At 43.2% G+C, this 82,931-nt stretch carries 73 protein-coding genes and 1 tRNA gene; 24 read left to right on the top strand and 50 right to left on the bottom strand.

Features of this window, described 5'->3' with window-relative positions:
* From H571_RS14800 to H571_RS14810, 11 genes are all read right to left on the bottom strand, one after another.
* Positions 1 to 1,469, bottom strand: a 1,469-nt coding sequence (locus H571_RS14800; protein ID WP_036218034.1) for a hypothetical protein, incomplete at its 3' end; no start/stop codon positions are given.
* A gap of 114 nt (positions 1,470 to 1,583) precedes the next feature.
* The gene (locus H571_RS0109160) at positions 1,584 to 2,972 is read right to left on the bottom strand and encodes an HlyD family type I secretion periplasmic adaptor subunit (RefSeq protein WP_027849038.1); all 1,389 of its coding nucleotides are present in this window, start codon (positions 2,970 to 2,972) and stop codon (positions 1,584 to 1,586) included.
* The gene (locus tag H571_RS0109165; RefSeq protein ID WP_027849039.1) at positions 2,972 to 6,844 is read right to left on the bottom strand and encodes a peptidase domain-containing ABC transporter; all 3,873 of its coding nucleotides are present in this window, start codon (positions 6,842 to 6,844) and stop codon (positions 2,972 to 2,974) included. The genes H571_RS0109160 and H571_RS0109165 overlap by 1 nt, the downstream gene beginning before the upstream one ends.
* Before the next feature lie 5 nt (positions 6,845 to 6,849).
* Positions 6,850 to 8,499, bottom strand: coding sequence for a LuxR C-terminal-related transcriptional regulator (locus tag H571_RS15560; protein ID WP_051168261.1), 1,650 nt, complete (start codon positions 8,497 to 8,499; stop codon positions 6,850 to 6,852).
* Positions 8,500 to 8,512: 13 nt separating this feature from the next.
* Complete coding sequence (locus H571_RS0109175) at positions 8,513 to 10,897, bottom strand: TolC family protein (RefSeq protein ID WP_027849040.1); 2,385 nt, start codon at positions 10,895 to 10,897, stop codon at positions 8,513 to 8,515.
* Between the two features lie 309 nt (positions 10,898 to 11,206).
* Positions 11,207 to 11,542: a branched-chain amino acid transporter permease gene (locus H571_RS0109180; RefSeq protein WP_027849041.1), complete on the bottom strand. Its 336-nt coding sequence runs from the start codon at positions 11,540 to 11,542 to the stop codon at positions 11,207 to 11,209.
* Positions 11,532 to 12,260: an AzlC family ABC transporter permease gene (locus tag H571_RS0109185; protein WP_027849042.1), complete on the bottom strand. Its 729-nt coding sequence runs from the start codon at positions 12,258 to 12,260 to the stop codon at positions 11,532 to 11,534. Before H571_RS0109185 ends, H571_RS0109180 begins: the two co-directional genes overlap by 11 nt.
* Positions 12,260 to 13,786, bottom strand: a complete 1,527-nt coding sequence (locus tag H571_RS0109190) for an FMN-binding glutamate synthase family protein (protein WP_027849043.1) — start codon at positions 13,784 to 13,786, stop codon at positions 12,260 to 12,262. The genes H571_RS0109185 and H571_RS0109190 overlap by 1 nt, the downstream gene beginning before the upstream one ends.
* Positions 13,787 to 13,913: 127 nt before the next feature.
* Positions 13,914 to 14,678 (bottom strand): anaerobic ribonucleoside-triphosphate reductase activating protein, encoded by a 765-nt coding sequence (locus H571_RS0109195; protein WP_342664341.1) that lies wholly within the window; start codon positions 14,676 to 14,678, stop codon positions 13,914 to 13,916.
* Positions 14,635 to 14,811 carry an anaerobic ribonucleoside-triphosphate reductase gene (gene nrdD / locus H571_RS16190; protein ID WP_027849045.1) on the bottom strand — a complete coding sequence of 59 codons (177 nt, stop codon included), beginning with the start codon at positions 14,809 to 14,811 and terminating at the stop codon, positions 14,635 to 14,637. The genes H571_RS0109195 and nrdD overlap by 44 nt, the downstream gene beginning before the upstream one ends.
* 10 nt (positions 14,812 to 14,821) lie before the next feature.
* On the bottom strand, positions 14,822 to 16,579 hold the full coding sequence (locus H571_RS14810; protein WP_036218035.1) for a ribonucleoside triphosphate reductase: 1,758 nt from the start codon (positions 16,577 to 16,579) through the stop codon (positions 14,822 to 14,824).
* A gap of 156 nt (positions 16,580 to 16,735) precedes the next feature.
* Between H571_RS14810 and ubiT the strand changes: the two genes are divergently transcribed.
* Positions 16,736 to 17,209, top strand: a complete 474-nt coding sequence (ubiT, locus tag H571_RS0109210; protein ID WP_027849046.1) for a ubiquinone anaerobic biosynthesis accessory factor UbiT — start codon at positions 16,736 to 16,738, stop codon at positions 17,207 to 17,209.
* On the opposite strand, the gene H571_RS0109215 is transcribed toward ubiT, so the two are convergent.
* From H571_RS0109215 to H571_RS0109255, 9 genes are all read right to left on the bottom strand, one after another.
* Entirely contained in the window at positions 17,202 to 18,110 is a 909-nt protein-coding gene (locus H571_RS0109215; protein ID WP_027849047.1) for a U32 family peptidase, read from the bottom strand. The two genes, ubiT and H571_RS0109215, sit on opposite strands and share 8 nt — an antisense overlap.
* A gap of 24 nt (positions 18,111 to 18,134) precedes the next feature.
* Positions 18,135 to 19,130 carry a ubiquinone anaerobic biosynthesis protein UbiU gene (gene ubiU, locus H571_RS0109220; RefSeq protein WP_027849048.1) on the bottom strand — a complete coding sequence of 332 codons (996 nt, stop codon included), beginning with the start codon at positions 19,128 to 19,130 and terminating at the stop codon, positions 18,135 to 18,137.
* A 127-nt stretch (positions 19,131 to 19,257) separates the two neighbouring features.
* Positions 19,258 to 20,052, bottom strand: coding sequence for a Crp/Fnr family transcriptional regulator (locus tag H571_RS0109225; protein WP_027849049.1), 795 nt, complete (start codon positions 20,050 to 20,052; stop codon positions 19,258 to 19,260).
* The gene (locus H571_RS0109230; RefSeq protein ID WP_027849050.1) at positions 20,028 to 21,728 is read right to left on the bottom strand and encodes a putative bifunctional diguanylate cyclase/phosphodiesterase; all 1,701 of its coding nucleotides are present in this window, start codon (positions 21,726 to 21,728) and stop codon (positions 20,028 to 20,030) included. Before H571_RS0109230 ends, H571_RS0109225 begins: the two co-directional genes overlap by 25 nt.
* 30 nt (positions 21,729 to 21,758) lie before the next feature.
* Positions 21,759 to 22,571, bottom strand: coding sequence for a peptidylprolyl isomerase (locus H571_RS0109235; RefSeq protein ID WP_027849051.1), 813 nt, complete (start codon positions 22,569 to 22,571; stop codon positions 21,759 to 21,761).
* 69 nt (positions 22,572 to 22,640) lie between these two features.
* Positions 22,641 to 23,318, bottom strand: coding sequence for a respiratory nitrate reductase subunit gamma (narI, locus tag H571_RS0109240; protein ID WP_027849052.1), 678 nt, complete (start codon positions 23,316 to 23,318; stop codon positions 22,641 to 22,643).
* A 26-nt stretch (positions 23,319 to 23,344) separates the two neighbouring features.
* Entirely contained in the window at positions 23,345 to 24,070 is a 726-nt protein-coding gene (gene narJ, locus H571_RS0109245; protein ID WP_027849053.1) for a nitrate reductase molybdenum cofactor assembly chaperone, read from the bottom strand.
* A gap of 11 nt (positions 24,071 to 24,081) precedes the next feature.
* The gene (narH, locus tag H571_RS0109250; protein ID WP_027849054.1) at positions 24,082 to 25,638 is read right to left on the bottom strand and encodes a nitrate reductase subunit beta; all 1,557 of its coding nucleotides are present in this window, start codon (positions 25,636 to 25,638) and stop codon (positions 24,082 to 24,084) included.
* Positions 25,635 to 29,384 carry a nitrate reductase subunit alpha gene (locus tag H571_RS0109255; protein ID WP_027849055.1) on the bottom strand — a complete coding sequence of 1,250 codons (3,750 nt, stop codon included), beginning with the start codon at positions 29,382 to 29,384 and terminating at the stop codon, positions 25,635 to 25,637. The genes narH and H571_RS0109255 overlap by 4 nt, the downstream gene beginning before the upstream one ends.
* A 216-nt stretch (positions 29,385 to 29,600) precedes the next feature.
* On the opposite strand from H571_RS0109255, the gene H571_RS0109260 reads away from it, so the two are divergent.
* From H571_RS0109260 to H571_RS0109280, 5 genes are all read left to right on the top strand, one after another.
* Positions 29,601 to 31,457 (top strand): histidine kinase, encoded by a 1,857-nt coding sequence (locus tag H571_RS0109260; protein WP_156887861.1) that lies wholly within the window; start codon positions 29,601 to 29,603, stop codon positions 31,455 to 31,457.
* 30 nt (positions 31,458 to 31,487) lie between these two features.
* Positions 31,488 to 32,150, top strand: a complete 663-nt coding sequence (narL, locus tag H571_RS0109265) for a two-component system response regulator NarL (protein ID WP_027849057.1) — start codon at positions 31,488 to 31,490, stop codon at positions 32,148 to 32,150.
* Between the two features lie 250 nt (positions 32,151 to 32,400).
* On the top strand, positions 32,401 to 33,993 hold the full coding sequence (locus H571_RS0109270; protein WP_027849058.1) for an MFS transporter: 1,593 nt from the start codon (positions 32,401 to 32,403) through the stop codon (positions 33,991 to 33,993).
* Positions 33,994 to 34,029: 36 nt separating this feature from the next.
* Positions 34,030 to 34,506, top strand: a complete 477-nt coding sequence (locus H571_RS0109275; RefSeq protein WP_245562339.1) for a universal stress protein — start codon at positions 34,030 to 34,032, stop codon at positions 34,504 to 34,506.
* A gap of 17 nt (positions 34,507 to 34,523) precedes the next feature.
* Complete coding sequence (locus H571_RS0109280; RefSeq protein WP_027849060.1) at positions 34,524 to 36,014, top strand: MFS transporter; 1,491 nt, start codon at positions 34,524 to 34,526, stop codon at positions 36,012 to 36,014.
* A 64-nt stretch (positions 36,015 to 36,078) separates the two neighbouring features.
* On the opposite strand, the gene mog is transcribed toward H571_RS0109280, so the two are convergent.
* A complete protein-coding gene (gene mog, locus H571_RS0109285; protein ID WP_027849061.1) occupies positions 36,079 to 36,609 on the bottom strand; it encodes a molybdopterin adenylyltransferase in 531 nt (176 codons plus the stop codon).
* Between the two features lie 9 nt (positions 36,610 to 36,618).
* Positions 36,619 to 37,023 carry a hypothetical protein gene (locus H571_RS0109290; RefSeq protein WP_027849062.1) on the bottom strand — a complete coding sequence of 135 codons (405 nt, stop codon included), beginning with the start codon at positions 37,021 to 37,023 and terminating at the stop codon, positions 36,619 to 36,621.
* A 188-nt stretch (positions 37,024 to 37,211) separates the two neighbouring features.
* On the opposite strand from H571_RS0109290, the gene H571_RS16030 reads away from it, so the two are divergent.
* The gene (locus tag H571_RS16030; RefSeq protein WP_211219785.1) at positions 37,212 to 37,496 is read left to right on the top strand and encodes a hypothetical protein; all 285 of its coding nucleotides are present in this window, start codon (positions 37,212 to 37,214) and stop codon (positions 37,494 to 37,496) included.
* Between the two features lie 97 nt (positions 37,497 to 37,593).
* Positions 37,594 to 38,133, top strand: a complete 540-nt coding sequence (locus H571_RS16035) for a GGDEF domain-containing protein (RefSeq protein WP_211219786.1) — start codon at positions 37,594 to 37,596, stop codon at positions 38,131 to 38,133.
* Between the two features lie 74 nt (positions 38,134 to 38,207).
* Here the strand turns inward: H571_RS16035 and H571_RS15955 are convergent, their stop codons facing one another.
* Together H571_RS15955 and H571_RS0109305 are read right to left on the bottom strand one after the other, a co-directional pair.
* On the bottom strand, positions 38,208 to 38,345 hold the full coding sequence (locus H571_RS15955) for a putative transporter small subunit (protein ID WP_169445772.1): 138 nt from the start codon (positions 38,343 to 38,345) through the stop codon (positions 38,208 to 38,210).
* A gap of 23 nt (positions 38,346 to 38,368) precedes the next feature.
* On the bottom strand, positions 38,369 to 40,006 hold the full coding sequence (locus H571_RS0109305; RefSeq protein ID WP_027849063.1) for a sodium:solute symporter family protein: 1,638 nt from the start codon (positions 40,004 to 40,006) through the stop codon (positions 38,369 to 38,371).
* Between the two features lie 432 nt (positions 40,007 to 40,438).
* Here H571_RS0109305 and H571_RS14820 point away from each other — a divergent pair, with 432 nt between their 5' ends.
* Positions 40,439 to 41,476: a sensor domain-containing diguanylate cyclase gene (locus tag H571_RS14820; RefSeq protein WP_036218037.1), complete on the top strand. Its 1,038-nt coding sequence runs from the start codon at positions 40,439 to 40,441 to the stop codon at positions 41,474 to 41,476.
* 59 nt (positions 41,477 to 41,535) lie between these two features.
* Here H571_RS14820 and H571_RS0109315 read toward each other — a convergent pair.
* The 3 genes from H571_RS0109315 to dsbG form a co-directional block, all read right to left on the bottom strand.
* Positions 41,536 to 41,612: transfer RNA gene (locus H571_RS0109315), tRNA-Arg, on the bottom strand.
* 50 nt (positions 41,613 to 41,662) lie between these two features.
* Positions 41,663 to 42,475: a TlpA disulfide reductase family protein gene (locus tag H571_RS0109320; protein WP_027849064.1), complete on the bottom strand. Its 813-nt coding sequence runs from the start codon at positions 42,473 to 42,475 to the stop codon at positions 41,663 to 41,665.
* Between the two features lie 8 nt (positions 42,476 to 42,483).
* On the bottom strand, positions 42,484 to 43,389 hold the full coding sequence (gene dsbG, locus H571_RS0109325; RefSeq protein ID WP_027849065.1) for a thiol:disulfide interchange protein DsbG: 906 nt from the start codon (positions 43,387 to 43,389) through the stop codon (positions 42,484 to 42,486).
* 99 nt (positions 43,390 to 43,488) lie between these two features.
* Between dsbG and H571_RS0109330 the strand changes: the two genes are divergently transcribed.
* A complete protein-coding gene (locus tag H571_RS0109330) occupies positions 43,489 to 43,731 on the top strand; it encodes a hypothetical protein (RefSeq protein WP_027849066.1) in 243 nt (80 codons plus the stop codon).
* Here H571_RS0109330 and H571_RS0109335 read toward each other — a convergent pair.
* A complete protein-coding gene (locus tag H571_RS0109335) occupies positions 43,728 to 44,090 on the bottom strand; it encodes an SCP2 sterol-binding domain-containing protein (RefSeq protein WP_027849067.1) in 363 nt (120 codons plus the stop codon). The two genes, H571_RS0109330 and H571_RS0109335, sit on opposite strands and share 4 nt — an antisense overlap.
* A gap of 169 nt (positions 44,091 to 44,259) precedes the next feature.
* Here H571_RS0109335 and H571_RS14825 point away from each other — a divergent pair, with 169 nt between their 5' ends.
* The 4 genes from H571_RS14825 to phoR all read left to right on the top strand — a co-directional run bounded on the left by H571_RS14825 (position 44,260) and on the right by phoR (position 47,740).
* The gene (locus tag H571_RS14825; protein WP_156887862.1) at positions 44,260 to 44,820 is read left to right on the top strand and encodes a chorismate--pyruvate lyase family protein; all 561 of its coding nucleotides are present in this window, start codon (positions 44,260 to 44,262) and stop codon (positions 44,818 to 44,820) included.
* Positions 44,817 to 45,680 carry a 4-hydroxybenzoate octaprenyltransferase gene (ubiA, locus tag H571_RS0109345; RefSeq protein ID WP_027849068.1) on the top strand — a complete coding sequence of 288 codons (864 nt, stop codon included), beginning with the start codon at positions 44,817 to 44,819 and terminating at the stop codon, positions 45,678 to 45,680. Before H571_RS14825 ends, ubiA begins: the two co-directional genes overlap by 4 nt.
* Before the next feature lie 76 nt (positions 45,681 to 45,756).
* On the top strand, positions 45,757 to 46,446 hold the full coding sequence (gene phoB, locus H571_RS0109350) for a phosphate regulon transcriptional regulator PhoB (protein ID WP_027849069.1): 690 nt from the start codon (positions 45,757 to 45,759) through the stop codon (positions 46,444 to 46,446).
* Positions 46,439 to 47,740 (top strand): phosphate regulon sensor histidine kinase PhoR, encoded by a 1,302-nt coding sequence (gene phoR / locus H571_RS0109355; protein WP_027849070.1) that lies wholly within the window; start codon positions 46,439 to 46,441, stop codon positions 47,738 to 47,740. The genes phoB and phoR overlap by 8 nt, the downstream gene beginning before the upstream one ends.
* Here the strand turns inward: phoR and H571_RS14830 are convergent.
* The 6 genes from H571_RS14830 to H571_RS0109385 form a co-directional block, all read right to left on the bottom strand.
* Positions 47,723 to 48,550, bottom strand: a complete 828-nt coding sequence (locus tag H571_RS14830; RefSeq protein WP_051168264.1) for a response regulator — start codon at positions 48,548 to 48,550, stop codon at positions 47,723 to 47,725. The genes phoR and H571_RS14830 overlap by 18 nt on opposite strands.
* A 118-nt stretch (positions 48,551 to 48,668) precedes the next feature.
* On the bottom strand, positions 48,669 to 49,406 hold the full coding sequence (gene phoU / locus H571_RS0109365; RefSeq protein ID WP_027849071.1) for a phosphate signaling complex protein PhoU: 738 nt from the start codon (positions 49,404 to 49,406) through the stop codon (positions 48,669 to 48,671).
* Between the two features lie 52 nt (positions 49,407 to 49,458).
* On the bottom strand, positions 49,459 to 50,229 hold the full coding sequence (gene pstB, locus H571_RS0109370; RefSeq protein WP_425411354.1) for a phosphate ABC transporter ATP-binding protein PstB: 771 nt from the start codon (positions 50,227 to 50,229) through the stop codon (positions 49,459 to 49,461).
* Between the two features lie 123 nt (positions 50,230 to 50,352).
* A complete protein-coding gene (gene pstA / locus H571_RS0109375) occupies positions 50,353 to 52,029 on the bottom strand; it encodes a phosphate ABC transporter permease PstA (protein ID WP_027849073.1) in 1,677 nt (558 codons plus the stop codon).
* 36 nt (positions 52,030 to 52,065) lie between these two features.
* Complete coding sequence (locus H571_RS0109380) at positions 52,066 to 54,345, bottom strand: ABC transporter permease subunit (protein ID WP_027849074.1); 2,280 nt, start codon at positions 54,343 to 54,345, stop codon at positions 52,066 to 52,068.
* A gap of 139 nt (positions 54,346 to 54,484) precedes the next feature.
* The gene (locus tag H571_RS0109385; protein WP_027849075.1) at positions 54,485 to 55,459 is read right to left on the bottom strand and encodes a PstS family phosphate ABC transporter substrate-binding protein; all 975 of its coding nucleotides are present in this window, start codon (positions 55,457 to 55,459) and stop codon (positions 54,485 to 54,487) included.
* A gap of 172 nt (positions 55,460 to 55,631) precedes the next feature.
* Between H571_RS0109385 and H571_RS0109390 the strand changes: the two genes are divergently transcribed.
* On the top strand, positions 55,632 to 56,045 hold the full coding sequence (locus tag H571_RS0109390) for an acyl-CoA thioesterase (protein WP_027849076.1): 414 nt from the start codon (positions 55,632 to 55,634) through the stop codon (positions 56,043 to 56,045).
* A 53-nt stretch (positions 56,046 to 56,098) separates the two neighbouring features.
* Here H571_RS0109390 and H571_RS0109395 read toward each other — a convergent pair whose 3' ends face one another.
* A complete protein-coding gene (locus H571_RS0109395) occupies positions 56,099 to 56,563 on the bottom strand; it encodes a cyclic nucleotide-binding domain-containing protein (RefSeq protein ID WP_027849077.1) in 465 nt (154 codons plus the stop codon).
* A gap of 218 nt (positions 56,564 to 56,781) precedes the next feature.
* Between H571_RS0109395 and H571_RS0109400 the strand changes: the two genes are divergently transcribed.
* From H571_RS0109400 to dnaJ, 4 genes are all read left to right on the top strand, one after another.
* The gene (locus H571_RS0109400; protein WP_027849078.1) at positions 56,782 to 56,985 is read left to right on the top strand and encodes a hypothetical protein; all 204 of its coding nucleotides are present in this window, start codon (positions 56,782 to 56,784) and stop codon (positions 56,983 to 56,985) included.
* A gap of 96 nt (positions 56,986 to 57,081) precedes the next feature.
* Positions 57,082 to 57,675, top strand: a complete 594-nt coding sequence (grpE, locus tag H571_RS0109405) for a nucleotide exchange factor GrpE (protein WP_027849079.1) — start codon at positions 57,082 to 57,084, stop codon at positions 57,673 to 57,675.
* 64 nt (positions 57,676 to 57,739) lie between these two features.
* Positions 57,740 to 59,662, top strand: coding sequence for a molecular chaperone DnaK (gene dnaK / locus H571_RS0109410; protein ID WP_027849080.1), 1,923 nt, complete (start codon positions 57,740 to 57,742; stop codon positions 59,660 to 59,662).
* Positions 59,663 to 59,760: 98 nt separating this feature from the next.
* Positions 59,761 to 60,891: a molecular chaperone DnaJ gene (gene dnaJ, locus H571_RS0109415; protein ID WP_027849081.1), complete on the top strand. Its 1,131-nt coding sequence runs from the start codon at positions 59,761 to 59,763 to the stop codon at positions 60,889 to 60,891.
* 90 nt (positions 60,892 to 60,981) lie between these two features.
* Here the strand turns inward: dnaJ and H571_RS0109420 are convergent, their stop codons facing one another.
* From H571_RS0109420 to hemJ, 14 genes are all read right to left on the bottom strand, one after another.
* A complete protein-coding gene (locus H571_RS0109420) occupies positions 60,982 to 62,157 on the bottom strand; it encodes an acetyl-CoA C-acetyltransferase (protein WP_027849082.1) in 1,176 nt (391 codons plus the stop codon).
* Positions 62,158 to 62,321: 164 nt separating this feature from the next.
* Complete coding sequence (panD, locus tag H571_RS0109425; protein WP_027849083.1) at positions 62,322 to 62,702, bottom strand: aspartate 1-decarboxylase; 381 nt, start codon at positions 62,700 to 62,702, stop codon at positions 62,322 to 62,324.
* 22 nt (positions 62,703 to 62,724) lie between these two features.
* A complete protein-coding gene (gene panC, locus H571_RS0109430) occupies positions 62,725 to 63,591 on the bottom strand; it encodes a pantoate--beta-alanine ligase (RefSeq protein ID WP_027849084.1) in 867 nt (288 codons plus the stop codon).
* Positions 63,588 to 64,379, bottom strand: a complete 792-nt coding sequence (panB, locus tag H571_RS0109435; RefSeq protein WP_027849085.1) for a 3-methyl-2-oxobutanoate hydroxymethyltransferase — start codon at positions 64,377 to 64,379, stop codon at positions 63,588 to 63,590. Before panB ends, panC begins: the two co-directional genes overlap by 4 nt.
* Before the next feature lie 97 nt (positions 64,380 to 64,476).
* On the bottom strand, positions 64,477 to 64,986 hold the full coding sequence (gene folK / locus H571_RS14835) for a 2-amino-4-hydroxy-6-hydroxymethyldihydropteridine diphosphokinase (RefSeq protein ID WP_051168266.1): 510 nt from the start codon (positions 64,984 to 64,986) through the stop codon (positions 64,477 to 64,479).
* A gap of 5 nt (positions 64,987 to 64,991) precedes the next feature.
* Positions 64,992 to 66,359, bottom strand: a complete 1,368-nt coding sequence (pcnB, locus tag H571_RS0109445) for a polynucleotide adenylyltransferase PcnB (protein WP_027849086.1) — start codon at positions 66,357 to 66,359, stop codon at positions 64,992 to 64,994.
* A gap of 723 nt (positions 66,360 to 67,082) precedes the next feature.
* Positions 67,083 to 68,510: a sigma-54-dependent transcriptional regulator gene (locus tag H571_RS0109450; protein WP_027849087.1), complete on the bottom strand. Its 1,428-nt coding sequence runs from the start codon at positions 68,508 to 68,510 to the stop codon at positions 67,083 to 67,085.
* Positions 68,503 to 71,454 carry an ATP-binding protein gene (locus H571_RS14840; protein ID WP_051168267.1) on the bottom strand — a complete coding sequence of 984 codons (2,952 nt, stop codon included), beginning with the start codon at positions 71,452 to 71,454 and terminating at the stop codon, positions 68,503 to 68,505. The genes H571_RS0109450 and H571_RS14840 overlap by 8 nt, the downstream gene beginning before the upstream one ends.
* Positions 71,455 to 71,760: 306 nt before the next feature.
* Positions 71,761 to 72,198 carry an RNA polymerase-binding protein DksA gene (gene dksA, locus H571_RS0109465; protein WP_027849088.1) on the bottom strand — a complete coding sequence of 146 codons (438 nt, stop codon included), beginning with the start codon at positions 72,196 to 72,198 and terminating at the stop codon, positions 71,761 to 71,763.
* Positions 72,199 to 72,380: 182 nt separating this feature from the next.
* Positions 72,381 to 73,955, bottom strand: coding sequence for a bifunctional aminoglycoside phosphotransferase/ATP-binding protein (locus H571_RS0109470; RefSeq protein ID WP_027849089.1), 1,575 nt, complete (start codon positions 73,953 to 73,955; stop codon positions 72,381 to 72,383).
* Between the two features lie 24 nt (positions 73,956 to 73,979).
* Complete coding sequence (hemL, locus tag H571_RS0109475) at positions 73,980 to 75,263, bottom strand: glutamate-1-semialdehyde 2,1-aminomutase (RefSeq protein WP_027849090.1); 1,284 nt, start codon at positions 75,261 to 75,263, stop codon at positions 73,980 to 73,982.
* Positions 75,238 to 75,924: a thiamine phosphate synthase gene (gene thiE / locus H571_RS14845; protein ID WP_084482779.1), complete on the bottom strand. Its 687-nt coding sequence runs from the start codon at positions 75,922 to 75,924 to the stop codon at positions 75,238 to 75,240. Before thiE ends, hemL begins: the two co-directional genes overlap by 26 nt.
* Positions 75,917 to 76,738: a bifunctional hydroxymethylpyrimidine kinase/phosphomethylpyrimidine kinase gene (thiD, locus tag H571_RS0109485; RefSeq protein WP_051168268.1), complete on the bottom strand. Its 822-nt coding sequence runs from the start codon at positions 76,736 to 76,738 to the stop codon at positions 75,917 to 75,919. Before thiD ends, thiE begins: the two co-directional genes overlap by 8 nt.
* A gap of 19 nt (positions 76,739 to 76,757) precedes the next feature.
* Positions 76,758 to 77,195, bottom strand: a complete 438-nt coding sequence (gene hemJ, locus H571_RS0109490; RefSeq protein WP_027849092.1) for a protoporphyrinogen oxidase HemJ — start codon at positions 77,193 to 77,195, stop codon at positions 76,758 to 76,760.
* Positions 77,196 to 77,363: 168 nt separating this feature from the next.
* Here hemJ and argC point away from each other — a divergent pair, with 168 nt between their 5' ends.
* From argC to erpA, 4 genes are all read left to right on the top strand, one after another.
* Positions 77,364 to 78,413, top strand: a complete 1,050-nt coding sequence (gene argC / locus H571_RS0109495) for an N-acetyl-gamma-glutamyl-phosphate reductase (RefSeq protein ID WP_027849093.1) — start codon at positions 77,364 to 77,366, stop codon at positions 78,411 to 78,413.
* A gap of 41 nt (positions 78,414 to 78,454) precedes the next feature.
* Complete coding sequence (locus H571_RS14850; protein ID WP_051168269.1) at positions 78,455 to 79,192, top strand: DUF6776 family protein; 738 nt, start codon at positions 78,455 to 78,457, stop codon at positions 79,190 to 79,192.
* The gene (locus H571_RS0109505) at positions 79,193 to 79,714 is read left to right on the top strand and encodes a bactofilin family protein (RefSeq protein WP_027849094.1); all 522 of its coding nucleotides are present in this window, start codon (positions 79,193 to 79,195) and stop codon (positions 79,712 to 79,714) included. It abuts the gene before it with no gap.
* A 108-nt stretch (positions 79,715 to 79,822) separates the two neighbouring features.
* A complete protein-coding gene (gene erpA, locus H571_RS0109510; protein WP_027849095.1) occupies positions 79,823 to 80,176 on the top strand; it encodes an iron-sulfur cluster insertion protein ErpA in 354 nt (117 codons plus the stop codon).
* Here the strand turns inward: erpA and H571_RS0109515 are convergent, their stop codons facing one another.
* Positions 80,177 to 81,298: an anhydro-N-acetylmuramic acid kinase gene (locus H571_RS0109515; RefSeq protein WP_027849096.1), complete on the bottom strand. Its 1,122-nt coding sequence runs from the start codon at positions 81,296 to 81,298 to the stop codon at positions 80,177 to 80,179.
* Between the two features lie 125 nt (positions 81,299 to 81,423).
* Between H571_RS0109515 and tyrS the strand changes: the two genes are divergently transcribed.
* Entirely contained in the window at positions 81,424 to 82,623 is a 1,200-nt protein-coding gene (gene tyrS, locus H571_RS0109520; protein ID WP_027849097.1) for a tyrosine--tRNA ligase, read from the top strand.
* Positions 82,624 to 82,931 lie beyond the last annotated feature (308 nt).

Genomic DNA, 82,931 nt, shown 5'->3' on the forward strand with positions numbered 1-82,931 from the left:
TTGGCCGTTTCATCAAGAATAGTGGTGGTTACTGTGGCTTTATCGTAAGTCACGGTTTCATAAGTGCCACTACCATCGGCAGTATTGGCGGCATCTTGGTTGTAAGACTTATCCACCAAAGACACGGTAAAGGTTTCGCCACTATCCGCTAAGGCATCGTCGACTGCTGTGGCACTAAAAGCAGTACCTAGAGTAACGGTGGTATTGCTGGTGGTGTAATCTGCATTGCTGGTGGTGCCGTTATTCTTAAAGTTAACCTCAACCTCACCTGTTGGCTGATTAGCAAGCAGATTGCCACTGGCATCCACGGCTTTAACCACATAGTGTGCAGAGGTATCGCCATTGGCGGCATCTTCATGGATTTGCGTTGCATCGACTGGATTGCCATTGGCATCCAACAAAAGGTTGCCTTGGTCATCGGAAGCAAAAAGCTTCAGAGTGAAAGCCGAGTCATTGTCACTGGTGTCGGCTGGGTCATTGGCCGTTTCATCAAGAATAGTGGTGGTTACTTTGTCGCCATAGGTAACTAGGTCAAAACCTTCTGGGTTACTCCAGTCATTGTTTAGGCTAAGGGTGAAACTTTCACCTGAATCAGATAAAGAGTCATCTTTTGTCTTAACCTCAAACATTTGCCCAATAGTGACAGATAGGGTGGTAGGTGAAGAATAATCCACACCAGCGGTTGCGCTGTCTGAAGGTAGACCAATAGAAACAGTAACTGTGCCACCTGGCTGGATAGGTAGCTGATTACCCTGGTTATCAAAAGCAAGAACTATGTACTGACCAACGTCCGGAAACTCTTGCCCAGAACCTTGAAAACCCGGCTCGTAAAGGGTATTGACTGGCACATATTTGCCATCCACTACTGCAAATAAGCGTAACACTACCTCTGTTGGCTCATCTTCTGGAAGCAGTGTGCCCGGGTCTGGGATAGCTTGAGGTGATTCTAGTCTAGGTTCTAAAGGCTGGGTTTCTGTAAAATCATTTTCTTGTTCTGTTAGGTTGCCTTGTGCCAAGTTACTGAGCGATTCTAACGGAGTAATAAAGTCATCAACAGCAGCCTCTGAGGTGCCAGGGTTTTCATTTTGGTCATCAGCAGGCGGATTAATTGGGTCGGTAACTATGGGCGGGTTAGCTTCATTAACTAGCTGTTGTTCACCGCTAGTTGTATCAACTGCGCCAGCATTAAGGCGAGTATTTTCATCTGGGGGCGCATTGCTTGAAAGTGCTTCAGTTATTATTTGACCATCAGTGTATTCAGTGTGATCAACAGAAAATGCTTCAGGGGTAAAGGTTTGAATATTTTCATTACCCGACTCTTGTGTGTTGCCTAAAACATCTGAAGTATCGTTGCTTTCTTGCTCTTTAGGCTCAGCAGTTTCGCTACGGCTTAAGACGGTAGATTCATCAAATAATAGGGCTTCATCTGAAATATTTTGTTCATTTGAATTATCTGGTTGGTCAGCCATAACTAAACACCTCGGGTGGAAGAGATAGATTTATATTTATTTTGGTTAGTACAAGACTAGCTGCAACAAAGCTATTTAGCAGCTAGCCATAAGTTATATTTTATCTGACTGGGGTTAACGCTCATTAAAGCTATTAGCTAGCCCTTTAGTGATGGGGTCAGCAAGGTAGGCTAGAAGTGTTTTTTCACCTGTTAAAATATCAGCAGAAACCACCATACCGGGCATTAAAGGAAACTGGCTTTCTTCCTTCCCTAAATAGCTTTTCTCTAAAGAGACCCAACCTTTAAAATAGGGTTGCTCTCTTTCATCCAAAGTACTAAATGCTGAGACTCGACTTAACGTACCCTTAGCATAGCCATAACGAGCAAAATCATAGCTGCTGACTTTAATGTTCACCTTCTGCCCTAAGTGAAGGTAACCTATGTCATCTGGGGAAATACGCACTTCTGCCTGGAGCTCAACATGATCGGGCACAATTTGCATAAGAACGGCACCGGGTTGAATCACCTGCATTTGGTTATTGATTGCTAGGTTAAACACCAAGCCAGTGGCCGGTGCTCTTACCCATAACTCATCCAAGCGACTGGTTACTTTGCTTAGCTCTTCTTCTGTTTCTGCTATCTGTGCTTCTAGTTGCCCTAGCTCTTCTAGTGGCTCTTGAAGAATTTGGTTTTGAGTTTCGAAGAAGCGGCTTTGAGCTTCTGCAAGCTCTTGCTCTATTAGATTGATTTCTTTCAAAATTCTATCTTCTTCGCCACGGGCAGTAATTGCAGCTCTCTCTGTTTCTAGCAGGGTAATACGAGTAACTAGGCGTTTTTCAGCCATTTCTTGGCGCATACTAAGCATTTGCTCCGTTAGTTTTCGATGCTTTCCTGCTGCCTCAAGCGATTTAGTTAACTGTTCTAACCGAGATTCTCTTTGCTGAATTTGTCGGTTAAGAATATCGAGCGTTAAGTCTTTGACACGTAGCTGATTATTTAGCTGCTCCTGCTGTACTGCCACCAGGGTTGAGTAGGAAACATCGTAACGGCTAAAGTCAGGTTCACGGTTCATAATGAAGGCTTCTAGGCGCTCAGCTCTTAACTTAAGTGATGCCAAGCGTCCTTCTATTTGCCGTAAGTCAGAAAGTGCCCTAGTGTCATCTAGCTTAACAAGTAGATCACCTTCCTTAACGGCTGTTCTTTCTTCAACAAACACTTCTGCTATGGTTCCACCATTTAAGTGCTGAACAACTTTAATTTGACCTGAAGGGACAATTTCGCCTGGAGCAAGGGTTACTTCAGTAAGTTGAGTTAGCGATGCCCAAATAAAGAAAACGACCACTAAAAAAACAATTAAAAACAACACTGGTTTAGCGTAAGAAGGTATTAACTCATCTTCTACCTGGATTGTTTCAGATAAAAGTCTACGCTGACGCGCACCAAAAGAGACTTTTGATCCCTGCGAATCCATATAGGAACCTAGTAGTCCATCTGTTTTTTCTTGCTTAGAAGGCTTAGTCATTAGTTTAGTCCTGCCATAATTTTATCTTCAACCTCAGCATAGTTGCCACGTGCTGTAATCGAGCCATTTTCCATATAAAGAATATAGTCAGCATTACGCAAATGGCTTGGACGGGGTGTTACAAGAATTAAAGTGACACGTCCCTTTAACCAGTTAATACAGCGCATAAGAGCTTCTTCTCCTGCATCATCCATACCATTACCTGGCTCATCTAAAAGAACCACTAATGCAGGCTTTAAAATGGTACGGGCTAAAGATAAACGCTGCTTAAAACCACTAGATATCTGATCGGTACTGGTATTAGAAATTCTCGTATTCAGCCCTTTTTCCATACGCTCCACGTCTTTATCTAGCCCTGCCATCTTAATAGCCCACCAAAGCTCCTCTTCTGTTGCTGCTGGGTGAACTAGCCTTAAGTTTTGCGCTAAGGTGCCATAAAAAATGTCACACTCCTGAGGCATGTAGCTAATGGTAGAGCGCAAATAATCAGCGGCTAACTGTCGAGTATCTATGGCATCAATTTTAATAGAGCCAGCCTGAGGGTAATAAAGGCGGCTAAGCAACAGTAGCAAGGTAGATTTACCCGAACCGTCTGGGCCAGTAACACCTAAGAATTTTTTGGTAGGTACTTTAAAGGTTATACCTAAAAGAACAGGGTCTAGGTCGGCAGCATAACGAAAAGAAACACGATTAAAGTCTAAGCTTCCTGCATTTAAAAAGCGGTTGGCTTTATGGTTATAGCCATCCGTTTCTTGAGCTAGCTTCATTAACTGATTTACTTGAAAAATATTAGTTGAAATGCGAGACCAGCTAGTTAAAGCAGTAAACAAGTTTTGCAAAGGTGAAATTAAACGCCAAGCCAAAATCATGGTGGCCATGATAGTGCCGGGAGTAATTGCCCCTTGAATAACCATATAAGCAGAAGTAACCAGAATAGCTAAGCCAGTGAAGCTACCAATAAGGTGAGAAATAGCCGCTATTTTTTGCTGTGCCTGCTGCTCCGCAAACTCGGTATGAGCAGATGTGCCACTAATATCTCGAAAACGCCTCATCCAAACACCTTGCCCGCCGAGTGTACGTAATCCAGCCATCTTTCCTAAAGACTCATCTATCAGTTCACTTTTTTTACCAGACACTTCAGAAACAGCTTCAGCGGATTGATCAACCCCAGAACGTGTTAAGAAAAGCAGCAATAAAAATGCAGTAATGGTAATTAACATAACGCCAGCAGCCCAAGGGTTAATAATAAAAATAACCACTAGCAGAATAAGACTGGCTGGCAGATCAAAAATAAGCGTGACCAGAGGCCCCAAAAACAAATCCCTTAAGCGCTCTAAACTTTTAATTCGACTAATTTGCCGACTAACAGAAACACCGTTCAAAGATGCCGCTGGCAATCTGAGAACACGCTCAAAAATTGAGTTTCCTAACACATACTCAATTCGACCACCTATGTAAGCAAGCAGCTTTCCACGGAGCAGGTTTAAAAACCAACTCACACCTATAGCTAAAAACACTCCAATTAAAAGATAAGCACCCATAACTATATCGCCACTGGGTATGACGGTATCAAATACAGATCTAACAAAGAGGGAAGGCGTTATAGCCAGCGCAGTGCTTAGTAAAGTAATAATAAAAATAAGCGATAAATGCTTACGAAACTTCCAAAACAGTGACTTTACCCAAGACTTTTTATTAGCATCATTACTTACAGCTAGGGGTTGAAAAACATAAATTTCACCACTAGTAGAAGGTAGGGTTTGCCAAACTTCTTCACGGTTAGTTTCACTATTAAAAATCTTATAAGACCCATTAGGTAAAGCCTCTAGCACTACCATTGCAGGTTTATCTTCAGGCATAAAAACACAAGGTAGCAAACGGTCATCAAACTTTTTGAAGTGAGCACCAAAATAGCGTGCCCGAAAACCCATGTTAGCCATGGCACCAAAAAAGTAAGATAAATCTATATGGTCAGCTAGGTGGGGTAGTGCTTGAGCAAATTCGCGGGCACTTTCATTCCAACCTAGAGAATAGGCTAAGGGGAGTAGGCAGCGCGACAAGTCAGATTCATTAAATACGCGTGTTTTAATAACAGAATCTATGGAGTCATCGGCCCCAGGCTTTTCAAACACAAGGTCTTCTTGATCTTTACGAGAAAAGATAAACTTGCCTTCATCCGGCTCTAATTTACCCTCATGAATACGGTAGATAGTATCTGCAAGTTTAATCATGGATGGGCGATTAGTGACCATGACCATGGTTAGCTCACCCTTGCGTGACTCTAAGTATTGACGCAGCTTTTTATCACTTTCAAAGTCTAAGGCGCTGTTAGCTTCATCAAATAAAATAACAGCAGGGTTGAATGCAAGTGCTCGAACTATGGCAATTAGCTGACGAACACCCATGGGTAGCGTTTCACTCGCATTTTCACCTAAAGGCGTTTGATAACCTTGTTTCATGCTAGCAATAATAAAATCTAAACCTATCTGTTTAGCAATTTCTAAAGCTCTTGCTTCTCGATTAGGTTCAAACATGGTTAGGTTGTCTAAAATTGAGCCTACAAAAACAACGCCCTCTTGCGGCAACATAGCGATTGTTTGGCGGAGACTTTCAGATTGGAATTGATTGATAGGCTTGTCATCAACCAGCACGACCCCCTCATCAAGCTCTTCAATGCCATTAATTAAAGAGAGTAAGGCTGTTTTACCACTGCCACTGTCACCACGAATGGCTAGGCACTGTCCCTTGGGTATATCTAAGTTGAGTGCTTTAAAAAGGTACTTTTTTTCACCTTCTACATCAAAACTTAAAGAAACATCTTTTAGGCTAAGCCCATAATTAACGGAACTCAGAGGCGTTAAGCCAGTTTCAGAGTGGCTGGGCATAGACAAAAGCTCGGTTAAGCGTTTATCCCCCGCAACAAATGCTTGGTAGCGCATCCAAATACTTAAGCCTTTTTGTAAAGGCTGCAGCGCCCTAACCGATAGCATCATGCAGGCAGCAAGTGCTCCTGAGCTCATGTCGCCTTCTAGCACCAATAAAGCACCAAAAAAGATAACTAAAACTATCATTACCTGCGACATAATACTGCCAAGGTTGCTGGCAAAATTATTACCAAAAAATAACCGCTCACCCTGACTAGCGCTACTTTCTTTTAAACGCTCATAGCGTCTTTGCATAATGCTTTCTAGCGACATAGTTTTAATTGATAAAATACCCGCTAGCACTTCAGTTAAAAAGCTAATGCGCCTTTCATCGTTAAGATCACGCATAACAATTTGTTTGTACATCCAACGACCAAAAAACAGCATGGCTAGCATAAAGAAGAGAATCAATAAGATAGGAACAATAACCAGGCTGCCAGCTACCAACCAAATAACACCCAGAAAAACAAATACAAAGGGCAGGTCTAGCAGAACTAAGAGGGCATTGCCTGAATAAACATCAGAAACCTTAGATGCTGCCTGCATTTTTTCCGCATAAGCGCCAGGTTCTTCTTTACCAAAAAGCCGCATAGGAATTTGAAAAACTTTATTAAGTACCTGCATACTAGCTTTGTGTTTGAATCTTGCACCTAGCCAGTTAGTAACGGTTGCATTCACTCCCTTAAGTACTTCTTCTAAAACCATCATTAGCACTATGCCAAGCGCTAAAACAACCAGCGTATGAATGGATTCATTTTTTAAAACACGGTCAAAAATTTGCAACATGCCAAGAGGTAAAGCTAAAGCAAGCAGGTTGGTCATTAAAGAGGCGAGTACAATAATAGGAATTAAAAGCTGTAAGTCGCGTGATGCAAGCACTTTTCTTAAAGAGCCGATAACGCTTACTTTTGTTTCCGATACAGTCGTATTATTTGAATTCAGGCTCATGTGCTTTACTTAACCAGATTTGTATTAGGGTTGTAGTGAAAGAAGTAACTAAGGGCTTTTTTTACAAGTGGGTGTTTAAAAGAAGCGACACCTGCTTGGTAGTTTAAAATGCCAAGTGCTTCCGCCTGCTTAATAGAAGTTTCTGTGTAGATTAAATCGTCTTTCATTAGCTCACTAAGGTGTTGCAAAGTAACCGGCTGTTGGTGAATAGCAATGCAATAAAGCAGCTTCCAGTCGACTTTAAATTTATCAATACGAGAGGCAATCGTGATCATTAGTGCCAGTGATAGCGGTGCATCATTTGTAGCTTTTACTAGCTCACGGATAAACAAGGGGATACCACGTGCCTGATCTAAAATGGTGGTCTGTTCTTCGGTTGTTCTGCTGTTAATTAAAGAAACGCTAGCGTTTTTATCTAACCTATTAATCTGCTTTAAACGATAAATAGAGCTGAGTGTTTTGCTAATAGCGTAGCTTTGCGGTTGGCGACCAGAAATAATAACTTGAGTGTTTTTAGGTAATTTATTTAGAAAATTAATCAGCAGTGTTTTGTTTTCTGCTGTTAGGTGATGGGCGTTATCTAAAATCAAAAAATTGTTGGTGGTTGGGCTAAGTTCAAGCAGCACTTTATCTAACCTATCTAAATAGGTGTGCTGCTCACTAGTAAGCAAGCCAGAAGATAAAGCATGAACATAAAAAACCTGCCAACTGTCTTTAAGTGCTAAGCGTGCAGCTTCTCGGCACAGACGAGATTTGCCCATGCCGCTTTCACCCTCTAGCACCAGAATAGAGTACTTTTTAGCCAGCAAGTCATGAATAAACAAAAGCTCTGAATCACGGCCTATTAAAGGAAGGTCGGTTGGTGTATTCCAATTGTTTAACTGGTGCAGTTCAGAAAAAGCGAGCTGGTTAGCAGCGCTACTTGGTAAGAGTAAATCAAAAGCCTGCATAATGGATAGAACAGAAGAATCAAAAGCTAGGTAGCCAGTTGCTGTAATGCTTCTAAGCTTATGTGCTTGCGTTAATAAATGGCTACCTACCGTCTCACCGGACCAACCACCAAAACGGTTTTGGCTAACCTTTATTAGCCCTGCTATTAGTGCGCCCGTTAAAGCTAGCTTAGATTCGCTAGGTTTAGGCTGCTCCTCAATAAAGGCTTGCATCCTATGAAAAAAATGCTCTGCAACCTGAATAGCCATACGCATATCTTGAGTTGAGGAGCGTTTCAAGCCAAAAATTAAATCGCCATCGCCTGCTTCTCGGCTAATAAACAGTGCTTGGTTATCAAAAGCCATTTCAGAAAGGCTGGTATGAAAAAGCTTCATGGCAGTAAGAGGCAGTTGGCTAGGTATTTTTAAGCTTAAAATAATAGCAGGGCGATGGGTTATTAAGGTTTGTTGAGAAAAAGCTGTATCAAATTCTGACTGATCTTTAAATTCAGCCAAACGAGCAACTGCCATGGTGCGGTTTTTTACATTAAGCTTTTTAAAAATGGTTACCAAGTGTTGCTTAACAGTGCCTAAGCTAATATTGAGCTCTTTAGCAATTTCTTTATTAACCTTACCCTGCTGCATAAGCGCCAGAATTTGTTCTTGGCGCTGTGTTAATTCAGCAATAACAGAAACAGCGGATGTTGTAAGGGGTTGTTTTGCCATGACTAGCCTCTGATCACTCCATGATCGGTAGCGAAATCTGCGTACCTTTCCAGTCAATGCTAATTTGCTTAGCAGTGATTGCTTGAATTAGACCGCCACCATAAAGGCTGTCGCCCACTCGGTGATAATAAACCTCATCTTCTTGTCCGCCTGAGTGAATGCGAGCAATAAGCTGTCCATCAGGGCTTTTTTCAACACCTTCAAAACTATAAATAGGGCGTAATAAATAGTCATTGTTTTGATAAGTAACGATAGCCCTATTGGAACTGGCTTTCTTTAACTGACTTCCAAAGGCTAGCATTTCTCCAACAGAAGCAGCCTGAATGGCATAGGTGCGGTTATCAATTAACCAGGCCTGATCAGCTTCTATTTTTAGTAAAGAATATAAACGCCCAAACTCTGTACTGCTTAGCTGGTTAGCTTTATTGCTGCCGTACTCAGTGTAATCAATTGCTTGTCTAGTCCCTTCGCCTGTTTCCTGATCAGCATTTAGGTGTAAGGCTTGAAAAGACTCGCCTAGCAGGTGGGATTGTTTTTCTATTTCATTAACACTAAACCAGCCTATATATTCAAAGTTTTCTTTTGGTTTATAAAGGGTACAGCGTTGTTGCTTACTTCTTAACATTTGGCACCAAGCAACGGCATCTTGCTCTTGCTCAAAGCCTGTAAAGTTAACGGAATACCAAACGGCATCACCTGCTGGTGTAGGTATATTTACGCCCACCTGCTCAACAATTAAGGTTTCAGCAGGTTGCAGGCTTGCGTATCTGCGGGGTAAATCGCGCATTAAAGCTTCGATAGCAAAGCGATCAAATACCCCCGCTAACTTTACTAACCAAGGGCTAGCAGTAAATTCTTGAGGTTTTTCTAGCCAACCTAGCGCCTTGTTTTCTAAGGTTGAGGATTCAAACAGTGCATCTTGCTTTTGGTTGGTTTTAAAAACAGGGTTGTTTTCACTGATTTCTCGGTAAGGAATACCACCGCCTAAAGCAGAATAAAAATCGACAAAGGCTTGATAATATTCAAGCTCTAACTGATAAAGGTTATCTTGCCGCTCTTGATAAGATTCCATCGAGTCAAGGAAGGTTAAAAAGTCGATTCCACCGACTGAATAAGACTCAAACCCAAAGTCTTGTGCAACTTTGGCAGCCTTGGCTGACTCTTGCTGCATGGCCAAACGCTCACCACTATATTCTAATTCTGTTACTGCTGTTCTTGCTGCAAGTAGCCCGTTATGAACTGTGTTGACATAGCTTTCAATGAGTTCGTTACGGACTGCTTGAGCAAACTTAACTTCCTGTTCTTTTGCACCACCATCAAAAACAGTCGCACTCAAAGTACCTAGTGCATTCCAAATTAGGGTGTTAGGTTGAAAAAGATCGGCAGGGTTTCTTACCCCAGAACTTAAATCGGCTGCTAGCGTAAGCCCAGGTAGAAGTGCTTTACAAGCAACGTCTAAATCGGCATCAGCCGCTAGCATACCCGACTCAATGGTACGTATATCAGGTCGTCTTAATAAATGGGCAGTAGAAATGCCTTGGACACTTTTAGGTAGAGCAATGCTTTTCAGGCCAGCATCAGAAAGCTGTAGTGTGCCTGGTGCAATACCCATAAGGTGTGCTATTTCATAACGCAGTTGCTGGCGTTCTTTTAACAAGGTGGGTAGGCGAACACGGGTACTAAAAATAGCAGAGCGTTGAATTTGCATTTCAACAACCGTGGCATCACCTAAACGATAGCGATCCTCCATAGCTAAGAGCATAGAGGTTAGGGCTTTTTCAGTTTCTTTAGTGTTACCTATTCGGTCATTTAGCGAGAGGTACTGAAAATAGCTTTTAGCTAGCCGTGAGATTAAATCGAGAAGCTGAGCATCGTATTGAAAAACTGCTTGCCTAAGCTTGAGGTCTGCAGATTCACTTAAGCTTTTGCGCTGCCCCCAAAGGTCTAGGGTGTAGCTACCGGTTAAACCAACTTCAAGCTCTTTCTGCTGCCTAGGTGTGCCCCCTCTTGGAACAGAACCTATGCCCCCAAGCGGTGCTTCTAAGTTGTAGCTTGTTTGAGCAGTTATTAAAGGCAAGCCTTGTGCTTTTGCTTGAAGGTAACGTGCTTTTGCTTGCACAACCCGCTGTGCGGCTATTTGTAAGTTTTGGCTGTTGGTAATTGCCCGATCAATTAAAACTTCTAATTCTCTATTGCCTGTGTAGCGCCACCATAAATTAAAGTCAACGTCGTTAGGCGCTTGTATGGTTGGGTTTTTTGTAGAAACTTCAGCAGTGTTGTTGACTGAGGTTACTTCGTCCCCCAACTCAGGAAGGGTAACTATATCTTTGCTTACTTCATCTGGTGTAGATGAACAAGCAGCTAATCCAAGGGCGATTAGTAGAAAAAAGATTCTCACAACACGCAAGCCTCTTGAAAATACGGCAGTAACATAAGCAATTATCTCTACAAAAGAAGTCGGGAGTTCTACTAGCTCTTTTATTCAGAAGCTTAGGCCTACCTTTCCATTACCAAGCATTAGATGAGAATTTTGTAAACAAAAGTAATAGGCTGGATTCTTTAGGCTGGCTTGATTCTCTTACTAGAGTTAGTCGTTTTTATAGTTAGTTGGCAGGGAAATGTAACAAAATGTTGGGCAACTGAAAAGCTATTTAAGCAAAAAGCTGATCTAGGTCTAGTTATTCTCTCTTAGTCTGACTAAAACACACTAAAAACTAAGCTGTTGCTGAATAAGCATATAGCAGCTAGTACCTGCTAGCATGGAAAGCAGCGCATTACGCCGCCATAGGTGTAAGACAATAACTAACGCAGCAGGCACTAGTGCATCTAAGCCAAAAACTGGCACTTGCCAATGGGCTGAACGGGGCAGAAAAATAGCTACTAATACCGCCATAATGCCAGCGGGTAGGTAGCGCCCAAGGTGTTGTGCTAAAGGGTGGCTGCTGTGTTTGCCTAAGAAAGCAAAAGGCATTAAGCGAGTTAAAAAAGTAGCTGCCGCAGTAACGAGTATAAAACTAAGCAGGTAAAGGGTTTCATTGCTCATCGACAGGCCCTCTTGCTAGGCGATTTTTATAACGGTGTTTGTTGGCTGGGTACTGCCAAAAGAGCACCACACAAATAAGCAGCATAGCAATTAGGAGTTGTTGGCTTTCAGGAAAAACTAATAGGGAGAATAAGCCCGCAGCAAAACCTAGCCAAATGGGGAAGCTTGATTGCAAGGCCTTGTACTGTTCTATGCAAAGCACAATAAATAAGGCAACTAGCGCAAACTCTATTCCTGTTGCATCAAAGGTAAGCGCACGCCCTAGCCAAGCACCTAAACCACAACCCACTATCCAGTAACCTTGGTTAAATAGCGTAATTAAAAAATCAATTTGTTGTTCTCGCTTTTTATCTTCACTACGAGCGCGGCACGTTAACAGCGAATAGGTTTCATCGGTTAGTCCAAAAATTAAATAGGGTTTACGCCAACCAGCACCCTTAAAAGCTTCTAGCAAAGAAAGCCCATAAAAAACGTGGCGAGCATTTAATAGCAGCATGGCAATAAATACTTGGGTTAATCCTGTAAAGGTAACCAGCAAAGTGACAGCCAGTAATTGACCCGAGCCAGCATAAATAATGACCCCCATAAGCGGTGCTATCCACCAGGCGTAGTCCAGTTGGGTACTGAATAAAACGCCAAAAGAAGCGCCCAAGGGTAGATAGCCAAACAGTACTGGCAAAGATGTTTTAAGGGCAATTAGCCAATTATGTTGTGGCATTAACTACTCTTTTCCATTATCTCTGGCTTTAAACGGCGAGAAGTTTCAGGGTAAAGCAGGTTAAGTGCCACAGCGCCACCATCCACCACAACGGCAGCATGTTCCCTTGTTAATAGCCTAGGTTCGGCTACACCACAAGAGTGAGCAATGGTTTCTACTTCATGCACTAGATTGTGGTGGTAGTTAGCAACACGCACAGCTTTAACACTGGGCACTAAACCTTGTTGAAGGTGTGGGTCATGGGTAGTAATACCCGTTGGGCAGGTATTTTTATTGCACTGCAAGGCTTGAATGCAACCTAAAGCAAATAAGAAGCCGCGTGCTGTAACAACAAAGTCTGCACCCATACAAATGGCCGCAGCAACTTCGGTTGGGTTAATCAGTTTGCCAGAAGCGATAACACGAATACGCTCTCTTAAACCCTTATGAATAAGTTGGTTAACTAAAAGTGGAAGGCTGTCTCTTAGCGGTAAGCCAACGCTATCCATTAAAGGCATGGGCGCTGCACCCGTTCCACCATCTGAACTGTCTAGGGTAATAAAGTCGGGTGCTGAGTCTATCCCTCTAGCATTAACAGCATCACAAAAATCTCTTAGCCAGCGTGTTGTACCTAGCACTAGCTTAAAGCCCACGGGTTTTCCGGTCACTTCACGTACATGGCTTATAAAATCAAGCAGGCTATCAATGCTGTGAATTTCTGGGTGGCGGTTAGGGCTTATGGATGCTTCACCAGCAGGAATACCACGTGCTTCAGCAATTTCAGGGGTTACTTTTTCACCCGGCAAAATACCGCCTTTACCGGGTTTGGCACCTTGCGAAAGCTTGATCTCGAACATTTTCACCTGTTCCATAGCAGCCAAGGCTTTCAGTTTGGAATCGTCTAGCTTGCCCTGTTCATCACGCACACCGTATTTAGCCGTACCAATTTGGAAAACAATGTCGCAACCGCCTTCTAGGTGATATTTAGATAAAGCACCTTCACCTGTATTCATCCAGCAGCCTGCTTTAGCTGCACCCATAGCTAGGGCTTGAATGGCAGGTTTAGACAGGGCACCAAAACTCATACCTGATATATTTAAAAACGAAGGTGCATCATAGGGTGTAGGGCAGTTTTGACCAATGCGTAAGGGTTGGGTTGTGGCTGCATCTTCAGAAAGGGTAGGAAAGGGGCAGTTTAAAAAGTAATAAGTGCCAGGCTTGGTTAGGTCACGGGTAGAACCAAAGGCAATGGTGTTATCAATATTTTTAGCAGCACGATAAACCCAAGAACGCTGAGCACGATTAAAAGGCATTTCTTCTCTATCCATAGCAAAGAAGTATTGACGCAAAAACTCACCTAAATGCTCAAAAATATAGCGAAAACGACCAATTAAAGGATAGTTACGACGAATGCTATGGGCTGTTTGCTTTTGGTCTGCACGGTACATAAAAAATGCAGCGATGAGCAAGCCAAGCAGCAGTAATAAAAACAAAGTACCTATAACAACAACAAAAATAGCAGCGGCTTGAATCCAGCTTTCATTCATGGGTTTCTATCCGGTAGATGAATAACCCTCTTATGCTAGCTTGAAGTGGTCACTAAGGCCAACTCAGTGTTTAAAAAGTCATAGAGTAACTAGAGAAATGCCATTGGGTGGTTATTTATAATTTTGATTAGTCACGTAATAAGAGTTGAGAAAAGTTGACTGCCTGTTGCTGAATAATAGCGGTTAACTCAGAGGTTAAAAAGGGTTGGGAAATGCTTTGGTAGGCAGGGCTTAAGCATTGTCCCGCTCTAGCAACTTGTAAGGCAACTTTCTTAACCTGTTTGCTAGCTAGCCAGTTTAATAGGCTGTTAATCGCAGCTAAGTCAAAATCTTTTGGGTGAAGTGTGGTTCTTACTTCATAGTCAACTTTAGAAGTTTGTAATAGGCTCAAACTTTGCTCCGCTTTTACAGCAACACCGGGTCGCCCAGTGACTGCTTGGTAGTTAGCTGGCTCAGCTTTTATATCTAGCCCCACCCAACTGAGGTAAGGCAGTAAACTTTCTAAGCGTGAAGGGTTAATGCCAGAAGTGTGTAGCCCAACTTTAAACCCTAGCTGATGCGCCTGAATAACCGCAGGTAAAAGTGCTGGTTGGCTGGTGGGTTCGCCACCACTAAATACCACCGCTTCTAATAAACCAATACGGCTAGTTAAAAATGTTTCTATCACTTGCCAGTTAGGGCTAGCGTCTTGAGGTGCGTTGGGCAGCATTTGTGGGTTATGGCAATAACCACAGCGCAGCGGACAGCCTTGGGTAAAGACAACGCAGGCTAGGTGGTCGGGGAAATCTAAAGTGGTCATGGGGGTTAGCCCAGCGACCACTAAATGGTTAGCAGTTAGCATCTTAGTTTTAACTAGCGTAACTAGTTTCAGTAAAGTGGCGGCGCTCTGCATGTTCCGATTGTTTGCCAGGGTTGAACTGAGCAACAGGACGGTGATACCCCATTACTCTTGTCCAAACTTCGCAGCGCTGACGTTCGTGGTCTTCAAGTTTTAAGTTGTTGGTTAGTTGGGTTTCATTGTTCATGGTCTTTCTCCTAAAGGTTGGTTTTTTCTACTGCTTGTTGGGCTTGGCGCTTTTTAATTAGTAAGGCCTCATCACACTTAGGGCAAAATTCTTGCTCCCCATCTAAATACCCATGCACAGGGCAGATAGAAAAAGTAGGCGTAATGGTTAGGTAGGGTAAATGAAAGCGGCTTAAAGCGGTTTTAACTAGCTGTTTGCAGGCTTGGGCACTAGAAATTTTTTCACGCATATAAAGGTGCAATACCGTACCGCCGGTATAACGCTTTTGCAGTGCATCTTGCAGAGTTAAAGCTTCAAAAGGGTCGTCGGTATGGCCTACGGGTAGCTGGCTAGAGTTGGTGTAATAGGGTTTTTCAAGCGTGCCTGCTTGTAAAATATCTGGGTAGTGTTTTAGGTCTTCTTTGGCAAAACGGTAAGTTGTGCCTTCTGCCGGTGTGGCTTCTAAGTTATAAAGATGCCCTGTTTCTTCTTGAAACTGCTGCATTTTTTCCCGAATAAAATCTAGCAAAGCTAGGGCTAATCGCTGGCCTTCTGGGTCAACTAAATTCAGTGCATCCTTAGAAAAATTACGCAGCATTTCATTAATGCCATTAACACCTATTGTGGAAAAATGATTACGCAGGGTACCTAAATAACGCTTGGAATAAGGGTAAAGCCCTTCATCCATCCACTGTTGAATGCGCTGGCGCTTAACTTCCAAACTGTCACGAGCCAAGTCGAGTAGTTTATTTAGCTGGGTAAGCAAAGCCTGCCAATCACCCTGGTAAAGGTAGCCAAGTCGAGCACAGTTAATAGTAACCACACCGATAGAGCCGGTTTGTTCTGCAGAACCAAACAGCCCATTACCCCGCTTAAGTAGTTCACGTACATCCAACTGCAAACGGCAACACATAGAGCGAACCATGTGCGGCTCTAGGTCGGAGTTTAAAAAGTTCTGGAAATAGGGCAAGCCATAGCGAGCGGTTAAATCAAACAGCAATTCAGTGTTGGGGGAATCCCAATCAAACTCAGGGGTAATGTTGTAGGTGGGAATAGGAAAGGTAAAAACACGTGATTTGCTATCGCCTTCTAGCATAACTTCTAAGTAAGCACGGTTAAGCAAATCCATTTCTTCTTGTAGGTCACCATAGGTGTAGGGTTGTTCTTCGCCACCAATAACGGGTACTTGCTCTGCTAAATCGACAGGGCAAACCCAATCAAACGTTAAATTGGTAAAAGGTGTTTGCGTACCCCAGCGTGAAGGTACGTTTAAATTATAAATAAACTCCTGAATACTTTGCCTTATTTGGCGGTAGCTTAGCTTATCTTTGCGTACAAAAGGTGCTAAATAGGTATCAAAAGAACTAAAAGCCTGAGCACCCGCCCATTCATTTTGTAAGGTGCCTAAAAAGTTAACCATCTGCCCCAAAGCACTGGATAAATGGCGTGGCGGATTGCTTTCTGCACGTCCTGGCACACCATTAAAACCTTCAAATAATAACTGCCTTAAAGACCAGCCAGCACAATAGCCAGATAACATATCTAAGTCATGGATATGTAAATCACCTGAACGGTGTGCCGCACCTATGGCAGGTGAGTAAACTTCATTTAACCAATAGTTAGCTGTCACCTTGCCTGCTACGTTAAGAATCATGCCACCTAACGAATAGCCTTGATTGGCATTAGCACGAACTCGCCAATCATCGCGATGTAAATATTCCTCTATGGTGTGTCGAACATCTACCTGTTGGTGGTTTGTTGGGTAGTTAATCGAAGGTATGCTATTCATAATGTATGCCGTATATAGTTAGTTTTTTTAGATTAAACACAATATCTAGTGGTTAAGAGCTTAAGCTAGTTGGAAAAGACCACCTTGATGAATATCAAGCTTGGTTAGTTGATGATCTTTTAAGATGGCTGCTCAGTTCATCAATAAGGAAACAAAATGCTACCACCCCCCTTGCCTACTGCGTTGCACAGACTTTTAGAGCCAAGTCGTTGGTTGAGTAAATTAAATTCACACCTGCCGCTTAGGGTAAAAAAAGCCGTTTTAGAGCCTCGCCTAAACCGCTTGTTTGCAGAAGCATTAAAAGAGGAGGAGTTTGAATTATTGGAAGGACGTTACTTAAGCCTTAAGGTGCAAGATTTAGGTATAGAGGTGACTTTAACCTTAAACAATCAGCGCCTAGAGGTAGCAGATAAACTGGGTGAAACGGTGATTCGTGGTAACTGGCAAGCCTTTGTACAGTTAGCTTTGCGTAAAGAAGACCCTGATGGTTTGTTTTTTCGTCGCCTGTTAATAATTGAAGGGGATACCGAGCTAGGTTTGGGTGTAAAAAACCTGCTCGATAGTTTGGATTGGTCCTTAGATAAAGGTTGGGTAGGTGGGCTTTTAAATCGAGTTGCCCTAACTAGTTAGTATTTATCTGTTCACCGCCTGGCTCGCCAAACCAGTAGCCATTACAAGAGTCTAGCTCGACTAGTTGCAAGGGGTCGCTGCTTGGAAGCTGACCTTGGCGAGCCAAATCAAACTTATGCACAACCGCTTCTAAACCTTGATAAATAGGACTAATACGCACATGGCTCACCCCTAGTTGCTGCATATCGGGTAGTTGTTGAATTAAGTTATGGCAAGCGCCCGAAAGGGTTTGAATGCCATTAAGTGTAAAAAGCTGTTGGTTCTCTTGGGTTTTTAAAGGCAAACCTGCTGGGTAATCTAGGCACACAAACTGGCAGCGGTCTTTAGGTAAGTCATGGTGACGCGCAGTAAAGCAACGTGCCGACCAAGCAAGCGGTAAATGCCCAAAGGCAAAAACTTCGGTTTCTAGGGTGGGTGTATTCTGCTGAATAAAGGCCTGCTGGTCGGCAAGGGTTGAGCGTGACAGTTCCACAGGAAAACACCAGCGTTGCATTCCTTGTTCAGCAAGCTTTTGCAGGGTGGCGGCGTTGTAAATATTAATTGCCGCACCCGCAACAAAAGGCAGCTCTAACGCTTTACAAACTTGAACAGCGCTTAAATCATTGGCTTCAATTAGCCAGTTGTTGTCTTTGGCTTTAACTGCCTCAAGCAGCTTATAAAGGGATCGTAAATCTGCACTGGATTCCAACAGGGTTTGTGTTGCAATAACGACTTCTTTGCCTGCATTGCTTAATACTTGTGCAATCTCTAACCAATCTTGCTGTTTTAATTCACGCCTGCGAGAGCAAACGGTTTCGCCTAGATAGACTACATCAACGGGTAGCTCAGCAACTTGACCATAAAATTGATGCACTTCTTTGCTGGGCCAAAAATACAGTAGCGGACCAAGGGTTAGTTTCATTGGATTTACTCCAGTAAATAAGTGTTATTTCCAGCGGCGGTGGTAAGCACCTAGGGTAGTAGTTGAACCTTCAGATAAGTTGCTTAAAGTTTTTTGCCAAGGATTAGCCAGCTTGAAGTTGTCCTGCTCTTTTTCTAGTGCATCAAGTGCTTGCCGCCAAACCTCAACAATTTGTTTTACATAGGCAGGGCTGCGTTGTCGGCCTTCTAGCTTGATAGCAACGATGCCCATTTTTTTTAGCTGAGGCAGCAAATCCAGAGTATTCAAACTGGTGGGTTCTTCCAGCGCATGGTAGGTTTCTGCGCCCACCTTAAATCGGCCTTTACACAAGGTAGGGTAGCCAGCACTTTCATTTGCTTGGTAACGGTCAATAAGCGAACCGTTGAGCCTAGATTCTAAGCCTTGGGGTGTTTCTTCCCAACGCACAGCTTTAGCGGGCGAACAAGCGCCACGCGAGTTGGGTGATTCATCGGTTAGGTAAGAAGAAAGGTAGCAGCGCCCTTCAACCATAATGCAAAGACTACCAAAGCCAAAAACCTCGAGTTCTACGGGCGAGCTTTTAACTAGGTCTGCAACCTGGGCAGCAGAAAGCACTCTAGGTAAAACGGCGCGTTTAATTCCAAAGTTGTCAGCATGAAACTGTAAAGCAGCGGCAGTGGTTGCCGAACCTTGTACGGATAAATGGCGGTTAACTGCTGGATACTTATGGGTGGCGTAATCTAGCAGGCCTATATCTGCCAAAATAAGTGCATCAACACCTAGGTTAGCGGCCTGATCGACAGCCCTTGTCCACTCTTGCCAGCCAGCCGGTTGGGGGTAGGTATTAATGGCACAATAAACTTTACAACCCTGGTTATGGGCATAGTTAATACCCTCAGCGGCTTTTTTTTCACTAAAGTTAAGGCCAGCAAATTGGCGAGCATTGGTGGAATTACGAAAGCCTAAATAAACAGCATTGGCGCCTTGGTCTACCGCTACTTTAAGTGCTGGTAGGCTACCAGCAGGACAAACCAGCTCCATAGTAAACTCCTATAAAAAAAGCCCGAAGGGGGAGACCTTCAGGCTAAGTGGCAGATAAAATTTATCTGACATGAGCTAATTAAATATAGCGGCTTGCCAGATATGACTCTTGATAGTTATCAACTTATTAAAATAAATTGTTAGCAACAAAAAGCTCTGGGTCGTTAATAATGATCTCTCTTTTATTGGTACTGATAAGGTTGTTTTCTTTTAAGTCAGAAAGAATTCTAGAAAAAGTTTCAGGCTTCATTCCTAAGTAGGATGCTATTTGGTATTTAGGTATAGGCAAAACAATATTATTTATACTGCTAGTGCTTTGTTTGTCACAAATACTTTTAAGGTAGGTAATAACCCTTTGGCGTGCATTGCTTGTTGTTACTACTTCAATTTCAGAAAAATGGTTAGATCTTTTTTCTGCTAGGTAGCTTAAAAAACTAAGTGCAGAAAGGTTGTTTTTTTCTAATAGTTTTAAATAAATAGCAGCAGAAAAACTAATAAGTCGAGTGGGTGTTGTGGTTTCAGCAAAGTGACTAAAAGTTTTTTTAGTAGTAAATACTTCATGCTCTCCTATGGCTTGCAACTTAGTTGCATTACCAACGATTCGTTCTGTGCCATCTTCACCCAGCATAAAGAGTTTTACAGCACCTTCAATGACTAGGAAAAAACGTTCACAGCTTTCGCCTTCTCGGTAAATGCTAGTATGCGTTTGTAAATCTAGGTGCTTGGCTTTAGTAAGAATAACTTCAAAGTCTTCTTTATTTATTTGCTTAAACAAAGGGTGGCTGCGAACTAGGCAGCGCATATCACACAAGCCATTGACAGGACCAAGGCTAGTGTTTTTTTTGCAAGCTATACTGGGTAAAACACAGTTTCTTACTGGCTTTCTAGTCGGTGGGGTTAAATTTGTTGGTTGCCTATCCATTCTTCAAACCTCGTAATAGGTAGTGGACGGGTCAATAAGTAACCCTGAATAAAATCACATTGATTGCTTTTTAACCAGGCGCAGTGTTGTTGAGTTTCTACACCTTCTGCGATTACTTGCATACCTAGGTTATGCCCTATGGCAATAATGCTTCTAACAATCATTTGATCGCTAGTGTTATCAATAATTTCAGTGATAAAGCTGCGGTCAATTTTTAAGAATTTTACTGGCATTTTTCTTAGGTAGCTGAGGTTTGAATAACCTGTACCAAAGTCATCAATGTTGAGTTGAATGCCCATGCCTGCAATTTCTTCGAGTATTCTTAAGCCGTTTTTTTCTTGGCTTAACAACACACTTTCTGTTAGCTCTATTTCTAAGCCTTTAACTATGTTGTATTTTTTTAGCACCTGCTTTAGTGAATCTAAAAAACGTACATCCATTAGCTGCTGTAAAGACATGTTTACGGCAATTTTAAAGTTAGAAAAGGTGGTTTTTTTCCACCGATTAAGCTGTTCGCATGCCTCTTCAAGCACCCAGTGACCTAAACGATGAATAAGTCCATAGCGCTCTGCCAAAGGAATAAACTTGTCTGGGGCAATAACACCGTGTTGTGGGTGGTTCCAGCGAATGAGTGCTTCGCTACTAAATATTTGTCCGGTTACCAAGGATGCTTTAGGTTGATAGTAAAGCTCCATTTGTTGATTATCGAAGGCATGGCTTAGCTCTCTTGCTAGGTTGATTTCTTCTAGGGTTAGGCTGTTTTGACTAGATTCAAAAAAGTGCACTAGACCATAGCTAATTTTTCTACCCTGAGTTAAAGCCTGCTCAGCATTTCTTAAAAGGGTACTTACATCGTTTAGTTCATTTTTTCCTAATTCAATACCTAGGCTTAGGTTGATATCTATTGAGTAGCTGTTAATAAAATAGTTTTTACTTACTTTATTTTTTAGTGAAGCTAGCCTTAAAGCCAGCTTGTGTTGGTCTTCAAATTGACCAACCAGTAAGAATTTATCGGCACTTATACGTGCTAGTTTTTCATTAGGTAAAGTGAGTCTGTTAAGGTTTTTAGCTATTTCTTTTAAAGCCAAGTCGCCTGTTGCTGTACCATACCTTTCATTAATAAAGTAGAAGTGGTCTATATCAATTACGGATAAAAATAATTGCTGCTTGGTTTCTTTATCTAACCCTGCTAAATAATCAACTATTGCACTACGGTTAAGTAGGGATGTCGCGCTATCGCAAGATTTAAGAAAGTTAATCGTTTTTTGCTTTTCTTCAAATAAAGACAGGTTGTACATTATTCCTATATAGCGAAAAATATTACCTTCTTTATCTTTTATAGCCTTAATTGTTAGCCATTCAGTATATTGCTCACCGGCTTTATTTTTATTTACCATCACGCCCTGCCAAAACCCAAATCTAGTAATTTCTTGCCACATTTTTTTGTAGTGACTTAAATCATGCTTACCAGACTTTAGAATGCGTGGTGTTTGGTCTTTTATATCGTTATAAGAGTAGCCAGTTATAAGGGTAAATGCTTGATTAATGGCAATAATCTTCAGATTTTCATCGGTTAGAATAATGCCATTATCTGTATTGTTAAAAGTAGCTTCAAGAAACTGAAGAAGATAGTGGTCATTACTGTACTTGGGACTACTTAATTCCTCTATCAGCATGGTGACTTCTCCTTTTAACTTCGGTAAAAACTACTGCATTAACGGTGAATCTGACTGCCCCATATCTATACCTAGCACGGGTGCAGCACTGGCTAGGCTTTGTAAGTAATGGCGTAAAGCTGTGCGTGTGGCATTTTCTTGCAAATATTGGCGAATTTTTGGTGCTGCCACTTCATAGGGAAGTGCTTCACCTTCTTCACTTTGATCAATATAAACCAAGTGATAACCGTAGCGGCTTTCAATCGGTTGTTGGTGTAAACCTATGGGCAGGTTCCAAATTTGCCGTTCAAATTCAGCCACAGTTTGACCACGCGAAATTTGTCCTAAATGACCGTCTTGGTGTTTAGATTCACAAACCGAATAGCTAGCCGCTAATTGAGTAAAGCTGGCTGGGTTACTGCTGAGTTGCTCTAGTAGGCTTTTAGCTACCTGCATTTGCTGATCTCGTGCTACAGCATCATCGGGTGCGGCAGCTAACAAAATGTGTCTTAGGCTAATGAGCTTAGGGCTAACCATACGCGCTTTGTTTTGTTCAAAATAACGTAAACAGTCGTCTTCACGAATTTCTGGTAGCTGTAGTTCTTGCTCTAATAAATTAGCAGTACGTTGCTCAACCGTATCGCCTTGAATACCCATTGCTTCTGCCTTGCTAGCCAGTAGTTTTTCTATTACTAAACTACGTGCGGCCATTTCCCAAGCTTCTTCTGCGCTGGCGCTTGGGTGGTATTGCATTTCATGGGCAATGGCTTCTTGCTTGATGTATTCCGCACCCACTCTAACCGCTGGAAAACTAGCGTTAGATGCTTGTTCGTTATTTATTTGCATAACAGGAATGGTTTGCATAGCGAGTTACCTCTTCCAAATTTAGAAGGTTGGTTAACTGGGTGACTAGGCACCCAGTTAACTTGTTTATCAGGCGCGTTTACGAACTAGCTGGTAACGGCGGCTAATATATTCCAAAGGCACACTCCAAATATGCACTAGGCGTGTGAAGGGGAAGATGACAAAGAGTGTCATGCCCAAGAAGATATGCAGCTTAAATATGGGGTGGATACCTTCCATATAAATGGCTGGATTACCTTGTAGGGTGACCACTGATTGCGCCCAATGCGATAACTGCTTCATTACTGAACCATCCATGTGACCCAGGCTGATGAAAATAGTCATTAACCCTAAGGAAACCTGAATAAACAGTATTGCTATAACTAATAGGTCAGCAGTGCTGCCTGTGGCACGCACATAGAGGTCGGTTAAACGGCGCTTAAGTAAAAGCCCCGCACCTACCCAGCACATAACACCGGCAATACCACCTATAACAATAGCCATTGTTTGCTTGGTTGTAGCGGTCATAAAAGGCTCGTAAACCCAAGAAGGGGTTAGCAAGCCAACTAGGTGACCAAAGAAGATGGTAATGATACCCACGTGAAATAGGTTGCTAGCTAAGCGTAAGCCTTTTTTGCTGACCATTTGGCTAGAACCCGCTTTCCAAGTGTATTGTGCTTGGTCATAGCGTATCCAACTACCAATCATGAATACTGCCATAGCCATGTAGGGATAAACCCCAAACACTAAAGTGTTAACGTAACTCATAAGAACTCTCCTCGAATTCAGCTTCTCTAGTGACTGGAGCTAGATTCAGTTGCTGGCTCTTGAATATACAAGGGCTGCACTTTACCCAGATCACTACGGCGCTGTTTCACTGCCTGCGACTCACCACAGGAAGCACCTTGGTCATCTACAAAACGCACCATTTCCTCTTCCCAAACCTTGTCGAGCGCTTCAGGTGTGTCATCTCTTTCTTCAGCTGCAACCGTTATTGCTAGTTGCTGCCAGTCCACTTCTTCACCCGCTAAAGCAACGAGGGTATTGAAGATGGCGGCATAATGACTGTCACGCTGTTTTAAGCGTTCGGCCACTAAAGCTAAAATGTGGCTAATCGAGCCTAACCACTGAAAAATTTCTTCAGACTCACGGGTTGATAAGAACTCTAAGAACAAGGGTAGATAGTCTGGCAGTTCTCGCGTATCTATCTCTAAACCGGCTTGTTGGTATTCGTTCATTAAATCAACCATGGCTTGGCCACGATCACGTGATTCACCGTGTACATGCTCAAATAGCAGCAGTGAGGTGGCACGACCACGATCAAAAGTCACTACATAGCTTTCTTGGCTATCAAGTAGGTCGTTATTACCTAGCTCGTTAGCCAAAGCGATAAGTGAGGGTCGGCTGGCATCAGGTAGATCAGGGTCATTCTGCAAGATATCGTTAATCTCCTGCCGAGCTGCAACCAGCTCAGCAGTGGGATAATCCAGCAGACGTGCCAGTAGGGCTAAACTTCGCATGAATTATCTCCTTAGTCTTTTAACAATGCAGGGTCGACTTGCTTAACCGCACTGATTTTTTCCACCATGGTTGTGGTAGTTTTATTACCGCCAAATAGGCTGAACTTGCTGTCACCGTGGCAACCATCACCAAAGGAGAAGCCACAACCGTTACGCTCTGGGTAAGCATCGCGTGCTTGTTCTCTATGGCTGGTTGGAATGACAAAGCGGTCTTCATAATCAGCAATAGCAAGGTAACGGTACATGTCTTCAGCTTGAGCTTGGGTTAAGCCAGTTTCATCTAGCGCACGTAGGTCTTCTACACCATCAACCTGTTGAGCACGCTTGTATTCACGCATGGCCATTAAGCGCTTGAGGGCAAGCAATACTGGCTTTTCATCACCTGCGGTTAGCAGGTTAGCTAGGTAGCGCACAGGAATACGTAAGCTATCTACGTCTGGTAACACACCGCTATGACCTAGTTTGCCAGCATCGGCTGCTGACTGAATGGGTGATAGTGGTGGTACGTACCAAACCATAGGCAAAGTACGGTATTCAGGGTGCAAGGGCAGGGCTAAACGCCAGTCCATTGCAAGCTTCCAAACCGGTGATGCTTGCGCTGCTTTGAGTACGTTTTCAGTGATGCCATCTTTGCGAGCCTGAGCAATCACTTCAGGGTCATTTGGATCAAGGAAAATCTCTAGCTGCTTTTCGTACAAATCACCTTCATCTGGCGTGCTGGCTACTTCTTGAATACGGTCAGCGTCATAAAGTAGTACGCCTAGGTAACGAATACGTCCAACACAGGTTTCTGAACAAACGGTTGGCATACCGGCTTCGATACGTGGGTAACAGAAGATGCACTTTTCAGACTTGCCACTTTTCCAGTTGTAGTAAATCTTTTTGTAAGGGCAACCGCTGATACACATACGCCAGCCACGGCACTTGTCTTGGTCAATCAGTACTATGCCGTCTTCTTCGCGCTTATAAATTGCGCCACTTGGACAGGAAGCAACGCAAGTTGGGTTAAGGCAATGCTCGCAAAGGCGGGGCAAGTACATCATGAAGGTACTTTCAAACTGGCCGTAAATATCGGCCTGAATTTGATCGAAGTTTTTATCAGCACGGCGCTTAGAAAACTCGGTACCTAGAATTTCTTCCCAGTTAGGACCCCAGTTAATTTTATTCATCCGCTTACCGGTAATAACCGAGCGTGGACGAGCAACCGGCTGGTGTTCTACATCGCCAGCGGTATGCAAGTGCTGATAGTCAAAATCAAAGGGTTCGTAGTAGTCGTGAATATCGGGTAAATCTGGGTTACCAAAGATATTGGCTAGAACACGGAATTTACCGCCAATACGGGGTTCAATTTTGCCGTCGTTACGTCTAATCCAACCACCATTCCATTTGTCTTGGTCTTCCCAATCTTTGGGATAACCAATACCAGGTTTGGTTTCTACGTTATTGAACCAAGCGTATTCCATACCTTCACGGCTGGTCCAAACGTTTTTACAGGTCACAGAACAGGTGTGGCAGCCTATACACTTGTCTAGGTTGAGCACCATGCCAACTTGAGAGCGAATTTTCATTTCACTGCCTCCTGCTGATAATCGTTACCTTCACCGTCTAACCAATCAACACGCTTCATTTTGCGCACGATTACAAACTCGTCACGGTTAGAGCCAACGGTTCCGTAGTAGTTGAAACCATAAGCTTGGTGTGCATAGCCGCCGATCATGTGGGTCGGTTTGGGGCAAGCACGGGTTACTGAGTTATGAATACCGCCACGTGTACCACTGACTTCAGAGCCAGGGACATTCACGATGCGTTCTTGAGCGTGATACATCATCACCATGCCGGGCATAACACGCTGACTTACTACAGCTCTGGCAGCGATAGCACCGTTAGCATTAAAGGCTTCAATCCAGTCATTATCTTCAACGCCAATTTCTTTAGCATCGTCTTCACTTAGCCACACAATGGGGCCGCCTCGTGAAAGTGTCAGCATGAGTAGGTTGTCGCTGTAGGTACTGTGGATACCCCATTTTTGGTGAGGCGTTAAGAAGTTCAGCGCCTTTTCAGGGTTGCCATTGGGCTTAGCATTCAGCAAGGGTGCTGCTGCTTTAGTGTTAATGGGCGGACGGTAAGATACAAAGCTTTCACCAAAGTCACGCATCCAAGGGTGATCTTGGTAGAGCTGTTGACGACCCGTTAAAGTACGGAAAGGAATTAGCTCGTGAATATTGGTGTAACAAGCGTTGTAAGAAACGTGTTCATCTTCTAAGCCAGACCAGGTAGGGCTAGAGATAATCTTACGTGGCTGGGCAACAATATCGCGGAAGCGAATTTTTTCGTCTTCTTTAGGTTTAGCTAAGTGGGTGTGCTCTAAGCCAGTAATGTCTGAGAGCGCCTGCCAAGCTTTAACCGCCACTGCGCCGTTGGTTTCTGGCGCTAGGGTTAGAATGACTTCAGCCGCATCTATGGCTGAATCAATTTTTGGGCGACCCGTTGAAGAGCCTGTTAGTTGCTTATGGTTAAGCTGTCCTAGCAGTTCAATTTCAGGATCAGTATTCCAGTTAATGCCCTTACCGCCATTACCTAGCTTATCTAACGCAGGGCCTAGCGAAGTGAAGCGTGCATAGGTTTCTGGGTAGTTACGCTCAACAGTAATAAGCGAAGGCGCTGTTTTGCCCGGAATTAAATCGCATTCACCTTTTTTCCAATCCTTCACTTCAAAAGCCTGACCTAATTCGTTAGGCGAGTCATGCTGTAAAGGTAGGGTAACTAGGTCGGTTTCTTCACCTAGGTGGCCCACACAAGCTTTGGAGAAGGCTTTAGCGATACCCTTGTAAATTTCCCAGTCACTACGGGCTTCCCAAGCTGGGTCAGTCGCCGCTGTTAAGGGGTGAATAAAGGGGTGCATATCTGAGGTATTCAGGTCATTTTTTTCGTACCAAGTAGCGGTCGGAAGAACGATATCTGAATAAAGACAGGTAGTCGACATACGGAAATCTAAAGTAACCAACAAGTCTAACTTGCCATCTTGTGGGTCATCACGCCATTCAACTTCTAACGGCTTTTCGCCACCTTCTTGGCCTAAGTCTTTACCCTGCAAACCATGCTTGGTGCCTAATAGGTACTTAAGCATATATTCGTGACCTTTACCGGACGAACCTAAGAGGTTAGAACGCCAGATAAACAGGTTGCGAGGGAAGTTTTTAGGGTCATCGGGGGATTCAGAAGCAAAAGCAATTTCACCTGATTTAAGCGCTTTAACTGTATAGTCTTGTGGCGATAAACCAGCCGCTTTAGCTTTAGCCGCAATATGCAGCGGGTTAGTATTTAGCTGAGGTGCAGAAGGCAACCAACCCATCCGCTCAGAGCGAACGTTAAAGTCGATTAAGCTACCCTTGTACTTATCAGGGTTAGCTAAGGGCGAAAGAATTTCGCTAACTTCCAACTTCTCATAGCGCCATTGGCTAGAGTGATTGTAGAAGAAAGACGTACCGTTCATGTGGCGTGGTGGACGTGTCCAGTCAGTACCAAAGGCAAGCGGAGTCCAGCCAGTTTGTGGACGAAGTTTTTCTTGGCCTACATAGTGCGCCCAACCACCACCACTTTGACCAACACAGCCGCAGAAAATCAGCATGTTCATCAAGCCACGGTAGTTCATGTCCATGTGGTACCAGTGGTTCATACCAGCACCCACAATAATCATCGAACGACCCTTGGTTTTGTGTGCTGTATCAGCAAACTCACGGGCAATACGAATGACGGTTTCACGCGGTACACCGGTGATTTGTTCCTGCCAAGCTGGGGTGTAGGGAGCAATTTGATCGTAGTTAGTTGCACCATCGTCATCACCTAGGCCACGGCTAATACCGTAGTTGGCAATCATCAGGTCATAAACAGCGGCCACTTTTACTTGGCTGCCATCGGCTAGCTGAATATTCCGTACAGGTAGGGTGTGCTTAACTATGTTGTTGTGCTCAACGTGCTGCCAGTGTTCGTGCTTAATGCCGCCAAAATAGGGGAAACCTACTTTAACTTTATCATCGTGGGCATCAATTAAACTTAGGCGTAGCTTGGCTTCTTTTTGATCGACGTTGGCTTTTTCTTCTAGGTTCCATTTACCTTTTTCGCCCCAACGGAAGCCTATTGAACCATTAGGTGTTACGTACTTATCAGACGCTTCATCTATGGCAATGGTTTTCCAGTCTGGGTTATTTTCTTGGCCTAGCTGGTCAGAAAAGTCGCTGGCGCGTAAGAAACGGCCAGGTGCATAAACACCATCTTCACGTTCTTCCAACATAACCAAATAAGGCATGTCGGTATAACGGCGCACATAATCAGTAAAGTATTCGCTAGGGTTGTCTAGGTGGAATTCTTTAAGAATAACGTGACCAAAAGCCATAGCTAAAGCAGCATCAGTACCCTGCTTAGGGTTAATCCACTGGTCAGCTAGCTTGGCAACTTCGGCATAGTCGGGCGTAATAGCAACGGTTTTAGTACCCTTGTAGCGAACTTCAGTAAAGAAGTGGGCATCAGGTGTACGGGTTTGCGGAACGTTAGAACCCCAAGCAATAATGTAGTTACTGTTATACCAGTCAGCCGATTCAGGCACGTCGGTTTGTTCGCCCCAAGTCATGGGTGAAGCGGGTGGTAAGTCACAGTACCAGTCGTAGAAACTTAAGCAGACACCACCAATTAAAGACAAATAACGGCTACCGGCAGCGTAAGAAATCATCGACATGGCAGGAATGGGCGAGAAACCAATAATGCGGTCTGGGCCATGTTCTTTAGCTGTGTAAACGTTAGAAGCAGCAATTAGCTCGTTAACTTCTTCCCAGTCTGAACGCACAAAACCACCCAAACCACGGCGTGCTTTGTAAAGTTTAGTTTTGGCAGGGTCTTCCACTATGGATGCCCAAGCATCAACAGGGTCGCTAAACTCTTTACGCGCCTTACGCCACAATTGAATCAGCGATTTACGCATTAATGGATATTTAAGGCGATTAGCGCTATACATGTACCAAGAATAACTAGCACCACGCGGACAGCCGCGAGGTTCATGGTTAGGTAAATCGGGGCGGGTGCGTGGGTAGTCAGTTTGTTGGGTTTCCCAAGTGACTAGGCCATTTTTAACGTAAATTTTCCAGCTACAAGAACCCGTACAGTTAACACCGTGGGTAGAACGCACAATTTTGTCGTGCTGCCACCGCTGGCGATAACCATCTTCCCAGTCGCGATTGGTTACTTGCGTTTCGCCATGCCCATTAGCAAAGGGCACCCTTGATTTCTTAAAATAATTCAGTCGATCGATGAAGTGACTCATAGTCGCTCTCCCGGACTCCTCAGGATAAAAAAGCAATTTGTAGGCTTAAATAAACCAGCAAAACTGCCCGCTTCACAACTGAGTTTGTACTAGGTTTCAAACAATTACTGTATGAATACCACCAGAAACAACCAAATTACCCCTTAAGGGATACACTCAGACCTGGCTGTTTGTGGGAAGGTGGAGGCAGTTAAACTACGAATAGAGTTGCTACTTGTGAAAAGAAAATCCCTTGTAACCCGCATAGCTATACACATGGTCATTATTAGTGCTATGGCCATTACCAGTATTCTGGCGTCTTATATTATTTCTGACAGAATGAAAGGCGATGCAGCAGCACTGAACATTGCTGGCTCTTTACGTATGCAAACCTTTCGTATCATCAACAGCTTGCAAGAAATACGTTTAGATAAAAGCTATCAGACAGAAAGCCTCAACCTAGAAAAAGCAATTAAAGGGTTTGCTGATCGCTTAGCTAGCGAAGAACTAGTAACGGCTATACCGCGTGCTAACGACAATAATCTGCATATTGTGTATTTAGCCGTTGTAGAAAAATGGCAGGGTGACATTAAACCTAAGTTTGTAAAGGTAGCTACTTATAACGCTAGGCAGCTTATTGAACTAGAAGCCCTGCTAGATGCCCAGTATCACTTAATTGACAGCATGGTTTCAGCTTTAGAAAAAAGTACAGACAAGAAAGTTAAGCTGCAAATTTTTATTCAAACCACTTTTATGCTTTTAGCCTTTGTTGCCATTGTGGTGGCATTTTTTGATATACGAGAAAAGGTGGTTATTCCCTTAGGCAAGCTGATGTCTCAGGTAAAAGAAGTGCGTAGAGGCAACTTTGTTGTTCGTCAACATGCACAAAATGAAGATGAGCTAGCTGACTTAGGGGAGGCTATCAATGATATGTCACGAGACCTTTCCTCTAATTACCGCCATTTAGAAAAACTGGTTTCCCAAAAAACATTAGAACTAGAGCGCAGCCACCAAGCTTTACAGCTATTACATGATGCTGGGCGTCTGCTTTATGAGAATAGTGATAATATTTGCCAAACGGCTGTGCCCATGTTGAAAAAGCTAGAACAGCTGATCGATATAGGTTCAATCAACCTTTACATTAATGACCAACAAAAAAGCATTAAGGTAATGACTACCCTAAGTGCATCTCGCCCTATCTATTGCCGTAACCTAGACTGCTCTGCCTGCATAGATAAAAGCTCGCTCGATAATTCAATTGTTACTAACGGTCACGAACACCTTTATTTGCCCGTAGCCACAGCGGGTAGGCGTTTAGGCACACTGGATGTTGCCTATCCCCTTGGTCGCCAGTTAAGCCAAAGATCGGTACGCTTATTGCAAACCCTGTCAGATCAGCTAGCCACCGCCATTTATATTCAACAGCAAATGCAAGAAGGTCAGCAGCTTTCATTGTTAGAGGAGCGCAGCATTATTGCCCGTGAACTTCACGATTCTTTAGCCCAGTCACTGTCTTATTTAAAAATACAAATTAGCCGTTTACAAAAACAACAACAAAAAGAAAACACTTCACCCAAACAGCAAGAAACCCTCGTTGAAGTGCGTACAGGTGTGAATAATGCTTATCGACAACTCCGTGAGCTTCTAACAACCTTTCGCTTGGAGCTAGATAAACCAGGTTTGCGTGCAGCCTTAGAAAAAACTGTTGAAGAATTTTCAGAGCGCTTAGGTTTTCTTATATTTTTAGAGTTCGACTTGCCTTCAGACTTGTTAAGCCCAAATGAAGAAATTCATGTTTTGCAGGTGGTAAGGGAAGCGCTTTCTAATGTAATGAAACATGCTAAGGCAAGCAGTGTTAAGGTTAAAGTAAGAAGGCGAGGGGATGAGGTTGAAGTGGCGGTAGAGGATGATGGTAGAGGTTTTAATGAAGCTAATTCACCAGACCAGCACTATGGCTTAATTATTATGCGTGATAGAGCTGTTACTCTGGGTGGCAAAATAAACCTCTACAACCTTAGAGCAGGGGGTGTGGGGCTTTATTTAAGTTTTATGCCTGCTTTACTTAAGCAGCAAGCAGAGAAAGTGTCAGCATAAAAGTAAAAGAAATTTGAGCAGGGTAAAAAAATGAGCCAAGAAAAAGCAAGCATTGTCATTATTGATGACCACCCACTTTTGCGTAAAGGAATACGTCAACTTATAGAGGATGAAGAAGATTTGATGCTGGTGGGTGAGGCAGGTTTCCCAGAAGAAGGCGTTAAAATGGCGCTGGAACTAGACCCAGACTTAATTCTTTTAGATTTAAATATGCCAGGTACTAATGGCATAGAAGTATTAAAACAACTGCGTGCCGAAGGTGTTGCTTCACGCATAGTAATGTTTACCGTGTCTGATCACGAAGAAGACGTAGTCGCTGCTTTGAAGTCGGGTGCGGATGGTTACCTGTTAAAAGATATGGAACCAGAAGAACTCTTGGAACAATTACGCCAAGCTGCGCTAGGTAAAATGGTGGTGAGTGAAAGGTTAACCGCGCTCTTAGCAGAAGCATTACGCAATCAGCGTTCACCTGCTTCTGGGCCAGATATTGCTAATTTAACAGCGCGTGAAATGCAAATTATGCGTTTAATTGCTGAAGGCTTGTCTAATAAAATGATTGCTCGGCGTTTAGATGTCACCGAAGGCACAGTAAAAGTGCATGTTAAAAACCTGCTTAAAAAAATGAAGCTGCGCTCTAGGGTTGAGGTGGCTGTTTGGGCGGTTCAAGAAGGGGTGACACGCCATCCAGCGTAAGCACTAGCCTAGAGTTAGGCAGAGAAAAATACCTACAAAAATCTAATGGTTAAGTTTTTTTAAAGAAAATTTAGGCGATAATTAAAAAAACATAATAAAAACAAAGGCTTGAGTTGTTTTTTTGACTATCACTTAATGAGTAGAGGTAAGTGAACTACCTATTTTGAGTAACTTATTTTTTAATAGCTAAGGCGTATCTTAAATTCAGTAAGTGGCAGCTTTGTATTCACTACGGAAAAGAGATACGACCATGGCTAAAACAAATCAAGACATACACGATTGGGATGTCGAAAATGAGACCTACTGGAAAGAGAAAGGTCAAAAAATCGCCAACCGCAACCTTTGGATATCCATTCCCAGCCTGCTGATAGGCTTTGCCGTTTGGTTAATGTGGGGAATGATTACCGCCCAAATGCAAAATTTGGGTTTTTCTTTTAGCGTTGAGCAGCTTTTTACGCTAACAGCTATTGCAGGGCTTTCAGGCGCAACTTTGCGTATTCCAGCCTCCTTTATGATAGGCATTGCCGGTGGGCGTAATACCATCTTCTTAACCACTGCCTTATTGATATTTCCTGCCTTAGGTACGGGTATTGCCCTAACTAATCCCGCTACGCCTTTAATTGTGTTTCAAGCTTTAGCGCTTTTATCTGGTATAGGTGGCGGTAACTTTGCTTGCTCCATGAGCAATATCAGTACCTTTTTCCCTAAAAGCAAACAGGGTTATGGTTTAGGTATGAATGCTGGTTTAGGTAACTTTGGCGTTACTACCATGCAAATACTTATTCCATTAGTTATGACCGTGGGTGTGTTTGGTTTCTTAGCTGGTGAGCCTTTAGCCTTACAAAAAGCCAGTGGTACTTTAATTGGCCGTATAGAAGCTGGTACAGATACTTGGATTCAAAATGCTGGGTTTGTGTGGCTGGTTTTCTTAGTGCCTTTAGCTTTTGCTGGTTGGTTGGGTATGAATAACTTGCGTGTTATTACACCTAATCCGGGTACACCTTTTGCCGCTTTTGGTAAGATTCTTGGCTTGTATCTAGTAGGTATAATCACTTCTATTGTGGGTGTGCTGGCCCTTAAATACATGAGCATGTGGTTGGCTTTACCTCTAACCATAGTGCTTACTGTGTTTCTATTAAAAATGATTCCTGGTGATATTAAGCCCAACATTAAAAAGCAATTTAGTATTTTCTCTAATAAGCACACCTGGTCCATGACGGTGCTTTACATACTTACCTTTGGCTCTTTCATTGGGTTTTCAGCAGCACTTCCCCTTTCTATCAGCGTTATTTTTGGCAACCTTATGCAGGTAGATGCCGAGGGCAACATGATGCGGGTTGTTAATACCAATGCACCTAGTGCGTTAACCTGGTCTTGGATAGGGCCTTTTGTTGGTGCACTTATTCGTCCTGTGGGTGGTTGGATTTCCGATAAGGTGGGTGGTGCAATTGTTACGCAAATCATTTCTGTAGTTATGGTTGTTGCTTCTGTTGCTACGGGTTATGTGATGATGCTGGCATATAACTCGAATGATCCTAATAGCTATTTTTATATCTTCTTACTGCTTTTTGTGGTGCTTTTTGCAGCCAGTGGTATAGGTAATGGTTCTACCTTCCGCAGCATTGGGGTAATTTTTAATCAACAACAAAAAGGCCCAGTATTAGGTTGGACTTCTGCCATAGCAGCCTACGGTGCTTTTATTGCCCCGATAGTTATGGGTGGTCAAATACGTGCGGGTACACCTGAAATGGCAATGTATGGCTTTGCTGTTTTTTATGCACTTTGTTTGGTCGTTAACTGGTGGTTTTACCTTCGCAGTAACGCCTACGTAAAGAACCCCTAAAGATCCATTCTGCCTCTGCAACGACAGGGGCAGTTAATGTTTGAGGATATCAAAATGAAAATACTGATTGCCTACGACGGATCAAGAAATGCCAAGCTGGCTTTAGCACAAACCTTGTCATTGTTTGGGGCATTAAATCCTACCCTGTTACTTATGGCTGTTGCTGAAAACCCACGGGCAGCATCCGATGCAAATGAAGACTTATTCCAACAGGAATATAACGAGTTAAAACAAGCTTTAGAAGAAGGCAAAGCTTTTATTGAAGAGCAAAAGCTTACTTGTGATATTTTGATTACTGAGGGTGATCCTAGAAAAATGTTGCTGCAAGCTTCTAAAAAATTAGTACCTAACCTCTTGGTTGTAGCTAGGCATAGTCATCAACCTGATGGTGGTTTTATTGCGCAATCCCTTAGTTATTTTGTAGATGAATTGGACTATATGACGCTAGGAAGTGTGACCTCTTTCCTTGCTCGTAGAGTGGAATGTCCTTTGCTAATTCTGCCTAGCCCATAAGAAAAGGAAGCATTGTTATGAAAGTTTCCGCAGTTTTTAAATTTCGTAGCCCTGAAATTCGTGCATTACACCTAACTTGGATTGCATTTTTTATAACCTTCTATGTTTGGTTCAATATGGCGCCTTTAGCTTCTAGCATGTTAAAAAGTGCTGATTGGCTAACGCGTGATGATTTACGCCTTTTTGCTATTTGTAACGTGGCATTGACCATACCAGCACGCATCATTGTTGGTATGGCGTTAGACCGCTTTGGCCCGCGCCGAGTGTTTTCTGTACTTATGGTCACCATGTCGATTCCCGCACTTACCTTTGCTTTTGGTTCAACCCTTACCCAGTTGTTGGTTTCACGCTTAGTTTTAAGTTCTATCGGTGCTAGTTTTGTGGTGGGTATTCACATGACCGCCCTTTGGTTTAAACCTAGAGATATAGGTTTTGCAGAAGGCTTTTATGCCGGCTGGGGTAACTTTGGTTCCGCTGCTGCGGCCATGTCTTTACCGACCATTGCTTTAACTATGTACGGTGGTGACGATGGCTGGCGCTGGGCGATAGGTCAGAGTGCCATTGTTATGGCTGCCTACGGTGTTTATTACTGGTTTGCTATTACTGATGGACCCGATGAAAAAGCCCACCGTAAACCTCGTAAAACCGCAGCCTTAGAAGTTAGCACTTGGGGCGATATGGTTAAGCTAATGCTTTGGACAATACCTTTAGTGGGTGTCTTGGCTATTTTGGTTTGGCGTATAGAAAACATGGGTTATATAACCGAAACAGGTGCTTGGATAGCCTATGCCGTTATTGCTTTGGTGGTTGTTTACCAGCTAGTACAAATACTGCGTGTTAACGTACCTATATTAAAGAAAGGTGTGCCAGAAGATGATCGCTATAGTTTTAATAGTGTGGCGGCACTTAACTCTACCTACTTTGCTAACTTTGGCGCAGAGCTTGCTGTTGTTTCTATGCTGCCGATGTTTTTTGAAGAAACTTGGGGGCTTAATGCAGCAACCGCCGGTTTAATTGCTGCTTCCTTTGCCTTTGTAAACCTAGTTGCTCGCCCTATGGGTGGCATGGTTTCAGACCGTATGGGTAATCGACGTTTTGTAATGCTGAGTTATATGTTTGGAATTTCAGCTGGCTTTGTCTTAATGGGTATGTTGAATTCTTCTTGGCCAATTATTATTGCTATAGCAGTGACTATCTTTACTTCAATATTTGTACAGGGTGCCGAGGGTGCAACCTTTGGTATTATTCCTTCCATTAAACGTAGGGTAACAGGGCAAATATCGGGTATGGCTGGGGCTTATGGTAATGTGGGTGCAGTGGTTTACTTAACACTTTTCACCTATGTAACGCCAAGCCAGTTCTTCTATATTATTGCTGGGGGTGCTTTTGTTAGCTGGCTCATTTGTCTGGTGTGGTTAAAAGAGCCAGAAGATGCCTTCGGAGATGAATATTATATTTCATCAGTGGATAGAATGATTGCCGAGCAAGAAGCCCAACAAGGTAAATAATAAGCCATAAAAAACCGCCAAGCACTTTTAAGCACTTGGCGGTTTTTTTATTGCTAGAAAAAAATTAACTGGGTCGAAAAGCCTTGATGACAGACTCGTCACACTCAAGGTAAGGGCCTTCCATAATGTCGATACAGCAAGGAATAGCAGGAAAAACAGCATCTAAGCACTGGCGGATAGCTTTAGGTTTACCAGGTAGGTTTAGAATAAGACTGCTACCTCTTAGCCCCGCAGTTTGACGCGATAAAATAGCTGTTGGTACATACTTTAAAGATTCAGCACGCATTAACTCACCAAAGCCGGGCATCATTCTGTCACTAACTGCTTCTGTTGCCTCAGGGGTAACGTCTCTTAGTGCAGGCCCCGTGCCACCCGTAGTAATAACCAAGCAGCAGCCTTGGTAGTCCACTAGGTCTTTTAAGGTGGATTCAATGATGTCCTTTTCATCGGGAATAATTCGGTAAACTGCTTCCCAAGGACTGGTTAAATAATCTTTTAAGGTGTTAATAATTGCTTGGCCAGATAGGTCTTCATAAGCACCTGAGCTGGCTCTATCGCTAACCGTTACAATTCCAATACGTGCAGATTCACTCATTAAGTATCCTCAATAAATCTCAATTAATTCACCGTCCCGACTGATCGCCAAAAACTGAGAAATTTTACCTAGGCGAATTTGCTCTACCATCATATTTAAAGGTTGAACACATTCATCACTATTTAGCGCTTGTCCAGCATGACCACTCATGGCAGAAATAAAAGCTACATCCCAAGAATGCCCTGTCGTTTCAGCTTCGGCAACAAGTGTAGCAAAACTAGCCGCTTCTTCGGGTGTTTTATCCACACATAAAATTGGATCGAGTGCACCACCTTCACCCTTTTCAAAAGCTGCTTTTTCTTCAGGGGTTGCATCGTCTGGTAATACGGCTTTAGCAAAAACAAATAGTAACCGCTGTGGGTTAGTTTCATTTTTTGCAGTAGTGATTAAATCAGCATAATTTTCAATAGACATGGGGGAACTCCACCCTAGAGGATAAAGTAATATCTTAACAACAGAGGGGGCTAAAGGTGTCAGCACAGAAGTGGCAGTAGAACTACCTACTTGGAGATAGGTAGTCGTCTAGACTAGGTTAGTGTAATGTATATAATCAGATGATAATATGTAAGAAATTGATATGAATAGAAGAGCCTCACTACTCAATGAACTCAAACAATAAAGACTTAAACACCAGTCATCAAGCAGTAACCACTATTTTAGATAGTCTTGATGCGCTCGTTTATGTAGCGGATATGGATACCCACGAACTCTTATTTATGAATGAGTATGGTCGTAAAAAATGGGGTAATCCGGCTGGACGCAAATGTTGGCAGGTATTACAAACCAAGCAGACTGGCCCATGCAGCTTTTGTACTAACCCTATATTGCTAGACAAACCAAGGCAAGCCAACGGGTGTACAAATAACGGAAATAAAAAATACGGCTAATAATCAGTGGTATCAATGCCGAGATCAAGCTGTACCTTGGTTAGATGGGCGGTTAGTACGTATAGAAGTGGCAACCAACATAACAGATCGGAAGCTAATGGAAGAAGAGCTTCAGCATGCCCGTTTAAAGGCAGAGCAACTGGCAGATACCGATGCCCTGACAGGTTTAAATAACCGCCGTGCTTTTTTTAATTTAGGTAAACAACTGCTGCATCAAGCTGAGCGTAACCTTACGCCAGTTGCTTTAATTATGTTTGATTTAGACTACTTCAAACAAATTAATGACCGTTATGGTCATGCATTAGGTGATGAAACCCTAGTTTCTATTGCAAGAGTTACTGAAGGACAAATACGCTCATCCGATGTTTTGGCGCGTTTGGGTGGTGAAGAGTTTGCCATACTTATGCCGCAAGCAACCCTAGAGCAAGCCTTAACCTTGGCTGAGCGATTAAGCCAAGCCTTTTTTAAAAATAAAATTGTTCACAGCAAAGGGCAGATTACTTGTACTGCTAGTTTTGGAGTGAGCGCACTAGAAGTTGTTGCCACTAAAACATTAGATTCACTTATTGCTGAGGCAGATAAAGCTCTTTATGTGGCAAAAAATAATGGCAGGAATCAGATAAGGGCCGCCAACTAGTCTTATTGAGTAAGAGGCGAATATTAGCCCGCCTCTTACTCTGCCACTTAGGCAAAAAAACTAGGAAGCCAGATTTACACTATTCCCTTATTCTGCTTTTTGGCTTCTCTAGCATCACGCACTACTGAGCGTAAGATATATAAAAGAACGCCTAGACTTAGTGCAGGCCACATTAAAATATATAAAGAATAAAGGGCGGTTTTAGTATTCATAAAAAACTCCTAATGAAATGGTTTTATGCAGATGGATCGTAGCTTTGTACTTCTTCATTAATTGTGCCGAAATCAAACCTAGGTGCTTTACTCATTAAACTCATAACCGTACACACCAGCGTACTTACCCCAAAAGCAGTAAGAGAAGCTAATAAAACTGTGTAATCACGCATAAAGCCAAGGTTAAAGTAAAGCGCTGCAATACCCGCTAAAACGCCAAACACTGCACCTAAACGAACGCCCAAGAAAGCAAAGGCCATTAAGCCAATAACCACCGCAGCGCCCACCGCACTAAACGCTTCAAAAACATAAGCAATTAAGCCAACCATAGGTAGTAGCTCAAAGCGCACTAAGCAGAATAAAAGCATGGCAACGGTAACCGACCAGGTAAAGGCAGCATTGGTAACCTTATCCCAAAACACACTGGCAATTACTGGGAAAACAATCGCGCCCCATAAGGCACCCACAAACACCAGCATTACTAAAATATCTAAAGAGAAGCTGGCAAAAACTATACCTATGGCAGTAGCAGCTACCATAGTGATACGGCCAATAAATAACATGCGCGTTGGGTCAGGCTTGTCTTTAGCAATATTTTTACCATACACATCTGCCATCATTATGGCTGAAAGTGCACACAAGTCTGAGTCAGCAGTCGAAGACAGCGAACTAATAACCAGCAAGAAAAACAGCGCAACCATAATAGGTGACAAATAAGTAGAAACCACCTGAGGTATTAGGTTGTTGGTATCACCATTCATTGGTTCAATACCGGCAGTAAGCGCCAATAAACCAATCATACCCAAACCAATAACAATAGCGCCGTAACCTAAAGTGGCAGTAATAAAAGTTGATTTAATGTGCTTCTCATCTACTGCAAATAAGCGTTGTGAGATAGTTTGGTTGCCCACTGCATAAGCGAGAACAGCAAAGAAGAAGGGCGCACCCTGTTCTAAAAAGGCTGTTTTAGAAAAGAAGCTTTGCTGCTCTAAAGTTAAGCTACTTAAACCGGTGACAAAAGCACTAGGGCCACCCATAGCAAACAAAATGGCAGGAATAATCACCACCGCAATGGCCATTAAAGCAACCAGTTGAATAAAGTCAGTAAAGACTGCTGCTCTAAAACCAGACCAGAAGGTGTAAGCCAGTACACCCACGCCAGCAATAATTACACCTGCCTGAAAAGACAAAGGTGATAAGACCGCAACCAAAGCACCAGCAGCAGTAAAGTTAACCATTAAACTAATGGTGCTACCTAAGACGTTAGACACAGCTAAAATTAATTGACTAGAGGAACCGTGCCTAGCATGAATAAGCTCACCTAAAGTATGGGCTTTAGGGGCAAGCTTTCTAAAGCGCTGGCCAAAGGGGTAGATAAACAAAATCATCAACGCACCCCAAAGACCGTAATGTAAGGGACCAGAAACACCATAGGTATAGCCAGAAGTAGCTGCAGCATAAAAAGATGCAGCCCAAATCCAAGTGGCAGTCATACTAGAAGAAGCTAAGCCTATACCTATGCGCTGGTTAGCAACCATATAGGCATCAGCATTTTCATTTTTTTTACGAATCATTAAAGTTAATAAATATGTACCGCCATAAAAAGCTGCAAGCATTAGCAATACAGTGGCGGTAGAGAATTGATAAAAATCTAATTCCATCGTTTTAGTCTCTTAATGTAAAAAATAAGCACAAAAAACCAGCCCTCTCTAAAACAGGGTGGCGGCATTAAATACGAGAAAATTAAAGGATGGTATTTAAGTAGGAAGCGAGATGTTTTGAATGCAGAGTAAAGGCTTGCTAAAGATTGGTTGGTGGAAGCTAAGTGCTACCGTGACCATGAATAATGACCTCCAAAATAAATGAATTACTTGTTTGCTTAACAGTAACCTACTGACTAGAAAGGCTTTTTATTCGCAGTAGGCTTAGCATTCTACCCGAAAAAGCCTTGAACAGCCAATTCACGCCTAAAGCTGTAAAGTGCAAACCTTATTTTTGGCCTTGGTTTACCCTTAAATAAGTGATTTATACTCGCCAAAAGTAAGGTTATATTGTGTTAAGTTATAGATTGTAAGGATCTCAGAGGCCAACTTATGGAAAGCTACATTAGACTAGCAGAAGACCCAGCCAGAGGTGGCTATTGGCTTAGCCCAAGTTTATTTTGGGTTGGCTTGCTACTAGTTTTAACTTTGCTCGCCACGCTTATTTATTTTACTAGCTACTACCGTAGTAGGCTTAAAAAGCAAAATATGCAGTTAGAAAGCTTGCGTGAGGACTCGGACTCTTTTCGTTATTTGGTTGAAACAGCACACGAAGGGATTGCGGTTGTACAAGATAAAAGATTGGTGTATGCCAACCCAAGAATGAGTGAAATGAGTGGTTATACCAGAACAGAACTTAAGGCACTAGACTCCTTTTTACCACTTATTCACCCCTCGGCACGAGAGGCAATGCTAGCTAATTATCAAAAACGTTTAGCAGGAAAAAAAGCTCCACAGCGTTATGAAAGTTTATTTTTACGCAAAAATGGTAATAGCTACCCTATTGAAATAAGTGGAGTGGCGATTGTTTGGCAAGGAAAGCCAGCAACGCTAAATATGCTTACCGATATTTCTTACCGTAAAGCAGTAGAAGAAAAAATGCAGTACCTAGCACTCCATGATTCTTTAACAGGCTTACCCAACCGAGTCATGCTTAACGACCGATTAGAGCAGGCAATAACACGAGCAAAGCGCAACAATACCCAGCTAGCAGTAGTCTTTGTTGATCTTAACGGTTTTAAACAAGTGAATGATACCTATGGTCACGAGTTAGGTGACTTGCTGCTTCAACAAGTAACCCAGCGCCTTAAAGCCTTGCTTAGAGAATCCGATACCTTGGCACGTCTAGGTGGAGATGAGTTTATTGTGCTTCTAACAGACATTAAAGACAGTCAAGGCGTAGAGAAAAGCATGAATCGTATTAACGCCACCATGGCAGAGCCTTTTCAAATTGAAGGCCATGAAATACATAGTTATGTAAGTCAAGGCTCAGCTATTTTTCCTGAACATGGAGTAACAGCAAAAGAGCTATTAAGCCTAGCGGATAAAAATATGTACGCTAATAAACGAGATTATTACCAGCACCATTAGATTAACAGCCTTTTAAGACTGTTTAGTGGTTTTTGGGGAGACTGTGTTTAGAGAGGTGATGGCGCGCTAGGCGGGAGTCGAACCCACGACCTTCGCCTTCGGAGGGCGACACTCTATCCAACTGAGCTACTAGCGCACTTCTTGTAAAGGGTGTTTACAAGGTCAGGAATTGTAGGGGGCTAGTGGTTATTTGTCCAGCACAGCCGCTTGTTGTTGAATAAACCTTTCTATTTGTGCGCGGCTTAATTCACCAAAGTGTCTGTCCACTTGTTCGCCTTTGGCATTATAAAATACCGTAGCGGGCAAACCGGGTGCTCTAAAAATTCTGCCTGCCTTTTGGTGAATATCAATCAGCACTGCACTAAAGCTTAAATTCTGGCTGCGTAAAAACTGATCTACGGCTACTGGGCTTTCGCCTTGGTTTATCATTATTAGCTGTACTCGGTCGTCATCTTCAAAGCTTTCTAACATGGGCATTTCGCGGCGGCAGGGTGGGCACCAAGTGGCCCACATATTAACCACCAGTGGCTTGCCTTGAAATTCAGTGAGTAATACTTCTTCACCTGCAAGGTTAGTAAAAGCCTGGGAGGGTAAGGCTTCGCTAGTGAATTGGTTGCCGGGTGTTAGCAGCAGTAGGGCTAGACCAACAAGGCTAGCAATACCTAAGTTAATACCCCCCCTAATGACTAGTTGTGGTTTGTTATAAAGATAAAGACCCGTAAAAATTGTTGCTGATAAAACGGCACCCCAAACACTAAAGCCAGGTTGCCAAAAATACAGCAAAGTCCAAGGTTCTTTTAAATAAGCCGAAGGGGTACCAGCGGCATAAACCAGCCTAGAGCCTAGTGTTGCTGCTAGGGCGGTTAGCCAGCCCCAGCGAGCAAGGCCAGGATAACGCTTATTAAGGAGTTCACTGCTCACTAACAAAATAATCAATGCCACTAGACCAGGTAAGCGGCTGAGTGGCAGAACTAAAGGGCCTAAAGTGATAGCTTCCATTTTTTATCTTAGCGAAAACGCATTAAAGTGGGTTCAGTGTGTTTTTGTGCGGGCAAGCCTGTCACGCTAGGTAGCTTGGGTAGGCGCAACATGCCTGAATGGGTTTGCATTTCACCTTCTTCATTTAGCCAAACCCAACCCGGTGTACCATTAAGCCCTAAAGATTGCATTAGGTTCATATTGGTTTGTAGTTGGTCTTTATTTGCAGTGCTTGGTGGTTTACTAAATTCAGAGGTATTGGTTCCAAAGGCTTGCATACTTGCTTTTAGAAGTGCTGCCTGCTCACTTTTGGGTGTGCTTAGCAAAGCCGCAGCCTTGTCACGACTATCAGGTTTTAGGTAGGCAACCGGAATCCAACGTACTTCTAGCCCTGCTTCGCGGTAGGGTTGTAAGGCTATCCAGGCTAGGTGACAAAAAGGGCAGTTAGCATCGTAAAACATATAAAGTGTCGACCTAGTTAGGTTTTTTTCTGGTGCTTCTTGATCAACTGCAAGGCTGGCTTCTGTAATAAAGTGGCTGGTGGCTAGATCATCCCAGCTAGGGCGTGGAATCCAGTTTTTTTGATGGTTTTCAGTTAAGTCATTACCCTGTGCATCTAGCAACACGCCATTAATTAAAAACTCACCGTCATTAGTGGTATAAACAACCATATCGCTACCTTCGTAGTTAACAACCCAACCAGTGAGGGATGCACCTACCGGAAATGTGCGTACAATATCGAGTCCTTTATTTTTAAGGTGTTGAATAGGTTCAGGTAAAGCGCTTGGATCAAGTTCAGGTAAAAATTCTGCTTCAGCTATTTCAGTTGTTTCGCTTGGCTCTGTTAGCTGGTCTTGCGCCCAAGCTTGGCTGGTAAAACTTAGGAGTAGGCTAAGGGTAAGTGCAGAAAAAAATAAAGATAGGTAGCGCGTCATAACGGTGAAAACCTCTGCTGAGCCAGTGCTAGGTAAAATTAAGCAACAAGGTTAGCTAGTTTGCTAGCTAGTGTCATCTTTTAGGCTAGGTATTAATACATGTTAAATAATCGACTGCGTTTATGGGCAATAGTTTCGCAAGCCTTGGGGTTAGTGACCATCTTTTTATTAGAAACGCTACTGGGTCGTGGTCAGGCGGGTAGCTATCAGCTAGTTGTGTTGTTGTTAATGCTAGTGGCTGCGCTGGTGATAGCTGTGTTAAGACGTTATCACCAGCGCAAGGCTAGGCGTTTAGAAGAACAGCGCTTTGCTGAATTGCGTGAAGATGAAGCAGACGATTAAATTTTTAAGTGCTTCATTAGGCTTTGTAGGTGAAAAAGTAGTTTAAAATCACCCTCTACTTTCACTTCGCCTTCTTGAATAGCCCGCATAAAAGCATTTTTATCTTTATTGGTTAGAGTTGCCCAAGCTTGAGCTGGTGTGCCAAAGGCTAGTGTCATATCGAGTGCTTCTGTGCTGGTTTTAGCCGTTTTTATACCGCTAGATTGCAAGAAGAAACAACGTTCTATTTTGTTGTCTGCTGTTTTTATAGCAAAGTTTAAAGGTTGTTTTTCTAATTTTTGACGAAACTTTTCATCGCTACGCCAAGTGCGTTTCAGTAAAAAGCCTAGCATCCAAAGTAAAAATCTTAGTTTTAGCATTATTATTGGTGTCCCCAAGTAGAGCAAAGAAGCCAAAGAATAAAACAAGTGTTTTAAAAAGTCAGCTAATTAAAGAGGGCAAGGGCAGAGTTGGTTGAGTTGCAGGCATAAAGCTATCCTTGTGTTAGAATTCGCAGCCATTATAGACCGAAAAGTGCCTGCTTTTTTTATGTCCTTTATAAATATACAGCAACAGCCACCAAAAACAGCCTTAATAAACTGGCTACCTAGTGCTCATTTAACGGGCGCTCCGGCTGGTGCTTGGCGTAGCTGGCTACAAGAAAAAGGTTCGCTTACCCTAAGATTAAAAAGCCATGCCAAGCAAGACTTTAAGGTTAGAGTGTTAAGTGAAGAGGTCACTAGTGCCCATGTTAATGAGCAGCTACTACTGGGTTCTTTAAAACCAAGAGCTTGGGTGCGACAGGTGTTACTAGAAGTCGATGGTGAGCCTTGGGTATTTGCTCGATCTGTTCTACCTTTAGATGCACGGGGTATTTTGCGCCGTCGTCTTACTCAGGTTGGTAACAATGCTTTGGGGCATGTGCTATTTAGTGACCCTTTGATTAAACGTGGGTCTTTTGTGTTTTGTGCGCCTAATCAGCTTTCCACACCTAGCTTATGGGGGCGTGCTTCTTGTTTTTATGGTCAAAACTTACGTTTACTAGTGGCAGAGCACTTCCTTCACCCTATGGCTAAACAGTTAGCTTTATCTGGAGTACCAAAAGAATGAACCCTTGGTACCAACGCCTACCCGATTTTGTAGACTTAACACGTTTAAATCGCCCTATAGGCACTTACCTAGTGCTTTGGCCAACGCTTTGGGCTTTGTGGTTTGCAGCCGGTGGTGTACCAGATATTAAGGTGTTGTTTATTTTTGTGGCAGGCGTGGTGTTAATGCGTTCTGCCGGTTGTGTGATTAATGATTTTGCCGACCGCAAGGTTGATGGGCATGTTAGGCGCACTTGTAATAGGCCTTTAGCAACAGGCAGGGTAACCGCTAAAGAAGCGCTGGTACTTTTTGCTGTTTTAATTTTAATTGCGTTTATTTTAACGCTTTTTACTAACCTGCTTACTTTACTACTGGCGCCGATTGCTTTGTTGTTAGCAGCTAGTTATCCCTTTATGAAGCGCTACACCCACTTTCCGCAGGTTGTTTTAGGGGCTGCTTTTTCTTGGGCGATTCCTATGGCTTTTGCGGCACAAAGTAATGCTCTGCCTGCTGCACTTTGGTTGATTTTCTTTGCTAATTTATTTTGGACAGTAGGCTATGACACTGCCTATGCCATGGAAGATAGAGAAGATGATCTTAAAATAGGGGTTAAATCAACAGCAGTATTTTTTGGTGATTACGACCGCTTAGCGATAGGTGTTCTGCAGTTAATCACCTTGGTGTTATTAGGCTTGGCTGGCATGGCTTTTGAGCGAGGTGCTATTTTCTATTTTGGTTTAGTGGGTATGCTAGGCTTTTTTGTTTGGCAACAGTGGTTAATTCGTGATCGTCAGCGCGGGCCCTGTTTAAGGGCATTTTTAAATAACCATTATGCAGGTATGTGGCTGTTTGTTATGTTGGCAGCCGATTACTGGTTTTAGCTTTTGGTGTCATCATTTTGTCATGCAGCTGTAATAGGCTAGAAAAAAATGAAATTATTCTAGAGAGTGAAGGATGATGACGCGTAAAACAATATTGATTGTTGATGATGAAGCCGCTATCCGAGAAATGTTGGTGATGGCTTTGGAAATGGCTGATTACCAGTGTTTAGAGGCGGGTGATGCACAAACAGCGCATGCCCTAGTGGTTGATTGTAACCCCGACTTAATTCTTCTTGATTGGATGATGCCAGGAACTAGTGGCATAGAGCTAGCACGTCGTTTAAAACGTGATGCAGCAACGGCTGAAATTCCAATTATTATGCTAACAGCACGAAGTGAAGAAGATAATAAAATTCAGGGGTTAGAAGCTGGCGCAGACGATTACATGACCAAGCCTTTTTCTACCCGCGAGCTAGTTGCCCGTTTAAAAGCTGTGTTAAGAAGAACAACACCACTAGGTATGGAAGCAGCCGTAGAAGTAGAAGGCCTGCGTTTAGACCCTGTTAGTCATCGAGTCACTTCTTTTGATGAGCCTTTAGACGTTGGGCCAACCGAGTTTCGTCTATTGCAGTTTTTTATGTCCCACCAAGAACGAGCCTTTACTCGTAACCAATTATTAGATCAGGTTTGGGGTGGTGGTGTGTATGTTGAAGACCGCACCGTTGATGTTCATATTCGCCGTTTGCGTAAAGCCTTAGGCCCTAAACATGAAGGCTTAATTCAAACAGTACGCGGAACAGGCTATCGTTTTTCTACCCATGACTAGTTTATTTCGTAAAGAAATAGGTACGCTGGTATTTTATCTATTAGCAGGTTTTTTAGCTGGCTGGCTTTTTAGCCATGCAGCTTTTGGCTTATTTTTAGGTGCACTTCTATTTATAGTTAAATACCTTTGGCAGCTAGGGCGACTAACCCAGTGGCTAAACCAGCCTGAAAAAGAGCCACCTGAGGCTAAGGGTATTTGGGGTGAGGTTTTTGATGGTATTTACCATTATCAACGTCGCCAAAAGTCTAGTCAGTTGCACTTAAAGCAAATACTCAACCGTATTCAAGATTCTAGCCAAGCGTTAAGAGATGGCGTAGTCATGATTGATGGCAAGGGTAATCTTGAATGGTGGAATACTGCAGCAGAAGCCTTGCTTGGTTTGCGCTCACCTAGTGATTTGGGTTACCCCATTACCCATTTATTACGTGAACCCAGTTTTGTGGAATATTATGAATCCCAGTCTTATCAAGACCCTTTAATGCTTGCCTCACCTTTGAATGAAGACCGCAGCCTTGAATTTCAAGTCACTTTATTTGGCGGTAATGAACGCTTAATACTGGTGCGTGATGTAACTAAAATGCAGCGTTTAGAAGTAATGCGACAAGATTTTATTGCTAATGTCTCGCATGAACTACGTACCCCTTTAACGGTTTTATCGGGTTATTTAGAAACCTTTAGTGACCATGCTGAAAACCTGCCAACTAAGTGGCAAAGGGGTTTAACCCTGATGCGACAGCAGTCTGTACGTATGCAGCAGTTGGTGGAAGATTTGTTGACCCTTTCTAGCTTAGAGACAAGCAGTTTTGAGGCTGCAATAGAGCCAATTGCTGTGCCTGAGTTAATCAAGGCTATAAAAACTGATGCCTTGGCTTTATCTGATGGAAAGCATTCACTGGTATTAGAAATAGATGCTGACTTGGGTGTTTATGGTTCTGAAAAAGAACTGCGCAGTGCTTTTTCTAACCTAGTGTTTAATGCAGTGAAATATACGCCTGCTGGCACAGAAATAGCACTAAGCTGGTATCAAAATGCAGAAGGTGCTTACTTTGAGGTGAAAGATAAAGGGCAGGGAATTGATCCTGCTTGCTTGCCCCATTTAACTGAGCGGTTTTATCGTATTGATAAAGGGCGTTCGAGCAGCACAGGTGGAACTGGCTTGGGGTTAGCCATAGTTAAGCATGTTATGTTGCGTCATCAAGGGCAGTTAGAAATGACCAGCAAGCAGGGAGTGGGCAGTTGTTTTACTTGCTACTTTCCTTTAGCTAAAACAGCCTTGCTAACCCATCAGGGATAGAATTTTTGTGAACCTAGCGGCAGTCTCTGCATCCTGAGGAAGAAATTGTACACGCAGGTTGAATTTGTCTGTATGCTGGCTGCGTTCTGCTAACTGTAGGCTAGACACATAGGCTTTTACAGTTACTTTAATCGCCTTGTCTTCACTACCAAAAACAAGCCCAAGCGTAACTTCTTCTGCCAAGGCTGGCTTGCCTTCACTTAGTTTGCCTAATAGCTGTGCTTCTAGTTTATTAATATCACGAATTATCACTGTCATGCGCTGCTCGCCAACAAGTAGCAGTGCTTTTCCTTTAGGCCCTTTTCGTGCAGTTGCTGGTTTTTTAGCCTGTGTTGTTAAAACATTACCACCGGCTAGTAGCTCTGCGCCACCCGCTGATGAGATGCGCTCTTTACGCCCCATATTCATGGCTTCTTCACGGGTAATTCGCCCTGATTTAATTAGCTGCTTCATTACTTTGCTAATTAACTGTTCAGCAGAGAAGGGTTTAGTAACGTAATCACTAACACCGGCTTTAAGCGCTTCTACCACGTGTTCTTTTTGGTCTAGGCTGGTGACTAGAATAAAAGGTTGCTCTTGCATGTTTTCTTGAGCTCGCACCCATTCTAGTAGTTCTATGCCACTCATTTCTGGCATTTCCCAGTCACACAAGATCATATCGAAACTGTTGCGCTGAAGAATAGCCTGAGCTTTGCGACCGTCGGAGGCTTCCATCAGTTCTATTTCTGGGTATTCAGTACGCAAAGTTTTTTGTACTAAGTCGCGTATAAACTTAGCATCATCAACAACTAGAAGTCTTAGTTTGGCCATAGTTATTTTTTCAACATGATTAGGTGTTAAGGACCCTTTGATTCTAACCTTAATTTTGGACTCATGTCAGTAACATAAAAGGGTCATAGGTTGCATAACTAGTTGCTGGCTAAGGGAACTACTTTTTTGAGCTTTTATTTTGTCCTATGGCTGCTTCAATTACTTCAGTTTTGGTGTAGCGCACATCCTGCCCTTCAACTAGATAAATAACGTATTCAGCCAAGTTGCTAGCATGGTCGCCAACACGCTCAAGTGAGCGTAATACCCACATAATGTTCATCACCTGTGAAATAGCCCGTGGGTCTTCCATCATAAAAGTAACCAGTGAACGGGTTGCTGACTGGTATTCTAAATCAACATTTTTGTCTTCGTGCAAAACCGCTAGGGCTTGGGCTGTATCAAAGCGGGCAAAAGCATTGAGGGCATCTTGTACCATTTTTCTAACTAGGTTACCTAGGTGTCTAGCTTCGATATAACCTCTAGGTGAACTGCCTTCTTCTGCTAGCTTTAAAGTAGCCTTGGCTACCTTGCTGGACTCATCACCAATCCGTTCTAAATCGGCGGTGGCACGTATTACCACTAGGACTAAACGTAAATCTGAGGCTGCTGGCTGGCGACGGGCTAGAATTTTTGTGCACTGCTCGTCTATATCGAGCTGTAGCTGATTAACTTCTTGGTCTTTTTCACATACAGCCTTAGCTAGCTGAGTGTCACCTTCGGTAAGGGATTGAATGGCATCATGAATTTGCTGCTCGACTAGACCACCCATTTCTAGCAGCTGGCTGCGTATTTCTTCTAGCTCTTGGTTAAATTTTTGAGAAATATGCGTGCTGTGACTTTCTTGGTTTATTTTCATTTTCTTGGCTCGTAAATAAGGAAAATTTGACTGTAAATAAGTGGTTAAAAAATTAGCCATAGCGACCTGTAATATAGTCTTCGGTTTGTTTTTGGCTGGGGTTGGTAAAGAGCTTATCGGTGTTATCAAACTCGATGACTTTGCCTAGGTACATAAAGGCGGTGTAGTCAGACACACGGGCAGCTTGTTGCATATTGTGGGTCACTATGATGATGGTGAACTTGTCTTTCAGGTTGTGAATCAGCTCTTCTATTTTTAAGGTTGAAATAGGGTCAAGGGCTGAAGCAGGCTCGTCTAATAGTAGAATTTCTGGCTTAATGGCAATGGTGCGTGCAATCACTAAACGCTGTTGCTGACCGCCCGACATACCCAAGGCCGATTCATGCAGACGGTCTTTGGTTTCTTCCCAAAGTGCTGCCGATTTTAATGCCCATTCCACGGTTTCATCTAATAGGCGCTTGTTATTAATGCCTTGAATGCGCAAACCATAGGCTACGTTTTCATAAATGGATTTAGGAAAAGGATTCGGCTTTTGAAACACCATGCCCACACGGCGACGTAAATCAGCCACGTCCACGCCCTTAGCATAGATATTTTGGTTATCTATAATCACTTCGCCATCAATGCTGACGCCATCCACCAAGTCATTCATGCGATTAAATGAGCGCAGTAGGGTGGATTTACCACAACCTGACGGGCCAATAAAAGCGGTAACCCTTTGCTTAGGAATTTGCAAAGTGATGTCTTTTAACGCTTGGCTTTTACCGTAGTAGAGGTTCATTTTTTGAACATCAATACTGGTGGTTTCTTGTGCCAAGTTCATTTGCTGGGTGTTGCGTCCTAAATCGGCCATTTTTATGGCGGGTGCGCTTGTGTTGTTATTTCGGGCGTTGTTCATGCTAATTACCTTTGTTCTTTAATCTATATAAGCGAGCGTTTTAAAGTGCTACATATCTAACGCACGGTATTTTTCTCTGAGACGGTTACGCAGGGTGATAGCCGTTAGGTTAAGTACGGCTATCACCACCACTAGCATTAGGGCCGTGGCATAAACTAAAGGCCTCGCTGCTTCTACGTTAGGGCTTTGGAAACCGACATCGTAAATATGAAAACCTAGGTGCATAAACTTACGCTCTAGGTGTAAAAAGGGGGCATTCATATCCATAGGCAAGTTGGGCGCTAATTTAACCACCCCAACCAGCATGAGTGGTGCTACTTCACCAGCGGCACGCGCAACAGCTAAAATTACGCCAGTCATCATGGCGGGGCTTGCCATAGGAATAATAATGCGCCATAGGGTTTCAAGTTTGGTTGCGCCCAGTGCCAGTGAACCCTCTCTAACCGAACGTGGAATGCGTGATAAACCTTCTTCCGTGGCAACAATAACTACTGGCAAGGTGAGTAACGCCAAGGTTAAAGAAGCCCACAGTAAACCGGGTGTGCCAAAAGTAGGTGCAGGTGCGGCTTCTGGGTAAAAGATTTTATCGAGATTGCCACCAATAAAATAAACAAAGAAACCTAAACCAAACACCCCGTAAACAATGGAAGGCACGCTGGCAAGGTTGTTAACGGCGATACGAATAACACGGGTAATAAAGCCTTGGCGAGCGTATTCCCTTAGGTAAACAGCGGTAACCACACCAAAGGGCGTGACCAATACCGACATAATTAGCACCATCATGACCGTACCGAAAATTGCAGGGAAAATACCGCCTTCCGTATTGGCTTCACGTGGGTCGTCGGATACAAACTCCCAAAGCTTGGCAAAGTAGTGACTTATTTTTTGCCCCAAACTCATATTATTAGGCTGGTAGGCACGTACAATTTTACTGAAGTTAATTTCTTTGCTTTGCCCATCTGCCGTTACAACTATAAGGCTGCTAGTGGCTAGTGATTGGTAAAGGGCTCTTAATTCTGTTTCAAGCAGCGCATAGTCTGTTTGAAAGCTGGCTCTTTTTGCCTGTAATTCTGCTAGGTTTTCTGGCGTATCTTCGCCTTTTAGCTCTAAGCGTCTTTCATCTAAGCGCAGTTGTTCAAGCTGATAGTTAATAGCACCAATTGCGCCCTTTTCTAAGTCTTCAATCTGGTCTTGAATTAAACGGGTTTGCTCAATGCGTTCGACAACGGCAGGCCAAAGTTGGTTACTGCCTTTTTCTTGTTCAGCAACCAGCTGGTCTTTATCTTTGATAGCGAGAATAAAACCATAAAAGTTACCCTGCTCACGGCGCTCAAAACTGGTGGCATAAGCTGGGTAATCTAGGTTGCTTAGCTGGTTTTCTAATGCCCAACGAAAATCTGAACCATAGACATCACGGTTACCGACTTTAATTAGTTGGCGCCCTAAGAGGTCTACCCCTTCAGGAACCGCTATGCCTGAGTTGCGAATTTGTTCAGCGGTAACTTCTTCTCTTTGTACTTGTTCACCTAAGACTTGAATTTGTAAATCTTGATCTTGGGTATAGGTGTATTCTTGTAGCGTGGCAGGCCAAAAATGCACCAACCCACGTGAGGCGACTATGCCAAGTAACCCCAGCACTAACACCACACTAATGGCAACCGCACTGGCGCTTAGCCAGATCCAGGGTGAACCACTGCGAACCCAATCTTTTAATGAAATTTGCATTAATTTTAACTCCTAAATATGTTTCTGTGCCGTGGCTTAAAGGGAGCTGTACTTTTTGCGTAATCTTTGGCGAACAACTTCTGCCAAGGTGTTAACCACAAAAGTAAATAAGAAGAGCACCAGCGCAGCTAAGAAGAGCACCCGATAATGGCTACTGCCTACGGCTGACTCACCCATTTCAACAGCAATGTTGGCGGCTAGGGTTCGCATACCTTCAAAAATATTGGCATTCATAACGGCAGTGTTACCCGTTGCCATTAGTACAATCATGGTTTCGCCCACTGCACGCCCCATGCCTATCATCACCGCAGAGAAAATACCGGGACTGGCGGTAGGTAAAACCACTCTTACCAAGGTTTGCCAAGTGGTTGCACCTAAGGCAAGGGAGCCATGACTTAAGGATTTAGGTACGCCGTAAAGTGCATCTTCAGCAATGGAATAAATGGTAGGAATAACCGCAAAGCCCATCGCAAAACCCACCACCATGGCATTACGCTGGTCAAAAGGAATGCCTAAATCATTGGTAAGCCAGTTGCGCATATCGCCAGCAAAGAACCAAATTTCTAAAGGCTGACTCATGGCAAAAGAGAACCAACTAAGAAAAATAACCAGCGGAATAACCAAAACTAGGTGCCAGCTTTCAGGTACACGGTGACGAATGTTGGCGGGAAGCTGCGCCCAAGCAAAGGCAAAAGTAAGAATACCCAGTGGCATAATTACGAGTAGCGCAAATACGCCGGTTAAATGGCTTTCCATAAAAGGTGCTAAGAATAAACCAGCAAAAAAGCCCAGAATAACGGTGGGCAAGGCTTCCATTAATTCAATAACCGGTTTTACCTTGTTACGCACTGCTGGCGCCATAAAGTAGGCAGTGTACATAGCACCACAAACCGCCAAAGGTACCGATAACAACATGGCATAAAAGGCGGCTTTTAACGTACCAAAAGCTAAGGGCGTTAAGCTGAACTTGGGTTCAAATTCAGTTGAAGCCGAAGAAGACTGCCAAGTGTATTCAGGTTCTTCATAACCTTCGTACCACACCTTGCCCCACAGGGATTTAAGTGAAGTTTCTGGGTGTTGGTTATCGATTGCAAAATTATGTACCACGCCCTGATTGTCTTGTACTAAAAGCATCGAAGCACGAGGTGCCAGGCTAATTAAAGCCGGTTTGCTGTCAGTCAGTAGTTGTAGGTCTAGGGCTTTTTTCTCAGCGGTGGTGTTAAAAACTCCGGCACGCCCCGTGGTATCTATAGCAACAAAACCTTTACGGCGCTGTTCGGCTTCTAGAATAGCAATGGGTGCATCCCCTAACTTTAGGGTGCGAATGTGGGTTAAGCGTTGGGCCTTGTCTGCATTTCTAACCATAAACCATTGGCTAACCTGCCCTTGGTTATCACCAATTAGTAGTGATTGCTGACCTAGCTGGAAAACCATTTGTGTTACTTGTTGGTTAGCTAGGGTTAACTGAACACTGTGATCTAAAACAATAGCATTTAAGTTTTGAGCGTTATAAACATCGAGCTGCCCATTGGCGGTTAGCGCAAAAATATAACGTGCTTCAGGGGCAATAAGTAGACGCTGATAATTTGTTTGACTAGGAAAAGTTAGCGGTATAAGGGTTTCTACCGAAGCACCGGTAATAAAGTTAGTGCGCTGCTCTACCTTGGTTAAAACCACTTCACCCTGGTTAACTAACCCAGCAACTAAAAAGCCATCGTGAAGTTTTTGGTAGGTTACTTGTTGAATGGCACGCTGTAACGGGTCGAGCTGCAAAGGACTGGTATTAAATAGCGGTGTCACTGTGGGTTTAATACCACCCCGCTCACCTTGTTGGTTATATTGCACCTGAAAGCGGGTAGTAACCGCCAGCACTTCACCATTACTTAAACCCATCATTAGGTTAGTGTCGCTGGGGGTTTTCTCTTTAATGCTGGTGATGCTGGCTTCGCCTAAGGGCAACTGATGGCGGGCTTTTTCTGTGCCATCTTGGGTACTAAAAAAAACCAGCTGCCCTTGGTTAGTCAAAATACCTGCCTGTTCATTTTGCTCTTCAGTAATCAAAGCAAGATTTTGACTGGTGGCTAACTCACTGGGTAAAGAAAAACTGCTGGTTGTTTCAAGGGTGGCGCTTTTAAACAGGGGAACCACTTCATAAAGCAGATAAAAGAAAATAAGGGTAATCGCTACTATGACACCCATGCCACCAGCAGCAATACCGTAACGGGCAAAAATATCTTTAAATGCCCGAAATTTACGGCGTTTTTTTATACCAGAGCTATTTAATCGCTGCTCTAAAACTGAAGAAATGTCCTTCATGGCTTAACCTTTACAAATTGCTTGGAGAACTACTTAAGGGTTACTTGGGTGCAATCTAAGCTTTTTATGTGACAGTTAAATGACAAAAGAGAAGAAGCCCTAAGACTTCTTCTCTTTCTTGATTAGCTAACTAGGTTATTTAAAGTGCTAAATCCTTACGTAGTTTTTCAGCCAGTGAAGCAGGTAAAGGCACATAACCATCACGTACCACTACCTCTTGCCCTTGTTTAGAAAGTATTAATTTTACAAACTCTCTATCTAAGGGTTGCATAGGTTGGTTAGGGCGCTTGTTCACATAAACGTATAAAAAGCGTGATAGTGGGAACTCACCAGAAGCTGCTTGTTCTGGCGTGGCATCAACAAAAGGCTCACCCGCTTTAGTGGCTAGTGGCACAGTACGTACTGATGAGGTGCGGTAGCCAATGCCTGAGTAGCCTATGGCATTCAGCGAGGTTGAAATTGATTGAACCACCGAAGCGGAACCAGGCTGTTCGTTAACGCTGTTTTTAAAGTCGCCTTTACATAGGGCGTTGTCTTTAAAATAGCCATAAGTACCCGATACTGAGTTACGCCCATAAAGTTGAATGGGACGATTAGCCCAAGCACCGGTCATGCCTAAATCACCCCAGCGGTCAATATTCTTTTCTGCACCGCAGCGACGGGTAGAAGAAAAGATGGCATCAACCTGATCGATGGTTAGCCCTTTAATGGGGTTATCTTTGTGTACAAAAATGGCTAGCGCATCAATGGCCACAGGCACAGCCGTAGGACGGTAGCCATGACGTGCTTCAAAGGCTTCTATTTCACTGTCTTTCATCATGCGAGACATAGGTCCAAGGTTAGAAGTGCCTTCAGCCAGAGCCGGTGGCGCAGTAGAAGAGCCAGCGGCTTGAATTTGAATATTAACGTTAGGGTAGTTGTTTTTGAATTCTTCTGCCCAAAGTGTCATTAAATTAGCTAAGGTATCTGAGCCTTGGCTAGTTAAGTTGCCAGACACACCGCTGGTACGGGTATAATCAGGTAGCTTGGGATCAACTGCTGCAAGAGTGCTGGTGGTTAATAGAGCAGCCGTTAAGCCAAGCGCTGCACCTAAAACATTCATTTTTAGAGTCATATGTTTCTCCATTTCATCGTCTTTTTTAAAACTGGTTTTTATTTACTGGGCTGAAGCTTAAGCTAGGTAAATGACAGTTTGATGAAACAGGTTTGCTTTCTAGACTATTGCAGGTAATATTTTCCTATATCGCAGTTGCGAACAATAAAGATAAAATAAAACGGATACCAGCATGACAGAATTAGATGACCATGAAGATAACCCAGGCCCTGAAGGCCAGTTAACTTTAAAGCTAGTTGCAACACCTAAAGATACCAATATGCATGGTGATATTTCTGCAGCTTGGGTGGTTGCACAAATGGAGCAGGCAGCGGAATTGGCTGCTGCACGTTTAGCAAAAGGGCGTACTGCAACAGTAGCCTTAGCAAGCATGGATTTTCTTTGCCCTGTACGTTTGGGCAGCATGGTGCAGGTACATTCTCAGCTAGTAGAAACAGGCACTAGCTCGATGAAAATTAGTGTTGAAGTGTGGATTTTGCCACCCAATGAGAAAGACCCCAATAGCTTATATAAGGTAACGGAAGCTACCTTTGTTATGGTTGCATTAGATGATAAAGGGCGTATTCGTACTCTGCCAGGTAGCTAGTAGTCCTGCTCTCGATAAGGTTGTTGACACTTACAAGGCTAACTTTGAACTAATTAGTCTCGATTACTGAGTGTCTTGTTTTGCTGGTTTAAGCGGTCAATAAGCTTAATAATAATCTGGTCTTTAATTTTTTCACGCGCTGAGGGTGCTAGATTTTTTAAGGCCAGGCGACTGCAACGAAACATAACGGTTTGCTTGAGAGCAACTACATTAGCGCTACGAGGGTTATCCGTTAAAAATGCGGCCTCGCCAATTGTTTCGCCTGGTGGTATTTTAGCAACTGCAACCTCTTTGCCTGCTTCATTAGTGATGCGTACTTCTAGCTCTCCGCTAAGTGGTATATACAAGGTAGGGTCAATGGTTCCTTCTTTTATTACGTACTCGCCCTCTTCTGCAAGTACAATCATGCCTTTACCTTCTACTAAGAGTGTTATATCGGTATCAGTAAAGTCTTTGAAGAATTCTAGGCGGTTTAGAAGCTGAATAACCTTGTGCCTTAGCGTGTTGATTTGTTTCATTGTAAAGCTTCCATTTAGTAATCGTTATTAGTCAGTCTAGAATAGCAGAGCTAAAGGAAATTTAACTGTGATCTAGGTTGATAATTGTTACTAAAAAGTTGGTTATGTTTTAAATTTACAGGGTTGAAATCCTTCTTGTTAGCCTTTACAAATGGTTTTTCAAAATTTTGTAAAAAAGCTAAAGAAACTATGAACTAAGTTAATTAGAGGTGAAAGATTTGAAGCCACAAGGCTTGCCAGACTATTACCGGCAAAAAATAAACCTACATGACGAACTGGAAAAACAGTTTCGTAAAGAGCTGCTTAAGCTCGATGAACAAAAGCAAATGCCTGATCCAGATCAGGCATTACGTAGTGAAATTGAAGCCTTGCTTAAGCAATATAGTTTTACTCCTACCAAGATGTTTGAAATTCTCTCTTGAAACTTTGTTAGCCTGCCCCCATTTATGTGATACCTAACCAGTTCAGCATGAATCAACGCAAGGGTGCTCCACAGCACCCGGTTTACGGAGTTAAATATGAGCAAGCAAGAAGAAGTCCAAGAGCAAACTGAAGCAGAGTTGCAAGAAGAAGCCACAGCTGCAGAAGTTGGACAGGGTCAAGAAATGAGCCCAGAAGAAGAAATTGCTAGTCTGTCTGCTCAGGTAGAAGGTTTACAGCAAGAAATCGCCTCTGCTCGTGACCAAATGTTACGTGCTGCTGCGGAAGCACAAAATGTAAGACGCCGTGCTGAAGCTGACGTAGAAAAAGCACACAAGTTTGCGCTAGAAAAATTTGCACGAGAGCTATTACCCGTTGTGGATAGTTTAGAAAAAGCCACAGAAGCAATGGCTGGCGCAGATGAATCACAAAAAGAAGGCGTGGAAATGACCTTGCAGCTATATTTAGCTGCAATGGAGAAGTTTCAAATCAAGCAACTCAATCCTTTAGGTCAAACTTTTGACCCGCAATACCATGAAGCTATGAGCATGGTGCCTAATCCTGCTATGCCTTCAAATTCAGTAATGGATGTATTGCAAAAGGGCTACACCCTAAATAATCGCTTACTGCGTCCTGCGATGGTTGTCGTAGCAACAGGTGGCGAAGCAAAAAAAATTGATGAGACGGCTTGAAATACAACAAGCCAGCACACATTAAATAGATAAGCGAATTGAACTTACTTTCGGAGATTAAATTATGGGTCGCATTATAGGTATTGACCTAGGTACCACTAACTCATGTATTGCTGTTTTAGATGGTGATAAGCCTAAGGTTATTGAAAACGCTGAAGGTGGACGTACTACCCCTTCTATTATTGCTTATGCTGAAGATGGCGAAATTTTAGTTGGCCAAAGCGCCAAGCGCCAAGCAGTTACCAACCCACATAACACCCTTTATGCTATTAAGCGTTTAATTGGTCGTCGTTTTGATGAAGAAGTTGTTCAAAAAGACATCAAAATGGTGCCTTACAAAATTGTAAAAGCAGATAACGCAGATGCTTGGGTAGAAGTGAACGGCAAAAAAATGGCGCCGCCACAAATTTCTGCTGAAGTGTTGAAGAAGATGAAAGCAACAGCAGAAGACTATTTAGGTGAAGAAGTAACAGAAGCTGTTATTACTGTGCCTGCTTACTTTAATGACAGTCAGCGTCAAGCAACTAAAGATGCTGGTCGTATTGCTGGTTTAGATGTTAAGCGTATTATTAACGAGCCAACTGCCGCAGCACTTGCTTACGGTATGGATAAGTCGCGCGGTGATAAAACGATAGCTGTTTATGACTTGGGTGGTGGTACTTTCGATATTTCAATTATCGAAATTGCTGATGTCGATGGCGAAACCCAATTCGAAGTTTTAGCAACCAACGGTGACACCTTCTTAGGTGGTGAAGACTTTGATATTCGCTTAATTGATTATTTGGCAGATGAATTCAAAAAAGACAATGGTGTAGACCTTAAAGGTGATCCTTTAGCGATGCAGCGTCTAAAAGAAGCTGCTGAAAAAGCTAAGATCGAACTATCATCTTCTCAGCAAACGGATGTGAACCTACCCTACATCACTGCTGATGCAAGCGGACCTAAGCACTTAAACGTTAAAGTTACTCGTGCCAAGCTAGAGTCACTCGTAGAAGACTTGGTTGAGCGTTCACTAGAGCCTTGCCGTGTTGCACTAAAAGATGCTGGTTTAGCTGTTGGTAAAATTGATGACGTTATTCTAGTGGGTGGTCAGATACGTATGCCACTCGTGCAAGCTAAGGTTGCTGATTTCTTTGGTAAAGAAGCACGTAAAGACGTTAACCCAGATGAAGCCGTTGCCGTTGGTGCTGCTATCCAAGGCGCTGTACTCGCTGGTGATGTAAAAGACGTTCTACTGCTAGACGTAACACCCCTAACACTGGGTATTGAGACCATGGGTGGCGTAATGACTTCTTTAATTGAGAAGAATACGACTATTCCAACTAAAAAGTCTCAGGTTTTCTCTACTGCAGAAGATAACCAAAATGCAGTAACCATCCACGTACTACAGGGTGAGCGTAAGCAAGCAGCACAGAATAAATCACTGGGCCGTTTTGACCTAGCCGATATTCCACCTGCACAGCGTGGTATGCCACAAATCGAAGTAACTTTTGACTTAGATGCTAACGGTATTCTTAACGTATCAGCTAAGGATAAAGCAACAGGTAAAGAGCAGTCGGTTGTTATCAAAGCTTCTTCTGGTTTGTCAGATGAAGAAGTAGAGAAAATGATACGGGATGCGGAAGCTAACGCAGCTGAAGATGCGAAGTTTGAAGAAATGGTTCAAGTTCGTAACCTAGCCGATGGCATGATTCACGCAACTCGCAAAACGCTGACAGATGCTGGAGATAAGGTTGAACCAGCAGAGAAAGAAGCAATTGAAGCAGCTATTGCTGAACTAGAAGAAGCAATGAAAGGCGATGACAAAGAAGCGATTGAAGCAAAAACGCAAGCCTTAACCGAAGCTTCTAGCGGCCTAGCCCAGAAGATGTACGCTGAAGAAGCTGCACAAGCTCAAGGTGCTGGAGAAGATGCTAATGCTTCAGCTGGTCCAGACGATGCCGTTGACGCAGAGTTTGAAGAAGTGAAAGAAGACGATAAGAAGTAAGTTTTCTGGTAACTCAAGTAGTATAAATAACAGACAACGCGGGATGCTTTCCCGCGTTGTCTTTATAAGATGGTTGAAACAGGCGGTGACAAAAAACCATGGCAAAACGTGATTATTACGAAATCCTAGGTGTAGAGCGGGGGGCTGATGAGAAAGACATCAAGAAGGCCTACCGTCGTCTGGCTATGAAATACCATCCGGACCGTAACTCAGATGATCCTGAAGCAGAAGATAAGTTTAAAGAAGCTACTGAAGCCTACGAGGTTTTAGCAGACGAAGAAAAGCGTGAGGCTTATGATCGCTTCGGCCATGCAGGCGTTGACCCACAAATGGGTGGCGGTGGTGGCGGCTTCTCTGGAGGCGGTTTTGGCGATGTGTTTGGTGACATGTTCGGCGATATCTTTTCCGGCGGAGGTTCAGGACGAGGTGGTCGTGGTGGTGCACAGCGTGGCTCAGATTTACGCTATCAGCTAGATTTAGACTTAGAAGATGCAGTTAAAGGTAGTAGTGTAAAAATTAAAGTACCAACTTTAGAAGAATGTCATCACTGTAATGGCAGTGGTTCTGAAGATGGCAAGGTTGAAACCTGTGGCACCTGTAATGGGATGGGGCAGGTACGCATGCAGCAGGGTTTTTTTGCTATACAGCAAACTTGTCCTACTTGTCATGGTGCGGGTAAATCAATACGCAATCCTTGTAAAAAATGCCACGGTGAAGGCAGAGTACAAAACACTAAAACACTAGAAGTTAAGATTCCTGCTGGTGTAGATACAGGTGATCGTATTCGTCTTTCAGGTGAAGGTGAAGCAGGTCGTATGGGTGGTCCTACGGGCGACCTTTATGTGCAGGTTAATGTACGTCCACACCCCATTTTTGAAAGAGACGGTGCTAACCTTTATTGTGAAGTACCCGTGAGCTTTGTTGATGCAACCCTAGGGGGTGAACTAGAAGTTCCAACCTTGCAAGGGCGTGTTAAATTAAAAATTCCAGCTGAAACACAAACAGGTAAACTTTTCCGTTTGCGTGGTAAGGGTGTTAAGCCGGTTAGAGGTGGTGCTCAGGGCGACTTGTTATGCCGTGTAGTACTAGAAACACCCGTTAATTTAAGTGAAGCGCAAAAAGATATATTGCGTCAGTTCCACGAAGACACTCGTGCAGACAAGCATTCACCTAAAAAGAGCAGTTGGTTTGATGGTGTGAAGAAGTTTTTTGAAGATATGAAGCCTTAAAGCTTACTTTTAGCCAAATAAAAACCCCTAGTCAAAAAGGCTAGGGGTTTTTTAATGCCTAGCGTTTTAGTTCTAGGCAAATAATTTAGCTTAGCGTTCGATAGCTAAAGCAACACCCTGACCACCACCAATACATAAAGTAGCTAGGCCTTTTTTAGCATCTTGCTTAAGCATTTCGTGTACTAAAGAAACCAAAACACGGCAACCAGAAGCACCAATAGGGTGACCTAAAGCAATAGCACCACCATTAACGTTTACCTTGCTAACATCCCAGCCGAGCTCACGGTTAACACAAAGCGCTTGGGCTGCAAAGGCTTCGTTAGCTTCAACCAAGTCTAGCTCGTTAATATCCCAGCCAGCTTTTTCTAAGCACAAGCGAGTGGCAGGAATAGGACCAGTACCCATAATTTTAGGGTCTACACCCGCAGAAGCATAAGATTTAATGCGTGCTAGTACAGTTAGGCCTAATTCTTCAGCTTTTTTAGCTGAACAAAGAATAACAGCCGCAGCACCATCGTTAATTGAAGAGGCGTTACCGGCAGTTACTGTACCGTCTTTTTTGAATGCAGGGCGCATAGTACCAAGCTTTTCAGCTGTTACATTGCGTGGGCCTTCGTCAGTATCAAAAACGATAGGGTCGCCTTTGCGCTGAGGAATGGTTACAGGGAAAATTTCATCTTTAAAACGGCCATCTGCTACAGCTTTAGATGCCTTAGCTTGAGAAGCGGCAGCAAACGCATCTTGGTCTTCACGGCTAATTTTAAACTGATCAACGATATTTTCAGTAGTAATACCCATGTGGTAATCGTTGAATGCATCCCACAAACCATCAACTATCATGGTGTCTTGTGCTGTCCAAGGACCCATGCGCTGACCGTTGCGTGAGTTAGGTAAAATATGCGGTGAAGCACTCATATTCTCTTGGCCACCGGCAATAATAATATCAGCATCACCACAACGAATAGCCTGAGTCGCTAGGTGAAGTGCTTTTAAACCAGAACCGCAAACCTTATTAATAGTCATGGCTGGTGTGCTTTCAGCTAAGCCAGCAGCTATAAGAGCTTGGCGTGCTGGGTTTTGGCCACAGCCAGCAGCTAATACCTGACCTAAAATTACCTCATCAACCTGTTCTGCTTTAATACCAGACTTTTCTAGTAGTCCTTTAATAACGGTTGCGCCTAACTCGTGAGCTGGAACATTGGCCAAAGTACCACCAAAACCACCAATAGCTGTACGTCCTGCGGCTACAATAACGACATCTTGCATTTTAATTCTCCAAATTAGCCTCAGTGAGGCAGGAAATAACGAATATTATCCATGGCTAAAGTTAAAAATGTACCAGAAGCTCAGTTAATTGCCTACTGCTTGTATTAAATTGACTTAAATTAGTTATAAAAAAAGGCAGCCTGGGCTGCCTTACTTATTCAGCTTTAAGAAACCTGAACTGGAATTGCGTCACTGGTATGGCTAACGGCATTGCCATCAGTCATATAAATCAGTGCTGGTTTGTGCTTTAAGCGTTCTTCTTCAGAATAGTTGGCATAGGCGCAAATAATTACTCGATCACCCACACTAGCCATGTGCGCAGCAGCGCCATTAACGGAAATAATACCACTGCCCTCTTCGCCACGAATAATATAGGTGGTAAAGCGCTTGCCGTTATCTAGGTTATAAATTTGAATTTGCTCATATTCATGCATGCCAGCCATATCCAGCAGGTTACCATCTATGGCACAGGAGCCTTCGTATTCAAGTACCGCATGAGTAACACGGGCTTGATGGAGCTTGGCTTTAAGTAAAATGGTTTGCATTGCGTAGTTTTACCTCGTTTATTTAATTACTGTCCCGCTGAACAATAAGGTTATCAATAAGGCGGGTTTTACCCAGCCTTGCAGCGATAAGAATGACCCAGCTTTTAGCATTTAAGCTGGCTGGGCTAAGGTCGATATTGCGAATTTCCACATATTCGGGTGCAAAGCCTTGTTCAGCAAGCCGAGCACGGGCTTGATGGTTTAGCTCATTGAAGTGGGTGTTACCCGTAGCAAGCTGTTTAGCCGTTTCTTTAAGTGTTGCATAAAGTGTTGGTGCTTTAGCTAGCTGTTCAGGGGTTAGGTAGCCATTGCGTGATGAAAGAGCAAGGCCTTCAGGTGTTCTATGCGTGGGCACATCAATTATTTTGATTGGAAAAGACAGATCTTCAACCAGCTTACGAATAACGCTAAGTTGCTGGTAGTCTTTTTGCCCAAAACAAGCAATATCAGGCTGCACAAAGTTAAATAGTTTGGTAACTATGGTTGCAACACCATCAAAATGCCCAGGACGCTTTTGCCCACATAAACCTTCGCTAACACCTGGTACAAGAACACGTGTTTGGTTCTCTTGGCCTTGGGGGTAAACCATTTCTACACTTGGCGTGAAGAGTAGATTGCACCCTGCGCTGGCAAGCTTGGCTTGGTCTGCCTCTAGAGTGCGTGGGTAGCTTTCGTAATCTTCATCAGGGTTAAACTGTAGAGGATTAACAAAAATTGTAGCAACGACTACATCTGCATGACGTTTAGCTTCTTCAACTAAGCGCAAGTGCCCTTGGTGAAGGTTGCCCATGGTTGGAACTAGCGCAATTTTTTTGCCTTCACTACGGTAGCTAGCAAGCTCTTGGCGTAGATCTGAAATATTGCTAAGTGTTTTTAGAGGCGAGTTCATTTAAAACAGTGTTCCTCTGCAGGAAAAGCACCCGACTTAACTTGTTGGTGGTAAGCAGCAAGGGCTTCAGGAATAGAGGTGGCACCTTGCATAAAGTTCTTAACAAATTTTGCTGTTTTTCCGACAGTAATACCTAACATATCGTGAAGTACAAGCACTTGTCCGTCAGTTTTGGGGCCAGCACCTATACCAATAACAGGGCATTTAACAGCTTTAGTTACCGCTTCACCTAGATCAGATGGTACGCACTCTAAAAGAAGTAATGAAGCACCAGCAGCTTCTAACTTAATAGCAGCTTCAACAAGTGCCTGACCCGCTTCGCCACGACCCTGTACCTTGTAACCCCCCATTTGATTAACCGTTTGAGGTGTTAGCCCCAAATGAGCACAAACAGGAATACCTCGCTGGGTTAGTTGAGTAATGCCTTCAGCTAGCCAAGCATCGCCTTCAATTTTCACTAGATGAGCGCCAGCACGCATAAGCGTTGCTGAGTTTTCTAGCAGAGATGCAAGGCTAGCATCTGACATAAAGGGCAGGTCAGCCATGATGAGTGCGTGCTGGTTACCACGTTTCACCGCTTGTGTATGGTAGGCAATATCTGCAACTGTGACAGGTAGCGTTGAGTCATGGCCTTGTAGAACCATACCTAACGAGTCTCCAACAAGCATTACCTCAACTCCTGCTTCGTTAATGCGAGTAGAGAAGGTGGAGTCATAACAAGTAAGCACGCTGAATTTTTCACCGGCTTCTTTTAACTCTCTTAAGGTGTTGATGGTAACAGTTTTCATGGACTGCTCCCTTGCAAGGATAGGTAAAATTGAATGCTACATTATAGTAATAATATAGAGAATAAAAAAATTATTGTTACCCCTCGTAACCAAAAAGTCAAAAGCTTGTCGTAGCTTTTGCTTCTAAGGGTAACACTTGGCTAGAAGCTTCTTTGCCAAGTTGTTGAATTAATTGCTTAACAGTACCAAGGCTAGGTATTAGTAAGTTTTCATTTAATTCAGCTAAGGGGCAGAGAACAAAAGCACGTTGAGCAATACCTGGGTGAGGCAGGGTTAGCTTTTCATCCGTTAACACCAGCGTATCGTATAACAAGATATCTAAATCTAAGGTGCGTGGACCCCAATGCCTTTCTCTTTTACGCTGATGCAAAGCTTCAAGGGTTTGAAGCTGAGTTAGCAAGGCCAAAGGTTCTAGTGTTGTCGTAATTTCAGCAACGGCATTAATAAAGTCAGGCTGGTCTTGTGGCCCAAAAGGTTTGCTTTGCCAGAGGTTTGATGCTTTTAATAAGCGAGTGTTGGGAAGGTTTGCCAGCTCAATCAAAGCATCAGAAACCTGCTTAACTGGGTTTTCAAGGTTGCTTCCTAGCCCTATCCAAACATTAGCCATAAAAATTACCCCTGGTTTGCTGCTACTGGTTTGCGTCGTCTTGGGTTACGGCGTTTTTTACCTGACTTTTTATTAGGTGAACGCCCTAAAGATGCAATTAATCTGTGCTGTTCAGCTTCATCTGCTTCTTGAAAGGCTGTCCACCAAGCAGCAGCCCCCTCCGTTTGCTCACCAGCGATTTCACGTAAGAGTAAAAAGTCATAAGCTGCGCGAAAACGTGGCATTTGTATAAGTGCCCAAGCACGTTTGCCTTGCCTTTGTGGTAGTTTTAATTGCAAATCCCAAATTTCTCGCATAGGAAAAGCAAAACGCTTAGGAATGGTTATATGTTGGTTTTGTCTTTGCAGTAGTCGGTTACCCGCTTGCTGCATGGCTGGAAAAGCAGGAACCCCATTATTTTGCAAATCATTAAAAATTTGTTTTAGTCCTGGCCAGAGTAGCGCTGCATATAAAAAGGCAGGTGTGACAGGGCGCCCTTCTTGAATACGAATGTCAGTATTCTTCATTGCCTGTTCTACCATTGCTAAAGCAAGAGGGTCTGTTTTAAATGCTTCATGACTGGCAGGGAATAAGAAAGCAAAAAGCCCATATTCACGTAATAAATGAAAAGTAGCCAAAGCTTGGCCTGCAAGTAGTAACTTTAGCACTTCATCAAACATCCGCGCTGGTGCTACTTGGAGCAGAAGGTTGGCTTGTTCACGTATGGGGGCTTCGGTTGCCGCTTCTAAGGTGAAGTTAAGTTTAGCAGCAAAACGTATGGCTCTTAGCATACGAACAGGGTCTTCACGGTAACGTGTAACTGGGTCACCAATTAAACGTAAGGTTCGGTTTTTTAAGTCTTCCAGTCCACCTGTGTAATCATGGATAGAAAAATCTTTAATGCTGTAATAGAGTGCATTAACCGTAAAGTCACGTCTTAGGGCATCTTCTTCAATAGACCCCCAAACATTATCTCGTAGCAACATTCCTTCATCGCTTTGCTTAATACGCTTGTCGCTAGTTTCTTGAGTTTTGCCACGAAAGGTGGTGACTTCAATAATCTCACGCCCAAAACGTACATGAACAATTCGAAAGCGTCGACCAATCATACGTGAGTTACGAAAAAGTTCAGCTACTTGTTCTGGCGTAGCATCTGTTGCTACATCAAAGTCTTTAGGGTTTCTGCCTAAAAGGCGATCACGGATTGAGCCACCCACTAAATAAGCCTGATAACCGCTTTTATGTAAACGGTAGAGAACTTTAAGCGCCCCTTCGTGTATTTCGCTACGAGAAATGGGGTGCTCTGAACGTGGCAAGATTTTTAGCTGAGGTTTATTGGCTAGACTTGGTTTGTTCATACGGGTTTTGATGTAACTGGTAATTCCTTTAATCATTTTGACCCAAGGTAAAAAGAAAGATGCAGCAGTTTAACCGACCTGTGTGATGGGGCAAAGGATGAAAGGCTTAAATTAGGAAAAGAAAAAGGGGAAGACATAAATGCCTTCCCCTTACTAGTCGATTATTTTTTTGAATCCATTCAGTTATCTAGGGTGAAAGTTCTAGATCGCCCTGAATACGTATCACAGTCACCAAATTGCAGCTGTTTTTTGTTTTTATTTATCTGCAAGGGCAGACCATCTCGTATTCAAAACAATTTAGCCTCAGCTTGGACATTTTCCCGGGTGCTTATTGTTTTTGTTCACCCTTTGGATGCAATTGATTTTATTTTTGTTTTTATCAATTCTTGCATCAGTTTTCGCTGAAGACCGGAGACCTTAGCTATTGTTGTTATTGTTTTGCTTTAAGCCGCTTCGCCTTTTTTTGTTTTTATGTTGGCTAGTGTGGCGGTCGTTCACCTGGCTTCCTAGTTGTTGTTATTGTTTGGAAGCCGGTTCGGTCAGACTCAGGTTTGTTTTTATTTTTTCTGAGCGGCTGACGCCGGTGTTCTTGTTATTCTTACTAAGTATATTGCTGGATACGTGCCAGTTTTTAATATTCTCTTTAAAATCAAAGAGTTAAGGTTTTTTGTTGGGCTTCATGCTGGAACTATTACAAAAGTGTTACCTAGATTTTATTATTTTGAGGGAGCGTGTGGGTGTAACGGTAACACTTGATCGTTAGCGAGATGTGCTGGCTTTTCGTCTAGGAATACCTAAGCGTTGACGCCTTTCCCATAAACATTTTCTAGAAATACCCAGTTTTTTTGCCAATTCTGTTTCACTCATCTGGTCTTCATTTTCTTGCACGAAGCGCACAAAATAATCTTCTAGTGAAAGATCGTCTGAGGGTAGGTGGGCAGGATCTGAAGATTCCTCGGTTGGTAGTGTTAAGGCTTCTGCAGTTTGCTGGCTGGCTGTCGTAGCAAAATTGGCCTTCTTGGGCTGTTGAATTGCTTGAGGTAACTCTAGGTCTTCAGCATGAATTAAGGTGTCATCAGCTAAAATAACGGCACGTTCAACTCGGTTTTCTAACTCTCTTACGTTACCCGGCCAAGAATAGGCTAAGAGTGCGTTGCTAGCAGATTTTGAAAAGCGTGCCCTGGGCTTGTTTAAACGTTCACAACAAGCTTTTAGTAAGCTTTCAGCGATTAGCAAAATGTCATCTTCACGCTCTGCTAAACAGGGTAGCTCAAGCTCAATAACGTTTAGTCGGTAGTAAAGATCAAGACGAAACTTACCTTGATCTACCAGGGTTTTAATATTGCGGTGGGTTGCTGCTATAAGGCGAATATCTACTTTTCTAGATTCAACTGAACCAAGTCTTCTAATTTCACCTTCTTGTAAAACCCTGAGTAGCCTAGCTTGTGCTTCTAAAGGTAGCTCACCTATTTCATCTAAAAATAGACTACCGCCATCTGCTGCTTCTACTAAACCGTTGCGGCTGGTGTTGGCACCTGTAAATGCCCCTTTTTCATGTCCAAAAAGCTCAGATTCAATCAGTGTTTCGGGTATGGCGGCACAGTTAACACTAATTAAAGGTGATTTATGACGTGGGCTTAAGTTATGTAGTGCTCTGGCTACTAACTCTTTACCCGTACCTGATTCCCCCAAAATAAGCACACGAGTATTAAAGGGTGCAATTTTTTTAATTTGTTGGAAAACGGCTTGCATAGCTGCACTTTCACCTAGCATACCTTGTAATCCAATGGGTTTTTCAGTGGCTTCTTCGTTAGCTAGCGTTGCTGTGGGTAGCTGCTGTCGTCGGTATTGGTTAAGAATATGATTAACTGCTGAGAGCATTTCATCGTGGTCAAAAGGCTTAGCAATATAATCGACAGCGCCTTGTTTCATGGCATCAACTGCGGAGCGCAAGCTGGCATAGCTAGTCATAATTAACACAGGGGTTTCTTGGTTAATTAACTCTGTTCCTGCTTCGCCGGGCAAGCGAAGGTCACTAATAATTAAATCAAAAGGTTGTTCAGCCAGTTTTTCTCGTGCTTCAGGCACAGTGCCAGCTTCAGTGATTTGAAAGCCATTACGCTCTAGTAGCCGCCTTAGAGCTGAACGAATAATCCCCTCATCTTCAACAATCAGTACTTTACTCATGCTTGTCTGATGACTCCTGATAAGTTAACTCACTACCGCTAGGGAGTGGAAAGCGGCAGCGAAAGCAGCTACCACTTTTAAATTCTGGGCTAGGGCTAAGTGCCTGTATTTGCCCATCATGCTCTTCGACAATACTATAAACCAGCGCTAGTCCCAAGCCAGTACCTTCACCCACCTGCTTGGTTGTATAAAAAGGCTCAAATAAATGTTCAAGATGCTGGGGTGGAATACCCTCTCCGTTATCGTGTACTTCTAAAATAACTTCTTGTTCTTCTTGGCGTCCAATGCATAAAATTTCGCCCCCATTTTTGGTTGCATCTCGTGCATTAGCAATAAGGTTGACAAAAATTTGCACTAAACGCTGGGTATCCCCTTTTACATAGAGGTTTTTGGGACAGAGGTTCTTGTAAACTCGATTACGGCCTTTATGGCTAAGTGAAATTAAATTAATGGCTTCTTGTACCGCGCCTTGTAAGTTAATTACTTCAAATTTTAAGCTATCACTGTGGCGGCCTGCATGAGCAAAGTTAACGAGTGATTGCACTATGCTGGTAATGCGCTTGGTTAGCTGTAATATTTGTTGGCTAGTTTCTCTTACAACCTCAGGTTCTTCAGAATCATAATGGAGGTTTTGTGCAAGCGATGAAATGCCAGTAACTGGGTTACCAATTTCATGCGCTACACCAGCAGCTAAACGGCCGATGGAAGCTAGACGCTCATTATGTAATAGCTCATCTTCTAATAGTTTTAAGTTGCTTTGATCTTCGACTAATAAAATAGTGCCGCCCATCAGTGCTGCTGGGTCATCTTGCTTCGTTTTATGTAGACTTAACCAAGATGTGCTGCCATCACTGTTTTGTAATGCTTGGCGGTAAACTTGGTTAGTTGAACCTTCAAGGAAATCATTGAGTAATTGATTCCAAGGGCTAGGCAGGTGACGTACTCTAGAACCAATCACCTGATCACTTGTTATGCCTGTTAAGCCCTCCATAGCTCTGTTCCACATTAGAACTTCTTGATCATTACCTAAAGCACAAATACCCACTGGTAAATACATGAGTGTTTGGCGGTGGTGGCGACGCAGTTTATCCAGCTCTTTTGCCATACCAGTAAGGCGTGAACGGTAGTCTTCAAGGTGGCGTTCAATATAATGAATGTCGTTTTCAGAGGGCTTGTCTTGCCTTTGCCAAGGTAGGTAACGGTCAACCAGTTCTTGAGCAACAGCTGAACCCATTAAGCCAGATAAATTAGCCTGAATACGATCGCGTAAACGCCTTAAGGTATAGGGGCGCACATCTAACGGATTGATATTTAGCTCATTTAATGCCCTGTTCACTTCTCTTTGCGCTGTTTCTGTTCCTAGCGGAATGCTAAGAAGCCGAACCAAATCTTCACTATTTCTAGCTTTAAGCTGTAAGCGTTTAGGAAAAAATAAAGCATCTTGGGAACAGGCTAAAGCCCCGGCTTTTTCTTCTTCACTAATTTTTGTTAGGAGTGAGACAAGAATAAACAACAAAATATTAGCGGTGGTTGCTAGGAGCGTTATTTGGTGCCAGTCATCTATGCCTTGTAATTGCAAAGAGAAGTTTTGAAAGGTTAGTTGGTTAATATCGAGTACCAAAGGAAAACCTAGCCCTACTGCTAGCACTGTAAAACCTGCAACTAAACCCGTTAATAGGCCTTTGCGGTTAGCTATAGGCCAATAAAGAAGTGCCAAAGTACCAGGTAAAAATTGTAGGGTTGCAATAAAAGCAGATAAACCCAAGGTTGCAAGATCATGTTCGATACTCACAACCAAATAAACTAGGTAGGCGATAAATATTAAAGAGCCTATAAGTAAGCGGCGCATACGAATGAGCCAAAAATAGATATCAAAGTCTGCTGGGGGCTGGTAAACCGCTAGCACCAAGTGATTAAGCACCATAGGTGCTAGTGCTAGCGTCATAACAATAATAGTGCCGCTAGCAGCTGCCAAACCAATAATAAATGACAGCAACCCCCAATAACCACCTAAAGAAAGTGTGGCGTATTCGATTGGCAAACTACTAGCAAGTGCTTGATGCGCCCAGTAAATTACAGGGACAGGTAGTGCTAAGAGCAATAGAAAGATAGGTAGCATCCAGCTGGACTGCATCATGGCTTCTTCAGAAGGGTTTTCTGTAAAAATAATATGAAAAATATGCGGCATGGTAACTGCCGTAGCAGAAAATATAAGCAGGAGTGTTCGCCATTGGTTACTCTCAAGTGGCTCTATCGCTGCGGCCAAGTGATTACTATTGGCTGCTAGCCAGTTTTCTAGGCCATCAAAACCACCAAAGACACTGTATAAAGTAACGCCACCCAGAACTAAAAATGCAACAAGTTTGACCAAAGACTCGAAAGCTATGGCAAACAAGAGGCTTTCATGCCTTTCTCTTAAAGAAATGTGCCTAGCACCAAATAAAATTGCAAAAAGTGTAATAACCGCACAAAAAACAAAGGCTAGGTGGTAGGGAGAAGATTCGTTAGTCAGTAGGTAAATAACATCACCTATGGCTTGAATCTGTAAAGCTAAAAGTGGCATGCTGCCAAAAAGTAGGCCAAGCGTTACTAGCATTCCTACCCAACGACTGCGGTATCTAAAAGCAAACAGGTCTGCTAAAGAGGAGAGTTGGTAGGTGCGGGCAAGCCTGAGTAAGGGTGAGAGTAAAAGTGGGGCAAGCACAAAAATGCCGGCGATACCTAAATAATAGGTTAAATAACCATAACCGTATTGATGAGCTAAACCAAAAGAACCATAAAAAGCCCAAGCGCTTGCATACACTCCTAGTGCTAGTACATAAACGAGGGGGTGTTTTACAATTTTTTGTGTTAGCCAACCTTTTTCTACTATCCAAGCACAAGCAAAGAGTAGTGATAGGTAGCCAACGCCTAAGCCAAAAATTTGGGTTAGTGTAAAACTCATATTACTCAAGTTGCTCTAGTCGACGCTTCTGCTCTAGCCAAAGCGTTGCAGCGATAAGCCCAGCCCAAAAAAGAAAGGGTTTATACCAGCCGCTACTACCCCAGGGTTGTAGCAGCCAAGGTGAAAAAAATATCCAAGCGTTACTAACAATAAAACGAGGCGGTAGGCATACATACTTGTAATTCGACCTCGCTAGTAAGAAAAGTTTAAGGCTAAGTGAGTAATCGTTATTTGGTTAGTAAGCTAGAGTGGTTACTGTGCTCTTGGGTAAAAGTCAGGTGCACTAGACTTACAAGAGCACAGAATTTAGCCGCCTATTTGTTTTTCTTTAATTTCAGCTAGGCTTTTACAGTCAACACACATGGTTGCTGTTGGGCGAGCTTCAAGGCGACGAATGCCAATTTCAATACCGCAAGCCTCACAGTAACCGTAGTCACCTTCTTCAATGCTAGTTAGCGTTTCATTAATTTTCTTAATTAATTTGCGCTCTCTATCGCGGGTTCTTAGTTCCAGACTAAATTCTTCTTCCTGAGTGGCACGATCAGCAGGGTCAGCAAAGTTAGAAGCCTCTTCTTTTAGGTTTTTAACTGTACGATCAACTTCCTCCATTAATTCCTGCTTCCAATCTTGCAGTATTTGACGGAAGTGATCTAGCTGTTCATTGCTCATATACTCCTCATCAGTAGATTCTTGATAAGGGGTGAAGCTTTGGTTTTTATTCATATCTTGCTTACTCTCTGGCATAGCTCTGCCTCGTGGCGTAATTGTCGTCCTGTATTCGGTAGCTACCGAGCGAAAAGACTAGATTATTTAATGCAATTCCTAGCTAATTGCAAGGATACTGCCTAAATATTTAGTCTTGGTAACCCTTATATCACTCTAAATCTGGCTCGTATCACAAAACAGAATGAATAAAGCCAAGTGGGTTAATCCTCTAAACGCAAGTAATCACGAATGAGCTTAACCAGCATTTGACTCGCTGCAGGGGCATCGGTATCAACAGTGACTGCTCTAGTTAATTCTTCAGTTGTTAGTGGGTCATGGTTGGCTAACTGATACTCAAGCACCAATAAGTCAGCTTCAGCCACTTTTTCACCTTCTTGAATACGTTTAGTTAAGCGACGACGCAAGGTGGCTTCATCTGCAGTTAAAGAAATAATTAAAGAGGGTAGCCCAAGATTTTCAGCCACAGCATGAAGCTGGTCACGCTGACTTTTCTTAAGGTTAGTTGCATCTAGTGTTACTGGGAAGCAAGAACGTAAAACACTATTAGCCAATTTAGATAAGCGATTATAGGTTTGCTCAGTGGCTTCAGGTGTATAGATGCCACCCGTTAATTCGGTCGATTGGCTGCTTTCTTCAGGTTTTAACCCAAAGAGGCGTTTACGCTCAACATCAGAACGAATACGAATACCACCTAACTCTCTTACCACGCCAGTAGTTAGTGTGCTTTTACCACTACCTGAAAAACCATGAGTAATAAGCAGGTAGGGAGAGCGAAAATCTGTATAGCTTTCTGCCAAATCGGTATAACTACGGTATTGGCGCATAACCGTTGCTTTATCTTCTTCATCTAGCCCGGGCTGAGCTAAACGGAAGAGGTTTACCTTGGCTCTTACCAACGCACGATAAACCTTATAGAAGCAAAGTAATTCTAAGCCTTCATAGTCACCGGTTTGCTCCAAATAGTGATTTAAAGTGACCTGCGCCATTTTTTTCAGCCCACGGTCTTCTAAGTCCATAATTAAGAAGGCAAGGTCACTGATAACATCACACCAGCGAAAAGCATCGTTAAACTCTATGCAGTCAAATGCCACCACCTTGCCTTGCCATAGTGTAGTGTTACCTAAATGCAGGTCACCGTGGCATTCACGAACAAAGCCATCGGCTAGACGTTGAGCAATGGTGCTTTCAAAGCGTGAAAAAGTATCTTTAGACCAGTCTTCCAGTAGTTTTAGTTGCTTTAAGCTATCTGCGTCATCTAATAGGTCACGGATTTGATCAAAATTTTGCTGTGCAGGAAACCAAACTGCTTCAGGCGTACCTAGGTTGCTAGGTGGTAAACCGGGCGCAAGCTTGGCGTGAAAATCAGCAAGTTGTTCTGCTAGCTGTAGTAAATGCTCTTCTTTAAGTTCATTGCGTTGTTGCAGAGCATTTAAAAGCTGCGAGTCATCAAAGCGGCGCATTTTTAAAAGGTATTCAAAAGGTGCGCTTGCGTCATCAAAGTTGGGTGCTTCAGCCTCGCCCGATAGGGGGAGAACATTAAGATAAAAATCAGGTGCTAGGCGCTGGTTAAGTTTTAATTCTAGCTCGCAAAAATGCTTACGCTGCTCGAGAGTAGAGTAGTCTAGGAAGCCAAAGTTCACTGGCTTTTTAAGCTTATAAGCAAACTCACCTGCTAAAAAAACCCAGGAAATGTGGGTTTCACGAACAAGCACCTCATCCACAGGGTGAGGGTAACTTGCTGGATTTTTTAATGCCTGAACTAATGCCTCGTTCACGAGCAGCTCCTTGGTTTAATAAGTTTATTTCAGGCTAGCAAAAGCTTTTTCTGCAGCTGTTAAAGTGGCCTGAAGTTCTTTTTCCTGATGCGCGGAAGATATAAAGCCTGCTTCATAAGCTGAAGGGGCAAGATAGACACCCGCTTTAAGCATGGCATGGAAGAAAGCGTTGAAGCGATCTTGATCACAGGCCGTTGCCTCAGCAAAGTTATGCACAGCCGTTTGTTCAGTAAAGAATAAACCAAACATACCACCAACCTGCTGGGTCATAAATGGAATGCCCGCTATTTTGGCTCTTTCTTCTAAGCCTTGGGTTAGGCGCTCAGCATAAGTATTTAGGTGTTTGTGGAAGTCGGTTTGGCGAATTTTTTTAAGCAGTGCCAAACCAGCCGCCATAGCAAGTGGGTTACCCGACAAGGTACCAGCCTGATAAACAGGGCCAAGTGGTGAAAGTTTATCCATAAACTCTGCTTTACCACCAAAAGCACCGACAGGTAGACCACCACCAACAATTTTACCTAGGGTGGTTAGGTCTGGGTCAATCGTGTAGTGCTGCTGTGCACCACCTAGTGCAACACGAAAGCCTGTCATTACTTCATCAAAAATTAATAACGCCCCAGATTCCGTGCACACCTCGCGCAAGGCTTCTAAAAAACCAGCCTGAGGTGGAATACAGTTCATGTTACCAGCCACTGGTTCCACAATAATGCAGGCAATTTGATCACCTAATTCTTTGAAACACTCACGTACACCTTGGATATCATTAAAAGTAAGGGTAAGCGTATGCTGAGCAAAGTCGCCAGGAACACCAGGAGAGGTGGGTACACCAAAGGTTAGCGCACCAGAACCAGCTTTTACTAGTAAAGAGTCACTGTGGCCGTGGTAGCAGCCTTCAAACTTAACAATTTTATCGCGACCTGTGTAACCTCTAGCCAGGCGAATAGCACTCATGGTTGCTTCAGTGCCTGAGTTAACCATGCGCACTTTTTCCATTGAAGGAACAAGTTCACAAAGCAGTTCTGCCATTTCAGTCTCAAGTGCTGTGGGCGCACCATAAGACAAGCCTAAATCTAAGCGGTTACGAACGACGTCTAAAATATCTTTATCAGCGTGACCAGTAATCATTGGTCCCCAAGAGCCAACATAGTCAATGTAGCGCTGGTCATCTTCATCAATTAAATAAGCACCCTCGGCTTTTTTTATAAATAACGGCGTTCCGCCAACGCCTTTAAAAGCACGAACAGGTGAGTTAACACCACCTGGAATAAATTCTTGCGCACGTTTAAAGAGATCTGCTGAGCGTGTCATAGTTAGCCTCATAAGAAGTAAAAGAAAGTGTAGGTTCAAAAGCGTGACGAAAAGTACGCACTGCGGTTTCTGGGCAGGGCTGAGCAAATATACCTGCAACGGCTGCAACCATGCTGGCGCCAGCCTTGGCAAGGCTTGGAAGGCTCTCTAGTGTAATGCCGCCAATTGCTACTAATGGTAGATTAAATCGGCTGGCGAGCTTTAATGTATCTAAGCAAGCCATAGGTGCATTGGGTTTAGTTGTTGAAGGAAAAAAACGCCCAAAAGCCAAATAGTCAGCACCTGATTTAGCTGCAATAGCAGCTAACTCTAAACTGTTGTGGCAGGTGCTTCCAATAATGGCAGCTTTGCCGAGCAGCTCACGCGCATGGCTTAGGCTTTGGTCACTTTGACCTAGATGAACACCAGCGGCATCACTGGCCTTAGCTAACTCTGGGTCATCATTAATAATGAGCTGGCAGTTATAACTAAGGCAGAGGTCGTTTAATAAGCGAGCTTGGCGTAACGCTTTGCTAGCATCTGCTGTCTTGTCGCGGTACTGCAAAAGTTTAAGACCACCACGCATTGCGGACTCTGCAGCTATTTGTAGCTGAGTGTCATCAGGTAGTAGCTTTGAGTCAGTAATAGCATAAACGCCCCGTAAAATTTGTCGCTTAGGCATGATCTAGGTCCCGGGTTCTAAGAGGCAACAGCTGACCTTCTGTCAGCTTTAGTGCTTTTTCTAAACTGTGCCAAGTGTAATCTTGTGCTTTAACAGCTGCTTGGGTTAGCGCTTCACCCCGGGCAAGCAAGGCAGCAAGTGCAGAGGCAAGCGTGCAGCCAGAGCCATGAAACTCACCCTCTAAGCGTTGCCACCTATTAACTAAGGGGCCACTCGTTGAGCCAGTGAAAAGTAAGTTTTTAACTGTGTGTTTTTGCTGGTGTGTTCCTGTTACTAGCACAGCTTTACAACCTAGCTTAATTAATTGGCGAGCTTTATATTCTATAGTGCCCTTGCTGGGAACTAGCTGCTCTAACTCATTGAGATTAGGTGTTATAACAGTACAGAAGGGTAGAATTTCTTGTTTAAGGTGCGCTAGCTGTTCTTCACTACTAAAGCTGGTGCCACTAGTGCTGGCTAATACAGGGTCAACAACAAGGGGTACTTGAGGATAACGCTTTATAAGTTGCGCTACTAAAGTTTGCACTTCTAAATTGCCTAGCACACCTAGTTTTATGGCTGCAGGTGTAAAATCAGCAAGGAGCACCGCTAGCTGCTGCTGTAGTGCTTCTATAGGTTGGTAGCTAATTTGTTTTATAAGTTGCGTGTTTTGTGCTGTCAAACAAGAAATGATTGTTAAAGGCCAAGCACCTAAACCCAGTAGAGCCTGAGCATCTGCAACTATGCCAGCGCCACCGGATGGGTCGTGGCCACCTATAGCAAGTACCGGTGGGTGTTTCTTTTGAAAGTTAGGGTGAACCCCAAGCTTGATCATAGTTCAAACGTCCAATGCTTTACCAAGGCTTGATGATTGCCAGAAGCACAACAAAAATTAGTATGAATACAGGCAGCTCGTTGAAAAAACGGTACCAAGTTTCGCTATGCTTATTCTTGTCAGCTGCTAAGCCACGTTGCAGGATACCACACCAAAAGTGATAGATTAGCAACAAGGTGATTAAGCCTAGTTTAATTTGTAGCCAAGTTTGAGACAGGTAGCCTTGAAAATTCATACTAAGCAAGCCAGTTCCAAGCACTAGAACAGCGATCATTGAGGGGTTCATTATGCCTCTGTATAGCTTGCGTTCCATAATTTTAAAACGCTCTACACCACGAATATCACCTTCTTTTAGTGCTTGTGAGTGATAAACATAGAGCCTTGGTAGGTAAAAAAGTGCAGCAAACCAAGTAACAACAGCAATTAGGTGGAAGGCTTTTAGCCATAAGTAGGTCATTTATATGCCAAGATTAGTTAAAAAAAAGAAGCATACCTTAACAGAGCTTCCAAGGGTAATTAGACACTTGTTGATAGCATACTTAATAGGTCTTTTTGTGTATTATTGATTTAAATGTTAATGGTGTAAGGCTAAGCAACAGAGTTAAACAAGGGTTAGGAGTGTAAAGTGATTAAAATAGGTATTGTTGGTGGTACAGGCTATACAGGTGTTGAGCTGTTAAGGCTTTTAGCTTCTCATCCAAATGCTCAGGTCGAGGTTATAACGTCTCGTTCTGAAGCCGGCACTTGTGTTGCAGATATGTACCCTAATCTGCGAGGACACTATTCTAACCTGTTTTTTACTGAGCCTGATGTAGCGCTTTTAGCGGCCTGTGATGTGGTGTTTTTTGCTACACCCCATGGTGTTGCACATGCGCTTGCTGGTGAATTACTCAATGCAGGAACTAGAGTTATAGATTTATCTGCAGACTTTAGACTAAAAGATGCTGCTGAGTGGGCTAGGTGGTATGGTCAGCCGCATGGTGCACCTGAATTATTAACAGAAGCTGTTTATGGCTTGCCCGAAGTAGCTAGAAAAGAAATAAAAACAGCCCGCTTAATTGCTGTTCCAGGCTGTTACCCTACTGCGGTACAGCTTGGGCTTTTACCCTTGTTTGAAAACAATCTAGTAGAAACTCAAGGCATTATTGCTGACTGTAAATCGGGCGTCTCTGGAGCAGGCAGAGGTACTAACCTAGGTTCTCTCTTTTGTGAAGCAGCAGAAAGCATGAAGGCTTATGCTGTTGGGAAACATAGGCATCATCCTGAAATAACCCAGGGCTTAACTTCTGCAGCAGGCCAGTCGGTTGGCTTAACTTTTGTACCCCACTTAACGCCTATGATACGGGGGATTCATGCAACACTTTATGTTCGATTAAGTCCTGCAAACCAAGAGCTTACTGACATTCAGTTACAAGAACTATTTGAAGCACGCTACAAGAATGAGCCGTGTGTGGATATAATGCCTTGGAACTCTTGTCCAGAAACCCGTAGTGTACGCGGGGCGAATGTGTGTAGAATCGGACTGCACAGACCACAAGGTAGCGATTTAATTATTGTTCTTGCTGTTATTGACAACTTGGTCAAAGGTGCCAGCGGACAGGCGGTGCAAAATATGAATATTATGTTTGGTCAGGATGAGTTGGCAGGGTTAACCTATGCAGGACTTATGCCCTAGGCTTTTATAGTTGACTAAGCAGAAGGCGGATATATAAAAAAATGAATAAAGGACAGGGAGAACGCCTGGAGATCGTTGCTTATAATCCGGTCCGGCGTCTTATTACACGTATTATTGTTTTATGTTTAATGCTTGCATTGGCTGTCGGTGGTTATTATTTCGGGCAATGGTCTGTTTGGCATGAGCGTGGAACAGCAGTTGTTGAGCGTAATGAGCTTAGGGTTACCGCACGCCAACAAGAAAAAGAGTTGGTGGAGTTACGACGAAGACTACTAGTAACGGAAAGTAGTAATGCGGTCGATAAACAAGCTCAGCAAGAAGTACAGCAAACGGTACTTAACTTAAATGCGCGGATTGCTAAATTAGAAAACGAGCTTCATTTCTATCAACGGGTTATGGCACCAGAAAAAGCAGACCGTGGCCTGAGGATAGATCGTTTTGATATTAAGCCAACCGATGACCCTAGGGTGTTTGATTACCAGCTAGTTATTACCCAAGTCACCGATAATAATTCATTTATCGAGGGGCGTGCACTGGTTAGCCTAGTAGGGTCTCGTGGACAAACATTAAATGTAACCTTACCACTTAAAGATGTCTCGCCTGAGGTTGATGAGCTAAGTGTACGCTTTAGATTTCGCTTCTTTCAAAACGTAGCGGGACAAATACACTTGCCAAAAGGCTTCAAGCCAGAAAAAGTACAGGTAATTTTGCAATCAACTGGAAACAAAGCTATGCGCATCGAAACAGAATTTGACTGGATTAGCCAGGAGGCAATGTAAATGTTTGGAAATAAAACTCCTCCAACCAATAATTTTGACACTTTAATTTCGGGTAAGGCGGAAATTGTTGGTGATATCCACTTCTCCGGTGGCTTGCATATAGATGGAAAAGTCTATGGCAATATTATTGCTGATGATGATTCTAAAGCAGTCTTGCGTGTAAGTGATAAAGGTTTGGTAGAAGGTGAGGTGTCGGTTCCCCACATTATTGTTAACGGAACCATCGTAGGTGATGTACACTCTTGCGAGCATTTGGAGTTAGCAGCCAAGGCAGAAATAAAAGGGAATATTTTCTACAACACGGTAGAAATGGTTATGGGTTCGCAGGTTGATGGCCGTTTAGCGCACCGTTACAAAAGTACCAAGGGTAATGAAAAAGCTAAAATGCCTAAACAGGTAACTCGAGAAAAACCTAAAACCCTAACAGCCAGTACTGAAAATAAAGATGCTGCTAAGCTGGCAGTTTCACCAACGCCTGTTGTTGCTCCTAAGCCAGATGTGGCTCCTGTAGCAAAAAAATAATCAAAATTTACTAACTGCCAAAGCTCTGGCAGTTAGTTTTACCTCCCTATACTTGACTACTATGCTGGGTTAAGTCAGACTTTAATTCAGTATCTTGGAGTTAACTATATGACCTCTGCCGTAAGTTTTATCCCGCAAGCACTTCTTGTTACACCTGCCGCAGTAAAGAAAGTGCAGAATTTAGTAGAAGAGGAAGCCAATCCTGAGCTAAGCCTTCGTGTGTATGTTACTGGCGGTGGTTGTTCAGGCTTTCAGTATGGTTTTGATTTTGATGATCAAATTCAGCCTGATGATACGATTATAGAAGAACAAGGTGTGCGCTTCTTGCTTGATGAGTTAAGTTACCCTTATTTAAGCGGTTCAACTGTGGATTACGTTGAAGGCTTGGAAGGTGCACGGTTTATTATAGTAAACCCTAATGCATCAACTACCTGTGGCTGTGGATCATCCTTTTCTATTTAGTTAAGCTGGGTAAAAACCCCCTAGTACTCTCTCCCCTTTTGCACCTGTTACGCTTGGTAGGTTACCTGTTTCTTTCTGATGGTGTCGCCAAGCTAACCAAGCAAAAGCTACTGCCTCCACATCTTGTGGAGGTATTCCAAGGTTGGCAGTTGATGCCAGCTGGCGCGGTAAAATTAAGCTTCTAATTCTGTTTATTAGAAAGGTATTCTGCCAACCACCACCACAAATATAGACTTCAGCTTTCGCTTCAGAATCGAGTTGGTTGATTTGATCTGTCAAAGAAACGGCGGTTAGTTCTACTAGTGTTCTAAGAACATCCTTCGAGTTGAATTGGTTGTCTGGGAATTCACCAAGTAGCCTGCTTAACCATTCAGGGTTAAATTTTTCACGACCTGTACTTTTAGGTGCTGCTAAAGCAAAAAAATCATCTGCTAAACCCTGCTTTAAAAGCGCTGTAATTAACTTGCCGCCTGAGGCTTTTTTCCCTTCAGTATCATAGCTTTTATGCCAGTGTAATTGATGCCAATAATCAAGTAATAAGTTAGCAGGCCCAGTATCCAAACCGAGTACAGGAAGTTGCGTGCTTTTAGGAAGAAAAGTTAAGTTAGCTATACCACCAAGATTAACTATAATTCTGTCTACATCAGCAGACTGAAAAACACTACGATGAAAGGCTGGTACTAGTGGCGCAGCCTGCCCACCTGCAGCCAAATCTCGACGCCTAAAATCAGCAATAATATTTTTACCAGTCAATTCAGCGAGCAAGCTAGGATTTAGCAACTGTAAGGTATAGCTAGGAACTAAGTTAGGTTGATGCTCTATTGTTTGCCCATGACAACCCAGAGCGACGGGTTGAAGCTTCTCAGGAAGATCATCAAGCAACTTTAAAGCACATTGGGCATAAAGATATGTTAAAGCATCTTCAGCCACTGCTAGCTGTCTAAAAGTTAGGTTTTCTGTATGAGCTAAAAAGGTTAGTTTTTCTTTAAGGTCAGTAGGTAAATCAACAGAGCAGCGTTTGATAAGCTTTGGCTTTAAGTAGCTAGGATCAAAATCTACCAGTACAGCGTCAACAGCATCTAAGCTAGTGCCAGACATCATGCCAACAAAGCGGCTATTCATGATTGATCCTTATATCAAGTGGCTAGGGTTAATAAGTTGTTTGCAGGTGCTATACTTTGCCACAAATTTTTAGGCTGAACACGGCTAGTATTAATAACAGTATTTTCAAAAGTGAAGGAAAGGTAATGAGTAAGCAGCAAGAAGCATTAGAAATTATTCGCCGTGGCACACACGAGATATTGGTAGAAGAAGAGTTAATAAAGAAATTAGCAGAGCAGCGCCCGCTAAGAATTAAAGCTGGGTTTGATCCTACAGCACCCGACTTACACCTAGGGCATACAGTATTAATCAATAAGTTACGCCAGCTTCAAGACCTAGGTCATACCGTGCTTTTTTTAATAGGTGACTTCACTGGCCGAATTGGTGATCCATCGGGTAAGAATGTAACCCGTAAACCTTTAACAGAAGCGCAGGTAATGGAAAATGCCCAAACCTATAAAGATCAAGTTTTCAAAGTATTGGATCCAGTTAAAACGCAAGTAGTCTTTAACTCAGAGTGGATGAGCAAAATGTCTGCTGTTGATCTAATAGGTTTGGCTGCCCAGCAAACGGTTGCTCGAATGCTGGAGCGTGATGATTTTGAAAAGCGTTACAAAGGCAATCAACCTATCGCTATCCATGAGTTTTTGTACCCACTAGTACAAGGTTATGACTCAGTAGCTATGCAGGCAGATATAGAGTTAGGTGGTACCGACCAAAAGTTTAACCTGCTAATGGGGCGTGAACTGCAGAAAGGTCATGGTCAAGAACCGCAAGTGGTTATTACTATGCCTTTATTAGAAGGTTTGGATGGCGTGCAAAAAATGTCTAAGTCCTTAGGCAATTATGTTGGAATAGATGAAGCGCCAGGTGTCATGTTCAACAAGCTCGTTTCTATGCCTGACAGTTTAATTTGGCGCTACTTCGAGCTGCTTTCCTTTAAAAGCTTAAAAGAAATCGAGCAGTTAAAGAAAGATGTAGAACAAGGCGCTAACCCGAGAGACATAAAAGTACTCTTGGCTCGTGAACTTATCGAGCGCTTTCATGGTGCAGAAGCAGCGGCCAATGCACACAAGTCAGCAGGCAACCGTTTAGAAGAAGGCGAGCTGCCTGAAGACCTTCCAGAAGTAGAGGTGGATTTAGGTGATGAAGCAGATTTGCCTATAGTGGCAGTCATTAACCGCGCTGGCTTAACAACCAACAGTGCGCAAGCTAAAGATGCTGTAAAAAGAAGTGCTGTAAAGGTGGATCATCAAGTAGTAGATGAAACCTGCCGCCTAGCAAAAGGCAGTGAGCAGGTAATTCAAGTGGGCAAGAAGAAGTATGCAAAAGTAAGATTAATATAATTTTGTAATATTTTTTCAAAAAGGGCTTGCGTTCTAAAAGTTAGTGCCTATAATACGCCTCTCTTGTCAGGGAGGCCTTGGAAACGGGGTTGAGTTTAGAAGCTGGCAAGGGGTGTAAAGGATTGTTTTTAAACGGTTTCTTTCTAAAAGAATTTAAAGACAAGGCTTGACACTGGGGCGAAACGCTGTAGACTACGCTCCTCTGATTCAGCGGTAACGAATCAACGCTCTTTAAGAATGAAGCATCAGGAACATTCATGTGGGCGCTTGCGGGATGGCTTGTGATGAAGTCACAAGATATCAAGGCA

Source organism: Marinospirillum minutulum DSM 6287, from assembly GCF_000422325.1.
Lineage (GTDB): Bacteria > Pseudomonadota > Gammaproteobacteria > Pseudomonadales > Halomonadaceae > Marinospirillum > Marinospirillum minutulum.

What these genes read in the sequence shown, in the direction of transcription:
- folK (WP_051168266.1), bottom strand. Translation starts at nt 64,986, where the DNA reads ATGGCTAATGTTTGGATAGGGCTAGGAAGCAACCTTGAAAACCCAGTT.
- H571_RS0109160 (WP_027849038.1), bottom strand. Translation starts at nt 2,972, where the DNA reads ATGACTAAGCCTTCTAAGCAAGAAAAAACAGATGGACTACTAGGTTCC.
- H571_RS0109380 (WP_027849074.1), bottom strand. Translation starts at nt 54,345, where the DNA reads ATGAAGGACATTTCTTCAGTTTTAGAGCAGCGATTAAATAGCTCTGGT.
- H571_RS16030 (WP_211219785.1), top strand. Translation starts at nt 37,212, where the DNA reads ATGAACTCAAACAATAAAGACTTAAACACCAGTCATCAAGCAGTAACC.
- phoR (WP_027849070.1), top strand. Translation starts at nt 46,439, where the DNA reads ATGACTAGTTTATTTCGTAAAGAAATAGGTACGCTGGTATTTTATCTA.
- H571_RS0109190 (WP_027849043.1), bottom strand. Translation starts at nt 13,786, where the DNA reads ATGAATGAAAGCTGGATTCAAGCCGCTGCTATTTTTGTTGTTGTTATA.
- dnaK (WP_027849080.1), top strand. Translation starts at nt 57,740, where the DNA reads ATGGGTCGCATTATAGGTATTGACCTAGGTACCACTAACTCATGTATT.
- H571_RS15560 (WP_051168261.1), bottom strand. Translation starts at nt 8,499, where the DNA reads ATGGCAAAACAACCCCTTACAACATCCGCTGTTTCTGTTATTGCTGAA.
- H571_RS0109280 (WP_027849060.1), top strand. Translation starts at nt 34,524, where the DNA reads ATGAAAGTTTCCGCAGTTTTTAAATTTCGTAGCCCTGAAATTCGTGCA.
- H571_RS0109395 (WP_027849077.1), bottom strand. Translation starts at nt 56,563, where the DNA reads ATGAAACAAATCAACACGCTAAGGCACAAGGTTATTCAGCTTCTAAAC.
- H571_RS14840 (WP_051168267.1), bottom strand. Translation starts at nt 71,454, where the DNA reads ATGAGTTTTACACTAACCCAAATTTTTGGCTTAGGCGTTGGCTACCTA.
- phoB (WP_027849069.1), top strand. Translation starts at nt 45,757, where the DNA reads ATGACGCGTAAAACAATATTGATTGTTGATGATGAAGCCGCTATCCGA.
- mog (WP_027849061.1), bottom strand. Translation starts at nt 36,609, where the DNA reads ATGAGTGAATCTGCACGTATTGGAATTGTAACGGTTAGCGATAGAGCC.
- H571_RS0109505 (WP_027849094.1), top strand. Translation starts at nt 79,193, where the DNA reads ATGTTTGGAAATAAAACTCCTCCAACCAATAATTTTGACACTTTAATT.
- H571_RS14850 (WP_051168269.1), top strand. Translation starts at nt 78,455, where the DNA reads ATGAATAAAGGACAGGGAGAACGCCTGGAGATCGTTGCTTATAATCCG.
- H571_RS0109185 (WP_027849042.1), bottom strand. Translation starts at nt 12,260, where the DNA reads ATGCCACAACATAATTGGCTAATTGCCCTTAAAACATCTTTGCCAGTA.
- H571_RS0109215 (WP_027849047.1), bottom strand. Translation starts at nt 18,110, where the DNA reads ATGAAACTAACCCTTGGTCCGCTACTGTATTTTTGGCCCAGCAAAGAA.
- erpA (WP_027849095.1), top strand. Translation starts at nt 79,823, where the DNA reads ATGACCTCTGCCGTAAGTTTTATCCCGCAAGCACTTCTTGTTACACCT.
- ubiT (WP_027849046.1), top strand. Translation starts at nt 16,736, where the DNA reads ATGCTACCACCCCCCTTGCCTACTGCGTTGCACAGACTTTTAGAGCCA.
- narL (WP_027849057.1), top strand. Translation starts at nt 31,488, where the DNA reads ATGAGCCAAGAAAAAGCAAGCATTGTCATTATTGATGACCACCCACTT.
- H571_RS0109330 (WP_027849066.1), top strand. Translation starts at nt 43,489, where the DNA reads ATGTTAAATAATCGACTGCGTTTATGGGCAATAGTTTCGCAAGCCTTG.
- panB (WP_027849085.1), bottom strand. Translation starts at nt 64,379, where the DNA reads ATGAAAACTGTTACCATCAACACCTTAAGAGAGTTAAAAGAAGCCGGT.
- H571_RS16035 (WP_211219786.1), top strand. Translation starts at nt 37,594, where the DNA reads ATGGAAGAAGAGCTTCAGCATGCCCGTTTAAAGGCAGAGCAACTGGCA.
- H571_RS15955 (WP_169445772.1), bottom strand. Translation starts at nt 38,345, where the DNA reads ATGAATACTAAAACCGCCCTTTATTCTTTATATATTTTAATGTGGCCT.
- narI (WP_027849052.1), bottom strand. Translation starts at nt 23,318, where the DNA reads ATGAGTTACGTTAACACTTTAGTGTTTGGGGTTTATCCCTACATGGCT.
- pstB (WP_425411354.1), bottom strand. Translation starts at nt 50,229, where the DNA reads ATGAACTTGGCACAAGAAACCACCAGTATTGATGTTCAAAAAATGAAC.
- hemJ (WP_027849092.1), bottom strand. Translation starts at nt 77,195, where the DNA reads ATGACCTACTTATGGCTAAAAGCCTTCCACCTAATTGCTGTTGTTACT.
- narJ (WP_027849053.1), bottom strand. Translation starts at nt 24,070, where the DNA reads ATGCGAAGTTTAGCCCTACTGGCACGTCTGCTGGATTATCCCACTGCT.
- H571_RS0109515 (WP_027849096.1), bottom strand. Translation starts at nt 81,298, where the DNA reads ATGAATAGCCGCTTTGTTGGCATGATGTCTGGCACTAGCTTAGATGCT.
- ubiU (WP_027849048.1), bottom strand. Translation starts at nt 19,130, where the DNA reads ATGGAGCTGGTTTGTCCTGCTGGTAGCCTACCAGCACTTAAAGTAGCG.
- H571_RS0109335 (WP_027849067.1), bottom strand. Translation starts at nt 44,090, where the DNA reads ATGCTAAAACTAAGATTTTTACTTTGGATGCTAGGCTTTTTACTGAAA.
- H571_RS0109230 (WP_027849050.1), bottom strand. Translation starts at nt 21,728, where the DNA reads ATGCTGATAGAGGAATTAAGTAGTCCCAAGTACAGTAATGACCACTAT.
- panC (WP_027849084.1), bottom strand. Translation starts at nt 63,591, where the DNA reads ATGAACTCGCCTCTAAAAACACTTAGCAATATTTCAGATCTACGCCAA.
- H571_RS0109305 (WP_027849063.1), bottom strand. Translation starts at nt 40,006, where the DNA reads ATGGAATTAGATTTTTATCAATTCTCTACCGCCACTGTATTGCTAATG.
- phoU (WP_027849071.1), bottom strand. Translation starts at nt 49,406, where the DNA reads ATGAAAATAAACCAAGAAAGTCACAGCACGCATATTTCTCAAAAATTT.
- H571_RS14820 (WP_036218037.1), top strand. Translation starts at nt 40,439, where the DNA reads ATGGAAAGCTACATTAGACTAGCAGAAGACCCAGCCAGAGGTGGCTAT.
- dnaJ (WP_027849081.1), top strand. Translation starts at nt 59,761, where the DNA reads ATGGCAAAACGTGATTATTACGAAATCCTAGGTGTAGAGCGGGGGGCT.
- H571_RS0109195 (WP_342664341.1), bottom strand. Translation starts at nt 14,678, where the DNA reads ATGCAGAGCGCCGCCACTTTACTGAAACTAGTTACGCTAGTTAAAACT.
- panD (WP_027849083.1), bottom strand. Translation starts at nt 62,702, where the DNA reads ATGCAAACCATTTTACTTAAAGCCAAGCTCCATCAAGCCCGTGTTACT.
- hemL (WP_027849090.1), bottom strand. Translation starts at nt 75,263, where the DNA reads ATGACACGCTCAGCAGATCTCTTTAAACGTGCGCAAGAATTTATTCCA.
- thiE (WP_084482779.1), bottom strand. Translation starts at nt 75,924, where the DNA reads ATGCCTAAGCGACAAATTTTACGGGGCGTTTATGCTATTACTGACTCA.
- dsbG (WP_027849065.1), bottom strand. Translation starts at nt 43,389, where the DNA reads ATGACGCGCTACCTATCTTTATTTTTTTCTGCACTTACCCTTAGCCTA.
- H571_RS0109385 (WP_027849075.1), bottom strand. Translation starts at nt 55,459, where the DNA reads ATGACTCTAAAAATGAATGTTTTAGGTGCAGCGCTTGGCTTAACGGCT.
- H571_RS14810 (WP_036218035.1), bottom strand. Translation starts at nt 16,579, where the DNA reads ATGAATAGCATACCTTCGATTAACTACCCAACAAACCACCAACAGGTA.
- tyrS (WP_027849097.1), top strand. Translation starts at nt 81,424, where the DNA reads ATGAGTAAGCAGCAAGAAGCATTAGAAATTATTCGCCGTGGCACACAC.
- pcnB (WP_027849086.1), bottom strand. Translation starts at nt 66,359, where the DNA reads ATGATTAAAGGAATTACCAGTTACATCAAAACCCGTATGAACAAACCA.
- pstA (WP_027849073.1), bottom strand. Translation starts at nt 52,029, where the DNA reads ATGCAAATTTCATTAAAAGATTGGGTTCGCAGTGGTTCACCCTGGATC.
- H571_RS14830 (WP_051168264.1), bottom strand. Translation starts at nt 48,550, where the DNA reads ATGGCCAAACTAAGACTTCTAGTTGTTGATGATGCTAAGTTTATACGC.
- grpE (WP_027849079.1), top strand. Translation starts at nt 57,082, where the DNA reads ATGAGCAAGCAAGAAGAAGTCCAAGAGCAAACTGAAGCAGAGTTGCAA.
- dksA (WP_027849088.1), bottom strand. Translation starts at nt 72,198, where the DNA reads ATGCCAGAGAGTAAGCAAGATATGAATAAAAACCAAAGCTTCACCCCT.
- narH (WP_027849054.1), bottom strand. Translation starts at nt 25,638, where the DNA reads ATGAAAATTCGCTCTCAAGTTGGCATGGTGCTCAACCTAGACAAGTGT.
- H571_RS0109275 (WP_245562339.1), top strand. Translation starts at nt 34,030, where the DNA reads ATGTTTGAGGATATCAAAATGAAAATACTGATTGCCTACGACGGATCA.
- H571_RS0109255 (WP_027849055.1), bottom strand. Translation starts at nt 29,384, where the DNA reads ATGAGTCACTTCATCGATCGACTGAATTATTTTAAGAAATCAAGGGTG.
- nrdD (WP_027849045.1), bottom strand. Translation starts at nt 14,811, where the DNA reads ATGAACAATGAAACCCAACTAACCAACAACTTAAAACTTGAAGACCAC.
- thiD (WP_051168268.1), bottom strand. Translation starts at nt 76,738, where the DNA reads ATGATCAAGCTTGGGGTTCACCCTAACTTTCAAAAGAAACACCCACCG.
- ubiA (WP_027849068.1), top strand. Translation starts at nt 44,817, where the DNA reads ATGAACCCTTGGTACCAACGCCTACCCGATTTTGTAGACTTAACACGT.
- H571_RS0109320 (WP_027849064.1), bottom strand. Translation starts at nt 42,475, where the DNA reads ATGGAAGCTATCACTTTAGGCCCTTTAGTTCTGCCACTCAGCCGCTTA.
- H571_RS0109290 (WP_027849062.1), bottom strand. Translation starts at nt 37,023, where the DNA reads ATGTCTATTGAAAATTATGCTGATTTAATCACTACTGCAAAAAATGAA.
- H571_RS0109235 (WP_027849051.1), bottom strand. Translation starts at nt 22,571, where the DNA reads ATGCAAACCATTCCTGTTATGCAAATAAATAACGAACAAGCATCTAAC.
- H571_RS0109180 (WP_027849041.1), bottom strand. Translation starts at nt 11,542, where the DNA reads ATGAGCAATGAAACCCTTTACCTGCTTAGTTTTATACTCGTTACTGCG.
- H571_RS14825 (WP_156887862.1), top strand. Translation starts at nt 44,260, where the DNA reads ATGTCCTTTATAAATATACAGCAACAGCCACCAAAAACAGCCTTAATA.
- H571_RS0109390 (WP_027849076.1), top strand. Translation starts at nt 55,632, where the DNA reads ATGACAGAATTAGATGACCATGAAGATAACCCAGGCCCTGAAGGCCAG.
- H571_RS0109450 (WP_027849087.1), bottom strand. Translation starts at nt 68,510, where the DNA reads ATGAGTAAAGTACTGATTGTTGAAGATGAGGGGATTATTCGTTCAGCT.
- H571_RS0109270 (WP_027849058.1), top strand. Translation starts at nt 32,401, where the DNA reads ATGGCTAAAACAAATCAAGACATACACGATTGGGATGTCGAAAATGAG.
- H571_RS0109165 (WP_027849039.1), bottom strand. Translation starts at nt 6,844, where the DNA reads ATGAGCCTGAATTCAAATAATACGACTGTATCGGAAACAAAAGTAAGC.
- H571_RS0109225 (WP_027849049.1), bottom strand. Translation starts at nt 20,052, where the DNA reads ATGGATAGGCAACCAACAAATTTAACCCCACCGACTAGAAAGCCAGTA.
- H571_RS0109420 (WP_027849082.1), bottom strand. Translation starts at nt 62,157, where the DNA reads ATGCAAGATGTCGTTATTGTAGCCGCAGGACGTACAGCTATTGGTGGT.